The 115,343-nt window shown below is 39.3% G+C and carries 73 protein-coding genes, 1 tRNA gene and 2 pseudogenes (2 of these 76 only partly in view); 61 read left to right on the plus strand and 15 right to left on the minus strand.

The window, feature by feature from the left end:
- Window positions 1-276, plus strand: partial view of an MFS transporter gene (locus ACUN24_RS16850; RefSeq protein ID WP_445563549.1) — the end only. 957 nt of this gene lie to the left of the window's left edge; 276 of the gene's 1,233 nt are visible here — the last part of the coding sequence; its start codon lies beyond the left edge, outside the window; its stop codon occupies window positions 274-276.
- A gap of 109 nt (window positions 277-385) precedes the next feature.
- Window positions 386-1,279, plus strand: coding sequence for an oxygen-dependent coproporphyrinogen oxidase (gene hemF, locus ACUN24_RS16855; protein WP_445563550.1), 894 nt, complete (start codon window positions 386-388; stop codon window positions 1,277-1,279).
- Between the two features lie 118 nt (window positions 1,280-1,397).
- Here the strand turns inward: hemF and ACUN24_RS16860 are convergent, their stop codons facing one another.
- Window positions 1,398-2,099, minus strand: a complete 702-nt coding sequence (locus ACUN24_RS16860) for an endonuclease V (RefSeq protein ID WP_445563551.1) — start codon at window positions 2,097-2,099, stop codon at window positions 1,398-1,400.
- 176 nt (window positions 2,100-2,275) lie between these two features.
- Between ACUN24_RS16860 and ACUN24_RS16865 the strand changes: the two genes are divergently transcribed.
- Entirely contained in the window at window positions 2,276-3,940 is a 1,665-nt protein-coding gene (locus tag ACUN24_RS16865; protein ID WP_445563552.1) for a DEAD/DEAH box helicase, read from the plus strand.
- A gap of 33 nt (window positions 3,941-3,973) precedes the next feature.
- Here ACUN24_RS16865 and ACUN24_RS16870 read toward each other — a convergent pair.
- The 4 genes and pseudogenes from ACUN24_RS16870 to ACUN24_RS16885 all read right to left on the minus strand — a co-directional run.
- A pseudogene (locus tag ACUN24_RS16870) lies at window positions 3,974-4,192 on the minus strand (Arm DNA-binding domain-containing protein); the annotation flags it as partial.
- A gap of 248 nt (window positions 4,193-4,440) precedes the next feature.
- A tRNA-Lys gene (locus tag ACUN24_RS16875) sits at window positions 4,441-4,513 on the minus strand.
- 209 nt (window positions 4,514-4,722) lie between these two features.
- Window positions 4,723-5,421: an NUDIX hydrolase gene (locus ACUN24_RS16880; protein WP_445563553.1), complete on the minus strand. Its 699-nt coding sequence runs from the start codon at window positions 5,419-5,421 to the stop codon at window positions 4,723-4,725.
- Window positions 5,422-5,424: 3 nt separating this feature from the next.
- Window positions 5,425-6,097: pseudogene (locus ACUN24_RS16885) on the minus strand (HAD family hydrolase).
- 199 nt (window positions 6,098-6,296) lie between these two features.
- On the opposite strand from ACUN24_RS16885, the gene ACUN24_RS16890 reads away from it, so the two are divergent.
- Window positions 6,297-7,448 (plus strand): aldose epimerase family protein, encoded by a 1,152-nt coding sequence (locus ACUN24_RS16890; RefSeq protein ID WP_445563554.1) that lies wholly within the window; start codon window positions 6,297-6,299, stop codon window positions 7,446-7,448.
- 133 nt (window positions 7,449-7,581) lie between these two features.
- On the opposite strand, the gene ACUN24_RS16895 is transcribed toward ACUN24_RS16890, so the two are convergent.
- From ACUN24_RS16895 to ACUN24_RS16915, 5 genes are all read right to left on the minus strand, one after another.
- Window positions 7,582-8,751: an alpha-hydroxy acid oxidase gene (locus ACUN24_RS16895; RefSeq protein ID WP_445563555.1), complete on the minus strand. Its 1,170-nt coding sequence runs from the start codon at window positions 8,749-8,751 to the stop codon at window positions 7,582-7,584.
- 225 nt (window positions 8,752-8,976) lie between these two features.
- On the minus strand, window positions 8,977-9,798 hold the full coding sequence (locus tag ACUN24_RS16900; protein ID WP_445563556.1) for an amidohydrolase family protein: 822 nt from the start codon (window positions 9,796-9,798) through the stop codon (window positions 8,977-8,979).
- Window positions 9,799-9,810: 12 nt separating this feature from the next.
- Entirely contained in the window at window positions 9,811-10,140 is a 330-nt protein-coding gene (locus ACUN24_RS16905; protein ID WP_445563557.1) for an L-rhamnose mutarotase, read from the minus strand.
- A 1-nt stretch (window position 10,141) separates the two neighbouring features.
- A complete protein-coding gene (locus ACUN24_RS16910; RefSeq protein ID WP_445563558.1) occupies window positions 10,142-10,996 on the minus strand; it encodes a fumarylacetoacetate hydrolase family protein in 855 nt (284 codons plus the stop codon).
- A gap of 24 nt (window positions 10,997-11,020) precedes the next feature.
- Window positions 11,021-11,785 carry an SDR family NAD(P)-dependent oxidoreductase gene (locus tag ACUN24_RS16915; protein WP_445563559.1) on the minus strand — a complete coding sequence of 255 codons (765 nt, stop codon included), beginning with the start codon at window positions 11,783-11,785 and terminating at the stop codon, window positions 11,021-11,023.
- A 266-nt stretch (window positions 11,786-12,051) separates the two neighbouring features.
- Here ACUN24_RS16915 and ACUN24_RS16920 point away from each other — a divergent pair, with 266 nt between their 5' ends.
- From ACUN24_RS16920 to ACUN24_RS16950, 7 genes are all read left to right on the plus strand, one after another.
- The gene (locus tag ACUN24_RS16920) at window positions 12,052-14,787 is read left to right on the plus strand and encodes an alpha-d-galacturonidase (protein ID WP_445563560.1); all 2,736 of its coding nucleotides are present in this window, start codon (window positions 12,052-12,054) and stop codon (window positions 14,785-14,787) included.
- On the plus strand, window positions 14,787-16,340 hold the full coding sequence (locus ACUN24_RS16925; RefSeq protein WP_445563561.1) for an MGH1-like glycoside hydrolase domain-containing protein: 1,554 nt from the start codon (window positions 14,787-14,789) through the stop codon (window positions 16,338-16,340). Before ACUN24_RS16920 ends, ACUN24_RS16925 begins: the two co-directional genes overlap by 1 nt.
- A gap of 408 nt (window positions 16,341-16,748) precedes the next feature.
- Window positions 16,749-18,326 (plus strand): glycoside hydrolase family 28 protein, encoded by a 1,578-nt coding sequence (locus ACUN24_RS16930; RefSeq protein WP_445563562.1) that lies wholly within the window; start codon window positions 16,749-16,751, stop codon window positions 18,324-18,326.
- Between the two features lies 1 nt (window position 18,327).
- The gene (locus tag ACUN24_RS16935) at window positions 18,328-21,138 is read left to right on the plus strand and encodes a glycosyl hydrolase family 95 catalytic domain-containing protein (RefSeq protein ID WP_445563563.1); all 2,811 of its coding nucleotides are present in this window, start codon (window positions 18,328-18,330) and stop codon (window positions 21,136-21,138) included.
- A 143-nt stretch (window positions 21,139-21,281) separates the two neighbouring features.
- Window positions 21,282-24,872, plus strand: coding sequence for a malectin domain-containing carbohydrate-binding protein (locus ACUN24_RS16940; RefSeq protein ID WP_445563564.1), 3,591 nt, complete (start codon window positions 21,282-21,284; stop codon window positions 24,870-24,872).
- 98 nt (window positions 24,873-24,970) lie between these two features.
- Window positions 24,971-26,539 carry a sodium:solute symporter gene (locus tag ACUN24_RS16945; RefSeq protein WP_445563565.1) on the plus strand — a complete coding sequence of 523 codons (1,569 nt, stop codon included), beginning with the start codon at window positions 24,971-24,973 and terminating at the stop codon, window positions 26,537-26,539.
- A 58-nt stretch (window positions 26,540-26,597) separates the two neighbouring features.
- Window positions 26,598-27,530: a dihydrodipicolinate synthase family protein gene (locus tag ACUN24_RS16950; protein ID WP_445563566.1), complete on the plus strand. Its 933-nt coding sequence runs from the start codon at window positions 26,598-26,600 to the stop codon at window positions 27,528-27,530.
- Window positions 27,531-27,683: 153 nt separating this feature from the next.
- Here ACUN24_RS16950 and ACUN24_RS16955 read toward each other — a convergent pair whose 3' ends face one another.
- Window positions 27,684-28,553 (minus strand): AraC family transcriptional regulator, encoded by an 870-nt coding sequence (locus ACUN24_RS16955; RefSeq protein ID WP_445563567.1) that lies wholly within the window; start codon window positions 28,551-28,553, stop codon window positions 27,684-27,686.
- Between the two features lie 388 nt (window positions 28,554-28,941).
- Between ACUN24_RS16955 and ACUN24_RS16960 the strand changes: the two genes are divergently transcribed.
- From ACUN24_RS16960 to ACUN24_RS17065, 22 genes are all read left to right on the plus strand, one after another.
- Window positions 28,942-29,610: a DUF3826 domain-containing protein gene (locus ACUN24_RS16960; RefSeq protein WP_445563568.1), complete on the plus strand. Its 669-nt coding sequence runs from the start codon at window positions 28,942-28,944 to the stop codon at window positions 29,608-29,610.
- Between the two features lie 504 nt (window positions 29,611-30,114).
- Window positions 30,115-33,252: a SusC/RagA family TonB-linked outer membrane protein gene (locus tag ACUN24_RS16965; protein WP_445563569.1), complete on the plus strand. Its 3,138-nt coding sequence runs from the start codon at window positions 30,115-30,117 to the stop codon at window positions 33,250-33,252.
- A 25-nt stretch (window positions 33,253-33,277) separates the two neighbouring features.
- Window positions 33,278-35,116: a RagB/SusD family nutrient uptake outer membrane protein gene (locus tag ACUN24_RS16970; RefSeq protein ID WP_445563570.1), complete on the plus strand. Its 1,839-nt coding sequence runs from the start codon at window positions 33,278-33,280 to the stop codon at window positions 35,114-35,116.
- A 24-nt stretch (window positions 35,117-35,140) separates the two neighbouring features.
- A complete protein-coding gene (locus ACUN24_RS16975; protein ID WP_445563571.1) occupies window positions 35,141-36,070 on the plus strand; it encodes a hypothetical protein in 930 nt (309 codons plus the stop codon).
- A 530-nt stretch (window positions 36,071-36,600) separates the two neighbouring features.
- A complete protein-coding gene (locus ACUN24_RS16980) occupies window positions 36,601-39,849 on the plus strand; it encodes a SusC/RagA family TonB-linked outer membrane protein (protein WP_445563572.1) in 3,249 nt (1,082 codons plus the stop codon).
- Window positions 39,850-39,860: 11 nt separating this feature from the next.
- Window positions 39,861-41,687 carry a RagB/SusD family nutrient uptake outer membrane protein gene (locus tag ACUN24_RS16985; RefSeq protein WP_445563573.1) on the plus strand — a complete coding sequence of 609 codons (1,827 nt, stop codon included), beginning with the start codon at window positions 39,861-39,863 and terminating at the stop codon, window positions 41,685-41,687.
- Window positions 41,688-42,088: 401 nt separating this feature from the next.
- The gene (locus tag ACUN24_RS16990; protein WP_445563574.1) at window positions 42,089-43,744 is read left to right on the plus strand and encodes a pectate lyase family protein; all 1,656 of its coding nucleotides are present in this window, start codon (window positions 42,089-42,091) and stop codon (window positions 43,742-43,744) included.
- 1 nt (window position 43,745) lies between these two features.
- Window positions 43,746-45,377 (plus strand): polysaccharide lyase, encoded by a 1,632-nt coding sequence (locus ACUN24_RS16995; protein WP_445563575.1) that lies wholly within the window; start codon window positions 43,746-43,748, stop codon window positions 45,375-45,377.
- A gap of 154 nt (window positions 45,378-45,531) precedes the next feature.
- Window positions 45,532-48,693, plus strand: a complete 3,162-nt coding sequence (locus ACUN24_RS17000; protein WP_445563576.1) for a DUF6298 domain-containing protein — start codon at window positions 45,532-45,534, stop codon at window positions 48,691-48,693.
- 203 nt (window positions 48,694-48,896) lie between these two features.
- Entirely contained in the window at window positions 48,897-50,297 is a 1,401-nt protein-coding gene (locus ACUN24_RS17005; protein WP_445563577.1) for a glycoside hydrolase family 140 protein, read from the plus strand.
- A gap of 168 nt (window positions 50,298-50,465) precedes the next feature.
- Window positions 50,466-51,395, plus strand: a complete 930-nt coding sequence (locus ACUN24_RS17010; RefSeq protein ID WP_445563578.1) for a glycoside hydrolase family 43 protein — start codon at window positions 50,466-50,468, stop codon at window positions 51,393-51,395.
- Between the two features lie 191 nt (window positions 51,396-51,586).
- Window positions 51,587-53,419: a six-hairpin glycosidase gene (locus ACUN24_RS17015; protein WP_445563579.1), complete on the plus strand. Its 1,833-nt coding sequence runs from the start codon at window positions 51,587-51,589 to the stop codon at window positions 53,417-53,419.
- On the plus strand, window positions 53,416-54,948 hold the full coding sequence (locus ACUN24_RS17020) for a sialate O-acetylesterase (RefSeq protein ID WP_445563580.1): 1,533 nt from the start codon (window positions 53,416-53,418) through the stop codon (window positions 54,946-54,948). Before ACUN24_RS17015 ends, ACUN24_RS17020 begins: the two co-directional genes overlap by 4 nt.
- On the plus strand, window positions 54,948-57,722 hold the full coding sequence (locus ACUN24_RS17025) for a glycoside hydrolase family 2 TIM barrel-domain containing protein (protein WP_445563581.1): 2,775 nt from the start codon (window positions 54,948-54,950) through the stop codon (window positions 57,720-57,722). Before ACUN24_RS17020 ends, ACUN24_RS17025 begins: the two co-directional genes overlap by 1 nt.
- Window positions 57,723-57,905: 183 nt before the next feature.
- Complete coding sequence (locus ACUN24_RS17030; RefSeq protein WP_445563582.1) at window positions 57,906-60,644, plus strand: family 78 glycoside hydrolase catalytic domain; 2,739 nt, start codon at window positions 57,906-57,908, stop codon at window positions 60,642-60,644.
- Between the two features lie 48 nt (window positions 60,645-60,692).
- On the plus strand, window positions 60,693-61,832 hold the full coding sequence (locus ACUN24_RS17035) for a sialidase family protein (protein ID WP_445563583.1): 1,140 nt from the start codon (window positions 60,693-60,695) through the stop codon (window positions 61,830-61,832).
- Between the two features lie 382 nt (window positions 61,833-62,214).
- Window positions 62,215-63,507 carry an acetylxylan esterase gene (locus ACUN24_RS17040; RefSeq protein WP_445563584.1) on the plus strand — a complete coding sequence of 431 codons (1,293 nt, stop codon included), beginning with the start codon at window positions 62,215-62,217 and terminating at the stop codon, window positions 63,505-63,507.
- Between the two features lie 6 nt (window positions 63,508-63,513).
- A complete protein-coding gene (locus ACUN24_RS17045) occupies window positions 63,514-64,410 on the plus strand; it encodes a sugar phosphate isomerase/epimerase family protein (RefSeq protein ID WP_445563585.1) in 897 nt (298 codons plus the stop codon).
- Between the two features lie 22 nt (window positions 64,411-64,432).
- Entirely contained in the window at window positions 64,433-67,132 is a 2,700-nt protein-coding gene (locus tag ACUN24_RS17050) for a right-handed parallel beta-helix repeat-containing protein (protein WP_445563586.1), read from the plus strand.
- Window positions 67,133-67,199: 67 nt separating this feature from the next.
- Window positions 67,200-68,285, plus strand: coding sequence for a Gfo/Idh/MocA family protein (locus ACUN24_RS17055; protein WP_445563587.1), 1,086 nt, complete (start codon window positions 67,200-67,202; stop codon window positions 68,283-68,285).
- A gap of 159 nt (window positions 68,286-68,444) precedes the next feature.
- A complete protein-coding gene (locus tag ACUN24_RS17060; protein ID WP_445563588.1) occupies window positions 68,445-70,034 on the plus strand; it encodes an SLC5 family protein in 1,590 nt (529 codons plus the stop codon).
- Between the two features lie 86 nt (window positions 70,035-70,120).
- Window positions 70,121-72,286 (plus strand): alpha-L-rhamnosidase-related protein, encoded by a 2,166-nt coding sequence (locus ACUN24_RS17065; RefSeq protein ID WP_445563589.1) that lies wholly within the window; start codon window positions 70,121-70,123, stop codon window positions 72,284-72,286.
- A gap of 485 nt (window positions 72,287-72,771) precedes the next feature.
- On the opposite strand, the gene ACUN24_RS17070 is transcribed toward ACUN24_RS17065, so the two are convergent.
- A complete protein-coding gene (locus tag ACUN24_RS17070) occupies window positions 72,772-73,545 on the minus strand; it encodes an IclR family transcriptional regulator (protein WP_445563590.1) in 774 nt (257 codons plus the stop codon).
- 274 nt (window positions 73,546-73,819) lie between these two features.
- Here ACUN24_RS17070 and ACUN24_RS17075 point away from each other — a divergent pair, with 274 nt between their 5' ends.
- The 19 genes from ACUN24_RS17075 to ACUN24_RS17165 all read left to right on the plus strand — a co-directional run bounded on the left by ACUN24_RS17075 (window position 73,820) and on the right by ACUN24_RS17165 (window position 102,389).
- Window positions 73,820-76,576: a family 78 glycoside hydrolase catalytic domain gene (locus ACUN24_RS17075; RefSeq protein WP_445563591.1), complete on the plus strand. Its 2,757-nt coding sequence runs from the start codon at window positions 73,820-73,822 to the stop codon at window positions 76,574-76,576.
- Between the two features lie 91 nt (window positions 76,577-76,667).
- Window positions 76,668-77,693 (plus strand): glycosylase, encoded by a 1,026-nt coding sequence (locus ACUN24_RS17080; RefSeq protein WP_445563592.1) that lies wholly within the window; start codon window positions 76,668-76,670, stop codon window positions 77,691-77,693.
- Between the two features lie 241 nt (window positions 77,694-77,934).
- Window positions 77,935-80,355, plus strand: a complete 2,421-nt coding sequence (locus ACUN24_RS17085; protein WP_445563593.1) for a glycoside hydrolase family 2 TIM barrel-domain containing protein — start codon at window positions 77,935-77,937, stop codon at window positions 80,353-80,355.
- Window positions 80,356-80,817: 462 nt separating this feature from the next.
- Window positions 80,818-81,978: an ABC transporter substrate-binding protein gene (locus ACUN24_RS17090; RefSeq protein ID WP_445563594.1), complete on the plus strand. Its 1,161-nt coding sequence runs from the start codon at window positions 80,818-80,820 to the stop codon at window positions 81,976-81,978.
- Window positions 81,975-83,126: a CaiB/BaiF CoA transferase family protein gene (locus ACUN24_RS17095; RefSeq protein ID WP_445563595.1), complete on the plus strand. Its 1,152-nt coding sequence runs from the start codon at window positions 81,975-81,977 to the stop codon at window positions 83,124-83,126. The genes ACUN24_RS17090 and ACUN24_RS17095 overlap by 4 nt, the downstream gene beginning before the upstream one ends.
- 235 nt (window positions 83,127-83,361) lie before the next feature.
- The gene (locus ACUN24_RS17100; protein WP_445563596.1) at window positions 83,362-84,525 is read left to right on the plus strand and encodes a CaiB/BaiF CoA transferase family protein; all 1,164 of its coding nucleotides are present in this window, start codon (window positions 83,362-83,364) and stop codon (window positions 84,523-84,525) included.
- Window positions 84,518-85,756 (plus strand): extracellular solute-binding protein, encoded by a 1,239-nt coding sequence (locus ACUN24_RS17105; protein WP_445563597.1) that lies wholly within the window; start codon window positions 84,518-84,520, stop codon window positions 85,754-85,756. The genes ACUN24_RS17100 and ACUN24_RS17105 overlap by 8 nt, the downstream gene beginning before the upstream one ends.
- Entirely contained in the window at window positions 85,753-86,835 is a 1,083-nt protein-coding gene (locus ACUN24_RS17110) for a Gfo/Idh/MocA family protein (RefSeq protein WP_445563598.1), read from the plus strand. The genes ACUN24_RS17105 and ACUN24_RS17110 overlap by 4 nt, the downstream gene beginning before the upstream one ends.
- Window positions 86,836-87,072: 237 nt before the next feature.
- Window positions 87,073-87,516: a MaoC/PaaZ C-terminal domain-containing protein gene (locus ACUN24_RS17115; protein WP_445563599.1), complete on the plus strand. Its 444-nt coding sequence runs from the start codon at window positions 87,073-87,075 to the stop codon at window positions 87,514-87,516.
- A 153-nt stretch (window positions 87,517-87,669) separates the two neighbouring features.
- Window positions 87,670-88,971: an L-fucose:H+ symporter permease gene (gene fucP / locus ACUN24_RS17120; protein WP_445563600.1), complete on the plus strand. Its 1,302-nt coding sequence runs from the start codon at window positions 87,670-87,672 to the stop codon at window positions 88,969-88,971.
- A gap of 127 nt (window positions 88,972-89,098) precedes the next feature.
- Window positions 89,099-92,542, plus strand: a complete 3,444-nt coding sequence (locus ACUN24_RS17125; protein WP_445563601.1) for a glycosyl hydrolase — start codon at window positions 89,099-89,101, stop codon at window positions 92,540-92,542.
- 24 nt (window positions 92,543-92,566) lie between these two features.
- Complete coding sequence (locus ACUN24_RS17130; RefSeq protein WP_445563602.1) at window positions 92,567-93,160, plus strand: hypothetical protein; 594 nt, start codon at window positions 92,567-92,569, stop codon at window positions 93,158-93,160.
- Between the two features lie 22 nt (window positions 93,161-93,182).
- The gene (locus tag ACUN24_RS17135; protein WP_445563603.1) at window positions 93,183-95,246 is read left to right on the plus strand and encodes an aceric acid hydrolase; all 2,064 of its coding nucleotides are present in this window, start codon (window positions 93,183-93,185) and stop codon (window positions 95,244-95,246) included.
- A 156-nt stretch (window positions 95,247-95,402) separates the two neighbouring features.
- Window positions 95,403-96,830, plus strand: a complete 1,428-nt coding sequence (locus ACUN24_RS17140) for a sialate O-acetylesterase (protein WP_445563604.1) — start codon at window positions 95,403-95,405, stop codon at window positions 96,828-96,830.
- A 754-nt stretch (window positions 96,831-97,584) separates the two neighbouring features.
- Entirely contained in the window at window positions 97,585-99,741 is a 2,157-nt protein-coding gene (locus tag ACUN24_RS17145; RefSeq protein WP_445563605.1) for a DUF5703 domain-containing protein, read from the plus strand.
- Between the two features lie 75 nt (window positions 99,742-99,816).
- The gene (locus ACUN24_RS17150; protein ID WP_315424588.1) at window positions 99,817-100,605 is read left to right on the plus strand and encodes an SDR family oxidoreductase; all 789 of its coding nucleotides are present in this window, start codon (window positions 99,817-99,819) and stop codon (window positions 100,603-100,605) included.
- A gap of 124 nt (window positions 100,606-100,729) precedes the next feature.
- Window positions 100,730-101,743, plus strand: a complete 1,014-nt coding sequence (locus ACUN24_RS17155) for a zinc-binding alcohol dehydrogenase family protein (RefSeq protein WP_445563606.1) — start codon at window positions 100,730-100,732, stop codon at window positions 101,741-101,743.
- A 188-nt stretch (window positions 101,744-101,931) separates the two neighbouring features.
- Window positions 101,932-102,126: a hypothetical protein gene (locus ACUN24_RS17160; protein ID WP_445563607.1), complete on the plus strand. Its 195-nt coding sequence runs from the start codon at window positions 101,932-101,934 to the stop codon at window positions 102,124-102,126.
- Between the two features lie 8 nt (window positions 102,127-102,134).
- Window positions 102,135-102,389 carry a hypothetical protein gene (locus ACUN24_RS17165; RefSeq protein ID WP_445563608.1) on the plus strand — a complete coding sequence of 85 codons (255 nt, stop codon included), beginning with the start codon at window positions 102,135-102,137 and terminating at the stop codon, window positions 102,387-102,389.
- 159 nt (window positions 102,390-102,548) lie between these two features.
- On the opposite strand, the gene araA is transcribed toward ACUN24_RS17165, so the two are convergent.
- The 3 genes from araA to ACUN24_RS17180 form a co-directional block, all read right to left on the minus strand.
- On the minus strand, window positions 102,549-104,039 hold the full coding sequence (gene araA, locus ACUN24_RS17170; protein ID WP_445563609.1) for an L-arabinose isomerase: 1,491 nt from the start codon (window positions 104,037-104,039) through the stop codon (window positions 102,549-102,551).
- A gap of 418 nt (window positions 104,040-104,457) precedes the next feature.
- Window positions 104,458-105,159 carry an L-ribulose-5-phosphate 4-epimerase gene (locus ACUN24_RS17175; RefSeq protein ID WP_445563610.1) on the minus strand — a complete coding sequence of 234 codons (702 nt, stop codon included), beginning with the start codon at window positions 105,157-105,159 and terminating at the stop codon, window positions 104,458-104,460.
- Window positions 105,156-106,856 carry a ribulokinase gene (locus ACUN24_RS17180; protein WP_445563611.1) on the minus strand — a complete coding sequence of 567 codons (1,701 nt, stop codon included), beginning with the start codon at window positions 106,854-106,856 and terminating at the stop codon, window positions 105,156-105,158. Before ACUN24_RS17180 ends, ACUN24_RS17175 begins: the two co-directional genes overlap by 4 nt.
- A gap of 327 nt (window positions 106,857-107,183) precedes the next feature.
- Between ACUN24_RS17180 and ACUN24_RS17185 the strand changes: the two genes are divergently transcribed.
- The 9 genes from ACUN24_RS17185 to ACUN24_RS17225 all read left to right on the plus strand — a co-directional run.
- Complete coding sequence (locus tag ACUN24_RS17185) at window positions 107,184-107,849, plus strand: hypothetical protein (protein WP_445563612.1); 666 nt, start codon at window positions 107,184-107,186, stop codon at window positions 107,847-107,849.
- Window positions 107,850-108,121: 272 nt separating this feature from the next.
- Window positions 108,122-108,658 carry a hypothetical protein gene (locus tag ACUN24_RS17190; protein ID WP_445563613.1) on the plus strand — a complete coding sequence of 179 codons (537 nt, stop codon included), beginning with the start codon at window positions 108,122-108,124 and terminating at the stop codon, window positions 108,656-108,658.
- An 81-nt stretch (window positions 108,659-108,739) separates the two neighbouring features.
- A complete protein-coding gene (locus ACUN24_RS17195) occupies window positions 108,740-109,276 on the plus strand; it encodes a hypothetical protein (RefSeq protein WP_445563614.1) in 537 nt (178 codons plus the stop codon).
- Between the two features lie 189 nt (window positions 109,277-109,465).
- Window positions 109,466-110,017 carry a hypothetical protein gene (locus ACUN24_RS17200; protein ID WP_445563615.1) on the plus strand — a complete coding sequence of 184 codons (552 nt, stop codon included), beginning with the start codon at window positions 109,466-109,468 and terminating at the stop codon, window positions 110,015-110,017.
- Between the two features lie 4 nt (window positions 110,018-110,021).
- Window positions 110,022-110,771 carry a hypothetical protein gene (locus ACUN24_RS17205; protein ID WP_445563616.1) on the plus strand — a complete coding sequence of 250 codons (750 nt, stop codon included), beginning with the start codon at window positions 110,022-110,024 and terminating at the stop codon, window positions 110,769-110,771.
- 54 nt (window positions 110,772-110,825) lie between these two features.
- Window positions 110,826-111,953 (plus strand): hypothetical protein, encoded by a 1,128-nt coding sequence (locus ACUN24_RS17210; protein ID WP_445563617.1) that lies wholly within the window; start codon window positions 110,826-110,828, stop codon window positions 111,951-111,953.
- A 168-nt stretch (window positions 111,954-112,121) separates the two neighbouring features.
- On the plus strand, window positions 112,122-112,658 hold the full coding sequence (locus ACUN24_RS17215; protein ID WP_445563618.1) for an RNA polymerase sigma factor: 537 nt from the start codon (window positions 112,122-112,124) through the stop codon (window positions 112,656-112,658).
- Window positions 112,659-112,700: 42 nt separating this feature from the next.
- Window positions 112,701-113,831: a FecR family protein gene (locus tag ACUN24_RS17220; RefSeq protein ID WP_445563619.1), complete on the plus strand. Its 1,131-nt coding sequence runs from the start codon at window positions 112,701-112,703 to the stop codon at window positions 113,829-113,831.
- A 76-nt stretch (window positions 113,832-113,907) separates the two neighbouring features.
- A protein-coding gene (locus ACUN24_RS17225; protein WP_445563620.1) for a TonB-dependent receptor crosses the window boundary here: on the plus strand, window positions 113,908-115,343 show its 5' portion. 1,873 nt of this gene lie beyond the right edge of the window; 1,436 of the gene's 3,309 nt are visible here — the first part of the coding sequence; the start codon lies at window positions 113,908-113,910; its stop codon lies beyond the right edge, outside the window.

Consider the following 115,343-nt stretch of genomic DNA (forward strand, 5'->3'; position numbering starts at 1 on the left):
TTTATGGGCTTTGCAGTTGGCTATTGGGCAACATTTGTAACCATTGCCGCTGAACAGTTTGGTACTAACATCCGTTCGACCGTTACCACCACAGCGCCAAACTTTGTACGTGGGGCATTAATTCCGATTACATTTGTTTTCGAATTTTTTGTACACCGTTATAATATTGTTTCGGCCGGTTTTATTGTCATGGGAATTATTACCGTGATCGCCATGATTTCGGTGGTCTATTTAAAGGAAAGTTTTAATAAAGACCTTAATTATTTAGAACATTAGCTTTAGGACTAGGGACTAACAGCAATGTCAATAAAATGTACTATCTAAACATAAATCAATATAGCTGCTTTAATAGGGTTAAATTTGTACAGAAATAGAAAGAGCCGTCATGTTTAAAGAAGAAGTAGCAGCGAGATATAAGCAAATTCAGGATGAAATTTGCCGCGGATTGGAAATTGCCGATTGCAAAGGAAAATTTGAAGAAGAACTGTGGGAGAGAAGCGGCGGGGGAGGCGGACGTACGCGGATTATGCAAAATGGTGCAATTATCGAAAAGGGTGGTGTAAATTTCTCTGCTGTACATGGAAAGCTTCCCGAAGCGGTAAAAAAAGCCTTTAATGTGACAGAAGAAGACTTCTTTGCTACTGGTGTTTCAATTGTGATTCATCCAAATCATCCGCTGGTTCCAATTATTCATATGAATATCCGCTATTTTGAACTCAATGAAGAGACACGTTGGTTTGGTGGCGGTATTGATTTAACGCCACACTATGTTTTCGAAAACGATGCCCGTTTCTTTCACCATAAACTAAAACAGGCTTGTGACGATTTCGGTGTTGAGTTTTATCCAAAATTCAAAACACATGCCGATGATTACTTTTTCATTAAACACCGTGAAGAAACCCGCGGTATTGGCGGTATTTTTTACGATCGCTTAAAACCTGAAAACACCAATTTATCATGGGAACAGATTTTAGATTTCTCTATTAATATCGGCGAAACATTTTTGCCAATTTATACTGAATTAATCGACCGTAATCTGGATAAAGAATTTACTGAAGCACAGAAAGAATGGCAATACCAGCGCCGTAGCCGTTATGTAGAATTTAATTTAGTTTATGATTCTGGAACAAAATTCGGACTGGAAACCAACGGACGAATTGAGTCTATTTTAATGAGTTTACCACCACAGGCCAACTGGGGTTATAATGTTCAACCAGAAGTTAATTCTGATGAATATAAAACGTTGCAACTGCTTAAAAAAGGGATTAACTGGGTTTAAAATTATAGAAACTGTCGTCATTATAAGGTACGAAGCAATCTTAAAGCGCAAGCCATTAGCGAGCGTTGTAAGATTGCTTCGTAGGCTGAAAAAGCTTTCTCGCAATGACGACTGGCTTTTAAAACAAAGTTAGCGGTGCTGATACCTCGTGAAAACCAGCTTTTAGTTTTCCAATTCTAAAATCATTTACAATATTGTGGGCCATGCGGGTTGGTTCGGGAATGCGATAATTTCCGACACAGTTTTTAATGATCGCTAAGCTTTGATCAGCATTAATTAAATGACCGGCAGATACATAAACAGGTGCGCAATTGATTTTTGTTCTCAATGCAAAACCAAGGAGCTCAACTGCATTGTTTTTAATTTCTGTAGTGCTATATCTGACATTTTCTGGCTGATGATCTTTTCCGTGTAAGAGACTTTTTGCGCAGCCAATTGTGCTTTGATTAGCTAATATTCCAAAATGTGAAGCAACGCCCATACGGCGTGGATGCAAAATTCCATTGCCATCCAATACCACAACATCTGGTTTTTCGACTATCAACTCCCACACTTTTAATAATGCAGGCACTTCCTTGAAACCTAAAAATCCTGGCTTGTAAGGAAAATTAGTTTCATAAGTTTCTAAGGCGAATGATTTTAAAACCATTTCCGGGTAACTTAAGATTACAATTCCGGCATACATGGTCGAACTGTTTTTATTGAAAGAGATATCAGCGCCTGCAATGGTTTCTATTTTATCAAGCTGTTGAAACTTCAACTGTTTAGCCAGTTCAATCTGGTAAGCGGTAGCCTCCTCGAAACTATAATGATCATACATGGTTTTAGTACAAGTTAATGCTGTAAATTGTTTGATTAAACCTCATTGTAAGAGTTAAACTATCAGTGTGTGGGTTTTATTTTTAATAATGCGAAGAATGTGTAATAACAGGAAAGTAGTATTAAATTTCAATACTTTAACTATTTTAGAGGTATATACCAGATTTTGCCCTGAAAATGACGAGTATTGCCTTTTTTGATATCGAACTAAACACCACTGGCAAATTGTTGCTTGATATCGGCTGTGTTTTGTCAGATGGTACTGGTTTCCATAAAAATCACCCCGAAGAATTTGCACAGTTTATTACGCAGTGCGATTTTATTTGTGGACATAATATTGTGGCACATGATCTGGCTTACCTGCGAAGGCATTTTGGTCATCCAGAATGGGGCCTGGATAAGGCTATTGACATGCTGTTATTATCGCCTTTACTATTTCCGAGGCAACCCTACCATCGCCTGCTTAAAGATGATAAGGTACAAACAGAAGAACGCAACAATCCTTTAAATGATGCAAAAAAAGCGAGGGATCTGTTTTACGATGAGTTAAGCGCCTTTAGAGCACTAGATGATACATTTAAGGGCATCCTGTATGGACTTTTGCACAATCAAAGCGGCTTTGATAATTTTTTCAGGTATCTTAATTATGCCGCTCCAGTTAATAAAGAACAGTTGACGTCCAAAATCAGAGGCTTATTTCAAGGTGAGATTTGTAAAGAGAGTGAGCTCGATCATTTTATAGATGAAGATCCCGTTGCTTTGGCCTATACTTTAGCCTTGCTCAATTGCGATGATCGTTTCTCTATTACACCACCATGGGTATTAAAAAACTACCCAGATGTAGAGCGACTGTTTTTCCTTATGAGGAACAATCCCTGTTTGCAGGGATGCGATTATTGCAGTCGCGCTCATGATCCGCTGCTGGCTTTGAAAAAGCATTTCGTTTTTTCAGGCTTCCGCAAATATGGTGATGAACCGCTGCAGGAAGATGCTGTTAGGGCAGCTATCCAGGGGGAATCCATTTTGGCCGTATTTCCCACTGGTGGCGGCAAGTCTATCACTTTCCAGGTACCGGCATTGATGAGTGGCGAAAATGCCAAAGCGCTTACGGTTGTAATTGCGCCCTTACAGTCTTTGATGAAAGACCAGGTAGATAACCTGGAAAAGAAAGGCATTACAGAAGCCGTTACCATCAATGGGTTATTAGATCCGATCGATCGGGGAAAAGCTATTGAACGTATAGAAAACGGATATGCAAGCTTACTTTACATTTCGCCTGAGTCGCTCCGTTCAGTTACTATTGAACGATTGTTGCTCAAAAGAAAGATAGCCAGGTTTGTGATTGATGAAGCGCATTGCTTTTCATCCTGGGGGCAGGATTTTCGGGTAGACTACTTATATATCGGTGATTTTATCAAAAATCTGCAGCAAAAAAAAGGGCTCGATTATACCATTCCGGTGTCATGCTTCACGGCTACCGCAAAGCAAAAGGTAATTGAAGATATCCGGTCTTATTTCAAGGAGAAATTACAACTCGATTTAAGGGTATTCCGGGCTGATGCCTCGCGAACCAACCTGCATTACAGGGTTTACCAGAGAGATAATGAAGAGGAAAAGTATAGCCAGCTAAGAAGCATAATTGAGGAAAAGAATTGTCCTACTATTGTATATGTGTCACGTACAAAAAGGGCCAGGAAATTAGCCCAAAAGCTAACCAGCGATGGATTTGTAGCCAAAGCTTATCATGGTAATTTTAATGGCCTCCATAATGGTGTGTGGTTTTTCTGCCTTGCCCAGATACTTGCATTTAACGCCTTCAGCGGATATCTCTGCATCTTCTAAGCATAAAGCAGTATGGGCAGCAGTAACGCCCGCTTTCATTTTGTCGAGATAGGAATTTAAGGTTTTGGCATCTTCTTTTGTGCCGATCATGTGACCCGCTTTGGTGTTCCACAATTCCGGCTCACATTTTCTACTGGCGGACATTTCCACAGGTTTTCCGTCAACGGTAATCCTTAGATAAACAGGAACAGCACCTTTAACATAGTTTTTTGGTTTCTTCAGGTAGAAGAGCAGACTGAAATTAGTTTTCATAATCGACTGATTTAAAGTTAACAAAGTTAGCTTTGCAGTCTAATCGTATCAAGTCGTTCAATGATTGAACTTTCTGTAAGTCAATAACTTACGTTATTTTTAGTGAGTATACCACTTTGTAAAACTACTCACTGAATCACTCACTTTTTTTATGCGGTTTATTGCATATTTTGGAGTTTCCGGTAAACGAAAAAAGCTTGCAATCATTTGATTTGCAAGCTTTTACGTAGTTTTGATACTATCTTCTGTGATCCCGCTGGGATTCGAACCCAGGACCACTACATTAAAAGTGTAATGCTCTACCAGCTGAGCTACGGAATCATTTCCTTTTGTTTAAGGAGGTGCAAATATAGAGATAAATCCTTTCTTTGCAAATGTTTTTACAAAATGTTTTAGGCCTTTATTGTTAAAATAAAGTTATCAGTTTGTAACCTCTTGATTTTAAAATGGCTAAGCACCAGAAATAATTTTCATCTTTTAAAAATAAAAAGTTAACAAAGCTAAATAGGGGTGTGCTTACCCGGAATTTATTATTTAACCGGCTTGGGTATAAAGTTCAAAAACGACTGAAACTGTGCTTTATGTTTGTTTTTATCCAGTTTAAAATAAAAAGCACCACGTCTGGAGTTCGATTTATCTTTTTCTGCTTGTTTGATTAATAAACCACTGGCTGTAATTTTACGGATAAAGTTGCGGTTATCAATCGGTGTATCGTACACCTGTTCGTATAAAGCCTGCAGTTGTGGTATGGTAAAGCGTTTGGGTAATAACTCAAACAAAACAGGGTGGAGGGCGGCCTGGTAACGGATTTTATCCATCGCTGCTTTAACCATAACGTTATGGTCGAAAATCAGTTCAGGTACTTCTTTAAGTGTAAACCATTCGGCATGGAACTGATCATTAATCTGTTTACTGTATTTATTGATATCGATCAGGGCAAAATACACTACTGATACCGTCCGCTCAATCGGATCACGGTCTGGGCTACCATAAGCATGCAGCTGCTCTAAATATACATCATGCAGGCCCGTAAGTTCCAAAAGGATTCGCTTCGCAGCGCCATCCAGGTTTTCGTTTTCGCCGATAAAACCGCCCATTAAGCTCCATTGATCTTTTATTGGTTCAATGGCTCTTTTAATAACCAAAAGTTTCAATTGTTCGCCGTCGTAACCAAAAATAATACAGTCTACGGCAACCAATACGGGTTTTTGATTTAAATATTTTCTCATGTTTTAAAAAAGCAGGTTTAATTTAGTATCGTTGTAATCGGTAATATAGCCCAAAATATTTGGATAACCATCAAATTCTTCCAGGCTATGTGTAGTCGTTAACACCAGGCATTGCATACCTGCGTTCAAAGCCGATTCTACACCTTTAGGTGCGTCTTCAAAAACCAGGCAATCGGCTTGTGCAACACCCAGGGCAGCTGCAGCCTTTAAAAAGGTTTCCGGATCGGGTTTGCTTATTTGTACATCATCGGCACTTACAATGGCATCCAGGTAATGGCGGATGTTTAAACCATCTACCACAAAATCGATATTAAAAGGAATAGCTGCGGAGCCAATGGCCATCGGAATCTGTGCAGTCTTAGCCCGCTCTAAAAAGTTATCCAAACCTGCTATCAGAGCCAGATGCGGCAAATATCCTTCTTGGTAGCGCTTTTCTTTATCTACCGAAAGACGTTCTATTTCTGCAGGACTAAACTTATCCTTACCAAAAACACGCTCCAGTACTTCGTGGTTTTTACCGTACATTTCTTTTTTTACATTTGCCGTAATCCAATGCCGCACCTAAATCTTCGGTCATAATACTGTACCAGGCTAACGTATGGTATTCCATATCGTTAATCATGGTTCCATTTAAATCAAAAAGAAGAGCTTTGGGCTTGAAATTAAAATCGTGCATAGTGTTGCTAAATTATATGATTTTTTTTGATGTTGGGAATGATGATCAATATTAACAGAAATAATATTATAATCGTTAACCCGACGTTAATTATTTTTACTACTTTAGCTGTAACCAAAAATAAATCTATATGCAAGCATCAGGAGTTTTGCCAGGTAAAATTCACGATTGCTTCATCAACTTAAAACAATAATAACTGATGAAAAAACCATTTCTTAAGGCATTACCATTGGCTACCTTGTGTGTAGCCCTTGCTTTTAGTGCATGTAATCCTAAAACCGATAAAGGTGCAACAAGCAATACACAGCAAGATTCGTTAAAATACAGCGCGACCATTGATGGTAAAGCGGTTAAACTTTACACGTTGAAAAACAAACAAGGTGCTTCGGTATCGATTAGCAATTTCGGCGGCAGGGTAGTTTCCTTGTTGGTGCCAGATAAAAACAACAAACTAACCGATGTGGTACTCGGCTACGATAGCGTGGGTGCTTACCGTAAAAAAGGTGAACCATTTTTCGGCGCATTGATTGGCCGCTACGGAAACCGCATTGGTAAAGGTAAATTTACTTTAGATGGAAAAGAATACCAGTTACAGCTTAACGATGGCGTAAATACCTTGCATGGCGGTACTGATGGCTTTTTCGGTAAAGTATGGGATGCCAAACAACTGGATAGTACGAAGCTTGAGTTGAGTTACGTTTCTAATGATGGCGAAGCTGGTTACCCTGGTAAGTTGGATGTGAAAGTAACCTATACTTTAACCGACGATAATTCACTGCAAATTGATTACGCGGCTACTACTGATAAAACAACTATTGTAAACCTGACCAACCACGCTTATTTTAACTTAAACGGTGAAGGCGACAGTACCATTTTGGATCACGAACTAATGATTGACGCCAATACTTACACGCCAGTTGATTCGACCCTGATTCCAACCGGAAAATTGCAACCTGTTGCGGGTACAGCTTTCGATTTTAACAAAGCAAAACTAATTGGCAAACAAATCGGCGATAACGACGAGCAGTTAAAATTTGGTAAAGGTTACGACCATAACTTTGCCTTAACCCACCACGATGGTAAAACACCTGTAGCTGTGATAAAAAGCACTAAAACCGGTATTGTTTTATCAGTGATCACCACCGAGCCTGGCTTACAGTTTTATAGTGGTAATTTCTTAACCGGGGCGGATAAGGATGGTAAAGGTGGTAAATCTTACCCACACCGTTCAGCTTTCTGTTTGGAAACGCAACACTTTCCTGATGCACCAAACCACCCGAATTTTGCTTCAACGGTACTTAAACCGGGCGAAACCTATAAAACGAGTACCACTTACAAGTTTTCGAAATAAGGTTAACGGGTTGTATCAAATATAGAATTGTCATACTGAGCCTGTAGAAAGCCTGCCGTTATGCGGATGGGGCATTCGACAGGCTCAACGTGACAAACTTCTGAGAAAGTAAGGTTGATTGATCCAGCCTTTTTTATACTGCTAATAACCTTTCAGGGAATTGCGAAATTTTTTCGATGGTGAGTTGCTGCATAATCTGGTATAAATGGGTTTTAAACATATTGATCGTATGTTCACCGCCCTCATCACCTAAAGCGCCAACGCCATACATAAACGGACGGCCCATAAAGTTGAATTCAGAACCTACTGCATGTGCTCTTGCCAAATCAACACCCGAACGAATTCCTCCATCCAGCATGATTTTGAGCTTTGATTTGTAAACCTCATTTCCGGCAAGTTTAATTAAAGAATTGATCGATGATTCACCCGCATCAATTTGTCGTCCACCGTGATTCGAAACAATAACCCCATCAACACCAATTTGTATGGCTGCCTGCATATCTTCGTCGGTAGCGATGCCTTTTAATACCAGGGGACCTTTCCAGATTTCGCGGATGGCTGAAACTTTTTCAATATCAACTTTCCCTGTAAATGTCCTGTTCATAAACTGTCCGAGCTGCGACATATCCATTCCTTTTTCCATATATGGCTTTAAGGTGGCAAATGAAGGGATGCCGTGCTGAAGTGTTTTAATTCCCCATAAAGGTCTTGCGAAGGCCTGTAAAATATTATTTACTGACATTTTAGGGGGTATAGAAAGACCACTTTTAATTTCCTTATACCTTAGTCCAAAGGCAGGAACATCTACCAGTACCACTAAAACCGGGCACTCAACTGCTTTTAATCGTGATAAAATATCATCCCTCAGTTTGTTTTCAGTAGGGTGGTAAAGCTGAAACCAGGCTTTTCCTTCTGAAACTTCTGCAATGCGTTCGATACTACTGGTAGATACGGTACTCAGTGTATAGGGGATATCATGTTTGGCTGCTGCTTTAGCCAGGATTTCAGGTGCGTTGGGCCACATTAAACCTTGTAAACCGATAGGAGATATGCCAAATGGCGCACTGTATTTACGACCAAAAAGCTCAACCGACATGTCGATATCTCCACCAACACGTAAGTAATTCGGTTTAAGGTAAATATTATCGAAGTCGCTCTCGTTTCTTGATAAATTAAGTCCCTCATTACAACCCCCCTCCAGGTAATCAAAAGCAAATTTGGGGATTCTTGATTTTGCTTTTTTTCTTAAATCGGCTACAGAAGGGAATTGAGGATTGTAAGGGAATGTAATCTTTTTACTCATAATTAAATATTGTGTTGGTCAGATCGTGTTTTAAAAAGTGAAAACTAATGTTTTGTAATAAGTTTTCCATCCTGCACTATCTGCTATTTTTGTATTGATCGTTTTATGTTTGAATTTGTTTGCGCTCGTTTCCAAACGAGTGCATAAATAGCAAAACGATTATATCGTTATAAACGATAAAATATTCAACGCTCGTTGGAAACGAGCGTTAGCGCGTATATAAAACTAAACCCTATAAAAAGCTTTCGCATTGTCAGTGAAAATTAATTTCCTTTCAGTTTCAGAAAATCGAGCGGTGTAATTAGTAACTAAATTAAACCAATCTTCATAAGGTCTGCTGATTAACATTACCGGCCAGTCGCTGCCATACATAACGCGTTCAGGACCAAACGCTTCAAAGATCACATCGAAGCAGTTAAATAATTCTTTCTCCGTCCAGTTTTGCCAGTCGGCTTCGGCTAAAAGGCCTGACACTTTACATTGTACATTTGGGTTTGCAGCCAAAGTTTTAATGTTTTCAGTCCAGGCTTTCAAATCCTGACTTTTTACATCCGGTTTACCGCAATGGTCCAATACAAATGGCTGATCCGGAATTTGATCAACCATTTGTATAATGGCTTCCAACTGATTGTGGTAACACAATAAATCGTAAGTATAATTGTATTTTTTTAACTGTTTAACACCCGCAATAAAAGCCGGGTTAAGTATAAAATCACGGTTCTCGGCCTGCAGCACATGTCGCCAGCCCTTAATGGTTTTATGATTTTGCCAGTAGTTTAAACGTTCATCCAGATTGGGGTTGAGCAAATCAACCCAACCCACAATCCCTTTTATGATTTCGTTTTGCGCTGCCAGCTTTAAGAGAAAATGATTTTCATCTTCGGACTGACTGGCCTGCACGGCAATACATCCGGTAATATGCAGTTGGTTATAAGGCTCCATAAGGTTCTCCGGAGAAAAATCTTTGCGGATAATTTTCATGTCATCGCTAATCCAATTATCTCTAACCGGATCGAAATTCCAAAAATGTACGTGCGTATCAATCATGTTATAAAAGCATTAAAGTTTAAATATCTGGTCCATTAAGATCCATTTTTCGCCCGGTTTAGCTCCAGGCAAAGCCTGCTGGAATTTCCACATCAGGGTTTCCCATTCCTGCACCTTTGGGTTGGCTAAATCGGCCGCACCTTTTGCTTCAAAAGAAAAGCTTTCGTTCACTTCCATAATCATAAACAGTCGGTTTCCAGTGAGGTATATCTCCAGATTTTCGATGCCAGAGGAGCTGATACTTTCTTTAATTTCAGGCCAAACCGATTGGTGGTATTGCTTATATTCTTCGATAAGCTTTGCGTCATCAACCAGATCGAGCGCCAGGCAATATCTTTTCATATTAATTATCGCCGTAAGCTTTAGCCGTTTGTTTACTGGTACCTAAACCATCAATACCTAACTCAATCACATCGCCTGCTTTTAAATACCAGGGTTCTGGTTTTTGACCTAATCCCACACCAGCTGGTGTTCCTGTACTAATTACATCTCCCGGTAAAAGTGTCATAAACTGGCTGATGTATGAAATCATAAAAGGAACATTGAAAATCAGGTTCGAAGTATTTCCATCCTGTAAGGTTTTTCCGTTTACGGTTAACCAAAGGCGAAGATTATGTACATCGGCAATTTCATCCTGAGTAGCAATAAATGGCCCGATCGGCGCGAAAGTATCGCAGCTTTTTCCTTTTACCCATTGGCCGTTTCTTTCAATCTGAAACTCACGTTCGCTGTAATCATTGTGCAACACGTAACCTGCGATGTGATCCAAAGCATTTTCTTCAGAAACATAACTCGCTTTTTTACCAACAACAATGCCCAATTCTACTTCCCAATCGGTTTTTTTACTGTTTTTTGGGATAATCAGGTCGTCATTCGGACCAACGATAGCTGAAGTAGCCTTGAAGAATAAAATAGGCTCTGAAGGGATAGGCGCATTGGTTTCTGCAGCATGGTCTTTGTAATTTAAACCTACACAGATAATTTTAGAAGGACGAGCTAAAGCAGGACCAAGGCGCACACCTTTATCAACCTGTGGTAAATCAGCAGATTCGATGTCTTTTTTAAGTTTTTCTAAACCGTCGCCACCAAAAAACTCTTCATTATAATCTTTTACCAGTGCAGAAACATCGAAATAATTATCGTTGATGATTACTCCAGGTTTTTCAGCTCCCGCTTCTCCAAATCGTATTAATTTCATTATTTTATATTTAAAATTGTGTTATTAATTGTTTAAGGTTGTAAATCCACCATCAATAGGGTAATCGCAGCCCGTAATAAAAGCAGCTTCATCACTGCACAAATATAAAGCCAGCGCACCTACTTCTTCGGGTTTTGCCATCCGGCCGATAGGTTGTGATTTAGAAAGCTTTTCGAACATTTCAGAGATGTTATCCGGATAGTTTTTCTGTAAAAAGCCATCCACAAAAGGCGTGTGTACCCTTGCCGGAGAGATGGAATTACACCTGATATTTTCTACAAGATAATCTTTGGCCACACTCATGGTAATGGCTTTCACTGCACCTTTAGCCGCACTGTACACAAAACGGTCGGGTAGGCCAACCAAAGCAGCAATTGACGCCATATTGATGATTACACCACCACCTGCCAAACGGATCTGTGGAATGGCTGCATGCAAACAGTTGTAAACACCTTTAACGTTTACGCGCATTACACGGTCAAAATCGGCTTCTTCAGTCGTATCAGCCTTTCCGATATGCGCAATGCCTGCATTATTGATCAGGATGTTGATCTGTCCGATCTGGTTAAAAACCTCATGAACTGCTTTATGGTCAGAAACATCGCAGGCATAACTAAATGCCGTACCGCCATTTTCCTTAATTTCATTGATCGTGTCTTGTGCCTGTTCAGTTCCCAGTTCGATGATGTGAACTTCAGCGCCTTGTTTAGCTAAAATAGTTGCAATAGCCTTTCCAATTCCGCTTCCCCCGCCTGTAACCACGGCTCTTTTGTTTTTTAGTGAAAACATGTATAGTTATAAATTATAATTTGATTAGAATATACAATACAAATAAAATAAATATTGTTGGTTAAAAATTTTATCTTCTTGTCTAAATATTAACAGATATTGTCATACTCCGCCTGAACACCCCAACCGCCTTACCTTGCATAAATTTTACAAACACAGAAAGCTAATTTACTTATATTTGAATATTATTTTTATATTTAAATAATATTTTAACCAAATATCACATTTATCTTTCTTTAAAAGGAGAGTTGTCAGCCCCAAATTGAATGAGAAATTTTCTGATTTTTATTTCCTGTTATTTTTTATCAATACCATTATCTCACGCAGATTACCGTGTACAAAAAATAATTGTCATTTCTACCGAGCAACATGTTCGCGTGCGTTTTGGTGCAGAAAGAATTTCAAAAGCCTTAGCTAAATTAAATTATCCGATCAAAATCGAACAGAAAGACAAGATCGGTAGCGTAGGCAATATCATTGCAATCGGTGTATTTTCCGATAAGCTCTTCGCCAATCATCTTCCTGCTGAAGTTAAAAATAAGATCTCCACTACAAAAAAAGAAGGTTACCATATTTATACCTCAAAAAATGGCACCATTTATATCATTGGTAACGATGCATCGGGTGCCTTGTATGGCTGTATTGAACTAGCAGATCAGATTAAAAGTAATGGTAAATTACCATTGCAGCTAACCATGTCCGATCAACCTGAAATGGTATTACGCGGCACTTGTATCGGCTTGCAGAAACCCGATTATCTGCCTGGTCATGATGTTTATGAATATCCGTACACTCCTGAAACTTTTCCCTGGTTATACGATAAAGCTTTATGGATCAAATACCTCGATATGATGGTCGAGAACCGTTATAACTCGCTTTATTTGTGGAATGGCCATCCCTTTTCTTCTTTATTGAGGTTAAAAGATTATCCTTATGCTGTAGAGGTAGATGATGCTACATTAAAAAAGAATGAAGAGATTTTTAGGTTTTTAACCACAGAAGCTGATAAACGCGGAATCTGGGTAATCCAAATGTTTTATAATATCATTATCCCAAAACCTTTCGCCGATAAACATGGATTAAAAACACAGGATCGGAACCGTCCGATTATTCCTTTAATTGCTGATTACACCCGAAAATCGATTGCTGGTTTTGTAGAGGAATATCCAAATGTGGGGTTAATGGTGGCTTTGGGAGAGGCGATGGAAGGCGTTGGACAAGATGATATCGATTGGTTTACCAAAACCATTATCCCGGGGGTAAAAGATGGACTAAAAGCTGCCGGAATTAAGGAAGAACCTCCGATTGTATTGCGTGCACATGATACGGATGCGCCCAGCGTAATGAAAGCCGCATTGCCACTTTATCATAATTTATATACTGAAAATAAGTTTAACGGAGAGGCCTTAACCACTTATACACCGCGTGGTGCCTGGGCCGATCTGAACAGGAAATTGTCGGCTATTGGCACTATTAATATCTCGAACGTACATATTTTAGCCAATTTAGAGCCATTTAGATATGGTTCAGCAGATTTTATCCAGAAATCAGTTCAGGCGATGAACAAGATTTATGGTGCAAAAGGCTTGCATTTATATCCACAAGCCAGTTATTGGGACTGGCCATATTCAGCTGATGAAGTAAAAGGCAGACTATTAGAGGTAGACCGCGATTGGATCTGGTACAAGGAATGGGCAAGATATTCTTGGAATTCGCAGCGCGACCGTAAAAAGGAAATCGATTATTGGAGCAAAGAACTCAGTGATAAATACGGGACCAATTTAACGGGTGGCAAAGCCATTTTAAATGCCTATGAAGAATCGGGAGAGATATCGCCTAAACTTTTACGCAGATACGGCATTACCGATGGTAACCGTCAAACGCTCACTTTGGGCATGTTGATGACACAATTGATCAATCCGTACCGTTACGGACTTTTTACTTTACTTTACGAGTCAGAAGCACCTGAAGGTGAAATGATTATTGATTATGCAGAAAAGGAATGGAAGAAGCAGGGACATATCGGCGAAACACCTGTTCAGATAGCTCGTGAAGTGGTAGAACATGGCAAAAAAGCCATCCAATCGATAAATGAAGCTGCACCAAACGTAAAAAAGGATACGGCAGAATTTAAAAGGCTTAAAAATGATATTTATTGCTACGATGCCATGGCCAATTTTTATGCGGAGAAAGTAAAAGCGGCCCTTTGGATATTGCGGTATAAATATTCGAACCAGATAAGCGATTTAGAACAGGCCTTGCCTTTCCTGCAAAAAAGTGTAAATCATTATGCAGCATTAGTTCAGCTGACGGATCATAATTATTTATACGCCAACAGTATGCAGACTAAACAGCGTAAAATACCAATGCGTGGTGTAGATAAAACTTTTATCCATTGGAGAGAAATGTTACCCGTTTTTACCAAAGAGTTAAATCATTTTAAGCAAAGCATTGATTCTTTAAAATCAATAAAAATAGGAACCATTGCTGCTAGTACACCCTATAAAACGGCCGATGTTAAGGTGCTAAACGAAGCTGAAAGTTATATTATCGCCAAAGATGCTTCGCTTTTTACGGATACAGCGGTTAAAATTAAAGAAGTTGCAGCGCAGCTAAGTGGTTTAAGGGGTATCAAATTGAGTAAAGCACAGCAAATTAAAAATGGTACAGAGATTAAGTTCAGTGCCAATTCTCCTGTTAAATTATTGGTTGGCTTTTTTAACCAGAAAAACCCTCAATATCTGGCCCCGCCACAATTGGAAACCGATGCGAGTGCCAATAATTATGGTCAATCCGAAATTAAAATATCAAATGCGCTGGTGCCTTATGGCTTTCCTGCGGTAAATGTACACGCTTATGCTTTCCCGGCCGGAACGCATACTTTAAATTTAGGAAAAGGAGTCTGTTTGGTTTTAGGCTTTATTGATGATAAACAGGAACTGCGCATTTTTAACGCGGGTTTAGATGGTAGGGGAAAAGATATAGACTGGTTATTCGAATAATGAGAAATACAAGAAAATTTATAGCCACAGCAACATTGTCGATATTGACAATTACTGGCTTTGCACAACAAAAACCTATTCTGGGAACTGAAAAATTGAAGAAATACGTTGAATATTTTAATTCAATTGATACTGAAGCGGTAAAGAATTATATTCCAAATAGCGAGGCTTTTAAATGGCTTGCCGATCAGGCTCCTTTATTCGAATGTCCGGATTCTGTATTGGAACAAAATTATTACTACCGTTGGTGGACTTACCGCAAACACCTGGTTAAAACGCCCGAAGGTTTCATTTTTACCGAGTTTATTGAACCGGTTAAACATGCAGGCAAATACAATTCCATCAGCTGTGCATTAGGTCACCACATTTACGAGGGCAGGTGGCTAAAAGACAACAGTTACCTGAAAGATTATATCAAATTCTGGCTTTACCATGCCGATGTGGGGCAAAGCAAGCAGCGTTTTCATCAATTTAGCAGCTGGGTGGATGATGCGGTGTATCAAAACTATTTGGTGAAACCTGATCAGGGATTTTTGAAAGAAATTTTGCCTACACTGGATAAAGATTACGAAAAATGGGAGTCGCAACGACAGCTTAAAAACGGATTGTTCTGGCAGCATGATGTGAAGGATGGTATGGAAGAATCAATCAGTGGATCACGTAAAGACCAGAACCAGCGACCAACAATAAACAGTTACATGTATGGCAACGCCATGGCTTTAGATAAAATTGCTACACTTTTAGGTGATGGCGCGCTCGCCGGTAAGTATAAAAACAAAGCCATTGTGCTTAAAAAACTGGTTCAGGATAGTTTGTGGAATGCTTCTGCTTCATTTTTTGAAACCAGAAAAGCCAAAGGCGGTTCAGCTGATGTACGGGAAGCCATCGGATTTACGCCCTGGGATTTTAATTTACCCGACGATCAGACCAATTATGCAAAAGCCTGGGATCAGTTATTGGATACTGCAGGATTTAAAGCACCCTGGGGATTAACCACAGCCGAAAGAAGAAACCCAACATTTAGAACAAGAGGAACAGGACATAGCTGCGAATGGGATGGAGCACTTTGGCCTTTCGCCAGCTCGCAGACATTAAAAGGATTGGCAAATCTGCTCACGAATTATAAAAAACATGGTAAAATGAATGCAAAGATCTTTTACCAGGAACTGCACCAGTATGCTGCTTCTCATATCAAAAACGGAAAACCTTACATAGGGGAATATCAGGACGAAAAAACCGGGGAATGGTTGAAGGGTGACAATCCTCGAAGTAGTTTCTATAACCATTCTGCCTTTAATGATTTGATTATTAATGATTTAATTGGTTTGAAACCTCGTCAGGATAATATTTTGGAGATTTTTCCTTTAATTCCTAAAAATCAATGGGATTGGTTTATACTGGATAATGTCTCCTATCATGGAAAATTAGTGACGATTTTATGGGACAAAACAGGCACAAAATATAAAAGGGGCAAGGGCTTATTGGTGTTTGTTGATGGTGAAGAAATTTATAAGGGCAGGGATTTAAAGCCTTTAAAGGTTAGAATGGATTAAATCATGCGCTTATCCTCGGTCTGTGTCCCCACAGACCGAAGTAAATGTTTATTGGTTCGTGGAGACACGAACCATGGCGATAAAAAAGCGATACAATCGCTAACCTCATTCATCCTCGTTGCAAACGAGGACGATAAATTATAAAATAAAATCGTCATTGCGAACGGAAGCGTTGGAAGGTGCGGCGGAGTGAAGCAATCTTTAAAGCGGGGAAAAGCTAGAAAGATTGACAGAATAACTCTAATCGGGATATTTTTGACCTTTCGTCGTCACCCTGAATTTATTTCAGGGTCTCTTTGCATGATAGATGCTGAAATGAATTCAGCATGACGCTACGATTAAATAACAAAAACAAATGAAATAATGCCTCGGTTCGTGTCTCCACGAACCGAACTATAATAAAAAACAATGAAATATATTTTCAAAACCTTACTTTTTGTACTTGCAATAAGCACTTTCTTAACCGTTAAAGCCCAGTCTTACTATAACGTAATTAAATATGGTGCAAAAAACGACAGCAGTAAACTGGCCACAACCGCCATTAGAAATGCAATAGAAGCAGCATCAAAAGCAGGCGGTGGTACCGTTTATTTTCCTGCCGGAAAATACTTAACAGGCGCTATACATTTAAAAAGTAATATTACTATATTGATTGATGCCGGTGCCGAATTACATTTTAGCGATAATTTTGACGATTATCTACCTATGGTGAAAAGCCGCTACGAGGGCGTCGATGTAACCAGTTTTTCACCTTTGTTTTATGCCTATAAAGCAGAAAATATTTCAATCATTGGTCGTGGAATTATCGATGGACATGGCAAAAAGTGGTGGGATTTTGTAGAAGGTTATAAAGAAGGTCAACCGCGATCGAAATGGCAGACTACTTTTGATAACTTAAATAAGGATATTATTCTTCCTGATGACCCTAAACAGATGAAGAGAGGGTTTCTCCGTCCGCCTTTTATACAGCCTATGTTTTGCAAAAACGTATTGATTGATGGCATTACGATTCGCAATTCTCCTTTCTGGACCATAAATCCTGAGTTTTGCGAAAATGTTAAGGTTCATGCGGTTACCATCAACAATCCCCATTCGCCCAATACAGACGGGATTAATCCTGAATCTTGTAAAAATGTACACATTTCAGATTGCCACATTAGTGTGGGCGATGATTGCATCACCATCAAATCGGGCAAAGATGCACCCGGACGAAAAATGGCCGTTCCGGCAGAAAATTATGTGATTACAAATTGTACAATGTTATCAGGTCATGGCGGAGTGGTTATTGGCAGTGAGATGTCGGGCGATGTGCGCAAAATAGCCATCTCGAATTGTGTCTTTGATGGAACAGATCGGGGAATCCGCATCAAAACTGCCCGTGGAAGAGGCGGTGTGGTTGAAGAAATCAGGGTGAGCAATATTATCATGAAAAACATTAAAGATCAGGCTATCGTATTGGACATGCAGTATGCAAAAACCAATGTAGAGCCTGTTTCAGAGCGGACGCCTGTTTTTAGAAATATCCATTTTAGCAATATCACCGGTCAGGTTAACCAGGCGGGCTATTTAAATGGTTTAGAAGAAATGCCTATCGACAATATTACTTTCAACGACATTAATATGGACGCTAAAACTGGTTTTTATATTCAAAATTCCAGTAATATTGAATTCCATAATGTAACGGTAAATACAGAACTGGGACCATCTTTGAAGGCAGCTAAAGTTAATCATTTGATTGTTGATGGCTTGAAAAGCAACAAACCACTGGCAAATTCAGCAGTAATAGATCTTAAAGATATATCTGACCTGTTTTTGTACAATGCCTTTCCAGCAAAAGAAACGGTTACCTATTTGAAATTAAGCGGGGCAGAAACGAACAACATATACCTTGGGAATAATAATTTCAGAAGGGTTAAGCAAGCCATTAAAAAGGAAAAAGAAGTAACAGCAAACATTGAAATTATTTCGGGCGATAAAGGACAATAACATGAGGTTTAAACTTTTACTAGGCATTTTATCTTTGACATTGGTCGCATACAGCGAAAGTTTTGCGCAACAAAACAACCATACTTTGTGGTATACTAAACCCGCAGAAAAATGGACAGATGCTTTACCAATTGGTAACGGCCGCATTGGCGCTATGATTTTTGCAGGCCCAATGGTTGATCATATTCAGTTTAACGAAGAAACCTTATGGACAGGGAAACCAAGGGATTACAACCGCAAAGGAGCCTTTAAATATTTAAACGACATTAGAGAACTGCTTTTTGAGGGCAAACAAAAAGAAGCCGAAACTCTTGCTCAGGCAGAATTTATGGGACTGCAAAGCGAACCAGGCGACAGGAATGCCTGGGTAACCCAAATGAAAAACAGGAAGGGCATTCAGGGCAACCCTGCGTTAGCCAGTTTCGATGATAAACTTTGGAAAAGCATTAAAGCACCTGCCTTTAATGGCTGGGAGACTGTAGGTTTAGCCAATTTAGACGGTGCAGTGTGGTTTAGAACAAGTTTTGATGTTCCCGCAAATTGGATTGGAAAAGATCTGGTAATTGATCTTAACCGCATTCGTGATCAGGATTTCACTTATATCAATGGCCAACTGGTTGGCAATACTGATAATAGTGATCCCAGAAAATATACCATTCCTGCAAAGCTGATCAAAAAGGGGAAAAATACAATTGCCATCCAGGTACTCAACTATTTCGATAAAGGCGGTTTAGTAGGTTATAAGGATACTTCAAAAAAAATAGGCATTTATCCTGTGGGCAGCAGTGTTGAGCAGGGCATTTCATTGGTCAAAGCGTGGAAATATAAAATCCAGGATGAAGATCCGCCTGCCGTTCCTCAATATCAGGAAAGTTACCAACCGTTTGGCGATCTGAACTTATACTTTAAACTTAACAAATCGCTGGTGAGCAATTATAAACGCTCGCTTGATATCAGCACTGCTATTGCTAAAACTACCTTTACCAGCAATGGAATAAATTATCAGCGCGAATATTTTGCCAGCCAGCCTGATCAGGCTATAGTTATTCATTTAACTGCCGATAAATCTAAAGCCATCAGTTTTGATGCCGAATTATCGAGCCCTCACCGCAAGTCGGCTGTTAAAAAACTGGATAACCAGACGCTGGCTTTGACTGTGGCGGTTAAAAGTGGTGTATTAAAAGGAGAAAGCAGGTTAACAGCCATTATTAAAAAAGGCAACTTAAAAATCGCAAATGGAAAAATCAGTATAAATCAGGCAGATGAAGTAATGCTTTATTTAACTGCGGGTACCAATTTTATTAATGCACAGGATGTTTCCGGTAACCCCTCAACGGCCAATGTTAATGCACTTAACAATTTAAAAGGTAAAGCGTACACTGAAATTAAACAGAAACACATTAAAGAATATCAAACCTATTATAACAACTTTAGTGTTGATTTTGGACGTTCGGAGAATGAAAACCTGCCAACAGATGAAAGATTGGAAAAATTTGCGAGCGCTGATGATCCTGCATTTGCAGCGCTTTATATGCAATACGGTCGGTATTTATTGATTTCGAGTTCCAGGCCAGGAACACAGCCTGCTAATCTTCAAGGGATTTGGAATGACCTGCTTACACCGCCCTGGGGAAGTAAGTACACCACGAATATTAACCTCGAAATGAACTATTGGCCCACCGAAATCCTCAATTTATCAGCCTTAAACGAACCACTTTTTAATAAAATTAAAGGCTTATCAAAAACTGGTGCTGAAACGGCAAAAGCATATTATAATGCCCGTGGCTGGGTGTTACACCACAATACTGATTTATGGAACGGTACAGCCCCGATTAATGCTTCCGATCATGGCATTTGGGTAAGTGGTGGTGCTTGGCTAAGTCAGCATTTGTGGGAACATTATCAATTTAGTAAAGACCGTAAATTCCTGGAGACAGAGGCTTATCCCTTAATGAAACAGGCTGCTTTGTTTTTTGAGGATTTTTTAGTGAAAGACCCAAAAACAGGCTGGTTGATCAGTACACCATCCAATTCGCCCGAAAATGGTGGTTTAGTAGCTGGTCCTACAATGGATCACCAGATTATCAGATCGTTATTCAGAAACTGTATTGCTGCTGCCGGGGTATTGAATGTAGATGAAGATTTTAGAAAATCCCTGACAGAGAAAATTAAACAAATTGCTCCAAATCAAATTGGGAAATACGGCCAACTGCAGGAATGGCTGGAAGATAAAGGCGATACGACCAATAAACACCGTCACGTTTCTCATTTATGGGGTGTTTATCCAGGAAATGATATTACCTGGGACAACAACGAAAAGATGATGCAGGCGGCGAAGCAATCGCTGCTCTATCGGGGAGATGATGCTACGGGCTGGAGTTTAGCCTGGAAAATAAATTTCTGGGCACGGTTTAAGGATGGCGACCATGCGATGAAACTGATCAAAATGTTAATTAAACCAGCCCATAATGGTGCAGGTTCTTATGTCAATCTCTTTGATGCACATCCTCCGTTTCAGATTGATGGAAATTTTGGTGGTGCAGCAGGAATTGCTGAAATGATTCTGCAAAGCCATCAGGGTTATCTTGATATTTTACCGGCTTTGCCAGCAGCTATTCCAAATGGAGAAATTAAAGGCTTGCAGGCACGTGGTGGATTTGAACTGGATTTGAGATGGAAAAACGGCTTACTGACCTCGCTGATCATAAAATCTAAAGCAGGTGGAAACTGTAAAGTTCATTATAAAAACAACAAAATAAGTTTTGAAACCAAAATGGGTGAGACTTATAAACTGAATGGAGATTTGAAATGACAAGAGACTTTAAAGGTATTTCAAATGTTGTGAGGTCCGTGGGGACACGTACCTCGGCTATAGAACGGAGATTTGAAAGCGCAATGATTTTACTTACGAAATCTAAAGGGACTGAGCGAAGGAAGATTTCGTCAGTATTTAACATGCTTCAAACTTCCGAAGTTTGCCAGCTAACAGCCATATTAAACTTCGGAAGAAATCAAGCCGCGCGCCATGGTTCGTGTCTCCACGAACCAATAACCTACTCAAATTTTACGCGGGAACTTTTACTATCTTTTTGCGCTATTTTCTTACTGGGCATCAATTTCGTTCATGCCCAAAGTTCAACCAGAAAAGATATTTCCTTAAACTCCAATTGGCTCAGCATTGCCGATGAAAAAAGCGAAAATACTTATGATGGCTTTCAAGTAGCTGCTTATAACACCCAAAACTGGAAAAAGGTAAATGTACCCCATAACTGGGATCAATATGAAGGCTATCAACGCAAACTTCATGGCAATAAACATGGTTATGCCTGGTACCGAAAAACATTCAAAACCAATGAAATTAAACCAGGCAAAAGGTTCTTTTTATACTTTGAAGGCGTGGGTTCTTATGCAACTGTCTGGTTAAATGGTAAAAAAGTAGGCTATCATGCGGGTGGAAGAACAACTTTTACATTAGATGTTACTGCTGCAATTAGGCTGAATAATCAGGAAAATATTTTGGCCGTTCGTGCCGATCATCCCGCAAATATTCAGGATTTACCCTGGGTAGATGGCGGTTGCTCAACAGAACGTGGTTTTTCAGAAGGTTCGCAACCCATGGGAATTTTCCGTCCGGTGCATTTAATTGTGACCAACGATATCCGTGTTGAACCATTTGGTATCCACATCTGGAACGACAATAAAATTTCAGATAAAGCCGCAGTATTAAACCTGAGTACGAGTATAAAAAACTATGCTTTAAAGCCAAAAAATGTATCGGTAATTAACCGGTTGTTTGATTCAGGCGGAAAGCTAGTTAAGGAAATTAAAAAAACGCTGATTGTTCCCGCAGGGAAAGAAATCCAGATTGATCAACAAACCGACAAAATCATCAATCCAAAACTTTGGTCTCTGGAAAGTCCATATCTCTATAGGCTGCAAACCACCATCATTGAGAATGGAAAAATTGTAGATGAACTTAAAACACCTTACGGCATCCGTTGGATCAGCTGGCCTATAGGCGATCAGGCCAATCAAAAGCAATTTTTATTAAACGGAAATCCAGTTTTTATTAACGGAATAGCAGAATACGAGCATTTAATAGGGCAGAGTCATGCTTTTAGTAAGGAACAAATCAGATCGAGGGTGATGCAGATTAAAGCAGCAGGTTTTAATGCCTTCCGCGATGCGCACCAGCCACACAATTTATTGTATTCTGATTATTGGGACAAGGAGGGGATTTTGTGCTGGACGCAAATGGCGGCCCACATCTGGTACGATACGCCCGAATTCAGGAAGAATTTTAAAGCACTTTTAACTGACTGGGTAAAAGAAAGAAGAAACAATCCTTCGGTAGTGTTATGGGGATTGGAAAATGAAAGTACCCTGCCCGAAGATTTCGCAAAAGAATGTACTGAACTAATCCGGAAACTGGATCCAACTGCTTCTTCACAAAGAAAAGTAACTACCTGTAATGGGGGTAAAGGAACCGATTGGGATGTGCCCCAAAACTGGACAGGTACTTATGGGGGCAATCCTTTAACTTATGGCGAAGACTTACTAAGACAGGTTTTAGTGGGAGAATATGGCGCCTGGAGAACCATTGGCCTGCATGATGTTGATGCGGCTGGTAAAAGTTATACCGAAAACAAAATGACAGATTTAATGGAAACTAAGGTGCGCCTGGCCGAATCGGTAAAAGATAAAACAGCTGGTCATTTTTTCTGGCTTTACAGCTCGCATGATAACCCGGGAAGGGTACAGGGAGGCGAGGGTTTAAGGGATCTGGATCGGATCGGACCCGTAAATTACAAAGGCATGTTTACGCCCTGGGAAGAGCCTACAGATGTTTTTTACATGTTCCGGTCTAATTATGCGCCCAAACAAACTGAACCTATGGTTTACATTGTTTCGCACACCTGGCCAAACCGCTGGATAAAACCTGGCATCAAAGATAGTGTAGTGGTGTATTCTAACTGTGATGAAGTAGAACTTTTTAATGATGTAAACGGACAGTCATTAGGCAAGAAAAAACGTGGGGCAATTGGTACGCATTTTCAATGGGACAAGCCGAATATTCAGTATAACGTTTTGTATGCTATAGGTTATGTTAACGGGAAAGCTGTAGCTAAAGATCAGATCATTTTACAGAACTTGCCACAAAGCCCTAATTTCAACCTGTTGGTTACCGATAAGAAAATAATCAATCCTGAAAATGGTTATCATTATGTTTATCGTTTAAACTGTGGAGGAGGCGATTATACCGATGTGAATGGCAATCAATGGTTCGCCGACCGGAATTTAACTTCGGCTGATCGTTTTGGTTCTACCTCATGGACGGCTAATTTTCCAGGTGTACCCGATTTTTTCGCCAGTCAACGCCGTACTTTTCAACCTATTAATGGCACTAAAGACTGGAAGCTTTTTCAAAGTTTCAGATATGGCAGAGGCCAGTTAAAATATCACTTTCCATTGCCAGATGGAGAATATTTGGTTGAACTTTATTTCATTGAACCCTGGCTGGGAATTGGCGGCGGTTTTGATGCCAAAGCCATGCGTTTATTTGATGTGGCCTTTAATGGAAAAACGGTTATTAAAGATTTAGATATCTGGAAAGAAGCCAGCAGCAATACATTATTGAAGAAAACAATCAAAACTTCAATCAAAGGTGGCTTTTTGGATATTAATTTCCCTGAGGTGAAAGTGGGGCAGGCGATAATTTCGGGTATTGCCATAGCCAGTTTAAATCGAAATATTAAGCCTGCATCAGCAAGCAATTCGCTTTTAATGAAAATAAAAAATGCCGAATTAAACAGCTGGCTGGATATTGGAGACGAGCAATTTAAAGGAGAGAAATCAGCATTTACTGATTTGCCTTCAAATTTATATGGCGCTGAATGGCTAAAAGCCACAGGTGGACAGAAAAGCATCGAATTTACCGCTACTGATAGTGTTGATGCCTTTATTACACTAAATAAAAACAGCAGTATTCCGCAGGGATTTGAAAATACGAAAAGCATTTTGGGCAACAGCCGAGATGAAACGTTTGATCTTTATCGCAAAAGACTTGTCCGCAACGAAAGAATCATTTTTGATAGCAGGGTGACCAGCGTTTTTATGTTGCCCGTTACCCATTTACAACCTGCTTACGATTTAAAAACGACCACAAGCTACAAAGCGACTGATGGCATTTTAGAGGGGAAAGATATTGTAAAAGCAGTATTGATGAACAAACAGCGCGTAATTTTTAATGCTGCCAATCAGGGAAGCCTCACCTGGAATATTTCAGTTGGCGTTGCTGATACCTACTCTCTAACCATTAAATACCATAACCCATCCAATCAGCCACTGAAAGCTAAACTGGAATTTTTATCGGCAGATGGAACCTTAATGAAAACAGAAATAGCAGAATTTGCCCCTACAAAAGAGGGGAAATGGAATTACCTGAACACCAATACCGGAAGCATGATTAATGCCGGAAGTTACCAGTTGCGCTTAACCGCCACAGAAACCAAAGGCTTGACAGTTGATGTTTTAGATGTTCAATAAGATAAGATGGTATAATATGTGGCCAAAATCTTATATTAATGATGATATTTAGCGATGCATATTTGTTTTAACCAAATTAATAAACGAGCCAACAAGTAATGAAAGGTCTACCTGTATTCGATCTTGCGATCATCTTCATTTACCTTGTTGGGATGATATTAGTTGGGGTTTATTTTTCGCGAAAAAATAAAAACTCCGAGCAATTTACAAAAGCTTCGGGCCTGATCCCCGGATGGGCGATAGGTTTATCTATTTATGCAACATTTTTAAGTAGTAACACTTTTTTGGGCGTGCCTGGTAAATCTTTTGGCAGCAACTGGAATGCATTTGTATTCAGTATTTCGATGCCATTGGCTGCGTGGGTAGCTTCTAAATATTTTGTGCCATTTTACCGCAATAGCGGAGAAATATCAGCTTATACCCATTTAGAAAAACGTTTCGGCGCATGGGCAAGGGTATATGCGGTAGTTTGTTTTCTGTTGACGCAGTTGGCCAGAATGGGGTCTATATTTTTCGGAATTGCGCTGAGCCTGCAGGCACTTACAGGCTTTTCCATGCAGATGATTATGATTGTAATGGGGATCTGTATCATTGTTTATACCGTTTTAGGAGGAATTGAAGCGGTAATATGGACAGAAGTGGTACAGGCGATTGTGAAAACCCTTGGTGCGCTACTCATTCTATATCTGATTATTACGAATATGCCGGGAGGTGTATCAAAGATTGTAGAGATTGGAAAATCTGCCGATAAATTTAGCCTGGGCAGTTTTAAATTCGATTTTGTCGGATCGTCGTTCTGGGTGGTTTTGCTTTATGGTTTTTTTATCAATCTGAACAATTTTGGAATGGATCAGAATTATATTCAGCGTTACCATACCGCATCATCAGGTAAAGCGGCTTCGAAATCAATCTGGTTATGTGTATGGTTATACATCCCTGCTTCACTGCTGTTTTTCATTATAGGATCTTGCTTGTTTGCTTACTATGAGGTTAATCCGGAATTGGTGCAGTCGATCAAACACCAGGTAGCTGTTGAGCGTTTGCCGATACATGCTTCGGCAGCAGAGGTCTTAAGAGTACAGAACGCGTTGGTTCCATCAGATTATGGAGATAAAATAATGCCGCATTTTATGGTGACCAAGATTCCGGCTGGTTTGGTTGGACTGATTGTTTCGGCCATTTTATCTGCAGCCATGAGTACCATTAGTTCTGGAATGAACGCTTCGGCAACCGTGTTTTCAGTAGATATTTACAAAAGGTATTTCAAACCCGACATCACCGAAAAACAAAATTTATCGCTGTTACATCTGGCTACGGTAGGATTTGGCTTGCTGGGCATGGTTGCAGGAATTGCCATGATCGGTGTAAAAAGCATTTTGGATGTTTGGTGGGAATTATCAGGCATTTTTGCGGCCGGTATGCTGGGGTTGTTTTTACTTGGGATTATTAGCAGGCAAACCAAAAACCATGAAGCCATTACTGCAACCATTATCGGTATTGCTGTAATTATATGGATGACATTTTCTTCACTTCTTCCTCCGGAATATGAAGTTTTTAAAAATCCTTTACATAAAAATATGATCATCGTAATTGGTACTTTAACCATTTTTTTAACAGGACTTTTCCTGACAAAAATTAAAAACAAAAAGATAAAAACAGTCAAATAAGCTCATTCAGAACTTTTTAGAGACAAAAAATATAGCACATTTACCATATCAAATTATAATGGAAAACTCACAAAAAGGGTTCATCCCGGTTATGCTCACGCCATTTTTGAGCAATGGGAACATCGATTATCCTGCTTTAACACAACTTACGGAGATTTATTTACAGGCAGGGGCTTCAGGTTTGTTTGCCAATTGCCTCTCGAGCGAGATGTTCGAATTGAGTGATAAAGAAAGAATTCAGGTTATAAAACATGTGGTAAAAGTGGCAAATGGTGCCGTACCTGTTGTAGCCACCGGAACCTTTGGCGGTGAAATTGCCAAACAAGCTGATTTTATAAAAGAAGTAAGCGATGCAGGTGTAGAAGCTGTAATTGCCATTACCAGTTTATTGGCCAATGAAGCGGAAAGCGATGAAATATTTAACGCCCGAGTGTTCGATCTGCTGCGTCAAACGGATGAAATTCCGATGGGTTTTTACGAATGCCCTGTACCCTACAAAAGAGTATTAAAGCCACAGCAACTGGCCGATTTTGTCGCCACAGGAAGGGTAATTTACCATAAAGATACCAGCCTGGATCTTAATCAGATAAAAGAAAAACTCAAACTCACCGAGGGGTATGCTTTTGGCTTGTACGATGCCTATATGGTTCACGCAGTAGAATCATTGAAGGCAGGCGCTTCAGGATTATCCTGTATTCAGGGTAATTACTTTCCGGAGTTAATTGTTTGGTTATGTGATCATTATAATGATGAATTGCTTAACGAAGAGGTACAGGCTGTGCAGCAGTTTTTGATCGATAATATGGAGGTGATGCATCATGTTTATCCAGTAGTATCCAAATATTTTCTGCAAAAACGAGGTTTAAACATTTCGACTTTTACACGCAGAAATGTTGGTGCATTTACAAGTAGTGAAGTAAAAGGAATGGAAACCTTATTTGATGATTACACCTCGTTACGCAATAATTTGAATATTAAGGTTTTTATATGATATTCTTCAAACCTCGCAGGTTTGAACTAGAAAGACGTTTGCGCTCGTTTCCAAACGAGCGCAAAAATAGTTAAACGATTCTATCGTTTGTAACCGATAAACTATTCAACGCTCGTTAGAAACGAGCGTTAGCGAAACGATCGCGAATGAAATTTAATTCAAATATTTCCTTTTATAATCCAAAGGAGTCATCCCGGTTACCTTTTTAAAGTGCCTGTAAAAATTAGATACATTGTTGAAGCCGCAATCAAAACAGATCATTTCGGTGGGTAGTTTATTCTCAATCAAGAAACGACAGGCATGACTTACCCGGATCTCAATCAGAAAATCATAATAGGTTTTTTTCGTCATTAATTTAAAATAACGGCAGAAAGAAGTCACGCTTAAATTGCTTAACGACGCCACTTCCTCTAAAGTAATATCCTTTTTATAATTACTAAGCGTATAATTGCAGATTTTATTGATGCGTAGAGTTTCTGATTCGTTCGATTGGTAAAAAGTATTTTTACTGGTTACAATGGTCGAATATTCATCCGTTTCTGCCAGCGTTTTTAATATCGAAAGTAAAATGATAATGCGGTCTAAATTCGTTGCATCAACAGCTGCCCGCATTAAATCAACCAGTTTATCTTTAGCCTTACCTTTAATTACCATGCCACTTTTGGCTTTTTCGAACAATTTAGGGATCAGGTAAGCTTCTGGCAAAGTAAGCAGGTATTTGCCTAAACAATCAGGCAAAAAATGGATTACCATGGCTTCCGTTGTCAGGTCTGGATTGTTCTGAAAATACTCATCCTTGCAGCGCCAGGTGTGGGGCAGGTTTTCACCCAGCAATACCATTTCATCAGGCACAAAATTACTGATGTTATCGCCGATAAAGCGGACACCTTCACCTTTGATTACATAATGAAGTTCCAGTTCAGGATGATAATGCCAGATGTTCCCAAAATCGGGTTTAATGTCGTGGCGGATACTAAAAGAACTTTGTAAAGTAATGGGGACTTTATGAAAATGGGGTTTCATCTCAGGGTTAAAATATTTGGTTAGCACCGCAACAATCAACTCAACTCAATTTGTACAGCAGGCCTAAAGTTAAACAGTTAAATGATAATATCCTATATTAATTGGCTAAAAACCATTAGAAAATAGTGTTTTTCTATGTAGAGTTTTGTGTAAGGCCCGATAGGCGTAACCAAATTACAAATCGACAAATTATTTTCCTATAAATTTTTTGTTTATTAATAAATTATGAGACAAGGGAAAACAACCAAAAATTCTACTAATTTAGGCTGCGTATTTAAACATGCTCATCATCAAAACTGTTGGTAGTGGGATGGATCCCGTTTAAAAATTTTATGCTTCAAAAATTGCAAATTCCATTAAAAATATATTCAATTAAAATATCAAATACATGAAATCATCCATTTTGGCCTTATTGTTAACATTCTCCGGTATGACAGCCATTTTTGCACAGACGAATGCCGCTGCCGATAAAGAAACCTATACCAAAATGATTACCGATCGTGCTGCTAAAATTGTGACCAATTTAGGCCTTAACGATGCCAGGAAAACAGAAAAAGTTACGGTAATTGTGCGCGATCAGTACAGCGATCTGAATGATATTTATGCTGCGCGTGATGCCAGGGTTAAAGAAATTAAAGAAAGAAATAAAGATAATAAGGTAGAGCGCGACTCGGCACTTGCAAAAGATGGACGTATTGTAGAAAAAGCTTTAAACAAACTGCATAAAAAATACATCAACAAACTTTCTGCTCAACTAACTAATGAGCAGGTGGAGCTGGTTAAAAACGGCATGACTTATAATGTGTTGCCTATCACTTATAAAGCTTATCAGGAAGAAATTTTAACACTGACAGAAGATCAGAAAAAACAGATCCTAATCTGGTTAACCGAGGCGCGGGAGCATGCCATGGATGCAGAATCATCTGATAAAAAACATGCATGGTTCGGGAAATACAAAGGCCGCATCAATAACTATCTTTCAGCAGCTGGTTATGACCTTAAAAAAGAAGGTATAGAATGGGAGAAGCGTAGAAAAGCAAAAACACAAACAAATTAGCACCAATAGCAAAGCGTCAATAAGGGGGGGGGGTGTTTTTTATTCAGGAATATTTCATTTATATATGAATTTATATTTAAATTGTATAATGAATAAAATTACTAAAAAACTTATAAAGAGCAGGTTATTTTTTAATTGATAAAATTGCAGAATTACCAGCATTATTTAGTTTGAAAAGATAGATTTTACAACATTAATGTAAAATTTAAATATTATTCTAACCAATAATTTTTTAATCTAAAAATAAAATATGAGCAACCACAAAGACAATTAATGGTAGATAGATTTTTAAGATAACGCGATCTAACTCTTTTGCCTAACTAGCAAGCTGTAAAAGCAAATAACAAACAAACCCATCCTTAACCGGAAACACTATTGAATAAACTGTATAGAACAATTGTCTCTTTACAGCTTATTTATGCTGAATGAAATTGATCAGGCTAAATGCATGATTGATGTCAGATTAGCTGTATTAGTAAAAAAAAAACTAACCAAATAACAAATATGAACTCAAAATTTTTACGAAAAACCTCATGGGTTTTAGTGCTCATGCTATTCACATGTGCCGCTGTTTTTGCGCAACAAAAACAGATTACCGGTAAGGTGGTAGACAAAAAAGACGGGCAACCCATTCCGGGTGTAACTGTCGGGATACGTGGCAAAACCAACAACGTAAGCACCAATGATAAAGGTGAATTTGCACTGATTGCCGATCCTGCCACTGATGCATTAGTATTTTCTTATGTTGGCTTTATCAGGCAAACTATTCCGTTGGCCGGAAAAACCAGTCTAACGGTAAATTTTGTAGAAGACAGTCAGAATTTAGATCAGGATGCCGTTGTGGTTATCGGTTACGGAACGAAGAAACGGAGTGAGATTTTAGGGTCGGTAGCCAACATCAGGGCTGAAGAAATTCAGGATTTACCCGTACCAAATATTGCGGCTGCACTTCGGAATAAGATTGCAGGTGTAGGTGTTAACTCCGTTTCAGGCAAACCCGGCTCGTCGGTTACCATAAATATCAGAGGAGCATCAAGATCGGAGCAATCTGCTTTACTTGGAGCCACCACAGAACCATTATACGTAATTGATGGGATTACAGTTACCCGCGATGATTTCGATAATTTAGATCTAACCATGGTTGAAGATATCTCCTTCCTGAAAGATGCTTCAGCAGCCATTTATGGTGCATCGGGTGCCAAGGGAGTAGTTTTGATTACCACTAAAAAAGGAAAAAGAGGAAAACCCCAAATCAGTTATACCGGGTTTTTAGGTTTTTCTGATAATGCAGCAAATGTAGATATGCTTTCTGCCTACGAGCATGCCCAGCTGCTGAATGATGGTTATAGGATTTCAAATGCGCCGACTTCTTCTATTTTCTCTGCCGCAGATTTAGAACAACTAAAAAATAGCAATATTAAAGGTTGGTTTGATGAATTGTGGAAGGTTTCTAAGGTAAACCGGCATAATATGAATGTTTCCGGTGGGTCTGAAGCGATCACTTTTTTTGCCGGAGGAAATTATTATGATGAATCTGGTAACTATGGTGGTATCAACTACAGTAAATATGCTTTCAGGTCAGGCATGAATGCTAAAATTATGGATGGGCTAACAGCTACTGTTACCTTAAATGCAGATTTTTCGAAAAAGACAAGTGATACCTATAAAAATGGTGGAGAAAACGACCAGGCTTTTTTCCAACAGTTAATTACAACACCTAAATGGGTGCCGATTCAAATTGATGGTAAACCAATTAATTACAATAACAGTACCAATCCACTCGCTGTTGTAAATTCAGGAAACAATATTTTCGATAAATCTCAAGGCCTAGCGTTAAATGCTTCAGTTGATTATAAGCCAAAATTTATCCCTGGTTTAACCGGGCGCCTGCAATTTGGTAAAAATAACCGAAGCGGCACAAGTGGCCAATATGTTCCGCCATATACGGTCTATAATTTCAAAACAACCGGGCAAAACAGTTTACTTTATACCAACGAAGTTGTAAGTACAATTACAGCAGTAGGGGCCGCAAATACGCAGCTTTCTTCGGGTACAAACTCATCTTCAAGTTACCAGGCTATCGCATCACTAAATTACGACAGGACATTTGGAAAACATAGCCTGAATGTGTTAGCTGCTTTCGATCAATCAGAGGGTGTAAATGAGCAACTGAATGTATACTGGAGAAATCAGGTTTTACCAGATATTGACGAATATTGGGGTTTCGACCACTCAACTTTCACATTACAAAACAAAAGCATTTTCGAATCGGTTCAGCGTTCTTACATTGGCAGGTTAAATTATGATTATGGTAAAAAATATTTTATTGAAGCAATTGCCCGTATGGATGCATCTTCAAATTTTGCACCTGGCAACCGCTGGGGCTTGTTTCCAAGTGTTGGTTTAGGATGGGCGATAAGTGAAGAAGATTTCTTTAAAGACAATGTCAAATTTGTAGACCGATTAAAAGTTAGGGCCAATTATGGATTGGTGGGAGAAAGCAGGATTAATGCTAGGTTATGGCAATCGAGATATACTGTTGATCCCGCAGGATACCTGTATAATGAAACATTAAATGGTGGACTCAATCCTGAGATCATGCCTAATCCTGATATTACCTGGGAAAAAGCACGTACATTCAACTTAGGTGTAGACGCCTCCTTCTTAAAAAATAGCATCAATTTCACTTACGAATTTTATCATAGGTATTCATACGATATGTTTGATAAAGGGAACAACGAAAATTTCCCGATGTATGCAGGTTTTGAAGCACCATTGTTAAATTACCAGCAACGTACCAATTGGGGGCATGAGTTTTCAATAGGTTATAAAGCAAAAATTGACAAAAACTGGGGCGTAAATACCGATATTCTCTTTGGTTTTGCCAATAGCCGGATTGACCAGATGTTTTATAATGAATTTCAGCTATGGGATATTACCTATCCTGATTTAAAATACCAATTCGGAACAGATCCCAATAAATATAACAGTGGCAACTATGGATTGATTTCGAAGGGGATGCTGAGAACACAGGCGGATGTAGATGCACTTCTCAATCAATATCCAACATATACGATTAACAACAAGGTACCACAGGTTGGCTGGTTGTATTATGAAGATACGAACGGCGATGGAAAAATTACCGAAAAAGATCAGGTTCCGATGTTCGAGTCTACCAATTCTTTCGGTATTGGCTTTAATGTGGCCGTCTCTTACAAAACATTGAGTTTAAGTACAAACTTTGTAACCAGGTTTGGCGGAAAGGTGTTTTTTGATAGCAAATCAAAAGCACCTGCAAGTACAACGGTTAATGTTCCGGCTTATTGGCGCGATCACTGGACAGCTGAAAACCCAAATGCAGAATTTCCAAGGTATGATGATGCCGGTATAGCAGCAGGTTGGAATTCAACTTTCTGGGCCAGAAGCGGCACCATGATCAGGATCAACAACATGACCTTAACCTATAAGATGCCAAAAAGCTTGCTGAGCAGGGTTGGCTTAGCAGATTCTCGCTTGGTTTTAACAGGAAATAACCTATGGACTATCGTAAATCCGCTTAAATACAAAGATCCGTACTCTTCAACAATTTATGACTATCCAACTTTAAGGACAATTTCCTTAGGCTTGAATATAAGTTTATAAAGGTTACAAACTTAAAATCTGAATAATGAAATTTATATATAAAAATACTTTGGCAATAGCCATGTTTGCCCTGCTGATGGCATCTTTTTCGGGATGCAAGAAAGATTTCTTCGATATAAAAGACAGAAATGGGATTGACTCCAGGATATGGGACAATGAAGGGGCTATACAGTTTCTGTTAAATGATACCTATGATGTTGTTATGCCTGATTTCCCTTACGAATTGGCTGCAAACAATGTAATATACGCAAGTGATGAAGACCGTCTTTCTTCATCAGAAAGTATTATGCGTAAAGCAATTGGCGTAAATGGTACCCTAACTTCTAATGATGTGAAGTTTATTGCTACGAAATATCAGGGAGTCAAAGGGGATAACAGGTATTTCGACATTGCACGCTGTAACGTTGCCATCAAGGAAATTCCTGGAGGCAACCTGGCACAAGATTCAAAAAATAAACTGCGGGGACAATTTTTTGCACTAAGGGCACTCTCTTATTTTGAATTGACCCGACTGTATGGTGGTGTTCCATTGGTACTTACCCCGCAAAATCCAGATAATGTTGAGTTAACTGGAAGAGCCAGCGCATCAGCATGTTTTAAGTCTATTGTAAGTGATTTGGATTCTGCAATGGTTTTGTTAAATAATGTAACCTGGAATGATGGAAATGAGCGTGGTAAATTTACCCGTAAGGCAGCGGCCGCATTAAAAGGCAGGGTATTGTTATACTGGGCAAGTCCACAGTTTAATCCTTTAGATGATCCTTCACATCCTTTTGATCAAAGCAGGTGGGCCACGGCATATCAGGCCTGTAAAGAAGCTTATGATATATGCAAAGCTTCAGGCAACAGTTTATTGCCGAACTACGGAGATATTTTTTTAAAGGAAGGAACCAGTAATACTGAAGCTATAATTGTGCGTTCTTATTCTAATAAAGTTGAAAAAAGAGGTCAAAATGTAGAAGCCAAAGCAAGACCAACAGAAGAGGGTGGTGGTGCATCCGCATTTGTTCCGACCTTAAATCTTGTAAACACTTATACCATGAAGGACGGAGTTCCGGTTGGGCAGGCCAGCTCGTTCACTTACGATCCGGTGCTGTTTTGGGTAAACCGCGATCCAAGATTGGATGCTACGATCGCTTACAACGGAAGCAGCTGGAAATTAAGTGGCGCAAGCAGCAGGAGACAATGGAATTATATTTCAAATATTACCGAACCATCGCCACAGGGTTTTTACATGAAACGATTTTGCGATCCTGAACTGGTGAAAGGAGCTGTGGCATATGCCAATGATTTTGGAGGGAATGGTTTAGACTGGATAGAATTGCGTTATGCTGAAGTGATTATGAACCTGGCAGAATGTGCCAATGAAACAGGTAACCTTAATGAAGCACAAAATTTGGTAAAAGAAATCAGAGTCCGTGCCGGTATTCAGGCCGGAACAAAAAATTACGGACTAGACCTGGCTTCATCGAAATTACTCATGCGTGATTTGATACTGAAAGAAAGAATGGTGGAATTTGCGTTCGAAGGTAAACGTGCCTACGATTTAAGACGCACCAGAAATTACCATCTTTTACAAGGCACAATGCAAACCATACAATGGGAAACAAAATCTGCAGTACTGAAAACCGAGCTTGAAGGAGTTACCGCAAATGGAACACGTTTTAGAGAAGGAGTTAATATCAATGATAAAACATCTTTTGAGAAATACTTCAAAACTACAATATTAAACCAGGGTGCAACAGGTTTCAGTATACCAGAAACCTATTATTTTTATGCTTTGCCATCAACATTTATGAATTCCAGTCCACTATTGGAGCAAACAATTGGTTGGGATGGCGGCACTTTTGATCCTTTAAAATAATTCTTTATTTAAACAGATAAAATCATGAAAAGAATTTTAAAATATTTGGGCTGTGTGGCTATAGGAGCCCTGGCTTTTTCATCATGTAAAAAAGAGGGAGAAAATATATTCAATATGTTTGATGATGTAACCGTAACCTATCATTCAACAAACCCGTATGCAATAACCGATTATAAAGAAGTAAATGCAGGTGATAGCGTGTATCTGGATTACACCATAACCTCTGCAAAAGAAGATATGTATGCCGTGTGTATTTTCGAAACATCAGCTGCTATACCCGCTAAAATTATACTTAATGATAATCAAAGAAGAAATTATTCGGGAGTTGTAAAATTAAAAATGAATACGCGTGTTGGTAAAACATCCTATCGTGTTTGGGCCTTAAATAAGGCAGGTGTTTATTTGGGAGATGGTTATAAAACGGTTACAATAGAAGTAAGATCAGATTATAAATATTGGTCTTCGAGAGAATTGTATATTCCTGATACATTAGGTAAAGTGAAAAACTGTTACATGTCACTTTCAACCGGAGAATTATTCAATTACAGTAATGGTGCATCAAGTTCTGATAAAATAGATCTGGGATTGTATAGAACGCCGGTAAGCGGGACACCAAATACATATCTTTACAATGTGTATGCTTTAAATTCAAGCCCGATTCCTTTTACTCCATACGACATTAGCACCTGGACCAAAAAGGCAACTTTATTTGCCGCACCAAAAACCGCACAGTCTGCCGCTTTTTTAAATCTTCGAACAGGCGATCAGATTCTTGCAGCAGGAAAAAGTGCAAAGCCCACTCTTAAGGGCATCTCTACCGGATTGATTCCGGGGAGTTTGTTTTATTTTTTAACAGCTGAAGGCAAGTATGGTGCTTTTTACGTGAATTCTGTATCAAGTAATAACTCAACTGGCGGTGTATTCTTAAACGTTGATGTAAAAATTCAGAATTAATATTACCATTTTCGGAGTTCAATACCTGGACATTAATTCATCTGAAACGAGACAAAATTTGTCTCGTTTTTTTTATTTAAGAATGTTGCATTTATATATGAATTTTATTTCTACCTTGTGTTATCAATTTATCTTTAGATATAGAATTATAGGATTTGTTTTTTCGTTATGACAATATTATACCATACATAGCAAAAATCATATAAAAAATACCCATATATAGATTGCAATTTTGAAAATAATATACTTTCTAACCAGAATAAAAACCGAGATCAAAGTAAAAAATGAGCCAAATCACCCCACATTATCATCGATTCTTTTTATTAGAAACCGTTGTTGATTCTTTTATCATTAAATAATTTACTTCTATTTTAACCGCTCCCTTAATACGCTCCGCTTGTAAAGTTAAAACGATACTATAATTGCTCAATTGATTGAAGGTTGAAAACTTTTGATCATTGAAGAGGTCGCAACATTAAAAGCAGACGGTAAATTGTCTGAACAGAATTGAAAACTAACCAAATAATAAGATGAACTTAAAATTTTTACGCAAAATTTCTTTGCCCTTGCTATTAATGCTATTGGCAAGTACAATGCTCTTTGCCCAGGACCGAAAGATCACAGGTAAGGTTGTAGATCAGGCCGATGGACGGGGAATTCCCGGGGTAAATGTAAGTCTGAAAGGTGTGCCAAGCAATGTAAGCACAAACGGTGACGGCGTTTATGCCATCCAGGTTAAATCTGATGCAGATGTTCTTGTTTTCTCTTACATTGGCTATACCAGACAGACCGTACCAGTAGGTACACAGACTACAATCAATGTAAAACTGGTTTCAGATAACCAAAATTTAGACGATGTAGTGGTGGTTGGTTACGGTACACAGAAGAAAGTCACGTTAACAGGAGCAGTTTCTACCGTTAATATGAAAAGTGTTGAAGATGTACCTGCACTATCTTTAAGTGCTGCATTGCGTGGTTCTGCACCTGGTCTCTCTGTTTCTGGAGGCGCACAAAGACCAGGACAGGGTACTACCATCACTGTGCGTAACCCTGTTGTATACTCTAAAGATAGCCAGCAAGGCACCAATCCGATATTCGTAATTGATGATGTGATCAGAACCCAGGCCGATTTTGATTTATTGGATCAAAATGTGGTGGAGAGCGTTTCCATTTTGAAAGATGCTGAGGCAGCTATTTATGGCGTTTCCGGAGCTAACGGTGTTGTAATTGTTCGTACCAAAAGAGGTAGATCAGGTGCTCCCCGAATCAATTTTAGCAGTTCAGTAGGTTTTAACGACGCAACAAAACTACCGAACATGATGTCGGGTATACAGTTGGGTAATTTTGTTAACGATTATTTGAACGCTCAGGTTTACCAGCAAACATCTGCAGGAACTGTAGTAAATAACTTTATCAATGCTGACGGCTTTAAAGTAGTTAATAATGTAGCAGAAAGTACCCGACAGACACTTTATTATACTCCTGATGAATTAGATTATTTCTCCGCAAACAACCATAACTGGTTAGCAGATGCTTTTCAAACTTCTAATATTTACCGCCAGGCATTAAATATTAGTGGAGGTAGCGATAAGGTTACGTATTTTTTAGGTGGCGATTACATCACTCAAAACTCTAATTTCAAAGGCGTTAATTCTAGTAAATATGGTTTAAGGGCCAGTATTGATGCTAAACTTTCGAAAAGGTTAAACGTTTCGGCTTCAATAAGCACCGATGTTTCATCATCGCGAAGCTATTATTACAAGCTTAATAGCACTTCCGAAAGTTTAGATAATGATGTGGCAACTTTACAAAACGTTAATCCATGGTCTGAATATTTTATCAACGGAAATCCTGTGATTTTAGGCGCAAGTAATACCGGTGGTTTAGAAAACATCAACTTTTTCTTAGTTCAAAATTCAGATAATTTTACCAGTTCAAAATCTTATGTGATGAATATGCTTGGTAAAGTTACTTACGAAATCCCTGGCATTAAAGGTTTAACCGCTACTGCTACAATAAATAAGAACATCAACAGTTCTAACGGTAAACAGTACGGAACTACATTCAACTATTATAAATATTTAGGTACAGGTGCCAACAACCATATTCCTGGTGGAGTGCTCCAAGGCGTTTTCCCAATAAAGAATGGTGATAGGATCAGGCTTAATCCAGTATTTGCAGATAGCTACCAATTAAATGCTGGCTTTAATTACAACAGGTCTTTTGGTAAACACAATATATCAGCCATTGCACTCGTAGAGCAAAGAGAGCTTTCTTCAGAAGGCGTAGCGGCACAGGCCGAAGGAATTGTTGCCGGTGGACTACCTTATCAAAACTTTACTGTTGGAACACAAACTTCTAATCAATCCGGGCAGGTGAGCGAAACAGGATTTCAGTCTATAATTTCGCGTATCAATTACGATTACGATAACAAATACCTATTACAATTGGTATATCGTAGAGATGGTAGTTCAAGATTTGCTCCTGGTAAAAATTGGGGCGGTTTTCCAGCAGCATCTGTTGGATGGGTAGTTTCTCAGGAAAAATTCTTTAAAGATAAATTCCCGGCCATAAACCTGTTCAAATTGCGGGCATCAGTTGGTTTAACAGGAACAGATGCAACCAAAGCTTATCAGTACCTGGCATCATACAATTTAGGCACAGGAAGCAGTGGTGGTGCCGTATTTAACGAAATTGACCGAAGCATTGCGATCAGAACCAATATTGCAATTCCAAATGGAGATGTAGTGTGGGACAGTTATTTAAAAACGAATTATGGTTTTGATATGGGGCTGCTTAAAAATAAATTATCCATCTCCGGAGAATATTTCTGGACGCGTGGATACAATCTTTTATCTACGTTAACATCTTCAGTACCTGCAACCATTGGCGCAGCAGTACCTACTGAAAATTTTGCTGAAGCCAATATGTTCGGTTACGAGATCAGTGTAGGCTACAAAGATCAGATAGGGAAATTTAATTATAGCTTTACACCATTCTATACCTGGAGCGACAACAAAAACATTAAATATGATGTTTCTACCGCACAACTGGGTACTATTGACGATAACACCGGCACCTCTAGCGATAGAGGCTATATCGGTTATAAATCACTTGGTATTATCAGGACACAGGCAGAAGCTGATGCCATTATTGCACAAAGAATCAATGGATCGGCAGTGCAAAATGATCCAAAAAAGGTTAAAATTTTAAATGATATTCTGCAGCCGGGCATGATCAACTATGAGGATGTAAACGGTGATGGTATTATTGATACTAAAGACAGGCAATTTGTTACCAAAAGACAGAATAACCATAATAACTTAGGACTAAACTTTAGTGCCGGCTATAGCGGTTTAAGTTTAAATGTAGTAATGGGCATTTCTTGGGGCGGTTATACCAGTATTGGTGGATTAAAACCTAGCGGAACGAGCCCATCGGTATATGGCAACAGGGCAGCTTATTGGGCAGATCACTGGACACCAACAAATACGAACGCAGCTTATCCTAACCCATATTTTTCAAGCGTTTATGAAAGTACTGACTTTTGGTTGGTGCCCGCAACTCAATTTGCCATCACAAATGCAAATTTAAGTTATAATATCCCAACAAAATGGATAGAAAAAGTAGGGATATCTAGTTTAAGGGTATTTGCGCAGGCTACAAACCCGGTTCAGTTTATCAATCCATTCCCAGGGAATTACAGAGATTTTGCCAGTCCGGTAGGAACATACCCATCGCTTAAAACTTATTCATTCGGTTTAAACGTAGGCCTTTAATTTTAATTATCATGAAAAAGATTTATATCATAATTTTAGCAGCCTGTACAACATCATTGATGTTTAGCAGTTGTAAAAAAGTGCTCGAAAAACAAGATTTGGGTAGTTTTACTGCCGATCAGGTTTACAACGATTCTACTACAACAAAATTAAGTATCGATTATATCTACAGCCAAAATCAACCGGCCTGGTTTGGTAACGTTGGTGGCTTAAGTGCTTCAGTTAGTTCACTTTCAGAAGAGCAGTACGGTGACAACGTTTTTGTTAAAGGCACGGCTACCATCGAATCTGTTACCGATTTGGGCAATACCAATACCGCTGGTAATTACGTAAAAATCAGAACGATCAATATGTTTATCAGGGATGTTAATGCAGGTACGCTGGACCCGGCCGTGAAAAAGAGATTTATTGCGCAGGCTTATTTCTGGAGAGCATTTAGGTATTTTGAACTGGTAAAATTATACGGAGGCGTACCCCTGGTACTGACCCCACTTGATGCCGTTGGCGAGGAAGCCAAAAAAGCAGCCCTTTTACCGAGGAACACCACAACTGAAACCTTTGCCCAGATTGCCAGGGATTTAGATTCGTGCATTAAATATATTCCTGCAAGATGGCCGAAAAATGATGATTATGGCCGCATTACGAAAGGAGCTGCCCAGGCTTTTAAAGGCAGGGTTTTATTAACTTTTGCTTCGCCTGAATTTAATTCCGGCAATCAAATTTCAAGATGGCAAGATGCCTATAATGCCAATACTCAAGCTATAGCAACACTATCGGCCAATGGTTTTGGTTTGTATCCAAAATTTGATGTAAGTTTATGGACTACAGAAGGAAGTAGCGGTGGAAGTACCCCTCGAAATCCTGAAGCCGTTTTAGCAACGCTTTATAATACCGGAACCACAGACATTGGACAGAACAATAATACTTATCCAAACGCAACAGTTCCAAAATATATTGGAAGTGCAGGTGGATCAAATCAACCTACCTGGGATATGGCTTTAGCTTTTCCGATGAAAGATGGAAAGGATATAGGCACATCAAAATATACTTATAATCAGGCTACATTTTATAAAGACCGCGATCCCAGATTTGAACAGACGATTGCCTACAACGGATGTAACTGGCCCTTATCAGCCAATCCAAACTACCGTCTTTGGACCTACTATTATAGTAAAAACAATGCGTTAACATCTACTGAAAGTTCGGCGAGTTCCAGCGGTTTATATTTGAGAAAAGCAATAGATCCTGCGCTTACCTTAGCTACATTTTTAAATGCAGGTACAGATTGGTTGGAAATCCGTTATGCTGAAGTATTACTTAACCAGGCAGAATGTGCTGCTGAAATTGGCAATGTTGGACAGAGTCAGGAAGCTTATGCCAATATTATCGCGATAAGAAAAAGAGCCGGGATTGAAGCAGGTGCAGATGGACTTTACGGATTAACCGCCGGGCTTAGCACTACGCAATTGGTTACTGCAGTAATGAAAGAGAGACAGATAGAGCTTGCATTTGAAGGTAAACGCTTTTGGGATTTAAGACGCCGTAAATTATTGGAAACTGTGTTAAATGGCAAAAGAAGATTAGGTGTAACCATTGCGCTGAAAAGTACGGGTACCAATACCGATTATATATTGAGCTCACGTGATGCATCTGCAAGTACCAATTTAGATGCCCTTTACACTTCGAGTTTCATCGTTACTACTAAGCAGTTGGATACCTATAACATTGCTTATCAGGCTGGGGTTTACTTTTTCGGTATCCCAACGGTATCACTCAACAACAACATCAATTTAAAACAGAACAATACCTGGGGTGGTTCTTTTGATCCGCTTCAATAGGTATTTCAAGATCTTCAGGGCGGTTTGCTCATCACCCTGATTTTTTATATTTGGTTTTTAGAAAAGGGAACATTAATTTGTTTCCTTTTTTTTTTCATTTAAGAATGTTACATTTATATATGAATATTATTTCTATCTTGTAACACGGTTGCAGAAATGAATTTGATTTGTTACAGCCATTTTAACCAAATGAAAAGATAGTACAATACCTGGCCAAAATTATACAGTAAACAGCCAATTTTTGCATGCAATTTTGAAATATAATATACTTTCTAACCAAAACTGATAACCAAAGAAATAAACAGAAATGAGCCGATTTTTATAAAATTCCCGATTGACAATTTCATCAATCAAAAAATATCAGCTAAATTTCTTTTGCTTCTTTAACGGGCAAAACACAAATGAAAAAGAACTTTTTAAATCTGTTGTTCACAACAGCATTAATGCTCTCCGCAAATTACGCATCTGCGCAATACCCGAACATACCGCCTGAAGTCAAAAAATCTTCCGATTCAATGATGAAAGAAGCTTATCACCTGTCAGACATTGCCTGGGAAAAAGCCAAGCCGGTTATAGCGAAGGAAGCTGCCGAGGGTAAGCCATATATTCCATGGGCTGGCCGACCTACCGATCTCCCTCAATCTAAATTATTAGCCTTTCCTGGTGCAGAAGGGGGAGGTGCATACAGTTTTGGTGGCCACGGAGGCAGGGTAATTGTAGTTAAAAATTTAAACGATAGTGGTCCTGGCTCTTTACGTGATGCCTGCGAACAAGGTGGTGCGAGGATTGTTGTTTTCAATGTTGCAGGAATTATCAGGTTGAAAACACCATTGATTATTCGTGCCCCATATATTACCATTGCTGGCCAAACTGCACCTGGAGATGGTGTTTGTGTAGCTGGCGAATCAGTTTGGTTAAATACCCATGACGTTATTGTTCGCTTTATGCGTTTTAGAAGAGGTGAAACTTTTGTAGGCCGCAGAGATGATGCCATTGGCGGAAATCCAGTGGGCAACATCATGATTGATCACGTTTCTGCAAGCTGGGGATTAGACGAAAACATGTCGATGTACCGCCACATGTATAATGATAGTACAGGTAAAGCCGAAGAAAAATTAGGAACCGTCAACATTACGATCCAAAATTCGATTTTTTCTGAAGCATTAGATTACTGGAACCATGCGTTTGGCAGTACATTAGGTGGCGAAAACTGTGCCTTTGTACGTAATCTTTGGGCTGATAATGGTGCCCGTAATCCATCAATTGGTTGGAACGGCATTTTTAACTTCGCCAATAACGTAGTGTTTAACTGGAATAACCGCTCTACAGATGGCGGCGATTATACCGCACAGTACAACATCATCAACAACTTTTACAAACCAGGACCTGTTACCGAATTAAAAGACCCGATCAGCTACCGCATTTTAAAACCCGAATCTGGCCGCAGTAAATTACCTTATGTTGTTTTCGGACGTGCTTATGTAGCCGGAAATATTATTGAGGGCAATGAAAAAGTAACCAAAAACAACTGGGATGGAGGCGTTCAGCTGGAAGATAAAAAAGGAAATTTAATGTCTTATGAGCAGGCGAGTAAATATTTCGCAGCGATGAAAGCTAAAGATCCATTCCCGATGCCTAAAATCAGCATTATCCCAACGTTACAAGCAAAAGACTATGTATTGGCAAATGCAGGTGCTACTTTACCAAAGAGAGATCCGGTTGATACCCGCGTAGTTAAACAGGTGGCTACCGGAAAAATTGAAGTTCACCCTAACGCTAAACCATCTGCATTTCAATTCGAACACCGCAGATTGCCTGGCGATTCTTATAAACAAGGTATCATTACAGAAGTTTCTCAGGTAGGCGGTTATCCGGAATATAAAGGAACGCCATATAAAGATAGCGACGATGATGGCATGCCAGATGCATACGAAATTAAAAACGGCTTGAATCCTAAAGATGCATCTGATGCAGCTAAAATCACTAAAAGTGGTTATTCGAATATCGAAGTTTATCTAAATAGTGTGGTTCCTGTTTCAATCGTAAAACCAAACTAATATGCGTACCTGGAATTCAATTTTTAGCATAATTGCGCTATGCAGTGTTGGAAATGTTGCTTTTGCACAGTATCCGGTTATCCCTGAAGCAATGGAAAAGAAAGCCGATTCGCTGTTGAAAAACATTGAAGAGCAATCAGAATTACAGTTTTTGAAAGTAAAACACATTGTAGATGAAGAGGCAAAACATGGTAAACCTTATATTCCATGGGCGGCTAAACCGAGTGATTTACCACAAGCCAAAATGGTTGCCTTTCCTGGTGCAGAAGGTGGTGGTGCTTATTCGTTTGGCGGTAGAGGCGGGAAAGTTTACGTTGTTACCAGTCTCGAGGATTCGGGCAAAGGAACTTTACGCGAGGCCTGCGAACAAGGCGGGGCAAGGATTATCGTTTTCAATGTTTCGGGTATTATCAGGTTAAAAACACCATTGATTATCCGCGCACCTTATATTACCATTGCTGGCCAAAGTGCACCTGGAGATGGGGTTTGTGTGGCTGGCGAATCCGTTTGGATCAATACCCATGATGTCGTGATCCGATATATGCGTTTCCGTCGTGGTGCAACTGACGTTACCCGCAGAGATGATGCCATTGGTGGTAATCCTGTCGGAAATATTATTATTGACCATGTTTCTGCAAGCTGGGGATTAGATGAAAACATGTCGATTTATCGCCACGTTTACGACAAAAAAGATGGTTCTAAACCAGAGAAATTACCAACGGTAAACGTTACCATTCAGAATTCGATTTTTTCAGAAGCTTTAGATACCTATAATCATGCCTTTGGAAGCACCATTGGAGGTTTAAATTCAACTTTCATGCGTAACCTTTGGGCGTCAAATATCAGCCGTAATCCATCAGTGGGTATGTATGGCGATTTTGGTTTTGCCAATAATGTGATCTTCAACTGGTGGAACAGAAGTGCCGATGGTGGCGATAATGCTTCGTTTTACAGTTTCGTTAACAATTATTACAAACCCGGACCAATTACCCCTGCAGGCGAACCGATTTCTTATCGTATCTTGAAGCCAGAGTCGGGTAGAGATAAAAAGTTCGCCAACGAATTTGGTAAAGCTTACGTAACCGGAAATATCATTGAAGGAAATGAAAAAGTAACCAAAAACAATTGGGATGGTGGTGTACAGCCTGAAAGTAAAAGAGATAAACAAAAGTTGTTAGATTCGATAAAAGTGGATAAACCATTGCCTATGGCTAAAATCTCAATCATCGATACTAAAAAAGCTTACGATTATGTGCTGGCTAATGCCGGTGCATCTTTACCTGTTCGCGATGCAGTAGACCAACGTATTATCAAACAGGTTATAACAGGTAAAATTGAACATGTTGAGGATGGGAAATTGCCTGCTAAACAAAGTTATGTAAAACGTCGTTTACCTGCCGATTCCTATAAAAAAGGGATTATTTCTGATATTGCACAAGTAGGCGGTTACCCTGAATATAATGGAAAACCATACATAGATACCGATAACGACGGTATTCCTGATGCCTGGGAAACAAAAAATGGTTTAAATCCAAAAGATGCAAAAGACGCTGCCAAAATTTCGAAATCAGGTTATTCGAATATTGAAGTATATTTAAATAGCCTGGTGGATGTAAATAAGGTGAGGCCTTAGCGCATTACTGTCATTCTGAACGCAGTGAAGAATCTGTAAGCGGTGAAATATAAACTTTAATAACCCACACCCAAAACGTAAGTGGGTTAGGCAAAAACAGAAATATTAGGTTGCAGATGCTTCGTGCCTCAGCATGACAAATACAAAATAATCAATGCCAAAAACTAACCATATATTAAAAACCATACCACTAAAAACCTTACCGATTTTGGTAATGGCTCTTTTTGCGACTAACTTTTCTTTTGCGCAAAAAACAAAGCCTGTTGAGCCACCAAAACCCATCTATAAAAGCAAAGATGGTAGAATGGCTTATACACCCGATGCAGCTGAAAACCGGATTCCTGATTTTTCTTATGCAGGTTACATGGCTGGCGAAAAAGCCATTCCTAATGCAACAATAAAGGTAATAGTTCCTGTTTCAAAGGGCGATGCTACCTCAAGGATTCAATCAGCCATTAATTATGTTTCAAAATTACCCCTCGGTAAAGATGGTTTACGTGGGGCGATTTTACTAGAAAAAGGAACTTACGAAGTTGCAGGGACATTGCGGTTATCAGCATCAGGAGTGGTGCTTCGCGGAAGTGGAATGGGCGAAGATGGAACGAAAATTTTTGCAACTGGTTTAGACCGGATTGGTGTAATCAGAATTTTAGGTCAAAAAAACAAAATAGAAAAACAGGCAATCGCCATTACAGATGCTTATGTGCCTGTAAATTCAAATAAAATTACTTTGGCAAATACCAACGAATTTAAAGTTGGCGATAAAATCATCATCAACCGTCCTTCAACTAAAGAATGGATTGAAACATTAAAAACAGTCGAGTTTGGTGGTGGTGAAAGTGCTTTAGGCTGGAAACCAGGAACCAGGGATATCCATTGGGATCGAAAAATTATCGCCATAAACGGCAATACCATCACTTTTGATGCACCAATTACAACAGCGTTAGATGTTAAGTTTGGTGGAGCAACCATCTCTAAATATGAATGGGAAGGTAGAATTGCGCAAACGGGGGTTGAAAACCTGAAAATCGAATCCGATTATCATAAAGAAAATAGTAAAGACGAATACCATCGCTGGACGGCCATTTGTTTGGAAAATGTACAGGATGCATGGGTTCGTCAGGTTGTTTTTGAGCATTTTGCCGGCTCTGCCGTTAATGTACTCGAAACCGCTAAAAGAATTACGGTAGAAGATTGTAAATCACTTGCCCCGGTTTCTGAAATTGGTGGTGAGCGAAGGTTTACATTTTTAACCACCGGTCAGCAAACGCTTTTCCAAAGATTATACTCAGAATATGGTTACCATGATTTTGCTGTTGGCTTTTGTGCACCGGGACCTAATGTTTTTGTGCAATGCCAGTCTTATTTGCCTTTCAGTTTTAGTGGTGCTATTGATAGCTGGGCATCTGGTGTGTTATTCGATATTGTAAACATTGACGGACAAGCCTTAAGTTACTTAAACCGCGGACAGGACGGACAAGGAGCAGGCTGGAGTGCTGCAAACAGTGTGTTCTGGCAATGTAGCGCTGCAAGGATAGATAATTATCAGCCGCCAACTGCTCAAAATTGGGCATTCGGAACCTGGGCGCAGTTTGCCGGAAACGGTTATTGGGATATGTCTAACGAACAGATTCAGCCACGAAGTTTATATTACGCTCAATTAAAAGATAGGTTGGGTAACGAAGCCGATAAACGGAACTTCGTTCTTCCTGTAGAAACTGAAGCATCAAGCAGTCCGCCGATAGATGTAGCTCAAAAACTCACTAAACTGGCTTATAAACCTGCTTTAACGGTTTCAGAATATATTGACGCCGCTTCTGATCGGAATAAAATCCCGACAGATGCTGGTCAGGCAAAAAGCATAGATAAAATTGGCTTGGATAAAGTCGTTAAACCTGTACTTGCGGATGCCATGACGATCAGAAATGGCTGGTTGGTGCGCGGCAACGAAATTGTGGCGGGTAATCGTCAGGATGTGCCCTGGTGGAATGGGAGCGCGCGTCCGTATGGATTAAAAAACACTAAATTTCATGTCACCCGTTTTGTTCCCGGCCGTTCCGGAAATGGCTTAACCGATGATCTTGAGGAGATTACCGATTCGATGAGAAATGGTTCTGTTAAGGTACTTGATCATAATTATGGCCTTTGGTATGATAGGAGAAGAGACGATCACGAACGCATCCGCCGCATGGATGGAGAAGTTTGGGCACCTTTTTACGAATTGCCTTTTGCCCGTAGCGGGCAGGATAAAGCCTGGGATGGTTTAAGCAAGTACGACATTACCAAATATAACCTTTGGTATTGGGACAGGTTAAAGCAATTCGCTAACCTTGCCGATCAGAAAGGGTTGGTATTGATCCACGAAAATTATTTCCAGCACAATATTATTGAAGCTGGCGCGCATTATGCCGATTTTCCCTGGCGTACTGCAAACAATATAAACAATACTGGTTTCCCCGAGCCAGTACCTTATGCCGGCGATAAACGCATTTTTATGGCTGAGCAGTTTTACGACATCACCAACGAACACCGCAGGGCAATCCATAAAGCTTACATCAGAAAATGTTTAGAGAATTTTGACGGAAATTCCGGAGTCATTCAATTAATCGGTGCCGAATTTACGGGTCCTTTGCATTTTGTTCAGTTCTGGATCGATACCATTAAGGAATGGGAGAAAGAAACAGGTAAACACCCAATTATCGGTTTAAGTGTGACCAAAGATGTGCAGGATGCCATTTTAGCTGATCCTGAACGTGCTAGTGTAGTCGACCTGATCGATATCAGGTATTGGCATTATCAGGCCGATGGAAGCGCTTATGCGCCGCAAGGTGGTTTAAGTTTAGCGCCTCGTCAGCATGCCCGTTTGCTAAAACCGAAGAAAACATCTTTCGAAGAAGTTTACCATGCCGTATCCGAATATAAAAACAAGTTCCCTGATAAGGCAGTGATATACTCGGGCGATAGCTTTGATAGTTTCGGTTGGGCGATTTTTATGGCAGGAGGTTCTTTATCGAACGTTAATGAGATAGATAAAACAGTTCTAAGTACTGCATCTGCCATGAAACCATTTTTTCCTGCAGGTAAATCAGCTAAACAATACGGGCTTGAAAATGCTGGTAAGGCTTACATTTTGTACAATGCTTCAACAGATGCAGTTAATCTGGATCTAAGTAAGATCACAGGAAAATTTAATGTAAAAGTGCTCAATACCCGAACCGGGAAAGTGCTTAAGGAAGAGAAAATTAACGGGGGTGCAATGGTGAAGTTGAACAAAGTAGCATCAGGAGATGAAGTTATCATTATAAATAAAATATAAATTGAGTTTTGTCATTCTGAGCGCAGCGAAGAATCTCCAGGCGATGGAAACAAAACGTTAATAAACCATCATTAAAAATGGAAGTTAGCAAACATAAGCTGTGTACATAATAGGTAAGAGATGCTTCGTACCTCAGCATGACAGCACGTTTTTTATTGGCGGGTGTCTACACCCACCAACATTGTAAACATATTAAATTGAATATGAACTTTAAATTAAAAATATTTCTGATTGCTTTAGTTTCTTGCCTTGCATTTGGCTGCAAGAAAAAGCCTCATTTTGGCGATAAAAGTCTTTTAGTGTCAGAGAACGGGCGGTATTTAACGACAGGTGATGGCAAACCCTTCTTTTGGCTTGGCGATACAGGCTGGTTGCTGTTCGGTCGGTTGACTCGCGAAGAAGCAAATACCTATCTCGAAGACCGTAAACAAAAAGGTTTTAATGTAATTCAGGTGATGTTATTACATGATGTGCCTTCGAGAAATGTATACCTTGATTCGTCAGTGGTTCATGCTGATGTTTCAAAACCAATGCTTACGCCAGGCAATAATCCTCAAGACTCTTTGGCCTATGATTATTGGGATCATGTAGATTATATCGTAGGTCAGGCAGCAGAAAAGGGACTTTATATGGCCATGGTTCCGGTATGGGGTACCAATGTAAAAAATAAAAAAGTAAATAAAACGCAGGCAAAGGCTTATTCTGAGTTTCTGGCAAAACGTTATAAAGACAAGTGGAACATCATTTGGCTCAATGGTGGCGATATTAAAGGTACTGATGGTGCGGAGGTTTGGAATACCATCGGCGAAACTTTAAGGGCAAACGATCCGAATCATTTAATTACTTTCCATCCCCGGGGCAGAACTGCTTCCTCACAGTGGTTTCAAAATGCAAAATGGTGTGATTTCGACATGGTACAGTCAGGTCACCGCCGGTATGATCAGGACACCTCTAAAAACGAAAAATTACATTATGGAGAAGATAACTGGAAATACATTGAAACTGATTATAAATTAAAACCAACCAAACCAACCATTGATGGGGAGCCTTCTTACGAGGATATTCCACAAGGGTTGCACGATACGCTCCAACCACGCTGGACAGCTAGCGACGTGAGAAGATACGGTTATTGGTCGGTTTTTGCAGGTGCCTTTGGTTATACCTATGGTCACAATTCGGTAATGCAAATGTACAAGAAAACAGATTTAAAACCTGCTTATGGCCCGAAAGACCAGTGGGTCACGGCAATTAATGCTCCGGGCGCAAAACAGATGCAATATTTGAAAGATTTAATCCTGGCGCACCCTTATTTCGATCGCATACCTGATCAAACTTTGGTTGCAGGTAAAAACGGCGAAAAGTATGAACGAGTTCTTGCTACAAGAGGCGAAGAATTTGCATTGCTTTACACCTATACAGGAAGAAATTTTAGTGTGCAGATGGGCAAAATCGATGGTGATGAAGTAAAAGCATCATGGTTTGATCCAAGAACTGGCAAAAGCACAAAAATAGGAGAATTTGAAAATAAAGGCATTAAGGAGTTTAATCCACCCGGCGAACCTGCAAATGGCAATGATTGGGTGTTGGTGTTGGAGGAGATATAACTAGTTAAATCGTCATTTCGACTGAAGCGCAGCGAAATGGAGAAATCTATTACAATAATCTAATAGAGATGTCACCCTGAGCGAAGTCGAAGGGTAATCCTTAACAAATTACAAAATAGGTCTTCGACTAGGCTCAGACTGACAATTATAATAAAGACAAAAATAACAGTGTTAAAACCCAATTCCATATCATCATTTCGCTTAGCTATAATTGGCCTGCTTTTTTGTGGATTAACATCCTGTTCAAAACAAGCTTATTTATTTACCTCTTTCCACGAGCCGGCAAACGAAGGATTAAGGCTTTTGTACAGTTATGATGCTTATCACTGGACAGATTTAAATAAAACCTTCCTAAAACCAGCGGTGGGGACGCAGAAAGTTTTGCGCGATCCATCAATCGTTCAAGGTCCGGATGGAACATTTCATTTGGTTTGGACCTGCAGCTGGAAAGGCGACAAAGGTTTTGGTTATGCCAGTTCAAAGGATTTGATCAATTGGAGCGAACAAAAATTCCTTCCGGTAATGGAAAGTGAACCAAAAACAGTTAATGTTTGGGCACCTGAAATTTTCTATGACGATGAGAAAAAAGAATATGTAATCATCTGGGCTTCAACTATTCCGTTTCGATTTGCTAAAGGAATAGAGGAAGAAGAAAATAACCATCGGATGTACGGCATTACTACAAAAGATTTTATAAGCTTCTCAAAACCTAAACTGTTTCTCGATCCTGGTTTTAGTGTGATCGATGCACTTATTGTGAAAAGGGCAAACAAAGATTATGTTTTGGTTTTAAAAGACAATACACGCCCGAATAGAAATTTAAAAGTAGCATTTGCGAAAGATGCACTAGGACCTTACGAAAATGTTTCGGAGACTTTTAGCCCGAAATTAACGGAGGGACCAACTGTGGTAAAGGTAAAAAATGATTGGCTGATCTATTTTGATGCTTACGGACAAAAGATTTATTCAGCTTATAAAACGTCAGATTTTAAGACTTTTAAGGATGTAACAGCATCAATTTCAATCCCCGAAGGACATAAACACGGGACGATTATAAAAGTGAAAAGAAGAGTGATTAAGAATTTATTGAAGCATTAACCACAAAGATACAAAAGCACGAAGTAAAGAAATTCGTCATTGTGAACTGAAGTAAGGGGCAGAGCGAGCGTGTGAAGCAATCTATTTAGCAAAAAAGATTGCTTAGTTCCGATGAAGAATCGGAAACTCGCAATGACGCATAAAAGAATAAGATCTAGTGTCTTAGTGCCTTCGTGGTAAAAAATATAAAAATGAAAATATTTAAAATACTTTGTTTAAGCTTACCATTTGCATTTGCGATACAATACTCGCATGCGCAGGATACGGTGCGCTATACAGGTAAAACCCTGGTTAATGCAGATTACCATCACGGTCAGCTTTCGCCTGCAATGGGTGTGCATAATATCCAGACTTTCCGTGCCAACCGGGAACACCCTGAACTGGCCGAAAATTTTGGGTGGACGTATAACCATGCACCAATGCTGGCCTACTGGAACAATAAATTTTACATTGAATATTTAAGCGATAAAGTTGGCGAAAGCATCCCGCCAGGACAAACTTTATTGCAATCGTCAAAAGATGGCTACACCTGGACGAAACCAGAAGTGGTATTTCCGGTCTACCGGATTCCGGACGGTACAACAAAGGAGGGTAGAACTGATGTAGCAAAAGATTTAGATGCCGTGATGCATCAACGCATGGGCTTTTATGTTTCCAGAAAAAATGTATTGCTGGTTTTGGGTTTTTACGCGATCAGTTTTGACGCGAAAGACGATCCGAACGATGGCCATGGAATTGGCAGGGCAGTAAGGGAAATTCAGCCGGATGGAAAGTATGGCCCCATTTATTTTATTCACTACAACCCCGGTTACTCCGAGAAAAATACCCAATACCCATTGTATACTAAAAGCAAAAGTAAAGCTTTTATTGATGCTTGTAATGAGCTATTGTCCAATAAATTAATGACTCAACAATGGAATGAAGAGGCCGATCGGAAAGACCCATTAATCACTTTGCAAAAACAATACAAAGCATTTAGTTACTATCATTTACCCGATGGAAGAGTGGTGGGCTTATGGAAAAATGCCTTAACAGCCATTAGCAATGATAACGGAAAGAGCTGGCCAGAAAACGCATCGCGTGCACCTGGTTTTGTGAACAGCAATGCCAAAATATGGGGACAAAAAACTTCAAATGGCAATTACGCAACAGTTTATAATCCATCTGAATATCGTTGGCCTTTAGCCATTTCCACCAGTAAAAATGGATTGGATTATACCAATTTATTGTTGGTAAATGGCGAAATCACGCCGATGCGTTATGGTGGAAATTACAAGTCGTATGGTCCGCAATATGTTCGTGGCATTGAAGAGGGTAATGGAAAACCAAAAGATGGCAATTTATGGGTAACCTACAGCATGAACAAAGAAGATATCTGGGTCTCTTCAGTTCCTGTACCGGTTAGCGATAAAGCAACACAACATGTTAACGATGATTTCGGTAAATTACCATCAGATAAAGCGCTCGAAATGTGGAACATATACAGTCCGCTTTGGGCACCGGTAAAGGTAGAAAACGGCGTTTTAGAGTTAAGAGACAAAGATCCTTTTGATTATGCCAAAGCCGAAAGATTGTTTCCTGCAACAAGGAAAATTATCACCTCCTTCTCGGTTACACCAAAACAGAACCACTTTGGATTATTGGAAATTGAATTACAGGATGCAAAAGGAACCGCCACCGTTCGTTTGACTTTTGATACCGCTGGAACGCTAAGTGCAAAATCCGGAGCGCGTTATAAAAATTTCATGAAATACGAGGCGGGTAAAAGCTATGATATCAAACTGAAGTTAGATGCGTTTACGCGGTTTTACACCATTAATGTCAATGGGAAAGATGTTTTAACCAGTTTAGCCTTTCAGCCTGTTGCTGATGTTTCCAGAATTGTTTTCCGCACCGGCGATGTTCGCCGTTTTCCTGATGTAGATACACCTGCCGATCAAACCTATGATTTGAAAAATGCCGGAGAACCAGAGAAAAAGGAAGCTGTTTATTCAATTAAGTATTTAAAAACGGAGGGATTTTGACACAGTTCGCAGTTTTCAGTTTGAAGTTTTTAGTTTTTCCCTCGTTACGTTCTAAAACGTTCGTTATTCCTCGTAACAGTTCGTCATTGCGAGGAGGTACGACGCGGCAAACTTTCTTACTCGTAGCCATTCTTGCTTTATTCTCCTTCTCTGCCAACGCAAAAATTTTCCTGCCTCAAATTTTATCGAGTAATATGGTTTTGCAGCGCGAAAAACCCATCAATATCTGGGGTTTTGCTTCCCCAGGCGAAAAAGTAGAAGTAACGTTTGCAGGCCAGAAAAAAGAAGCTATTGCCGATAAAAACGGGAATTGGCTAGTGGTTTTTGCGCCATTAAAAACAGCTTCAAAACCTCAAACCATGACCATCAGTGGCTCAAATAAGATTGAACTTACTAATATTCTGGTAGGCGAAGTTTGGGTATGCTCAGGTCAATCTAATATGGAGTACGCCATGCGCAAACTGGCTAAAATTCCTAAGCCGAAAAATGAAAAGTTGGGTTTCCCTTCTGATGAGGTTACGAAAGCAAAGAACAATCAGATCAGGATTTTTCTGGTTAACAGCAAAACTTTGATCAAACCTGATTCTATCCATAAAAGCTGGAGTATAGCTCAAGATTCCGCTTTACGTGCTTTTTCGGCAGTGGGTTATTTCTTCGCAAAAGAAATTCAAAAGAAATTGGGCATTCCTGTCGGGATGATCTCTTCGGCCATTCCAGGAAGTGCAATTGAACCATGGATTTCAGAAAATGCATTTGCACAGGAAGATTACTTCAAAAACCAAAAAGTAGGAAACGATCCGGGTAAATTTTATCCGACCATGATCGAACCTTTAACTCAATTTAAAATCCGCGGCTTTCTTTGGTATCAGGGCGAAACCAACTGTTTTTTGAACGAAAAAATCAGCTACACTTATAAAATGAAAGTATTGATCAATAGCTGGAGGAAAGCCTGGAAAGAAAACGATCTGCCATTTTATTATGTTCAGATTGCGCCCTTTAATTATTCCAAAACAAAAGGTAAAGTACCTGTTGATGAAAATACAGAACCTGAATTTTGGGAAGCCCAAACACAATTGTTGCAGTTGTCAAATACCGGAATGATATCTACAAATGATTTAACCGACTTGAATGAAGATTTGCACCCAACATACAAATGGGAGGTGGGCAGACGATTGGCGCTTTGGGCTTTAGCCAAAACTTACTATCAAAAAAATGATTTTTCGGGACCTATTTATAAATCAGTGTCATTTAAAAACGGAAAAGCTTTATTGGATTTCGATTACTTGAAAGCAACTTCACCTAGTTCGATTACCGGTTTTACAATAGCAGGAAATGATGGGAAATTTGTGAATGCTGATGCGATCGTAAAAGATGGAAAGCTTATCGTTTCTTCAAAAGAAGTTGAAAGGCCAATGGCCGTGCGTTATAACTGGACGGAAAACCCATCAGGTAACTTTTATAGCAATGGTTTACCTGCCTTACCTTTCCGTACCGATAATCCCTTAACTAAAACTTTTAAAACCAATTAATGAAACGCAGATTTATACTTTTCTGGTGTTTAATAACCATGTTTTGCTCCTTAAAAGCACAACAAACAGAGAAATTATACCTATCAGAAACTGGAAACGACAATACCGTTAATTGGGATTTTTTCTGTACAGCTGGTGCAAATTCAGGCAAATGGACTACCATTCCGGTGCCCTCAAACTGGGAATTACAAGGTTTCGGAAAATATAATTATGGCTTTAACAAGGAGGAAAATAAAGGTAGGGAACAAGGTCTTTACAAGTACAAATTTAAGGTTCCCACTGCCTGGAAAAATAAGGAAATCAATATTGTTTTTGAAGGCTCAATGACCGATACCGAAGTCAAAATTAATGGTCAGTTGGCGGGAGAGATCCATCAGGGTTCATTTTATGTTTTTAAATATGAGATTTCCAAACTGATTAAATTTGGCGACGATAATTTACTTGAAGTAAAAGTATCCAAGCATTCTGCCAATCAGTCCGTTAACGATGCAGAACGTAAAGCAGATTTCTGGATTTTTGGCGGTATTTTCAGACCTGTTTATCTCGAATCGCTGCCGCAAAATCATATCGATCGGATTCAGATCGATGCCAGAGCTGATGGCAGTTTAAATGCGCAATTAAATTATACTGGTGATGCAGATAAAGTTGAGGTGGAGCTTTTAGGAAAAGATGGAAAGAAATTTGGTAATCGGTTTACAACTTCAATAAAAAAAGGAAATAAAAGCGTACAACTCAATCATCAGTTTTCCCACCCGGCATTGTGGTCTTCAGAGTTTCCGAATTTGTACACCGCAAACTTTACCTTGATCAAAAATGGCAAAGCGGTTCACCGGGTTTCAAAAAAGATTGGTTTTAGAACAATTGAAGTAAAAGAACGTGATGGCGTATATGTAAACGGAGTGAAGATGAAATTCAAAGGTGTAAACCGCCATTCATTTTACCCGTCATCCGGTAGAACAACCAGTAAAAAAATCAGCATTGCCGATGTGTTATTGATGAAAGAAATGAACATGAATGCCGTTCGGATGTCGCATTATCCGCCAGACGGACATTTCTTAGATGTGTGCGATTCGCTTGGCTTATTTGTAATGGATGAACTGGCTGGCTGGCATGGCACTTATGATAAGCCAACGGGAACGAAGTTGATGAAAGAAATGATGTTGAATGATGAAAATCATCCATCAATTATATTTTGGGCAAATGGAAACGAAGGTGGACACAATCGCGAACTCGATCACCTTTTTGCTGAAGAAGATCTTCAAAAAAGACCTTTAATTCATCCATGGGAAGTTTTTAATGGGTTTGAAACCACACATTACCGTGAGTTTAATTATGGAATTGGCAACTACGATCACGGCCACAACATTTTAATGCCTACAGAGTTTCTGCATGGTATGTGGGACGGCGGTCATGGCGCAGGCATTGAAGACTACTGGAATGCCATGTGGAACAATCCGCTTTCGGCGGGTGGTTTCCTATGGGATTTTGCCGACCAGGCGGTGGCGCGTACGGATAAAAATGGCGAATTAGATACCGATGGAAATCATGGCCCTGATGGAATCGTTGGGCCTTATCATGAAAAAGAAGGCAGTTTTTTCACCATTAAAGAAGTTTGGAGTCCCGTTTTTGTAGAAAAAAGAGAAATGACAGCAGGCTTTGACGGTTCGTTTACATTAGAAAACCGTTATGCATTTACCAATCTCAATCAATGTACTTTTGAGTGGAATTTAAAAAAGCTAAAAGCTGGCGATGATGCAGCATTCAAATCTGGCAAAGCCGATGCACCGAATATTAAACCCTTCGAAAAAGGAAAATTACAGGTTAATCTTCCATCAGATTGGAGAAACTTTGATGCGTTATACTTAACTGCGAATGCACCAGATGGTAAGGAATTATTTACCTGGAGTTTTCCCATTGCATTGCCTAAGGATGATGCAGAGAAAATCGTTATAAAAACAGGTTCCTCAAAGGTAAATATTAAAGAGGATGCAAAAGTTTATCTGGTATCTGCTAACGGTATTGATCTGACTTTCGACAAAATAACTGGTTTGCTACAACAGGCAAAAAATGCCAAAGGTGTAATTCCGTTTTCAAATGGACCGGTTTTACAGGAGGGTATAAATAATTTTAAAAACTTCAGCACAAAAATGGAAGATGGAAACCTGGTGATTTCATCCAAATTTGATAAAAAGGAAAGCTGGAATACGTTACAATGGACGATTTATCCGTCAGGATGGTTAAAAATGGAGGTAAAATATTTTCCCTCGGATTACTTTACCACTTTCGTTGGCGTTAACTTTTCCTATCCTGAAACAGAAATCAAGGCTGTTGAATACAAAGGAAATGGACCATACCGCGTTTGGAAAAACCGAATGAAAGGCACCCAATTTGGTATCTGGAAAAAAGATTATAATAATTCAGCAACTGGTGAAGCACCCTGGCAATATCCCGAGTTTAAGGGGTATTACTCGAATATATATTGGTGCGAATTTATTGGCAAACAACAATCATTCAAAGTTGTAACCGATCGGGAAGATGTTTTTTTGCGGTTATTTACTCCTAAGAAATCGAAAGATACAGAATACGATAACATGAGTCCGACTTTTCCGAATGGTGATATTTCATTTATGAACGCAATTTCAGCAATTGGTACGAAAACTCAAAAACCAGAAACAACAGGGCCAATGGGAATGAAGAATATTTATTATGATTTTGATAAAGATCCGGGAAGGGCATTGAATATGACCTTATATTTTGATTTTTCAGGTAGATAGGTTTAACCGCAAAGAACGCTAAGTTTTTCGCAAAGGAAAGAAAAAAAATAGCCCGCAGATAACGCAGATTTAGGTAGATGAGAAAATTATTGGTCTGCGTAAATCTTCAAAATCAGCGGGAACAAATAAATAATAACTGAGTCAGTGTAATCCAATAATCGGTGTAATCAACCGCGAAGCGTAATGAACATTAAAATCTACATAGCGATCATCAGCATTTGCTTCCTATCCTTTACAAAAGTGATGGCGCAAGTTTCGTTGCAGCATACCACCTGCGAGATGCTCGAAAATCCGTTGGGCATTGATGTTGTAAAACCTCGCTTCGCCTGGCACATCATTTCGAATGAGCGTAATGTAATACAAACCGCTTATCAAATTTTAGTTGCATCATCAGCAGAAAAATTAAAGGCGAATGTGGGCGATTTATGGGACTCAGGAAAGGTTAACGAACAAGAATCTATCCATGTAAGCTATAATGGTATGGCACTAATAAGCCGGATGAAAGCCTATTGGAAGGTTAAAGTATGGACAACCGCTGGTCAAAGTGATTGGTCAGCTAACAACTCTTTTTCCATGGGTTTGCTTTATTACAAGGATTGGCCAAAAGGCTGGATTGGTTTCGACCAGACTTTCCAATGGGATAACATTAAAACTGATTCCCGTTTATCAGCCAGGTATTTCAGAAAGGAGTTTCAGAGTATGAAAACCGTAAAATCAGCCACCGCATCCATCATAGGTTTAGGTTTGTATGAACTCTACATCAACGGCAAAAAAGTTGGGGAAGATGTATTGTCTCCATCGCCCACAGATTACACTAAAAACGTAAAGTACAACACATACGATGTAACCAGTTACATTCATAATGGTAAAAATGCAGTTGGCGCAATACTCGGAAATGGCCGTTTCTTCGCGATGCGCCAAAATGAAAAGCCTTATAAAATTAAAACATTTGGTTTTCCGAAAATGCTGATTAATATCAATATCGTTTACACCGATGGAACAACCGCAAATATTGATACCGATGACAGCTGGAAGGGTACAACGGATGGGCCAATCAGAGCCAATAACGAATACGATGGAGAAGAATATGATGCTACAAAAGAAGCTTCAGGCTGGAACAGGGTAGGATTTGATGATAGCAAGTGGATGAAAGCAGAATTTGTACAGGAACCGACAGGAACCATTGAGGCTCAAATGAATGAAAACATGAAAGTGATGAATACCATTAAGCCTGTTTCCATCACCAAGCTTTCGGGTGGCCGGTATATTTTGGATATGGGGCAAAACATGGTGGGTTGGTTACAAATCAATGTAAAAGGCGTAAAGGGCAAACAGATCAAAATGCGTTTTGCAGAATCATTACAAGAAAATGGCGAACTCTTTACCGCTAATCTTCGCAATGCTAAATGTACCGATTTATACACCCTAAAAGGTGGCGAATTAGAAACCTGGGAACCTACGTTTACTTACCGCGGGTTTAGGTACGTAGAACTTTCAGGCTATACCTACCAACCATCCGTGAACGATTTCGTTGGCAAAATGATTTACGATAACATTAAAACGGTTGGAACCTTTGAGACTTCGGATGCGCTGACCAATCAGATTGTAAAAAATGCATGGTGGGGAATTGCAGGAAGTTACAAGGGAATTCCGGTTGATTGTCCGCAACGCAACGAGCGCATGCCTTGGTTAGGCGACAGAGGCGCTGTGGCTTATGGTGAAAGTTTTCTTTTTGATAACGGACGCTTCTATGCTAAATGGTTACAGGACATCAGAAATTCGCAAAAGGAAGATGGTGCTATTCCGGATGTTGCACCAGCGTTTTGGCGTTATTACAGCGATAACATGACCTGGCCTGGAGCCATGCTTTTGGTTACCGAAATGTTATACAAACAAACTGGTGATGTATCTGCCGTACGGGACAACTATCCGGCCATGAAAAAGTGGTTGGCTTACATGCAGGACCGCTACATGAAAGATTACATTTTAACAAAAGATAGTTACGGCGATTGGTGTATGCCACCCATTACCATCGAATCTGGCCGTGGTAAAAGTGCGGACAAAAAGTATCCTTCTGAATTGATTTCTACAGCTTATTATTATCATTTCACTCAGTTGATGATACAATTCGCTAAGGTAAGCGGTAACGATGAAGATGTAAAAGTATATGCGCTTCTGGGGAATAAAATCAAGGAAGCTTTCAACCAGAAATATTATAATAATCAAGGCTACTATGCCTCAAATGCACTAACTGATAACATCATTCCGCTTTATTTCGGGATGGTTCCGCAACATAGAGTAGATCAGGTTTTTAAGAACATCACTTATACGGTTGAAGTGACAAACAAGGGTCATTTGAGCAATGGTTTGGTGGGTATTCAATGGTTAATGCGCTGTTTAAACGATTATTGCCGTCCGGATTTGGCCTATACCGTGGCCACCCAAAAAACTTATCCAAGTTGGGGTTACATGGTCGATAACGGCGCAACTACCATTTGGGAACTCTGGAATGGAAATACTGCCGATCCGAAAATGAATTCGCAGAACCACGTGATGATGCTTGGCGATCTACTGATCTGGTACTATGAAAATCTGGCTGGAATAAAATCAGAAAGTGCAGCTTTTAAAAAGATCATCATGAAGCCAGAGATGATCAATGGCTTAAATTCAGTTAATGCTGGTTACAATTCGGTTTATGGCTTGATAAAAAGTAGTTATACCAAAACAGCCGATCAATTTAAGTGGAATGTAACCATACCCGCAAATACAACTGCAATGGTGTATATTCCTGCAAATAATAAAAATGAGATTTCAGAAAAATTGAAATCCATAAGAGATTTAAAATTTATAAGAATGGAGAATAACAGGGCCGTTTATGAGCTTGGTTCTGGCAATTATGCTTTTGTGACAGAGCGGAAATAAAAATGAAATAAGTCGTCATTGCTGACGACCTTTTTTTAATAAATAAACATGATGTTAAAAAGAAAAATACACATTACACTGGCCTTTATTTTTGCAGTCTTGACGAGTGCCAATGCGCAGGTAGAGAAATGGCAAAAAGGAATCGTAAAACAAGAGTTTTTATACGATAAAGCACCATTTCCCTCGTGCCACTCAGCTACAATAGCAGAAACACCAACAGGTTTAGTCGCTTCATTTTTTGGCGGCACAAAGGAACGAAATCCCGATGTAGAAATCTACATCAGCCGCTTTGTAGATGGTAAATGGTTAGCACCGTTTTCGGTTGCCAATGGTATTCAGCCTGATGGTAAAAGATTACCAACGTGGAATCCGGTTTTATACCAGGTTCCTGGTGGAGATTTATTGTTATTTTACAAAATTGGCCCAAAACCATCTGAGTGGTGGGGAATGATGAGAACTTCGAAAGATGGCGGTAAAACCTGGTCTGAAGCCACTAAATTACCTGATGGATATATCGGCCCTGTAAAAAACAAACCCGTTTTATTGAGCAACGGAAATTTATTTGCGCCATCAAGCAAAGAGGGTGACGGCTGGAAAATCCATTTTGAAGTAACAAAAGACAACGGTAAAACCTGGAGAACAGTTGGCCCGCTTCCTGAAAACGGTATTAAAGCCATTCAACCCAGTATTTTGCAGTATGGAAACGGAAAGTTGCAGATTTTAGCCAGAACCGCCAACCGTGCAATTGTAGAAGCATGGTCTAACGATAATGGCGAAACCTGGTCGGCATTAACCAAAACCACCTTGCCAAATAACAATTCCGGTACAGATGCCGTAACCATGAAAGATGGTCGCCAGGTATTGGTGTACAACCATGTTTTACCTCCAGGCGATCTGGCTAAAGGTTCAAGAACACCATTAAATGTCTCTGTTTCCAAAGACGGCAAAGAATGGTCTGCCGCATTGATATTGGAAGATTCACCGATCAGCCAATATTCTTATCCCGCAGTGATTCAAACTGCTGATGGTATGTTGCACTTCATTTACACCTGGAGAAGAGAAAAAATTAAACATGTAGTGGTAGATCCATCAAAGTTAAAACTGAAGAAAATTAAAAATGGTATCTGGCCAAAACTAAAAGGTTATACTGCGCCAGTGATTAATGAAACTAAAAATGAGGAGAGTTAGGATGATAAATGTAACTAGAAACGTCATTTCGAGATTTTGGCGATCGTCATTGCGAGGAGGCACGACGTGGCAATCTAACCTGTCAAGAGAGATTGCTTCGGCTGACAAACAATTTATTTGCAGTAAATTTTGCGTTCGTCATGCTGAATTTATTTCAGCATCTTTCACGCTTGGCGGCCTTGCTATTAAGACCCTGAAACAAGTTCAGGGTGACGATCGTTCTTGTATAGTTTCTTCAGTGAATATTGCCGCTATTAAGAAAGTAAAATCAACAAAAAAACTTAATTTCTTAATTGGGTTCCTCTTATTATGCGCATTCAACAACCTTTCCGCCCAAATCCAAAACACCGATAATCTTTATAAAAAACCACTTATTGATGTTTTGAACGATATTCAAACGCGTTTTAATGTACAAATCAAATACTCCGAACCACAGGTAAAAGATAAATGGGTAAACTATGCCAATTGGCGTTTCAGGGCTGACGTAGACGAAACACTTACGAATGTGCTTACGCCTCTAGATATGAAGGTAAACAAAGAAAAGCCCGGCGTTTACAAATTAAAGGAATATGAATATTACCGTTGGGAAGTGCAGGATGGTTGGGCATATTTAGACCAATTGGCTACAAAATATCATGATGAGGCAAGTTGGGAAAAACGTAAAGCAGAAATTAAGCCAGAACTGTACAAAGCCTTACTGCTATTGCCGTTACCTGCAAAACCAAATTCAAAACCCATTGTAACGGCAAAAAGAATTTTCGATGGCTATTCGGTAGAGAACATGGCATTAGAAATTTTACCCGGCGTATGGATTAACGGTTCACTGTACAAACCATTAAACTTTAAAGGAAAAATTCCTGTTGTACTTAGTCCGGACGGACACTGGGAAAAACAACGTTACAGGCCTGATTGCCAGATCCGCTGTGCCATGATTGCCAGGATGGGGGCAATGGCCTTTAGTTACGATCTGTTTGCCTGGGGCGAATCGATGTTGCAGTTTAAATATGAAGATCACCGCAGAAGCCTGTCACAAACCATCCAAGCTTTAGGCGGCATCAGGATTTTGGATTATTTCAGCTCGCTAAAAGAAACAGATATCAACCGGATCGGAATCAGCGGTGGGTCGGGTGCCGGAAGTCATTCTATTTTAATGACCGCTATGGACGACCGCATTAAATTAAGTGCTCCAGTAGTGGCGATGTCATCCTACTTTTATGGCGGTTGTCCATGCGAAAGCGGGATGCCTATCCATCAATGTGGTGGCGGGACCGATAACGTAGAGTTAGCGGCTATGGCTGCTCCACGCCCGCAATTATTGGTGTCAGATGGTAGCGATTGGACAGCACATACACCTGAACACGATTTCCCTTACCTGCAAAAAATGTACAGTTATTATGGTGCTAAAAATAAAGTCGAAAATGTTCATCTTCCTGATGATAAGCACGATTTTGGGATCAATAAGCGTATTGCATTATACGATTTTCTAATCAAAAACTTCAAGTTAAATGCTGTTGCCGTTAAAGATAAAACCGGCAAATACGATGAAAGTAAAGTAACCATCGAAAAGGAAAATGCCTTATATGTTTTTGGTGATAAGGGCGAAAAACTCCCTAAAAATGCGATAATGGGCTTCGAAAACCTGGAGAAATTATTTCCATTAAGTACGAGCAAATAATTGGATATGCAACATCAAAATAGAAGATCTTTTATTGGTAGCATAGCCTTGTTAACAGGTGGTTTAATCATTCCCGGTCAATTGCTTTTTGCAGCAGAGAAAAAGAATCGTTTTAAAGTTGCCGTCATTGATCTAATGATCTTGAAGCGTCAGAAAATCAGTGCTTTGCCGCTCGCAAAAGAAATCGGTGCTGATGGACTGGAAATTGACATGGGTGGCTTAGGCGATCGGGAAACCTTCGACAATAAGCTAGCCGACCCACAAATCAGACAGGAGTACCTGGATAAGGCAAAAGAATTAAATCTCGAAATCTGTTCCTTAGCGATGACTGGTTTTTATGCGCAATCATTTGCCAAACGACCAACTTATCAGAAAATGATTCAGGATTGTTTAGATACCGCTAAAGCAATGGAAATTAAAGTGGTCTTTCTTCCGTTGGGTATTCAAGGAGATCTAGTTAAAAACCCAGAACTCCGCGAACCTATTGTAGAGCGGTTAAAAGTTGCTGGAAAAATGGCCGCCAAAGCCGGAGTTACTATTGGAATTGAAAGTGCTTTAGATGCAAAAGGCGAGTTACAACTGTTAAAAGATATTGATTGCAAACATGTTAAAAGTTATTTCAATTTCTCTAATGCCATAAAGAATGGAAGAGATTTACACGATGAACTCAGGATTTTAGGAAAGAAAAACATTATTCAAATTCATGCGACCAATGAAGATGGGCTTTGGTTACAAAACGATCCGAAAATTAATCTCCATAAAGTAAAAGAGACACTTGATGATATGGGCTGGAAAGGTTGGTTGGTGGTAGAACGAAGCCGTGATGCCAAACAACCTACAAACGTAAAATATAATTTCACCGCCAATACCAGCTACCTGAAATCAATTTTTCAACCGAAATAGTATAAATATAATGAAATGCTTTTTGAGAAAAATTTATAGTTTTTATAACCAGTCGGTACGTGGAGACACGTACCGTGGCGGTGGAAATGATAAAAAAAGCCTAACTCCTGCTCCTTGGTCTGTGTCCTCACAGACCAACCTACTGCCTAAGCTAAAATTTAATTCTCCATTAATCATGGATGTAATGATGCCTTGGTTCGTGTCTCCACGAACCAAACCATTCAAGCCGTTTTTTAGCCTTTTGATACTTTTTTCGTTATTGTATTTTAAAGCAAGTGCAACAGATATTTACGTATCAATAAATGGATCGGACATCAATTCAGGCACAAAAGAAAAACCTCTGGCAACGCTTCATTCAGCCATACGTAAAGCACGCGAATTAAGACGTTTAAACGATGAGTCGATTAAAGGTGGGATTCGAATTATAATCGGAAAAGGTTTTTATCAATTGCATGAACCCATAGTATTTAGACCGGAAGATTCAGGCACAAAAGATAGTCCGACAGAGATCCTTGCAAATGGAAAGGTTGTTTTAAGTGGCGGTGTAAAAATTAAAGGCTGGAAAAAGCTTAACGGCGCAGTTAATGGCTTACCAAAAGAAGCATTAGGCAAAGTATGGGTTACAGCGATTCCAAATTTTGATGGGAGCGATTTGCAGTTCCGACAACTTTGGGTAAATGGAAATAAAGCTATTCGAGCAAAAAATTACAATGGAGATGAAATGGGTCGGATTTTATCGTGGGATAGGGAAAAACAAACCTGTAAAATTCCACTGCAGAAAGGCATCAATTTGGCCAACATCAAAGGAATGGAAATGCTGGTCCATCAATGGTGGGCTATTGCTAACCTTCGTGTAAAGTCTGTTACGATTGCAGGTGATGCCGCAGAACTTTCTTTTATGCAGCCAGAAAGCAGGATTCAATCTGAACATCCCTGGCCGGCACCATGGATTTCAGACAAAACAGGAAATTCAGCTTTTTATCTCAGCAATTCGATCCGGTTTTTAAATCAACCTGGAGAATGGTTTGAAGATCTGCAAAACCATAAACTTTATTATTGGCCAAAAGCATCTGAAGACATGCTGAGTGCTGAGGTTATTGCTCCTGCATTAGAGAACCTTGTTAAAATAGAAGGAACGATTGATCAACCCATTTCTTTTGTAAGTTTTAAAGGCATTTCTTTCGAGCATGCTACCTGGTTGAGGCCATCAAAACAAGGTCATGTGCCACATCAGGCAGGTATGTATATGCTCGATGCTTACAAATTAGATAAAGCCGGAACACCAGACAAACCCACTTTAGAGAATCAGGCATGGGTTGGCCGCCCGGCTGCTGCCGTGGAGGTTAGTTATGCAAACAACACCTCATTTCAATCCTGCCATTTCATACATCTTGCTTCTACAGGTTTAGATTACAAAAAAGGAACTACAGACAATGAGATCAAAGGAAATCTATTCAAAGATATTGGTGGCTCGGCCATTTTAATCGGGACTTTTTCTGATGAAGCTGTTGAAGTCCATCTCCCTTATAATCCGTCAGATAAAAGAGAAATTTCAGCTAATAATACCATCGAAAATAACCTGATTACCGATGTTACGAACGAAGATTGGGGCGCAGTGGGTATTGGCGCGGGTTATGTTCACGGCATTAAAATTCTGCATAACGAAATCAGCGATGTTTCTTACTCAGGCATCAGCATGGGCTGGGGATGGACGCAAACAAAAAATGCAATGGCGAATAACACCATTCGTGGCAATAAAATCCATCATTATGGAAAACACATGTACGATGTTGCCGGAATTTATACCTTATCCGCTCAACCCGGATCGTTTATTACCGAAAATGTAGTCGATAGTATTTACAAAGCGCGATACGCGCATCTGCCAGATCATTGGTTTTATCTTTATACCGATGAAGGTTCTTCATACTTCACCATCAAAGACAATTGGACACCAGCTGAAAAGTATCTTCAAAACGCCAACGGACCGGGTAATGTATGGGAAAATAACGGACCAAAAGTTGCCGATCATATCAAACAAAATGCTGGTTTAGAAAAACCTTTTCAATATTTATTAAAAGAAAAGGCCAATTCTTCACAAATAAGTATCAATCAGGCCGTAAATCAATCTGTTGTATTCGAATTGGTTTTTAAACCGGACAATCTGCCGGGTAACAACGCTTTAAAAACTTTTGCAAAAGAAAATAACCTCCTGCCAGGTTCAATTTATAAATGGAACAATCGATTGGTTATTTATACTTCAAGTTTAAAGGTGGAGAGTTTGCAACAAACTTTAAAACGCTTAAATGCAACAGAAATCAAGTTGTACGACAATCTGTTTTACGATTTCAATAGAGAAAAAAATTGTGGCGATAAACCAGTAGCAGAATGGGATAACATCATTTTATCTGCCAATTTAGTCAAGGACGAAAAGATGCAAAAAGAATATTTGGATTACCATAAAACACAGTTTGAAAAATGGCCGGAAATATCAAAAGGGTTTTGTAATGCAGAATTTCAACGATTGGCAATTTTTAAAAATGACCGGCAATTGATGCTGGTCATCAGTATCCCGAAAGGGAAAAAATTAGATGACCTGAATCCAAAAACCGTCGAGAACAATCCAAAAGTGGAAGAATGGAATGCCATCATGAAAAAATACCAGGAAGGAATTGAAGGCACAAAACCCGATGAGGTTTGGGTCTTCTTTAAACCGATAGAATAGAGGACTTATTGTCCCCCTTTGGAGGGGGCAGGGGGAGGAAAACAATAACGCTTATAAAAATAATATCATGTTAAGATTAGGGATTTTAGGTTTAGGAGAAGGCAGAAGCACAATTTCTGCATCATTATCAAGTAGAAAATTTAAGCTCATCCAGATTTGCGATGCCAACAAAAAGCTTTGCGTAGCGCGTGCTTTGGAATTCGATTTTCAAAACTGGACAACCAATTATGAAGATATGTTAACCAGTGATAAAATCGATATGATTGCGATTTATACGCCGGATCATCTGCATTTTGAGCACATTAAATTGGCACTTGAACACGGAAAGCACGTGGTTTGTACCAAACCATTTATCGATGATTTATCTCAAGCCAACGAGCTGTTGGAGCTGGCCAAAAAATCGAGAAAAAAGATTTTTGTAGGACAAAGTTCACGTTTTTTTGAGCCTGCAATGCGCCAGAAGAAAGATTTTGACGAGGGTTTAATCGGAGAACTAATCACAATAGAAAGTCATTATCATGCTGATCACCGTTGGTTTTTAGAAAAAGGTTGGTCGTTAAAGCAATCATTTAAATGGCTATACGGTGGCTTAAGTCACCCGGTAGATTTTATCAGGTGGTATATGCCTGATATCGAGGAAGTAATGGGTTATGGCATGTTGAGCAGCAATGGTTTAAAAGCCGGACTGAAAAACCAGGATACCATGCACTTTATCTTCAAGGCAAAAGACGGCCGGATTGCAAGGGTTAGTGGTGCTTATACTGGCCCTACGCAGCCTGCTAGTCGCGATAGCGGTATGAGCTGTATCCTTCGCGGAACAGAAGGGGCAAGCCAGGCCGATTACCATGAACTGCGTTATTCGGTTACCACAAAAACCGGGGAAGAAAAGATGATCACCTGGGGCGATTCGACCTTGAAACATTATTTCCGTTTCGAAGGACAAAGTCACCATGCGGGAGAATACCAGAACTACCTGGATTATTTTGCAGACAGTATTAATAACAACTTTACCGCTTACCCCGATTTAAAAGAAGGGATTGGTACGGTGGCACTATTACAAGCAATGGATCAATCTTTAGAAACCGGTTTACCTGTAAAAGTTGATGAAATTTTAAAAGCAAATCAGATTACAAGAGAATCGATAGGATTGTAAAAGAAAAATCGTCATTGCGAGGGGGAACGACAAAGCAATCTATCTGGTAAAATAGATGCTGAAATGAATTCAGCATGACGTAACTATAAAAATGGTCGTCTGGGCTCCGTGAATTCCGTGTTTCCGTGGCAATAAATAAAACTAACCAAAATAAACCTAATGGGAAACATTGTAGAACGTTTAACCAATTTAGATTACATCATTGTCATCGCATACCTCGTTATCCTCATGATTATCGGGTACCGTGCTAGTTTCTCCAAAAAGAAAAATGATGATGAAACCCTATTTCTGGCCAATAAATCTTTAAACTGGAGTAGCATCGGTTTTAATATGTGGGGTACTAATGTAGGTCCATCGATGTTGCTGGCTTTTGCAAGTATTGGTTATAGCACCGGTATTGTAGCGGTCAACTTCGATTGGTATGCCTTTATATTTTTATTCTTACTCGCTATCGTGTTTGCGCCAAAATACCTTGCTGCTAAAGTAAGTACCATGCCCGGGTTTATGGGTAACCGTTATGGCGATTCGACCCAAAACATCCTGGCCTGGTATGCATTAGTGAAGATTTTAATTTCCTGGTTATCGTTGGGCTTATTTGCAGGTGGCTTTTTGGTCCGTCAGATCCTGGGCATTCCCATGTGGCAATCCGTTACGGTATTGGTCGCTTTTGCGGGTTTATTCACCTTTTTTGGCGGATTAAAAGCGATCGCTAAAGTGAATGTTTTTCAGATGATTTTACTCATTGCAGTTTCGCTTTCGTTAATGCTTTTAGGCTTAAATAAAGTTGGTGGACTTTCTGCATTGTATGCAAAAACGCCACCTCACTTTTGGAATCTGATACAACCCGCCAGCGATCCAAAATACCCCTGGTATGCCATATTATTGGGTTATCCTGTTGCAGCTGTGGCATTTTTCTGTACCGATCAGTCGATGGTTCAATCCGTTTTGGGTGCTAAGAACTTAAAACAAGGGCAGTTGGGAGTGAGTTTTATTGGCTGGTTAAAAATCCTTTCGCTACCCTTATTTATTGGAACAGGAATCCTTTGTTATGTGCTTTTTCCGGGTTTAAAAGATCCGAACGAAGCGTATATGACCATGGTTACCAATCTCTTTCCTCCAGGCATGAACGGTTTAGTTATTGTGGTATTAATTGCTGTTTTAGTAGGTACAATTGGATCTTCTTTAAATTCCTTAAGTACCGTTTTTACGATGGATATTTATGTCAAAAAAATCAACCCAAACGCCAGTAACAAACAGATTATCCGTATTGGCCGATGGGCAGTTGTAGCAGGATGTATATTTGCCGTAATTGTGGTTTTGGCTATCGATAATATTAAAGGGCTAAATCTATTCGACGTTTTTCAATCAGTTTTGGGCTTTATTGCACCACCACTTTCTGTTGTGTTTTTACTCACCGTTTTCTGGAAAAGGACCACCAGGAAAGCGGTGAACTTTACACTTTCAATCGGCTCAATTTTAAGCTTAGGTGTTGGTGTAACTTATCTCTGGATTTTGCCATCAGATCAATACACTTTCTGGCCGCATTACCTGATGTTATCATTTTTCATTTTTGCCGGATTACTGATCATTGCCATTTTAATTTCTTTACTGGATAGATCGCCAAGTATTTACACGGTTAATGAAGAACACCAGGCCAATATAGAAAAGCCAGCAAGAACAGTTTGGATTTCGTGGATAGCGCTTGCAATTGTAATGGTTGCACTTTATATATTTTTTAACGGGCATTAAAATAATGAACCACAGATGAAAAGGATGCACACAGATATAAAAACCTGTGCTTATCAGTGTTAATCTGTGGCTAAAAAATCAATGATATGAAAAATTTAAAAAAACTTATCCTCATTGCCATTTTTATCTGTACAGCATCACAACTTTTCGCGCAAAAGGCATCGTGGATTTGGTATCCGGGCGATTTCGATATCTACATGAGCAATGTAATGCAGAACCGCAGAACAGAAAGAGGTTCGTTCTTTCCTGTATTCTGGAAAATGGATAGCCATTATGTGTTGGTTGATTTTCATAAAGAATTTAACCTTGTACAGCCAGAAGAAGTGAAGTTGTTTGTAGAGGGCACATACAATGTGAAAATTGATGGTCAGGCGATTGCCGGTTTCCCTAAAAGCATTCAGGTCCCCGCAGGGAAGCATAAACTGAGTTTAAAAGTTTATAATCAGGCTAATGTACCTGCAATTTTTATTCAGGGGAAAACTGTGGTTTCTGATGAATCCTGGCTGACTACTTTCGAAGACAAAGAATGGATTGATGCCAGTGGAAAAACCTCTGATAAATCGGGAACTACCTTTTTTTCAGCTGGCTCATGGAATTTAACTGATCCAGCTAAATTGCCATCACAGTTTAAATTGCCTGTTGTCGCACAATCGGCAGTTAAAACGGAAAAAGTAAATTCGGGCGCTGTTTCTGATTTCGGAAAGGAAACTTTCGGATTTATTAAAGTACATGGTTTGAAAGGAAAAGGAAGACTGAGCATTTATTACGGAGAATCGAAAGAAGAAGCTTTATCAACCGATAAGTGTGAAACCTTAGATTATCTCGACATTGACCTCTCTCAGAAAAAAGATTCGATTATGCCACTTTCAAAAGCCTTCAGATATGTAAATTATCAATCTGAAGGTTCGGTATCAGCCGATTCAGTTTCCATGTTGTACGAGTATGCTCCTGTAACGGAGCGTGGGAGTTTTAAATCCTCAGACACGGAACTCAACAAAATCTACGATGTAGCTAAATATACTTTTCACTTAAATACCCGCGAGTTTTTTATTGATGGGATAAAACGCGACCGTTGGGTGTGGAGCGGTGATGCCTACCAAAGTTATTTGATGAACTATTATTCGTTTTTTGATGCACCAACTGTAAAACGAACGCTATTGGCTCAGCGTGGAAAAGACCCCGTAACGGCACACATCAATACCATTATGGATTATTCTTTCTATTGGTTTTTAGGGATTTATGATTATTACAAATTTACGGGCGACAAAAAGTTTGTACAGGATATCTATCCACGAATGCAGTCGCTAATGACTTACATCGATGGAAGAAAGAATAAAAATGGCTTATTGGAATGGATGCCTGGAGACTGGATTTTTATTGATTGGGCGGATAAGCTGAGTAAAGATGGTGAAGTGAGTTTTGAGCAACTTTTATATGCCCGAAGTTTAGAAACCATGGCTTTATGTGCCAAATTGGCTAACGATACCGAAGGAGTTGCGAAATATGATAAACAGGCAAAAGAACTAAAAAGCAAGATTTTCGAACTTTACTGGAACCAGAACAAAAGCGCTTTGGTTCACAGTCGTATTGACGATAAACAAACGGATAATGTAACCCGCTATGCCAACATGTTCGGGATTTTCTTCGATTATTTTACGCCTGAACAAAAACTAGCTGTTAAAAAGAATGTGCTTTTAAACAATCAGATCGCTAAAATTACCACACCTTATATGCGTTTTTATGAGTTGGAAGCCTTATGCGCTATGGGCGAACAACCTTATGTACTTAAAGAAATGAAAAACTATTGGGGTGGCATGTTAAAACTGGGTGCGACGTCTTTTTGGGAAGAATATAACCCGGATAAAAAAGGTACAGAGCACTTAGCCATGTACGGCAGGCCTTTCGGAAAAAGCCTTTGCCACGCCTGGGGCGCAAGTCCGATTTATTTGTTGGGAAAATACTATTTAGGCGTACAACCCACAAGCCCAGGCTACGAAAGCTACACCATCGAACCTAATTTAGGTGGATTAGCGTGGATGGAAGGAAAAGTACCAACAGCAAATGGTGATATTTCGGTGTATTGTAGTAAAAAAGAAATCAAGGTTTCTTCGACAACAGGAATAGGTAAATTAAAGATAAAAAGTAAAAATAAACCCGTTGTAAAAGATGCGGAAGTGAAAGAGGTTTCGAAAGGTTTATATGAAATTACGATAGAAAAAGGTAAAGATTATAGCGTGAAGTATTCTGGTTAGTTTCGTCATCCGATATATAAAACTATCAGGTTTGAAACGAAAATCTTATACAATAGCTTCGCGTTAGGGATTGTAAGGGTTCAGTACCGATTAAGCATCTGTTTTTATTTAATTATGGTATGCTTGCTTGTTTCACAGGTCTTCATTGATACCGGAGCGCAGCGTAGCCCTGCAAAGCCCGGCCCCTTGCGCAGCTTGGGTAACCCCCATATCAATTGGTAGTTAACCCTTGGCAATAGTAATAAATTAAGCTTTTGCAGAATAGATGTACTGGAGGTTATTAAGGTGGTCAATATTATTTAGAAAAGCGGGGTTCGGTGCTTTTAGGTGATGAAAGCCCTGCTATTCCTCCAAGTCCTCACTCATTCTTCGCTCCGGGCTTTCCGTTCTATCAGGTTTATTTAACAAAACTCAGTTCTTTTTGGCTACACACTAAACCGCTCAATAGCTTACCGGGACCAAATCCTGCGTTAGGGGATTGGGGGTTAAACTCCAATCCTTTGCTCTATCTTTTTAACGCATTTGTAGGCCTCAGCAAGGATCACATCATTTGCAATCGTCTGATCAACATTTAATGCATTTAACATCGAAATGGTTAAACAGGCAATAATGCCATTGTTACTTTCGATACCAATGGGTACTGAAATATCGGTAACACCCGAAACAGAATCACTATTTTTTAAATAAGAGCCTGTTTGCTGAATATCCGTTAAAGAACTTAAGAAATCTTCTTGTTGCGGTTTGGCGTATTTCTTAAAAATGGCATTGTTTTTTAAGGTGTTTATACGCTCAGCCTTGGGCATATACGCCAATAAAACCTTACCAGATGCAGTTAATGGCAATGGAAATAGATTTCCCTCTTCAATAGAGAGCGCAATTGGTCCCGGGCTTTTCGCATGGATAATCACCATGACCTGGTTCATGTATAAAATACTCAAATGGCACGACTGACGAATACTGTTGGCCAGTTCTTCCAGCGGAAACTGTGCAGCTTTACGCAGTTCATCAATAGGAGAGTGCCTGTGCGAAAGGTAAAAAAGCTTTAGCGAGAGCCTGTATTTACCCGAAACTTCATCGCGTAAAATGTAACCCCGACTTTCCAAACTCATCAACATCCTGTATATTTCGTTAGGTGTTTTTTCAATACCAATAGCGATTTCAGTTTGAGATAATGGGATCGATTGTGCTGATAAATATTCCAATATATCAAGTCCTTTATCCAAAGCAGGGGCTTGGTACTTCGATTCTTTTTCGTTCATACGGGTTTAAATTTGGCTGTAGCGTATTTTTTACAATTTCAAACATACAAAATGCTTTCTTATTTATACAAGAGAAGATTTTACATAATTTAAATACGAATATATGTTTTCATATTTAAAAAAAACATTTATATTTGAATTAGAGATGGTAATTTAAAGTTACGGAATTTAAAAGGCTTAATTCAAAAGAATTGAGAAATTATTTCAGGCTAAATTATATCACTGATAACCATTTATAAACCTAAGCAAACGCTGAAACGGTGTAGATTAATTGATGAGTAAACTCGTAATCTTTTCCTGGCTTTTTCTCTTAAGCATTCCGCTTTTTGCGCAAGATATCAAGGTTGCTCAGTTGGATTGTGAATATCGCAATAATCCGATTGGAATTGATGTACAATCGCCGGGTTTGAGTTGGAAACTACATTCATCAAAACACAATGTGATGCAAACAGCCTACCAGATTTTAGTTTCGGGCAGTAAAAGCAATCTTGACAAGAATATTGGCGAAATATGGGATACTAAAAAAGTGAATTCAAGTCAATCCATTCATATACCTTTTAAAGGAATTAAACTACAAGCAGCTAAAAGTTACTATTGGAAAATTCGTGTTTGGGATAATTCTGGAAATCGATCTGCCTGGAGTGCCTCAGCCTTTTGGCAAATGGGATTACTCCGTAAAGATGATTGGAAAGGCGCCAAATGGATTGCCTATGAAAAACTGGCAGATTCTAATATAAACAGCTTGCCAACAGATGGTAAAAAAGACAAATACAACGGCAACAACGTTCTGCCCATGTTTCGCAAAGGTTTTACGGTAACTAAGAAAATTAAAAAAGCTACAGCTTTTATTTCTGGTTTAGGCCATTTTGAAATGACGCTAAACGGAACGAAAGTTGGCGATGACCTTTTAGCACCCGGCTGGACAAAGTATGATAAATCGGCTTTATACCTGACTTATGATTTAACTAAACAGCTAAATAAAGGTGAAAATGCAATCGGCGTGATGCTGGGCAATGGTTTCTATTATATTCCTCCTGTTAAAGAAAGGTATAGAAAATTAAAAGTAGCCTATGGTTATCCGAAAATGATCTGCAGGCTGTTAATCGAATATACGGATGGAACTTCAGCGAATATCATCAGTAACCAAAGTTGGAAAACCGCACCATCGCCCATTACTTTTTCGAGTATTTACGGGGGAGAAGATTATAATGCCAATCTTGAGCAAAAAGGCTGGGATTTGGCTGGTTTTAAAGATAGTAAATGGAAATCATCGTTATTGGTTGATGGGCAGGAATTAAATGCGCAGAAAGAAGAACCCCTAAAGATTTTCGAAAATTTTATGCCTCAAAATATTGATAGGGTTGCCAATGGTGAATGGGTTTATGATATGGGACAAAATTCATCAGCCATTATCGAATTGAAAGTCAGAGGTAAAAAAGGAGATACTATCCGGATAACACCGGCTGAACTATTAAAAGCTGATGGTTCGGTAACACAAAAAAATATCGGCGGACCATCTTATTTTACCTATATATTAAAAGGAGAGGGTTTAGAAACCTGGCGTCCTAAATTCTTTTATACCGGATTTCGTTATCTCCAGGTTAAAGGTGGGGTGCCTTCAGGTAAAGGAAACACAACAGGCAAAGCTGTAATAGAAGCTTTAAAAGCCCTACACATCAGGAATGCAGCTGAGCAGGTAGGTAAGTTTTCATCCTCGAACGAGCTGTTCAATAAAACTTTCAGCCTGATTGATTGGGCAATTAAAAGCAACATGGTTAGTGTTTTTACTGATTGTCCGCACCGCGAAAAATTGGGCTGGTTAGAGGAATTGCATTTAATGGGCAGTTCGGTACGCTATAATTATAATGCAGCGCCACTTTTCAAAAAGGCATTACAGGATATGAAAAACTCGCAACTGGCCAGCGGTTTGATCCCTGAAATTGCACCTGAATATGTAAAGTTCGAATGGGGTGGCGATATGTTTCGCGATTCGCCAGAGTGGGGCAGCAGTGGTATTTTAATGCCATGGTATTTACACCAGTGGTATGGTGATCAACAGGCCATGATTGATTATTACCCAATGATGCAGCGCTACGTTAATTACCTTGCCACCAAGGCGAACGGCCACATCCTTTCGCAGGGTTTAGGCGATTGGTATGATCTAGGCCCAAAACCACCAGGTGTTTCCCAGTTAACCCCAATGGGCGTTACGGGTACAGCAATTTATTACTACGATTTAAATACCATGGAAAAAATAGCAACACTTTTAGGTAAAAAAGCTGATGCTATGAATTATGCAAAACTGGCTATTGAAGTGAGGAAATCTTTCAATAATAAGTTTTTCGATACTAAAGCCAAACAGTATGCAACGGGATCTCAAACTGCAAATGCAATGGCCGTATATATGGGTTTAGTTGAAGAAAAAGATAAAACTGCAGTGATTGAGAATTTGGTTAAAGACATCAGGGATCGTAAAAACAGTTTAACAGCAGGCGATATTGGTTACCGTTATGTGCTTCGTGTTTTGGAAGATGCAGGCCGATCGGATATAATTTTTGACATGAACAGCCGATCTGATGTACCCGGTTATGGCATGCAGATCGCCAAAGGCGCTACCGCTTTAACGGAATCGTGGGCCGCTTTACCAACGGTTTCCAATAATCACTTTATGCTCGGCCATTTAATGGAATGGTTATACAGTGGCGTGGGTGGTATCCGTCAGGCAGAAAATTCGATTGCTTTCAAGCAAATTAAAATAGAACCGGAAATAGTGGGTGATTTAACTTCAGCCAATGTAAACTACAATTCACCTTATGGCAAAATATCGACCAAATGGGAGAAAACAGATAAAAATTTCACTTTAGAAATCAACATCCCTGTAAATACAAAAGCGACAGTTTATTTACCCATTTCTTTCACTCAAAATAACATTACTGAAGAATTTAACAATGGATTCGTACCTATGGAGCGTGCGAACGGAAAGATGAGAATCTCAATAGGTTCTGGTCATTACAAATTTTGTATAAAGTAGTATGAAAGCGATCCCATTGTTCATATTAGGCATTTTATCTATAGTTCTCGTATTAGCTCAGGAAGTTGCAAACCCTGTTTCAGCGGAAACCATGGAAAAAATTTATCAGGAAGTAAAAACGCCTTATAAATATGGCTTGGTAATGGTTCCTGAAGATAATCAGCATAAAATGGATTGTCCAACAGTTTTCCGTAAAGGGAAGTTTTGGTACATGACCTACCTGATTTTTAGTGGTCGTGGTTACGAGACCTGGCTGGCAAAAAGTAAAGATTTATTGCATTGGGAAAATCAGGGTAAACTGATGTCTTTTGCTGATGCAGGCCATTGGGATGATAGCCAAAAAGCTGGTTATAATGCTTTATTGGATACCAAATGGGGTGGAAGTTATGGGGTAAATCAATTTGATGGTAAATATTGGATGTCGTATTTCGGCGGGAAAGAAAAAGGTTACGAAGTAGAGCCTTTATCCATTGGAATGGCTTATACCACGAATGATCCATCAATGGTTCAGGAGTGGAATAGGCTGGATAAACCCGTTTTGACTTCGGGTGATGCAGATGTACGTTGGTGGGAAAACCGGAACAAACTTTTTAAAAGTACGGTAATTGAAGATAAACAAAAATTAACGGGACATCGGTTTGTAATGTATTACAATGCTGTTGGTGATTCTTTAGTAAACAATAAAAAAACACGCTGGTATGAGCGAATTGGTATGGCTGTTTCTGATGATATGATTCATTGGCAACGGTTCAATAAAAATCCTGTGGTTCATCATCCTGTGGGCATTACAGGAGATGCTGTTATCCAGAAAATTAACAACACCTGGGTAATGTTTTACTTTGGCGCCTTCTGGCAAGACAGAAAGGGTTCATTTAATCGCTTTGCCGCCTCTAATGATCTGGTAAACTGGGTCGACTGGACAGGCGATAACCTGATTGAATCATCAGAAAAATATGATGAACTGTATGCACATAAATCTTTCGTACTGAAATACAAAGGCACGGTGTACCATTTTTATTGTGCTGTAAATAAACTAGATCAGCGCGGCATTGCTGTGGCTACATCGAAAGATTTGGGTAAGAGTAAAGTAAATTTTGTAAGCGAAATTAAGAAATAACATGAAGAGGCTAATAAAATATAGATTTTTGATTTTTTCGCTCTTAGTATTATTTCCGGTAGGCTATTGCGGCTCCAAATCGTCTTCGACCGTCATTTCGACTGAATCGCAGCGTAGTGGAGAAATCTTTGAATTTAGCAGCAGCCCTTACAATAAAGATTTCTCCACTGCGCCCGTAATTCCGTCATTGCGAGGAGGAACGACAAAGCAATCTATTTTACAGGAAAGATTGCTTCTCCCCATGAAAAATCGGGCTCGCAATGACGATTTGAGAATTAGAACAAGCTTTAACAAAGACTGGAAATTCTTCCTGGGCGATGAACCGAATGCTAAATCACCTTCATTCGACGATTTAAAATGGAGAAAATTAACCTTGCCGCACGATTGGAGCATTGAAGGAAAATTCGATGAGAAAAATCCTGCAAAACCTGAGGGTGGAGGTTTGCCTACTGGCATAGGCTGGTATAGAAAGGAATTTATAGCACCAGCTAATTTCGAAAACCGACTCATCAACATCGAATTCGATGGCGTATATAAAAATAGTGAAGTTTGGGTAAACGGAGAATATTTAGGCAAAAGACCTTATGGTTATAGTTCCTTTTCTTATGAGATCAGCAAATTCCTAAAATCTGGAAAAAACATCATTGCCGTTAAAGTTGATAATTCAGCACAGCCCGATTCACGCTGGTATTCAGGATCAGGCATTTATAGGAATGTATGGTTAACATCTACAGCCAAAGTATCAATAAGTCAACATGGCCTTTTTGTTGAATCCGGTTTTGTAAGTGGCGATTTCGGAGAATCAACAGATGGCGGTACTTTAAAGCCAGGGCAAAAAGTAGGCTACATAGAACCTCATGTTAGTTTTATAAATAAATCCTTAGATAAAACCAAAAAGTATAAGGTTGAATTTTCGGTAATAAACAGAGAGGGAAAACAGGTTTTAAAACATGTTTTGGAAGAAGATATAATCGAAGATAATACTGGTAAAGGTGTTTCTAACCTGCTGATCAGTCAGCCGGAAATATGGTCGGTAGAAAGACCCTATTTATACACCTTAGTGGCTAAAATCATTGATTCGGAAAATCAAATTATAGACCAACAAAGTACAACTTTTGGTATCCGGAGATTCCATTTTGATGCGCTAAAAGGTTTCTCCTTAAATGGAAAACCGATGAAAATCCTGGGTGTTTGTCTGCACCACGATTTAGGTGCTTTAGGCGCTGCCGTAAACGTACGTGCGATGGAGCGCCAGCTCGAAATCATGAAAGCCATGGGTGTAAATGCCATCCGTACCGCTCATAATCCGCCAGCACCTGAGTTTCTGGATTTATGCGATAAAATGGGCTTTTTGGTAATGGACGAAGCTTTTGATATGTGGGCGAAGAAGAAAACTAAAAATGATTATCACCTGAATTTTCCGGAATGGCATAAAGCTGACCTGGAGGACATGATTAAACGCGACCGTAATCATCCATCTATTATCCTTTGGAGCATTGGCAACGAAATCCGCGAGCAGTTTGACAGTACAGGTATTGCGTTAACGAAGGAGTTGGTTAAAATTGTTAAAAATCTGGATAGAAGCCGACCTGTAATTTCTGCACTAACAGAAACAAAAGCTGAAAAGAATTTTATCTACCAGGCCAAGGCGCTTGATATTTACGGCTTAAACTATAACCATAAACTCTACAAAGATTTTCCTGAAAATTATCCAGGCGTTAAGTTTTTAGCTACTGAAACTACCTCCGCGCTTGAAACCAGGGGTTTTTATGATACAGCCGATACCATCCGCCGTTGGCCGAAAGATGGAAAAACGAAGTTTACCGAAGGCAATAAAGAATGGTCGGCATCTGCTTACGATAATGTTTCTGCATATTGGGGCTCCACACATGAAGAAACCTGGGCAGCAGCTAAAAAATACGATCATGTATCGGGCTTATTCGTGTGGACAGGTTTCGATTATCTCGGCGAGCCACTACCATATCCCTGGCCAGCCAGAAGTTCTTATTTCGGCATTGTCGATTTAGCGGGTTTCCCGAAAGATTCATATTATATGTACCAAAGCGAATGGACAAACAAACCAGTATTGCACATTTTACCCCATTGGAACTGGCAGCAAGGAAAATCAGTTGAGGTTTGGGCGTATTACAACAATGCCGATGAAGTAGAACTTTATCTGAACGGAAAATCTTTAGGTAAAAGATCAAAACAGGGGGATGATTTACATGTGCTTTGGAAGGTACCTTTTAAGCCTGGAACATTAAAGGCTGTATCACGCAAAAATGGAAAAAAAGTGTTAGTACGAGAGATTAAAACGGCAGGAGCTCCGGCAAAAATCGAATTAATCGCTGATAGAAAAAATATTAAAGCAAATGGTAAGGATCTATCATTCATAACTGTCCGCATTTTAGATGCTGCCGGAAATGTAGTGCCGGATGCTGATAATCTGGTTGATTTTAAAGTAGATGGTGTTGGCTTTATCGCTGGCGTTGATAACGGCTTTCAGGCCAGTGTTGAGCCTTTTAAAGCGAATTACCGCAAAGCATTTCATGGGTTATGCTTAGCCATATTGCAGTCAACAGAAAAAACAGGAACAATTAAACTAACGGCATCATCAGCTGGTTTGATGTCGTCTTCGATTATAATTAATACTGGGAAATGATGAGAAAAGTGGCCGCGAAGAATAGCCATGGTTCGTTTCTTTACGAACCACAATTTGAGAATAAATAAAATAAATTATAAAAACAGGTAAATAGAATAACAGAAATGATTCTATCGGTTGGTGTCTCACCGACCGAAATAAAAATTAAACAACTTGGTTGGTGGAGATACCAACCATTAGAGAACAATAAAAGCTATTGTCATTCTGAGGAACGAAGAATCTGCAAGCTATAGCAAACAGGCTCTTGAATCTATCGGTTGGTGTCTCACCGACCGAAATAAAACATGGTTGGTGAGACACCTACCATTAGAGGAGAATAAAAGGCATTGTCATTCTGAGGAACGAAGAATCTGCAAACTATGGGAAACAAGCTCTACTAAGGCAGCAATTGAATAGGGGTTTGTGAAATAGGAAAGATTCTTCACTGCGTTCAGAATGACAAAGAAATAAAAAGAAAATAAAGTGGAAAATACAATTAATTTAAAAGGAATAACCTGGAACCATAGTCGTGGGCTTTTGCCGATGGTGGCTACGGCGCAGCGATTTTCAGAATTACACCCAAATGTAAACATCACCTGGGAGAAAAGAAGTTTGCAGCAATTTGCTGATTTTTCAATCCAGGAATTGGCAGAACAATTTGATCTGTTGGTAATCGATCATCCCTGGGCAGGTTTTGCCGCCAAAACAAAATCAATTGTGCCTTTAGACCTTTATCTTTCTCCAGAATATTTGAAAGACCAGGAAGAAAATTCGGTAGGTCATTCTTACGAGAGTTACTTCTATGATGACCATTTATGGGCTTTGCCGATAGATGCTGCAACCCCCGTAGCCGCTTCAAGGCCAGATTTATTAGCCAAAAAAGGATTGCAACTGCCAAAATCTTTTGATGATTTGTTGGTGCTTGCTGATAAAGGTTTGGTTGCCTTTGCGGGCATTCCCATTGATGTTTTAATGAATTTTTATACGCTTTGTTGTTCCTTAGGAGAGGATCCTTGCCAAAATGAAGAGGAAGTGGTTTCTACTGAAACGGGTGTTAAGGTGTTGAAAATGTACCGGGGATTGGCTTCAAAAATGGATAAAGCCAATTTCAACAGAAACCCCATTCAGGTGTACGAAGCGATGACTTTAAACGACGAAATTGCGTATTGCCCTTTTGCTTATGGCTACTCGAACTATTCGCGTAATGGTTATGCCCGCAAAACCTTGCATTTTCACGATATGATTTCTTTAGATGGTAAAACCAATCTAAGAAGCACATTGGGCGGAACTGGTTTAGCCATTTCTGCTAAATGCGATGCATTGGAGATGGCTGCCAAATATGTGGAATTTGTAGGTTCACCGGCTTGTCAGTCTACCTTGTTTTTTGAAAGCGGTGGTCAACCCGGGCATTTATCAGCCTGGAAAAACGAAGAAGTCAATCGCCAGAGTCAGCATTATTTTCTGAATACCTTACCTGCCTTACAAAGAGCTTTTCTCCGTCCACGTTACCATGGCTCCATGTATTTTCAAGACCATGCAGGTGATATGGTTCGCGATTATTTAATGAATGGAGGCGATGAAATCCAGATTTTAACCGCCATGAATGAATTGTATCAGCAATCTAAAAGCTTAGTATTATCATGAACAAGCCGTTAGAAGGACTTTTGGTTTTAGAGTTTTGTCAATTTTTGGCAGGACCTTCGGCAGGCTTAAAACTGGCCGATTTGGGTGCCCGTGTGATTAAAATCGAACGACCAAAAACAGGCGATGCTTGCAGATCTTTATCCATCAAGAATCTTTTTGTGGATGAAGACAGCCTGCTTTTTCACACCATCAACCGGAATAAAGAAAGTTATGCCGCCGATTTAAAAAATCCGGAAGATTTAGAAAGACTTAAAAAATTAATCAGCAAGGCCGATGTGATGACGCATAATTTCCGTCCTGGTGTAATGGAGAAAATTGGCCTGGATTATGAAAACGTTCAAAAAATCAATCCCAAAATTGTTTATGGCCTGGTCACCGGTTATGGAAGTGAAGGCCCGTGGAAAAACAAGCCAGGGCAGGATTTGTTGGTTCAATCTGTTTCAGGTCTTACTTTTTTATCAGGAATTGATGTAGACGGGCCCGTTCCGTTTGGCCTTTCCGTTTCTGATATTATGTGCGGGAACCACTTGACGCAAGGCATTATGGCCGCTTTAATCAAGAGGGCCAAAACAAATAAAAGTGTGTTGGTTGAGGTGAGTTTGTTGGAATCCATTTTAGATGTACAGTTTGAAGTATTAACCACCTACTTAAATGATGGCGGAAAATTACCCGATAGAAGCGGAGCAAAAGGAAGTGCGCACGCTTATTTAAGCGCTCCTTATGGCATGTACGAAACCAACGATGGTTATATTGCCATGGCCATGGGCAACCTGCCGAATATCTGTGCAATTATTAATTGTGATATTACTGACTTATACGTTGAGGCTGGTTCAGCCTTCGAAAACCGTGATAAGTTGATTGTTCGCTTAGCTGCAACGTTTAAAAAGGAAAATACAAAACATTGGGTTGATCTTTTGGAAAGTCACGGTATCTGGTGCGCTGAAGTATTGAGCTACCGAACGGCAACAGCTTTAAATACCTATAAAAAACTGGATATCGAGCAGCAACTGGATTTAGCTGATGGCAAAAAAATTAAGACAACGGTGAGCCCGATCCGCTTGGATAACGAAAAGTTATTTGCTTCTAAAGCCGCGCCAAAACTTGGGGGAAATACCGCAGAGATTAATAAAGAGTTTGAATTGAATTAATTGTCACGTTGAGCCTGTCGAAACGCAAAGATAAATCTACAAAAGGTTCTTCGACAGGCTCAGAATGACAAACGAAAAATAAAATATAAAATAAAGTCATCATTTCGATCCGATAGCTATCGGATGAAGCGCAGGGTAATGGAGAAATCTATCTGAGAAAGATTGAATAGATCTCTCCACTACGGTCGAGATGACGATCGCGTTACTTGAAGTGACTATTTAAAAAAGTAAAATTATGCTACCGCTTGAAGATTATTTAGTTATCGATTTCAGCCAGTTTCTTTCTGGCCCATCGGCAGGTTTGCGCCTGGCCGATATGGGCGCCCGCGTAATCAAAATTGAACGTTTGGGTGTAGGCGATATCTGCCGTACATTATACACCTCAAATTTGATTATGAATGGCGAATCGTCAGTTTTTCATGCCATCAACAGAAATAAAGAAAGCTTTGAAGTTGATTTAAAAAGCGAAGAAGATTGCGAAATGGTTCGCCAACTGCTAAAAAAGGCAGATGTAATGATTCATAACTTCCGCCCGGGCGTAATGGAACGCTTGGGTTTCGATTATCAATCGGTTACCGCTTTAAATCCTAAAATTATTTATGGTGAAATTTCAGGCTATGGCAACAACACGGAATGGAAAAATAAACCAGGTCAGGATTTACTTTTACAATCGGTTACTGGTCTAACTTCTTTAACAGGAAATGCCGATAGTGGTCCTGTTGCCATGGGTTTATCCATTGTAGACATGCTGGCCGGCGCACATTTAGCACAAGGACTTTTAGCTTGTTTATATCGAAAAGCCATAAAAAATGAAGGCGGGTTTGTGCAGGTAAGCATGATGGAGTCTGCTTACGATTTCCAGTTCGAAACCATTACCACCTTTATGAATGATGGTGGAAGCTTACCCGAACGCTCAAAAAAGAACAATGCAAACGCATATTTAGGTGCTCCTTATGGGATTTATCAAACCGAAAACGGATATTTAGCCCTGGCGATGGGTTCAATTCCACAGTTAGGCAATTTGCTTGGATGTGAGCAGCTGGAAGATTACGTTGAAGTGAGCGAAGCGTTTGATAAACGCGATGAGATTAAGGCTATTTTAGCCAATCATCTTCTATCGGCCACCACCGAAAAGTGGCTTTCCATACTGGAACCTGCCGATATCTGGTGTGCCGATGTTTTAAACTGGAATGCGTTAATGGCGCACGACGGGTTTAAGGTGTTGAAGATGATCCAGGAAGTGGAAATGATAGATGGGTATAAATATGAAACCACCAGATGCCCGATCCGTATTGATGGTGAGTTGCTTACCTCAGCAAAAGGTTCGCCTAAATTAGGACAGGATAATGAGAGAATTATCAAAGAATTTATAACACAGCATACAACTGCAAATGCATAACCAGATAGATACTTTCAGGATAGCCGTCCGTAAATTTGCACCCTTTGAATCTGCCATGCAGAAATTTTGGGCGCAATATTGTATGGTTTCGGGTTGCAAACTGAAATTGGAAATGGTGGTGATGGATTTACACGAACTTTACGACAGTACCATTACCCAAAAAGGTTTAGCCAATGGCGACTTTGATATTGCACATATTAGTACCGATTGGGTTTTAGAAGGTTATACCAATCATGATTTTGAAGTTTTAAATCCTTACATCAATAAAAATAAACCCGACGATTTTCCGAGAGGTTGGAGCAAGTCGCTTTTAAGTTTACAGCGTTTTGGCTGGGAAGTAGTTGGGCTGCCCTTTCACGACGGGCCTGAATGTTTTATTTACCGCAAAGACCTGTTCGAAAGCGAGACCGAAAAAGCCAACTATTTAACGCAGTATGGAAAAATTTTAGATGTACCGAAAACCTGGGAAGATTTTCATCAGATTGCCAGGTTCTTTAACCGTCCTCAAGATAACCTTTACGGGAGTATCTTCGCCTGTTACCCTGATGGCCATAATACTGTTTTTGATTTTTGTTTGCAATTGTGGACCAGAGGTGGAAGCCTGGTAGATCAACATGGCCATATCCAGATTAATACCCAAGCGGCAATTGATGGGCTTAATTTCTATCGCACGATAGTGAATGACAAAACCGCTTTTCACCCAAAATCGGCACAATTCGAATCTGTTGCTGCAGGAATAGCCTTTTCGCAAGGTGAGGCTGCAATGATGATTAATTGGTTTGGTTTTGCGGCTATGTGTGAAGTAGATGCAAATTCAAAGGTGAAAGGCAAAATTGATGTTGAACTGTTACCTTCAGCCTTTAATGAAAAATCAGCTTCTTTAAACGTATACTGGCTTTATACCATTGCCAAGGGGAGTAAAAACAAAGATATCGCATACGATTTTCTTCGTTTTGCATTGGATAAAGAACAAGACAAACAACTCACCTTAGAAGGCGGAATTGGTTGTCGGATTTCAACCTGGACAGATGAAGAAATCAATCAAATAATCCCATACTACCATAAACTCGAAGCTTTACATGAGGTGGCCAATATGTTACCGCAAAAAGCCAACTGGGCTGCAATTGCAGCAATAATCGACCAGATGGTTTTGCAGGCTATAAATACAGATCAATTTACCGAAGAATTGATTCGACTGGCGCAAAACCAGATTAATGAAATTGACAAATGAGCATTGATATAAAATATAAACCAGAATTACCCCAAAGCAAACAGCCCATTATTATTATTGGTGCTGGCGGCATTGTGGCCGATGCGCATCTTCCGGCCTATAAAATTGCAGGTTTCGAGGTTCACGGCATTGTAAACCGAACTAAAGAAAGGGCACAGAAACTGGCAGATACCTTCGGCATTCCGAATGTGTATAATTCAGTAGCCGAGGCGGTAAAGCTGGCTCCTGCAAACGCTGTTTACGATTTAACCATCATGCCCGAACAATATATCGAAACGTTAAAACAGTTGCCTGATGGAAGTGCAGTACTGATCCAAAAACCAATGGGCGATGATTTTACACAGGCTAAGGAAATCCTCGAATTGTGCCGGTCGAAAAACTTAAAAGCAGCTATAAACTTTCAATTACGCTTTGCACCATTTGTAAGTGCTGCAAGATACCTGATCGATAAAGGTTTAATAGGCGAATTATACGATATGGAAGTTCGGGTGACGATTAAAACGCCATGGGAGATTTTCCCTCATGTGATTATTCATCCGCGTTTAGAAATCCAGTACCATAGCATTCATTATGTAGATTTAATTCGCTCGTTTTTGGGCAATCCGGAAAGTATCCTGGCCAAAACATTAAAACATCCGGCTAAAAGTTTGTCATCTTCGCGTTCTACCATTTTATTCGATTATGGCGATACCATGCATGCCGTGATTAACACCAATCATGATCATGATTTCGGTCCAAACCACCAGGAAAGTTATATTAAATGGGAGGGAACCAAAGGTGCAATTGTAGCTAAAATTGGTTTGTTGATGGATTACCCGCATGGTGTACCCGATGTTTTTGAATATTGCATTGTAGAAGAGGGGAAATCACCAGAATGGCAAACTATAAAACTGGAAGGCTCCTGGTTTCCGGAAGCTTTTATCGGCACAATGGCCAATTTAATGCGGTACAATGAAGGTTCAAGCGACGTTTTAAATACCAGTGTAGAAGATGTAATTCAAACCATGGCAGTAGTAGAAAGTGCGTATAAATCGAGTGATATTGGAGGAATTAAAGTGAAAGAACAATTAAATAACTAAGAATATCATCCTTGTTTATAACGTGGATGTAGGAAAAAAGCGATTATATCGCTTACATAAGAAAATTATGTATTTCATTTTTAAGATTACCGAAGCAATCTGTTTTGCGAGAAAGATTGCTTCGTTTCGATGAAAAATCGAAAACTCGCAATGACGGAATTATAAAATTAAATCGTCCTCGTTTGTAACGAGGATGTATGAGAAAAGCGATTGTATCGCTTACAAGAAACTAAAACTATGTATTTCAAATCAACATTTTTTGAAGATTACCAATTACAGGATAAGCGCGTAACCTTAGGTCGCACGATAACAGAAACTGATTTTGTCGTTCACGCAGGACATACCGGCGATTTTTTCCCGCACCACATGGATGCAGAATGGTGTGCTACACAACCTTTCAAACAAAGAATAGCCCACGGGACGATGATTTTTAGCATTGGGATCGGCTTAACCGCATCAGAAATTAATCCTGAGGCCATGAGTAAAGGATACGATAAATTACGTTTTGTAAAACCTGTTTTTATTGGCGATACCATTCACTCCGAAATTACCATTTCTGAAAAAGGAGAAAGCAAAAGGCCGGAATATGGCACCGTAACCGAACACGTTGAGATCATTAACCAACATGGACAAGTGGTATTGGTGTGCGACCATCTTTTGGTGGTGAAAAAGGTTCATTAGTTCAATGGTCAATAGTTAATTGGTCTGGGCGCCTATAGCGACAGTCTTACCAGGGATCATTAAAACGATCGATCATCAATGAACTATTGACTAATATAAAAATAAACTAACGGCTAATGAACCAAAAAACTATTAAACTAAACCAATGAACCAATGACTAATGAACCAATAACCACACAGCCAGAAATTGTAACCGGGGGCGACTCCTCATCAGGAAAGAAGTACCTGTTACCTTTTATACTCGTAATCAGCTTGTTTTTCCTTTGGGGAATGGCGCATAACCTCGATTCGATTCTGATTCCACATTTAAAAAAAGCTTGTAATTTAAACAATAAACAATCAACGTTGATTGATACCTCTGTTTTCTTCGCTTATTTTTTAATGGCTATTCCAGCCGGAATGATTTTGAAAAAATGGGGATATAAAGCAACCATGATCTCAGGTTTACTGGCTTTTGCTTTCGGTGCATTTTTGTTTGTTCCAGCTGCCAATAACCTCTCTTACATCACATTTTTGATCGCACTTTTCATTATTGGTTGCGGTTTAACCATGCTCGAAACCTCGGCAAATCCTTACGCTGCTGTATTGGGCGATCCTGCAAAAGCAACAAGCAGATTAAACCTTGCTGCATCTTTCAACGGATTGGCTGCAATGGTTGCACCAATGATTGGCGGATTGTTTATTCTATCGGGTAAATCGCACACAAAAGAGGAACTGGCTGCGATGACCGAAGTTAGCCGAAACAACTACTTCCTTGAAGAGGCTGCGTCGGTGAAAACACCTTACATTACGCTTGGAATAGTGTTATTGGTTATAGCCGCAATATTCTACTTTATCCATCTTCCTGAAATTAAAACGAAAAGCATTGATGGTGAAGCAAAGGGAAGCTTTTTCGGTTCACTACGTCACAAACATTTAAAATGGGCAGTAGTTGCTCAGTTCTTTTATGTTGGTGCGCAGGTTTGTGTTACCAGTTTTTTTATCAGAATGGCTCAGCAAGGCGGCGGGTTTGACGAGAAAACAGCAGCATCATATCTGGCAATTTATGGTTTGTTATTTACTATTGGCCGCTTTGCAGGAACCGCGATCCTTCAGTTCGTGTCATCGAATAAGTTGCTCGCTATCTATGCGGTAATCTCTATCTTATTGTGTTTGGTAGCTATATTAGGAAAAGGCTCTTATGTGGTTTATGCGCTTGGTGCAATAGGCTTTTTTATGTCGATTATGTTCCCAACCATTTTTGCGTTAGGAATAGAGGGCATAGGCGACGACACCAAGCCAGGGTCATCATGGTTGATTATGTCGATTGTGGGCGGAGCCATTTTGCCATTTGGAATGGGAAGTTTAATCGATATGTATGGCGATAATATTCAGATCGGTTACAGCATCCCACTGGTGTGTTTTGTGGTTATTCTTTATTTCGGCTTAAGAGGGTATAAAATCGCACACAAATAATATAAGTTGTTCATTACGTTAGTAAAATAAAGTCTATCTATACTTTTAGTAAAAGTATTTCTGTTGAAGAGAAAGATTGCTTCGGGTAGTAAAAACAACCCTGGGCATGACCATAAATTTTTAAAAAATGAAATTGAGGTTTAGTAAAATTCTGGTATTTGTGTTGTTGTCAAACTTTTTCCTGGCGTCAAATGCTGGTGCACAACAGAATGAAAATGCTAAACCCTGGGTATTCTGGTATTGGGTTAAAGGAGCTGTATCCAAAGCAGGCATTACTGCCGATCTGGAAGCGATGAAATCAAATGGCATAGCAGGTGCTTATTTAATGAGTATCCAGGGGCCAGATAAAATACCTGTTTATTCGCCACCGGCAGTTCAGTTAACGCCCGAATGGTGGCAAATGGTAGAATTTGCCATGACAGAGGCAAAACGGTTAGATCTGAAATTAGGCATGCATGTGAGTGATGGTTTCGCCCTGGCAGGTGGACCTTGGATCACACCAGAACTTTCCATGCAAAAAGTGGTATGGTCGAAGATAAACATCAGTAATTCAAATAGTAAAATCACTTTACCTCAACCAGAATCAAAAGAAAATTATTATAAGGATATAGCAGTTTATGCGTATCCATCTCCGCTTGGTGAAAACCTTTCTACCAGAACGGTTATTCCAAAAATTACGGCAAGCAATGGAGCTGATGCCACGGGCTTGGTTCAGCCACAGAATAAGAAAAACTTTGGTTCAAATGAACCATGTTACATTCAATATGAATTTGCAAAGCCCTTTACCTGCAGAACCATAACCATTAAAGTCAGCGGAAATAACTATCAGGCACAACGTTTGGCTCTTGAGGTAAGTGATGATGGCAAAAATTTCCGATCCATAGGCAGGTTGGAAGCGCCCCGTCATGGCTGGCAAGATACCGATGAAGATGTGACGCACTCCATTACGCCAACTACAGCCAAATTTTTCAGGTTTATTTATGATAAAAAGGGATCTGAACCAGGGTCGGAAGATCTGGATGCGGCCAAATGGAAGCCATCGTTAAAATTGGTCAATCTGGAGTTATCATCAGAAGCGAAAATCAATCAGTTTGAGGGTAAAAACGGTTCTGTTTGGCGGGTGAGTAAAAGAAGTACCGACGCTGAAATTGCTAAGAATTTATGTGTGCCGTTGAATAAAATTATTAGTCTTACCAATAAATTAAATAAGGACGGAACTTTAAACTGGAAAGCGCCGAAAGGCAATTGGACAATTTTAAGAATTGGCCATACTTCAACAGGACATACCAACGCAACTGGTGGCGGTGGAAAAGGATTGGAGTGTGATAAATTTAATCCGGAAGCGGTAAAATTACAATTCGAAAGCTGGTATGGTGAAGCTTTAAAACATGGCGGACCAGAAATCGCTAAAAAAGTTTTAAGCGTTTTCCATGTAGACAGCTGGGAATGCGGCAGTCAGAATTGGTCGAAGATATTTAAAGCCGAGTTTTTAAAGCGTAGGGGCTACGATTTAACACCTTATTTACCCATCATGACCGGATTACCTGTAGAGAATGTATCCGTATCCGAAAATTTCCTTTACGATGTTCGAAAAACGATTTCTGAATTGGTGGTTGATCAGTTTTATAAAACGCTTGCTAAACTGGCAAAAGATCAGGGCGTGACTTTTACGGCTGAAAGTATTGCACCAACCATGATGAGTGATGGTTTAATGCATTACAAAACTGTCGACATCCCAATGGGCGAATTTTGGTTAAACAGCCCCACGCATGACAAACCAAATGATATGTTAGATGCCATTTCAGGCGCACATATTTATGGGAAAAACATTATCCAGGCCGAGGCTTTTACTACCGTTCGTATGGACTGGAATGAAAACCCGGCAAATATGAAAACTTTACAGGATCGTAATTATGCCCTTGGGATCAATAAATTGGTTTATCACGTTTTTACACACAACCCCTGGACTGATCGGAAACCAGGAATGACTTTAGATGGGGTTGGCCTATATTTTCAACGCGACCAAACCTGGTGGAAAGTCGGAAAAGCATGGATAGAATATGCAGAACGTACTCAAAATTTACTTCAACAAGGTAAACCTGTTGTTGATATAGCCGTTTTTACGGGTGAGGAATTGCCACGCCGTTCCGTATTGCCTGATCGTTTGGTTGAAACCTTACCCGGTATTTTTGGCGCAGATGTAGTAGAAGCAGAGCAGAAACGCCTCGCAAATGTTGGTGAACCTTTAAGGCAAATCCCAGCTGGGGTAACCCATTCTGCAAACATGGCCGATCCAGAAAATTGGGTAAACCCATTACGAGGTTATGCTTACGATAGTTTTAATCCGGATGTACTAAGTACAGCAACTGTTAAGGATGGAAATGTAGTTTTCGAGAGTGGTGCAACGTATAAAGTTTTGGTAATACCAGGTAACATGAAAATGAATCCGAATTATCAGTATATGAGTTATGGCACTGTTAAAAAACTGCTGGAATTGATTAAAGCTGGTGCTAAAGTAATTGTTGGAGATAAGCCATTGTATCAATCTGAATTTAAACAAGTTAAAAAAACTATTTTTGATGCAATTATAGAAGAAATCTGGGAAGGGAATTTCGAGTCTTATAAAAATAATGGTCGACCAGTTTATAAGAAAGATTTAGGTTTAGGTCAGGTTTTTAAAGCACCCTTCTACGGAGAAACTTTTGATGCCTTAGGTTTAGAAAGAGATTTAAATGTAAGTGACTTAACAGATGACCAGACTAAGGAAAATTATGCAAAAGGTATAGGTTATGCACACAGAATTGATGGAGAAAAGGAGATTTATTTTATCACTAATCAGGAAAATAGAAAAAGAGAACTTTTTTTAACTTTAAGGAAGGGTAAAAAATCAGTAAAAACCTATGACGCGGTAAGTAATGCCTGGTTTACAGTTCATAAACTCAACAATGCTCTTGCCGGAACAAATCTAAAGTTAACCCTGTATCCAAATCAATCAATCTTTGTGGTTTTAGATACGCCAGGTGTTTATTTACCCAATTCGCAAAGCGCAGAGAAACAACTAAAAGATGCGAAAGCAAAAGAGATCAAAAAAACTGACATTGATATCTCCAAAAACTGGCAGGCAAAATTTGATACGGCGTATGCAGGCCCATCAAAACCTATCATTTTTAATGAATTAACCGATTGGACATTAAATACAGATAGTTTGGTTAAATATTATTCAGGAACTGCTGTGTACAGCAAAAACTTCACCTTTAATGAAGATCTTAAGGGTAAAATCTGGATTGATTTAGGTACTTTCTCCAGCATCGCAGAAGTTAAAATCAACGGTATAAATTGTGGCACCTTATGGACTGCTCCGCACCGTTTAGAAATTAGTAAAGCGATCAAAAAAGGTGAAAATCAAATTACGATTGAAGTGACCAATACCTGGGCTAATCGTTTAATTGGTGATAGCAAACTGCCAGAAAATAAAAGAATTACTAAAACAACTGCACCTTTCCGATTAGAAGGCAAGCCTTTAAATCCTGCGGGATTATTAGGCCCAGTAGTGATACAAGTGGAAGAGTAATTGAGCATTAAATATTTCAAATAAATGAAAAAAATAATTGTACTAGTTCTTGTTTTGGTTCAAACTGTTGTTTTCGCGCAAAAAAAGAAAGTAAAGCATAATTTTAATGTTCAGGTCAGACTAGAAAAAGGCGATTTAAATAAAGATGGTTTAACTGATAAAACCGTAATTACAATGGATACCATCGACGCATCCGTTCCATTGAGGTTGCAAATATTTTTTCAACAGCCCAATAAGAAATTTAAATTGGTTTTCTCTTCAACAGACGTAATTGAACCCCAATATGTAAACGGCATACATACTAAGAATTCAATACCATATTTTTTTATTGAAAGTGGATATTTATTAATGAACTCCGAAAAAAATGATGTCCGCTTTGAACATAAATTCATCTATAAAAACGGAAGTTTCCACTTGATTAAAATCTCCAGCGTAGTATATGATGGGCAAAATTCGACAACCGAGACGGTGTTTGATCTTGTATCTGGAGTGAAAACAGCAATTACAACTCCGTTAGGTTCAGCAAAAGCTTCAAATAAGTACACAAACAAAATAATGATAAGGCCATTGCCCACGCTTCAGAATTTAAAATCTTTTGGCAATAAATTATACTGGTGAAATTCAATTAAACAGAAGAACAATGAAAAAGCTACTCCATATTAACAAATATTCTGTCTCCCAGGCTTTACCACTTCAGGTATTTATTGTTGCGATGCTTTTTCTAACAGGAAATTTAAAAGCACAGGATAAAGCTTTGGTGAATACATCAAATTCGCCATATGCCAAATTGCACAGTATCAACATGGCTGATGTAACCTGGACGAAGGGTTTTTGGGCCGATCGTTTCAAGGTAGCTACAGAAACCATGGTACCTAACATGTGCGCCATTTATAACGATCCGAAAATCAGCCATGCGTTCGAAAATTTCAGAATTGCCGCAGGATTAGATACCGGATCTCATTCAGGCCCCTCTTTCCATGATGGCGATTATTACAAAACTTTGGAAGCGGTTGCCGTTTTATATGCTTCAACTAAAAACCCAAAGTTGAATGAAATGATGGATCAGGCCATTGCAGTAATCGGTAAATCGCAGCGTGAGGATGGATATATTTATACCAAAGCGATGATCGAGCAGCGTAAAACAGGCTCTAAAAACCAGTTTCAGGATCGTTTAAGTTTTGAATCGTACAATATTGGCCATTTAATGACAGCGGGTTGCATCCATTACCGCGCTACCGGCAAAACATCTTTACTCAACATTGCTAAGAAAGCAACCAATTATTTATACAACTTCTATAAATCAGCATCACCAACATTAGCAAGAAACGCCATTTGTCCATCCCATTATATGGGTGTGATAGAAATGTACCGCACCACAAAAGATCCGCGTTATCTCGAACTTGCCAAACATTTAATTGCCATTAAAGGTAAAATTGATGATGGAACAGACGATAACCAGGATCGGATTCCGTTTTTGCAGCAAACTAAAGCTATGGGGCATGCGGTAAGGGCCAATTATCTTTACGCCGGTGTGGCCGACCTTTATGCCGAAACCGGGAAAGACTCCCTGTTAAATACTTTAAATTTAATGTGGGATGATGTAAATCAACACAAAATGTATATTACTGGCGGCTGTGGCTCGCTCTATGATGGTACTTCGCCAGATGGTACATCTTACAACCCTGCAGATGTGCAGAAAATCCATCAGGCATTTGGCCGCGACTACCAGCTGCCCAATTTCACCGCTCATAATGAAACTTGCGCCAACATTGGTAACGTGCTCTGGAACTGGCGTATGTTACAAATTACTGGTGATGCCAAATATGCTGATGTAATGGAACTGGCTTTGCACAACAGCGTTTTATCAGGAATCAGCCTGGACGGTAAGAATTTTCTATACACCAATCCACTGGCCCAATCGGATGATTTGCCTTTTAAACAACGCTGGTCGAAAGATAGAGTACCCTATATTGCGCTATCAAATTGCTGTCCGCCAAATGTTGTACGTACCATTGCCGAGGTAAGCGATTATGCTTACAGTGTTTCTGATAAAGGTTTGTGGTTTAACCTATATGGTGGAAATAACTTAAGTACTAAATTAGCTAACGGCAGCAAAATTTTTTTAACAGAAGAAACGAATTATCCATGGGATGGAAAGATAACAATCACCATTAAAGAGACAGGTAATAAAGCTTACGCGATGTTTTTAAGGATTCCGTCCTGGACACATGATGCAAAAATTACGGTCAATGGAAAAACTGAAAATGTTAAAGCCGTTTCCGGAACTTATGCAGAAATCAGCCGTGTTTGGAGAAAAGGTGATGTTATAGAATTAAACCTTCCGATGGAGGCGACACTAATTGAGGCTAATCCATTGGTTGAAGAAAACAGAAACCAGATCGCTGTAAAACGTGGCCCGATTGTATACTGTTTAGAATCGACAGATCTGCCTGGAAAAAGTATTTTCAACGCATTTGTACCTACCTCAACCAAATTCGAGGCAAAGTCTATCAATATCGATGGGGCTGAAATGATGAGTCTGACCGGTAACGCAAAAATAGTAGAGCCAAACAACTGGAAAAATATCTTGTACAGGCCAATTGATTTTAAAAACGAAGAAATAGAAATCAAACTGGTGCCTTATTTTGCATGGGGAAACAGAGGACACTCAGAAATGTCGGTATGGCTGCCGGTAAGTAGGTAAAAACGGATTATCGTCATGCTGAATTCATTTCAGCATCTACAGCTAAAAGCTTAGCGGTTAAGACCCTGACCACGAAGTAGCTACAAGACAATTGAAAATACTTTCTAATTGTAAAATAAATTTTGGGTGACGGAAGGATTAAAAATAAATAAAACAATGAAACTAAAACTCTTCATATTCTTAAACCTCGCATGTGGCCTGATTGCATCTGCTACGGTTAAACCCGCATCCATCTTTACCGATCATATGGTTTTACAACAACAAAGCAATGTAGCCATTTGGGGCTGGGCAAAGCCCTCAACCAGGGTAAAAATCAATACTTCCTGGAATAAACAAAATTATTCGGTTACTGCTGACCAAACTGGTAAATGGAAAGTGAAAGTTTCAACACCATCAGCTGGTGGACCATACGAAATGGAACTCAATGATGGCGAAAAACTCGTTTTAACCGATATCCTAATTGGTGAAGTTTGGTTTTGTGGCGGGCAATCAAACATGGAAATGCCAATGAAAGGTTTCAAAAGCCAGCCTATCATCGGTTCAAATGAGGTAATTTTAAAATCATCGAATAAAAATATCAGGTTATATACCGTTCCCCGTTCCTCAATCAATGAGCGACAAGAAAACAGCAAACCATCAGATTGGAAATTGGCTGCGCCGGAAACTGTCTCCAACTTCAGTGCTACGGCATATTATTTCGGCTCGCTGTTGAGCGAAATGTTAAATGTGCCAATCGGGATTATCAACGATAGTTACGGTGGTTCAACTATTGAGGCCTGGATGTCGCCAGAAGATTTAAAACCTTATACGGAAATTAAGATTCCTTCAAAAGGCGATAGCATAAAAGAGGTGAGTCGCACACCAACTACACTGTACAATGGCATGCTTTATCCGGTAATCGGTTATGGCATAAAAGGGGCAATCTGGTACCAGGGCGAGTCGAATTATGAACGACCAGACCGTTACGAAAACCTTTTTCCGGCAATGGTTTCATCCTGGAGAAAAAATTGGGAAAATGGTGATTTTCCATTTTATTATGCTCAGATTGCGCCATACAATTATGCACAATTACCTCCCAATCACGTTGGTGGGAAATATAATTCAGCCCATTTAAGAGATGCTCAACGAAAATCTTTAACTAAAATACCGAATTCAGGAATGGCTGTTTTGTTGGATATTGGCGAGGAAAAATCTATCCATCCTGCAAATAAGAAACAAGGCGGACAGAGATTAGCTTACCTTGCTTTGGCACAAACTTATGGTATTAAAGGTTTTGGTTTTGCAAGTCCGAATTACGAATCATTAACGGTAGAAAAGAATACTGCTGTAATCAAGTTTCAAAATGTACCAAACGGGTTAACTTCTTTTGGTAAAGAACTATCTTTATTCGAAATTGCAGGTGCCGATCAGAAATTTTATCCGGCTAAAGCAACCATAAAAGGCAGTATCATAACCGTTTCAGCACCTGAAGTTAAAGTACCTGTTGCTGTTCGTTATGCTTTTAAAGATTTTGTAACCGGCGACTTATTCGGAAACGATGGCTTGCCTGTTTCCTCTTTCCGTACCGATAACTGGGATAATTAATAATCAAATAATGATTTTTACCACGAAGACACAAGAAGCACTAAATATTTTGGCTGAGAACTTAAATGCTCTTATTTGTCTGATATGGTTGAAATTCCTTACTCCTGCCTTAGCTGCTCTCAAGTGCCTCAGGTGGTCAAACATATTACAAATAATAAAATTAACCACAAAGGCACAAAGAGCACAAAGTATGTGTACCATGCGCTTAAATGTCCTCACATGTCTTATATGGTTGAAATTCATTAAGCATGCTGCCTTAGCCACTCTCAGGTGCCTCAGGTGGTCAACAAAATTAACCACAAAGGCACAAAGAACACAAAGTATGTGTACCATGCGCTTAAATGTCCTCACATGTCTTATACGGTTGAAATTCATTAAGCATGCTGCCTTAGCCACTCTCAGGTGCCTCAGGTGGTCAACAAAATTAACCACAAAGGCACAAAGAGCACAAAGTATGTGTACCATGCGCTTAAATGTCCTTAAATACCTTATATGGTCGAAATTCATTAAGCATGTTGCCTTAGCCGCTCTCAAGTTGTCAATAAAATTAACCACAAAGGCACAAAGAGCACAAAGTATTTACCCCATGCGTTTAAATGTCCTTAAATACCTTATATGGTCAAAAAACATAAACCTAAAAAAACCAGCGCTTTCCTTGGTGTTTGTGTCTTTGTGCTTGATAAGCCTAAATGCTTTTTCGCAAGAAAAAGACAACGTAATATGGACCTCACAAAGTAACAATTCATCAGAATCCATGCCCGTAGGAGGTGGCGATATCGGCCTAAACCTCTGGGTAGAAAAAGGTAATATTTATCTCTACCTATCACGCAGTGGAACATTCGACGAAAATAATACCTTACTCAAACTTGGTCGCGTAAAACTGAGTTTAAGTCCAAATCCATTCGAAGGAAAAACATTCAAACAAGAATTGATTTTAAAAGATGGTTACGCTCAGATTTCAGCCAAAAATGGTAGCCTAAATGCTCAAATTAAGGTCTGGGTTGATGTGTTTAATCCGGTGATCCACCTTGATGTAAAATCAAACCAGAAAATAATTACCCAAGCCAGTTACGAAAGCTGGCGTTTCGAAGACCGCATCACAAAAGGCAAAGAGAACAACCAGAATTCGTATAAATGGGCACCCCAGGGTATTGTTAAAACATTTAAAGACGACATAACCTTTAAAAACAACACCGTTCAATTCTACCATCAAAACAAAGCTGAAACCATATTCGATGTTACCGTAAAACAACAAGGATTGGAAGACAGTAAAGCCGATCTATTTAACCCTTTAAAAAATCTCATTTTCGGAGGCTCGATGCAAGGCAATAATATGGCACCCGCTGGAAATTATACCGGAATATACTTAAGTACACCATTTAAAGCCTGGATTTTAAAAAGTAAAATACCTTCTGTTTCAAATCACATTACCATTAAGTTAAATACTTCAAAAACGGCGTCGATTAGTGAATGGGAGAAAGCTTTAAATGCTGTAAAGAATAAAAACAATCAAAAAGCAAGCATAAAATGGTGGAATGATTACTGGAAAAAAAGTTTCATTTACATTAATGCTAAAGACGAAACTGCAAATCAATCTTCTAAAAATTACCAGTTGTTCCGGTATATGCTGGGTTGCAATGCTTTTGGTAAATACCCAACGAAGTTCAATGGCGGACTTTTCACTTTCGATCCTCAGTTAACCGATACGACATTAAAATACACACCCGATTTCAGGAACTGGGGTGGTGGAACGCATACCGCTCAAAACCAACGCCTGGTATATTGGCCCATGCTAAAAAGCGGGGATTTTGAAATGATGAAACCTCAGTTCGATTTTTACCTGGATCTGTTGAAAAATGCAGAAACCAGAACAGAAGCCGCCTGGGGACACAAGGGTGCAAGTTTTACCGAGCAATTAGAAAATTTCGGATTACCAAATCCTGCTGAATATGGTTGGAAACGCCCTGCCGATTTTAATAAAGGCATGGAATACAATGCCTGGTTAGAATACGAGTGGGATACTGTGTTGGAGTTTTGTATGATGATTCTGGAAACCGAGCGCTATAGCGGCAAAAGCATAGAGAAATACCTTCCTTTAATTGAAAGCTCACTTACTTTTTTCAAAGAGCATTATAATTATTTAGCCAAACAACGCGGAGGGAAAGCTTTAGATGCCAATGGTCATTTGGTGTTATACCCGGGGTCTGCAGCGGAGACTTATAAAATGGCGTACAATTCCACTTCTACAATTGCAGCTTTAAAAACAGTTTTGGAAAGATTGATTGAACAACCCTCTTTGTCTGAAACTAAGAAAACGGAGTGGACAGCGATGCTGAAAACCATTCCGCCAATAAGTTTCAGGACTTTCGACGGGCATACTACCATTTCTCCCGCTAAACTTTGGGAGCGAATTAATAATACCGAAAGTCCGCAGTTGTACCCTATATATCCATGGGGCATTTATGGAATCGGTAAACCCGGTTTAGACACTGCGATGAACACTTTTAAATATGATACCGACGTGCTGAAATTCAGAAGTCATGTCGGATGGAAACAGGACAATATTTTTGCGGCAAGGCTTGGTTTAACAGAAGATGCTGCTAAGCTAACCACCGCTAAATTAAAAGATTCGGGCAGGAGGTTCCCTGCATTTTGGGGGCCAGGTTTCGATTGGGTACCTGATCACAATTGGGGTGGATCGGGCATGATCGGTTTACAAGAAATGCTGATGCAAGTTGATGGAAAAAAAATATATTTGTGCCCGGCATGGCCAAAAGATTGGGATGTTCATTTCAAGCTTTATGCGCCATATCAAACTACTGTTGAAGGCACTTTAAAAGACGGAAAATTAATAGATTTGAAAGTATTGCCTGAATTAAGGAAAGCAGATATAAAAGTAATGATAGAGTGAGCGAATTTTGAATGATTGAATTGCATTTGCATTCACTCATTCTATCAATCTCTCATTCACTAATTAAAAAGAAACATGGATTTACAATTAAAAGAAAAAGTTATTATCATCACTGGTGCTGCAAAGGGCATCGGTCGGAGTATTGCAGAAGTGTTTGCCAAAGAAAATGCAATTGCGGTAATCGTAGGTAGAAAAGCAGAAGACAATCAAAAAGTAGTTGATGCAATAACTGCAAATGGAGGAAAAGCCGCGCAGTTTGTGGCTGAGTTATCCAACCCTGACGATTGTGAAACGGTGGTGAAGAACATTGTCGCTCAATTCGGCAGAATTGATGGTTTAGTGAATAATGCAGGCGTTAATGACGGTGTAGGTTTAGAAAGTGGAAATTATAAAGACTTTATGGCTTCATTACATAAAAACGTAGTGCATTATTATTTGATGGCACACCACGCGCTGCCAGAATTAATTAAAAGTAAAGGTTCAATTGTAAATATCACCTCTAAAACGGCAGAAACAGGACAAGGAAATACTTCAGCTTATGCTGCTGCTAATGGAGGCAGGAATGCCTTAACACGGGAATGGGCAGTAGAGTTGCTTAAATATGGAATCCGTGTAAATGCGGTTGTGGTTGCCGAATGCTGGACACCAGCTTACGAAACCTGGATTGAAACTTTGGATGATGCTGAAGAAAAACTAAAAGAAATCACTTCTAAAATTCCATTAGAAAACAGAATGACGACAGCTGAAGAAATTGCAAATATGACGGCTTTTTTAATGTCGAATAAATCAAGCCATACCACCGGACAGATTATTCACGTTGATGGTGGTTATGTGCATTTAGACAGAGCTTTGGCAAACGCTTAATCCACTTACAACGTCATTTCGAGCGGAGTGCAACGTAGTCGAGAAATCTATCTAAGCAGATCTCTCCATTCCACTGCGCTTCAGTCGAGATGACGATTTTTCTTATTCAATCATTAAAATAAAAATGAAAACCCTTACCTGCACCACACCTGGAACCTTTGAATATTCAGAAACGGAAAAACCTGAACTAAAAAAAGACCATTCGATTATAAAAATTAAAAGAATTGGCATTTGCGGAACTGATTTACATGCCTTTGAAGGCACCCAACCTTTCTTTAATTACCCAAGAGTGTTAGGTCATGAGTTATCTGGCGAATTGGTTGAAGCCGATGGAGCAGATGGTTTTAAAATAGGAGAGGCCGTTACTTTTATCCCATATTTTAATTGTGGCGAATGTATTGCCTGCCGGATGAATAAACCCAACTGCTGTGTTAAAATGCAGGTTTGTGGGGTACATGTAGATGGCGGGATGCGCGAATATTTACAGGTGCCATCCAGAACACTTTTACACGGCGAAGGATTGAGTTATGACGAACTCGCCTTGGTTGAACCTTTAGCGATCGGTGCACATGGTGTTCGCAGGGCAGATGTTCAGCCAGGAGAATTTGTGCTGGTTATCGGTGCGGGGCCAATTGGTTTAGGTACAATGGAATTCGCAAGAATTGCTGGGGCAAATGTTATCGCTTTAGATATTAATGAGGATCGTTTAGCTTTCTGTAAAGATAAATTAAAGGTGGCACATGTGGTTAATGCCCTTTCACCTGATGTAACGCAACAACTTAGTGATATTACCAATGGAGATATGCCAACAGTAGTAATTGATGCTACAGGTAATCAAAAAGCAATCAATAACGCCATAAATTATATGGCACATGGGGCAAGGTTTGTTTTAATCGGATTGCAAAAAGGAGATTTGATTTTTAATCACCCTGAGTTTCATAAGCGCGAATCGACATTAATGAGCAGCAGAAATGCCACCATTGAAGATTTTGAGCATGTGATAAAATCAATGAAAGCTGGTTTGGTTAATCCTACCAATTATATTACGCACCAGGTAAAGTTTGAAGAAGTAAAAGATGAGTTTGAAAGCTGGTTAGATCCAAAAAATGGTGTCATTAAAGCAATGGTTAGTATGTGATTGTAAATGATATTTTAATGATGCGTTATCCTGAACTCGTTTCAGGATCTATTATGTTGTATCACTTTTTAATATTAGATTGATTTTAACAAAGGAGCATAATATTAAGTGCATCTGAAACCATATATACAGCTATAATGAAAATACTTATATTTGTGATAGCATTAAATTTAAAATAAGAATTTCTTATGAAAATAGGTGATAGAGTTTCAATTTCTCCGCAAGTTACCGATAGGGCCGATTGGATTGATGGTGTTGTTATAGAAATTGAAAAGAACCCGTTTGCTGGTATTGTGATTACTGCAAAATCAGATGATGGCGAAGTTTTCTTTGAAAAAGAAGATTTATTTAGGTTTTCAAATGAGGAAGCATATACGCATTAAGCTTTGATATGACCATATCTGATCTTAAAAAAGAATATGGTGAGAAATATCATAGTGCTTATGCTGAAATAAAAAATCATTTAAATAATAGTGGATTCTATTGGATTCAGGGAAGTACTTACGTCACTGAAGAAAATTTAACAGCTGTTTATAAAGCCATTAATATTCTTTCGAATATTGATTGGTTTAGAAAGTCAGTAAGAGATATTAGAGCATTTAAGGTTGAAGATTTTTCAGATTTCACCTCCATTGTAAAAGGATAGATATTCATAAAAAGATCCTGAAACAAGTTCAGGGTGACGATCGCTATCCTGTTGGTTGGTGTCTCACCGACCAATAAATAACTTTCTATTATCAAGAGCAAAAAAAAGCCGATAACCCTAAGATTATCGGCTTTTTGCATTGAGCATGCTTTATTGAAATTATTTATAAAAAACCTCATTCCAATGCAATTCATTTCTGAATTGATTGATTTTGGTATCAGCACCAATATTCACATATTCTAAACCCGCAATATTGGCAAAATCCAATAAATGCTCAGTGGTTAAATTCTGACTATAAGCGGTATGGTGTGCACCACCTGCATAAATCCATGCTGCACAACCTGTTTTCATATCAGGTAGTGGTTTCCACAATACACGGGCTACCGGTAAGTTTGGTAAATCATGTTCAGCTTCTACAGCCTTTACTTCGTTCACCAACAAACGGAAACGGTTGCCCATATCAATTAAAGATGCATTTAAAGCATCACCACCGGCAACATTAAAAACCAAACGTGCAGGATCTGCTTTGCCACCAATGCCCAATGGATGAACCTCTAAACTCGCTTTACCACTCGCCAATGAAGCATCAACCTCAAGCATGTGTGAACCTAAAACCATCGAGTTTGCCGGATCGAAGTGATAAGTATAATCTTCCATAAATGCATTACCACCGGCTAAACCTGCACCCATTACCTTACATGCACGTACTAAAGCAGCCGTTTTCCAGTCACCTTCACCAGCGAAACCATAACCATCGGCCATTAAACGCTGTGCTGCAATCCCTGGCAACTGAATCATACCATGTAGATCTTCAAAAGTATCAGAGAAACCTTTAAAGCCACCATCAACTAAAAACTTACGTAAACCCAATTCAATTTTAGCTGCCTCGTAAACTGATGAATGCCTTGCGCCGCCAGCTTTTAAATCATCGGCCATTTCATAAGTAGCATCATATTCTTTCAGCAAAGTCTGAATATCATCTTCACTAATTCCATTAATTACCGCTACTAAATCACCTATACCATAAGTATTTACCGCAAAACCAAATTTCATTTCAGCTTCTACCTTATCGCCATCGGTAACGGCCACATAACGCATGTTATCGCCAAAACGGGCAAATTTAGCACCTTGCCAATCGTGCCATCCGGCAGCAGCCCTGCACCATGTATCGATCTGTTTAGCTACCTCTTCATCCTGCCAATGACCAACAACCACTTTACGGTCTTTACGCATACGTGAAACCATAAAACCGAATTCACGGTCGCCATGCGCACTTTGGTTCAGGTTCATGAAATCCATATCAATGGTATTCCATGGAATATCGCGGTTAAACTGTGTGTGAAGATGCAATAGCGGTTTTTGCAAAACATTCAAACCCCTGATCCACATTTTAGCCGGAGAGAAGGTATGCATCCAGGTCATTACCCCAATACAATTCTCATCAATATTGGCTTGTTGCAACGTTTCGAAAATTTCTTCCGTTGTTTTTACAATCGGTTTGTATACTACCGAAACAGAAATACTTCCATTTTGGTTTAACGAATCAGCAACTTGCTGTGCATGTTCTGCTACTTGTTTTAAGGTTTCTTCACCGTACAAATGTTGTGTACCTGTAATAAACCAAACTTGTAATTTTTTTAAATCAATCATTACTATTTATGTTATTTTTAATTTATTCAATTCCCCTCGGTCTGTGTCCTCACAGACCGAAATGTTCTTTTATGATCCTTGGTCTGTGTCCTCACAGACCACTATTCTTATTCTTTTTATTTTTGAAAAGCAAAGTTCCGTATTCCATCGATTACTGCAGTCCTGCTTTACGTTTTATTCACCCACCTGCGGTCGGGTTCATGCCCACTCCAATCAGGTTTAGGTTACTTAGGTAAACCTTACAATTTTAAACCCGACAGCAGGGGCAGTTCCCGATTCTTCATCGGGACTATAGCGAATGGCGGGACTATCGTTTCCTAAGCACTACTGCAATTGCTTTCCTAATTCTTTAAACTTTTATGCCACTTTATCTCTGTATTCAAGACTGAAGACTTTAGACTCATGACTGTGGACTAATCTAACTCTGTCCGTAATAAGCTCCCTTACCATGCTTCCGCTCATAATGTTTTTCAATCAGCGAATCTTTTAACTTCGGGGCCTGCGGATTAATCTGCTCGGTTAATAAAGCCATTTGTGCTACTGTTTCCAAAACCGCGCTGTTATAAACCGCTTTTTCGGCTGTTTTGCCCCAGGTAAAAGGAGCGTGGTTACCTACTAAAATCATTTCGACTTCTTTATAACTCAGGCCTAAACTTTCAAAATGGTTCATAATCTGGAAACCTGTTTCGTACTCGTAGTTTCCTTTAATCATTTCATCAGCCATTGGTGGCGCACATGGAATATCAACAGTTAAATGGTCGGCATGTGTGGTTCCGAAAATTGGAATTGCCCTTTGTGCTTGTGCCCAGGCCGTGCCATAGGTAGAATGTGTATGCACAATCCCCGCAATTTCTTCCCAGTGTTTATATAAAACCGCATGGGTTTTAGTGTCAGATGAGGGACGTAAACTCCCTTCAACTGTGTTCCCGTCAAAATCTACAATGACCATTTTTTCTGGCGATAAATCTTCGTAAGGCACACCGCTTGGTTTAATCGCAAATACCCCTTTTGCACGGTCGGCGGCACTTACATTACCAAAGGTGAAAAGCACCAGTCCCAATTTAGGCAACTGCATATTGGCCTGGTAGGCCTGTTCTTTTATATCCTGATAGTTGCTCATGATAAATAAGGTTTTACATCTTTTTTGTTGTATTTCTCCAGGTATCTGCCTAGTCCCAAATATTGTTGGTAATGCCGGCGGTAAAGCTTTTGTTTTTTAATATTTGGTGTATATTCTTTTTCAAAGCCTGTTCCCATAGCTTCCATTGCAGCTTCAATGTTCGGATAAACGCCAGCGGCAACGGCTGCAAACATGGCTGCACCTAAAGCGCAGGTATGCTCGAAACGGTGAATCCTGATTGGCATTTCCAATACATCGGCCATCATTTGCATGATATAGGCTGATTTTTTCGCTACACCACCAATACCGATAATCCCTTTTACAGGTACACCTTGTTCTTCAAAGCGGTCTACAATAGCCTTGGCACCGAAACAGGTAGCTGCAGCTAAAGCACGGAAAAAACGTGGTGCGTCAGTTCCTAAACCTAAACCGGTTATTGCACCTTTAAGTTCCTGGTTTGCATCCGGTGTTCTACGGCCGTTCAACCAGTCAACTGCCAGTTCTGCATAATCATCATCTTCCAAAGCTTCAGCTTGTTTACTTAAATTGGCAATAATTTTAGCCTCCAGTTCTTCTTTTAAAGCAATTGCTGTAGCTTCATCTATTAATGCCGATTCGGTCAATAAATGATTCAGTGGCCAGCTGATTAAGTTTTTAAACCAGGCATAAACATCGCCAAAAGCAGATTGTCCCGCCTCTAAACCTGCCATCCCCGGAATTACAGAACCATTAACCTGTCCGCAGATACCGTTAATCAATTTGCCATCTAAATCCTGGTTAGGTGCAACCAAAATATCGCAGGTACTTGTACCCATTACTTTGCTCAGGTAGTAAGGCTCAATTTGCCCGCCTACCGCGCCCATGTGTGCATCAAAAGCACCAACACCAACAACTACATCTGTGTTTAAGCCCAGTTTAGTTGCCCATTCTTCGCTCAATGTTCCTGCAGCAATGTCAGAAGTATAGGTATCGGTGAATAATTTATCTCTAAAGCCTGCTAAAAGCGGATCAAGACTACTAAAGAAATCCTCCGGAGGTAAACCGTCAAATTCTTCTGCCCAAAGTGCTTTATGCCCGGCAGCACAACGGCTGCGTTTCATTTCTTTGATATCATTTCCACCACAAAGTAAAAATGGAATCCAATCACAGTGTTCTACCCAGGATGCTGCAGCTTTTTTAATACTTGAATCAACCCTTAAGATATATAACAATTTAGCCCAGAACCATTCTGAAGAATAAATGCCACCAACATATTTAAGGTAATTGGTGCTGAATTTTGTAGCATGCTCATTAATCTCGGCCGCTTCTTTAACTGATGTATGGTCTTTCCAAAGCACAAACATAGCATTTGGATTCTCTTCAAAATCTTTGGTTAAAGCAAGGGGAGTACCTGTTGCATCAACAGCAACAGGGCTGGATCCGGTTGTATCAACTGAAATACCTTTAACCAAATGTGCAATTTCTGCACCGCCGGCTTTGGCCAGGCAATCTTTTATGGTGTGGGTTAAACCTTCAATATAATCTAAGGGATGCTGGCGGAACTGATTAACAGCGGGTTTACAATATAAACCTTTCTGCCATCTTGGATAAAGAAAAACCGATGATGCGATTTCTTTTCCGTTTGCGGTATCGACTAGAACAGACCGGACAGAATCTGACCCGTAATCTACTCCAATTACATAGTTTGCGTTGCTCATAACAATAAATAAATGTCTAATTAACGTTTATTTATCCGGATTATAAAATTTTATGAAAATTTGTTAAAAAAAATATGCTGAAACATCTAATGGCTTGAAATAAATTGCAAAAAAAAACGCAGCATCCCTGCAAGGCTTTAACTTCTTTTTATGCTTTTTTGGAGGCAATCAAAGGCAATATCTTCATGCTCGGAACGGCCATAGCATTACCGTTTTTATCCACATTTCGACATCTTCTCAATCTTTACTGATTATTTATTGTTAGTTTAGTTTTAGCCATTTTTATTTGCATGGCGTTTAAATAAGTTAAATAAACTATAAGCTTGAATGAAAAAAATCAATTTGCTTTTTGGATTATTACTCTGCCTGGCTGCTTGCAGAGAGGAAAAGACGAAAGTGGCTGTATCCCAATCTGATACACTGTTAAAAAAGGCTGATAAGAATGTAAAAGACCCTGTTAAAGCCATAACCGGCTATATTTCGGTTGAAACATGGATCGATGATTTTAAAAATTTCAGACAGGCGGTTTACATTAAAGACAAAGCTAAACTGAAAACGTATTTTAATTTTCCGGTTGTTGCCGATGAAAATTCCAGTTTATGGTTTGTTGTGCAGCTAAGTGAAAAGGAGTGGCAAAAACGGAAGGCAAAATATGCCCAGGCAGAACTATTTTACGAAGAGGATTTTGATCTTTATTTCGATAAAATTTTCAATGCTGATTTTAGCAAAACCCTGATGAAAATTAAGACAGATAAACTTTTTAATAACCATCATTCTGAATCTCCTGTGTTTACATTAAAGGGTTACACTTACCAAATGTTAGCTGATGTTCAGCCAGCAGACAATGTACTGCAATTAAATATGAGTTATGGAAATAATGGTGTTGATGAAAATGGTGAAAAAGTAAGTGAAGGTGAATATAACAATATATATATGTTCAATATAGTGGATGGTAAAACCATCCTTTTTAAAGGGCTTACTGTTGCAGGTTAGCATTTTTTAATTTAAGATGCCTTATACTTTTGCCAAAATCGGTGATGTAGATATAGGGTTTCCAGGATTTTAAAAGCTAGTGATGTATCACAATTTTAGCAACTAGCTCCTGTTTAAAAATTAAATAAAATTCATTAGTATATCAGTCTCAGCGTAGCCGAAGACACAGTTATAAAAGCAATCCATTACGCTCAGGTTGGCAGCAAAAGGATATGTAATATTTGTTATAAAATTTAAGACTCCTAATTTTCAACTTAAATGATCAACTATTTATGGAAAATTTAATGTTCTTTTTTACCAATAAAACGCGTTTGAAATTTTTGCTCAAATGCCTTCTGATCGGTATGCCGATATTATTTTTAGTAGGATGGGGGGTAAATTCTTATGAAGATAGCGAAGCAGAAAAAGGTACTGAAAATGATAAAGGCGGCATCACCTATTATTATCGTGACAACACTGGCGCCGACTCGTATCCGGAGCCAGTGGCTAAACTGATCAAGATGTATCCGAATAGCCAAGCCACCTACATTAACGTTTCAACCGATAAAAACCACGAATTAGAGGGTAATATCCATTTATTCACTCCCGATAGCATAAGTAAAGTGATTGCCTTTTATAAGCAGGGCGCAAAAGTTATTAGTGAAACCGGCGACCGCCTGGAGTTTGAAAAGAACAGCCAAAACATTGTCCTTAGTAAAGAACGGGTTTTAGCAGATGATCCTATAAAAAGCGAAACCAAATTTGATATCACCTTTTATAACAAGGCAACCGTAAATAAATGGAAAAACTATAGTGAAAGGAACAGATAACAGTGGAAAAAGAAGAATTCGTATCAATTACATAAACTGACTTTTTAAACTGTTCATTAAGTTAAAACCAAATTTACTGATATGCTTAAAAAAATATTGAAAATTATGGGTTGTTTAATAGCCCTTTTTCTGCTATTTGTAGCTTTTATCTGGGGTTCAACCAAATGGTCTAGGTATTCAAAAAACAGGGAACAGGTAAAATACCAAAGAGAGGTTTGCGATACCATTAAAATGGTAAGTGAACCGATTCAGATTTATATAAGTGACTTTAGTAAAAAGGAGTTGAAAGAAATTCACTTTTACCTGCAAGAGGGCAAATTTTTAAAAAGAGATACAGTAGTAAGTTTAGATTTTAAGCCCGACAATACTGCCCAACTTATCAACCTGCCGTTTAAATCATTTAATATTACAGACCAAGTGATTGTGAAAGTGGCCAAACGGTTTTTCATTCTATCCGGAATTGACTATCAAGCCTATTATAACTATGGCATGTTTGGTCCGGTAGGGCCGTGCCAATGTGGGATGACTGGCTTTCAGACTTTAAATGGTAAACCGGCTGGTTCAGGATGGCTCATTAAAGCGCATGGATTATTAAATGATCCTTTGCCACCACGATAGTTATTAACACGAAGATACAGCGACGGTTTTAGAAAGAGAGAGTAGTGAAGAGAAATAAATAAGAAGAAATGATTGGCAACGAATGATAAATGTAGGATATGGGTATAACCATTAGTTTTTAAATACCTTTAAAGGTGTATTTAATTAGACGATAATTTGTATTTTAGAATTAACAGACCTGATAAAAGAATGAAAAAAATGCTGATCATTTACCTAATGCTTGCTGCATTGATAGAGTTAGATATCTGCCTTTTTGCCATCTGTAAAATGAGTTTTGCTGGTTACTGGAGCGACAGGGTTGTTTTCTGGCTTTGGTTTATCGCAACGCCTTTTGTTGTATTTTATTTTTGGAAGAATTTGGTAGCAAAAATTTACTTCTGGACGCTTGTAGCGGCCACAATATTAAGCATGATACCAATGGGGATATTCTTTTTCGGCATACTGTTATCTACAACTGGAAGTGGGCGATTGAACCATTTTAGTTTAAAAAATAATATTCGCGTGCAAACAGTAGGATATGGTGTTATGGGCAGGCCACGATTACAAGTTATTGAAGATAATTTGTTGTTCGATAAAATCCTACTGGAAAAAGGTGATGAGATTACCATAAATGACAGCACAACTTTAAATATTCGTGATGCTATAAGCGCCAGCTTGATTCGTAAAACCGATACCAGCATCTTGGTGAAGTATATCTTCGAAAAAGATAGTGTTCAAACCGTTCATCAATTTGAAAAATAGCAATATGAAAATAATAGCCAATGTAATGTGTTTAATTACCATAGTTGCCCTATCAGCCTGCAAAAATGAGAAAAAGCAAACCAAAAGAGATACTATTTCGGTAGCCAAGGCGAATATTGATACAGTAGGCAGAAATGCCAAACCTAAAACCAGGCTTGAAGATCCGGAGCCTGATTTTCCAGCAATGGGCAATAAAGTTGCAGATTTAATTCCACCTGGTTATGATATCGATATGGAAGCCAATGGAGATTTAAATCATGATGGCATAGAAGATAAGGTAATCGTATTAATAAACACTAAAGACACTATTGCTCTTCGGCCAGCCCTGGTTTTATTGAAAACGGATAATGCTTATCGTCTTGATGCAAAATCCTTTTCAGTTATTAATTCAAAATTCAGGGAAGATGGGTACCAGAATTATGATTTTGAAGATCTTGGTATTGATGAAAATGGACAACTTATTTTTACACAGCAATCAACCGGGCCAAACGGAAGTTTAGAAAGTACCTTCAAATATATTAACAACGAGTTAGTTTTAACGCATATCAGCAGTTTTGCGATGGGTGCCGGCGGGCAAACGGAACTAAAGTTAGATTTGATCAAGGGCATTTTCGAGCAAACCAACATCAACACGATGAAAGAAGATATGCCAAGCGAAACCGCTACCAAGAAGTATAAACTTCCTAAAGTTTTATTTGCGGATAGCGACCCTAAAGATATGATGATGAAAGCTTTTGACCAAGTGGGGCAATAGTGAAATGAAGTTGCTCCAGTTATATTCTTATCATTTAAAACAAATTGCATCCAAATGAAAAAATACTTATTGATTTTAACATTACTATTTATAAACAAAGCATTTGCACAACAAGAAAACACGATGACTAAAAATACATCAGGCAGATATGTACAGGGGAGTCAGAGCGGAATCTATATTTATGATGATGGCAGTTTTGCGTTGTTCGGCTATGCAACACTTGTGCTGGGTAAATATACTTTAAGCGATAATCAAATCAGTTTCATTCCTGATATTCCGAAGCAGGTTTTTACTGTTTTAGGAAGAAATAATCCGACTGTAAAAAGTGGCGTAAAGCTAACTTTTGCCAGTGGTTTCTTAAATGACGGGCCAACTTATATCAAGTTCGATGAGGATAGTTTGATGAATACTTTTCAGGAGGATTATGACGGCGGGGAGCCGTACTACGTGATTAGATTAGCTAAAACCCCGAAAAATTTAACCCTGGCTCAAAATACCATTAATCACCTATATCAAAACAATACCAACATTTTCAACTTAGATCATCATTTTAACGATTTTCTGCTCTTTTACCATAAAACTACTGGCGAGCAGAAGCCTTTTTCTGCAACTCTTAAAACTGAAAATGGCACCACCATTTTACAATCCCGTTGGGGTGATTTTAAGAAGAATGAAACAGGTGCTGATGCGGAGTTTGATACCTTTATCAGTAATTATAAAAAGCAACAGGAGAAAAGTAAGGATGCAAAAGAATTTTACTTTAACAATGAATTGAAAACTGCCAATGGCTTCAGCTATTTATCAGAAGAGTTTTCAGTTTTTGATATCAATAACTACATTTTAGATGAATCTTCCAACAAATTTATCCGAAAAGATATTTATAAAAAGGGTACTGATTATACCAATGCAGTCGTAGCCGATTATCATGATGAAAGTTACATCCTAAAGTATGATGATATTAAAGTTGCTGAGCAAACGCTCACTGACTTTGGTAAAGTAAAGGTAGGTCCAAAAGCATTGTTCAAAAAGGATGGTCAAAATCAAAGCGGTAATGGTTCTCAGCGTGAGAAAAAGTCAACATTACCTTTGATCACGGAACCATTAAAAACATTAGACCCACAATATCCGACAAAAGTAGAACCAGTTAAAATTAAAACACCAAAAGTTAAGAAGAAAAATTAGATCTCAGAGATAATCCTTGATTTAAGGTCAACCCATTCCGCCATTATTTTTAAAATTCCACCCAGTATTTCAGGTATTGTAAATTATTCAAATGTAGCTACCTTATTTAATGGCCTGTTGCGATTTTAAGAATCAAAGTATATATTTAGCCCTTCTAAATCTGTTTTGATGGAGATTTCTGACCAAATTTTATTAAAAGACCTCCAGAATGGTAATCAATCTGCTTATGAGCTGGTGTTCAAAAAATATTATAAGGCGCTGGCTTTAAAAGCGTATCTGATGCTGGAGAACGAAATGGAGGCGGAAGACCTGGTTCAGAACCTTTTTATCTCCATGTGGGAGAAATCACAATTCCTTTCTGTTAATACTGCGCTGAAGGCCTATCTTTTCAAGGCGGTGCATAACAAATGCCTCATGTGTCTCAGAAAAAGAAAAACTGATCAGCAGCGGCTGGATGAATATACCCATACACTTGATTTGGCTACAGACGAAGAATTTTTAGCTGATGCCGGGGACGAAAAAATGATCCGGTATGCCTTGGAAGAACTGCCCGCGCAACGTCAGAAAGCTTTTCAACTGGTGTATTTAGAAGATAAAAAATATAAAGAAGCCGCAACAGAAATGGGTTTATCTGTCAACTCTGTTAAAACACACCTGAAACTCGCAGTTAAAATGTTGCAGGAAAAATTAATTTCATTCAGATAAACATTCACCTAATTTAAACATTAATGCATCTATCAATTAGCGATGGAATATAAAGAGGAATATATCAAAGGGCTTCTGTTTGAAAAAATGGCGGGAACGATCAGTGATGGCGATGATACAATTGCAGAAAAAGCAATCGCTGATATTCCTGAAATTAAAGCATACTGGCTGAGGCTGAAAGCGAAAATGGAAGAGCCTCAAGCAGTAAAATTTTTATCATCGCTGGATGAAAAAGCAGCATGGCAAAAGCTAAGTCCAAAACTGGAGGATCAAAAAACAAAACCACTTTTTTATCAGAATTTAAAATACATTGCCGTTGCTGCAATGCTCCTGATCGGGATGCCGCTGGTATGGCATTTTTATGCAGAAAAGGGTAGTAGCCATGGCCCTTCGCCATCAGCTATTAAAACTAATCAGGTATACCTGAAAACCAGCGACGGCAGGGCAATTGAACTCAATACTGACCGTGACATTAACCAGGATGGTTTAAACGGAACATCCAGGGCAAATGAATTTACCTACCATGCAGATCAGGCAACTGACGCAGACCAGGCTACGCTATATGTTCCGGCCACTAAAGATTATAAGATCAAGTTGTCGGATGGTACACTGGTGTGGATGAATTCGGCTTCTACTTTGCGATTTCCCTATAACTTTAATCAACAGATCAGGGAAGTTTATTTAACCGGTGAGGCTTATTTTGAAGTGGCGCATGAAAAGGAACGAAAATTTGTAGTGCATACGGCATTTGCCGATGTTCAGGTTCATGGTACTTCCTTTAACGTAAATGCTTATGATCAGGCAAGCTTTTCTACTGCACTGGTAGAAGGATCGGTTTCGGCTGTAAAAGACAGGCAACTCATTGATTTAAAACCAGGTGAACAGGTGAATGCCAGCCAGGATCGTCTCACTAAACAACCTTTTGATGCGCAGGAATTGTTATCCTGGCGCAAGGGACTTTATTATTTTCATAATCGATCTTTAGGCGATATTGCCCGGGTACTTGGGCGTTGGTTCGATGTGAAGGTGGTTTTCAGTACACCTGATTTAGAGGGACAAACCTTCACCGGAGAGATCAATAAAGCGATGCCACTTAAGGTGGTACTTTCCAACCTGGAACTCAGTTCGGGCATTCGGGCACAGTTTAAAAATGGTACCTTAATTTTTAAATAATTTTTTTTCTCAACCGTTCACCCATTTCAGTTAAAGTTGCGTCTTAAGGAAAACCACTTATAAAACTTTAACTGTTATGAAAAAGAATCTTACCCGAACGGGTCGGCTTTGCTTGCCAATTGTTTTTGTGCTGCTTTTTACACTGGTGATGGGCGCTCAATCCCAGGCTACAGGTAAAATCAGCATGGAAGGCAAAAATATCACCTTTGTATCGGTATTTAAGCACATTAAAGCGCAAACCGGACTTACGGTTTTCTATAGCAATAAAATTCTGAATGATTCGGAGAAAATTAACGTCAGCTTTAAGCAGGCCGAACTGGATGAAGTGCTGAATGTCAGCCTGAAAGGTAAAGGACTCAACTGGACAATTAAAGAAAATTACATCATCTTGCAAAAGGCTGCTGCGAAGCCAACGCCTGAACCGCGCATACCGGCAGCAGTGACCAACCCTAAAGCGGAAGATAAAACCGGGCTAATCACTGATGAGAATGGTTCACCTATCCCCGGAGTAGGTATAAAAATAAAAGGAAGCAGTAGCGGAGGAACGGTCAGCGATCAGAATGGCCGCTATAAAATTAATGCTAATACAGGTGATATCCTGGTTTTTTCTTATGTGGGTTATACACCACAGGAAATACCAGTAGGAACGGATAACCAGATTAATGTGAAATTACTGCCCCTGAATGAGAATTTAAATGAGGTGGTCGTGGTAGGTTATGGTGTTCAGAAGAAAGTAAATTTAACAGGTGCGGTTTCGCAGGTTTCAGGTAAAGACCTTGCCGCCCGACCTGCCGGGCAAACATCAGCTGCACTGCAAGGTATGGCACCCGGGGTAACGGTAAGACAAAGTTCGGGCAGGCCGGGTGGTGATGCCGGCACCATCAGGATTAGGGGTATTGGAACACTCAGTGATCCCAATCCGCTAGTGATGATCGACGGGATTGAAGGCAGTATGAATAATATCGACCCGAACCTGATCGAATCCATCTCCATCCTTAAGGATGCTGCATCTGCCTCTATTTATGGTTCAAGGGCAGCAAACGGTGTGATTCTGGTGACTACAAAAAGAGCCGCTGCTGATCAGGTCAGCGTTTCCTATAATAATTATATTGGCTGGCAAGAGCCGACCAATATGCCTGACCTGGTGGATGCGCTTGACCATATGCTCTTAACCAATGAGGCTTATGTCAACACAGGGCGTACACCCTTATATTCGGATGCACTTATTCAGAAATACCGGGAACAAGATGGCCTCAGCACTGATCTGTACCCAAATACCGACTGGCAGAAAGAAACCTTAACTGGATCTGGCTTGCAGCAAAGTCACTTTCTAACCATACAGGGCGGTACACAAAAAGTAAAACTATTAGGTTCATTCGGATTGCTTGACCAGAAAGGGATTATCGAAAACTCAGGCTTCAAAAGATATACCATTAGGAGTAATGCGGACATTGCTTTTTCTGATAAGTTGAAGGCCAGAATAGATCTTCAGTATGTGAATGCCATCACCAC

Source organism: Pedobacter sp. WC2501, from assembly GCF_052682415.1.

Coding starts and splice junctions, on each gene's coding strand:
- hemF (WP_445563550.1), top strand. CDS start 386: ATGTTTAAAGAAGAAGTAGCAGCGAGATATAAGCAAATTCAGGATGAA.
- ACUN24_RS17195 (WP_445563614.1), top strand. CDS start 108,740: ATGCTTAAAAAAATATTGAAAATTATGGGTTGTTTAATAGCCCTTTTT.
- ACUN24_RS17025 (WP_445563581.1), top strand. CDS start 54,948: ATGAAACGCAGATTTATACTTTTCTGGTGTTTAATAACCATGTTTTGC.
- ACUN24_RS17060 (WP_445563588.1), top strand. CDS start 68,445: ATGGGAAACATTGTAGAACGTTTAACCAATTTAGATTACATCATTGTC.
- ACUN24_RS17070 (WP_445563590.1), bottom strand. CDS start 73,545: ATGAACGAAAAAGAATCGAAGTACCAAGCCCCTGCTTTGGATAAAGGA.
- ACUN24_RS16990 (WP_445563574.1), top strand. CDS start 42,089: ATGAAAAAGAACTTTTTAAATCTGTTGTTCACAACAGCATTAATGCTC.
- ACUN24_RS17200 (WP_445563615.1), top strand. CDS start 109,466: ATGAAAAAAATGCTGATCATTTACCTAATGCTTGCTGCATTGATAGAG.
- ACUN24_RS17190 (WP_445563613.1), top strand. CDS start 108,122: ATGGAAAATTTAATGTTCTTTTTTACCAATAAAACGCGTTTGAAATTT.
- ACUN24_RS16910 (WP_445563558.1), bottom strand. CDS start 10,996: ATGAAATTAATACGATTTGGAGAAGCGGGAGCTGAAAAACCTGGAGTA.
- ACUN24_RS16895 (WP_445563555.1), bottom strand. CDS start 8,751: ATGAGTAAAAAGATTACATTCCCTTACAATCCTCAATTCCCTTCTGTA.
- ACUN24_RS16955 (WP_445563567.1), bottom strand. CDS start 28,553: ATGAAACCCCATTTTCATAAAGTCCCCATTACTTTACAAAGTTCTTTT.
- ACUN24_RS16915 (WP_445563559.1), bottom strand. CDS start 11,785: ATGTTTTCACTAAAAAACAAAAGAGCCGTGGTTACAGGCGGGGGAAGC.
- ACUN24_RS17155 (WP_445563606.1), top strand. CDS start 100,730: ATGAAAACCCTTACCTGCACCACACCTGGAACCTTTGAATATTCAGAA.
- ACUN24_RS17030 (WP_445563582.1), top strand. CDS start 57,906: ATGAACATTAAAATCTACATAGCGATCATCAGCATTTGCTTCCTATCC.
- ACUN24_RS17150 (WP_315424588.1), top strand. CDS start 99,817: ATGGATTTACAATTAAAAGAAAAAGTTATTATCATCACTGGTGCTGCA.
- ACUN24_RS16860 (WP_445563551.1), bottom strand. CDS start 2,099: ATGTATGATCATTATAGTTTCGAGGAGGCTACCGCTTACCAGATTGAA.
- ACUN24_RS17055 (WP_445563587.1), top strand. CDS start 67,200: ATGTTAAGATTAGGGATTTTAGGTTTAGGAGAAGGCAGAAGCACAATT.
- ACUN24_RS17180 (WP_445563611.1), bottom strand. CDS start 106,856: ATGAGCAACGCAAACTATGTAATTGGAGTAGATTACGGGTCAGATTCT.
- ACUN24_RS17160 (WP_445563607.1), top strand. CDS start 101,932: ATGAAAATAGGTGATAGAGTTTCAATTTCTCCGCAAGTTACCGATAGG.
- ACUN24_RS16985 (WP_445563573.1), top strand. CDS start 39,861: ATGAAAAAGATTTATATCATAATTTTAGCAGCCTGTACAACATCATTG.
- ACUN24_RS17065 (WP_445563589.1), top strand. CDS start 70,121: ATGAAAAATTTAAAAAAACTTATCCTCATTGCCATTTTTATCTGTACA.
- ACUN24_RS16950 (WP_445563566.1), top strand. CDS start 26,598: ATGGAAAACTCACAAAAAGGGTTCATCCCGGTTATGCTCACGCCATTT.
- ACUN24_RS17110 (WP_445563598.1), top strand. CDS start 85,753: ATGAGCATTGATATAAAATATAAACCAGAATTACCCCAAAGCAAACAG.
- araA (WP_445563609.1), bottom strand. CDS start 104,039: ATGATTGATTTAAAAAAATTACAAGTTTGGTTTATTACAGGTACACAA.
- ACUN24_RS17125 (WP_445563601.1), top strand. CDS start 89,099: ATGAAATTGAGGTTTAGTAAAATTCTGGTATTTGTGTTGTTGTCAAAC.
- ACUN24_RS17210 (WP_445563617.1), top strand. CDS start 110,826: ATGAAAAAATACTTATTGATTTTAACATTACTATTTATAAACAAAGCA.
- ACUN24_RS17080 (WP_445563592.1), top strand. CDS start 76,668: ATGGAAAAAATTTATCAGGAAGTAAAAACGCCTTATAAATATGGCTTG.
- ACUN24_RS16940 (WP_445563564.1), top strand. CDS start 21,282: ATGCTTCAAACTTCCGAAGTTTGCCAGCTAACAGCCATATTAAACTTC.
- ACUN24_RS17085 (WP_445563593.1), top strand. CDS start 77,935: ATGAAAAATCGGGCTCGCAATGACGATTTGAGAATTAGAACAAGCTTT.
- ACUN24_RS16920 (WP_445563560.1), top strand. CDS start 12,052: ATGAGAAATTTTCTGATTTTTATTTCCTGTTATTTTTTATCAATACCA.
- ACUN24_RS17100 (WP_445563596.1), top strand. CDS start 83,362: ATGCTACCGCTTGAAGATTATTTAGTTATCGATTTCAGCCAGTTTCTT.
- ACUN24_RS16930 (WP_445563562.1), top strand. CDS start 16,749: ATGAAATATATTTTCAAAACCTTACTTTTTGTACTTGCAATAAGCACT.
- ACUN24_RS17000 (WP_445563576.1), top strand. CDS start 45,532: ATGCCAAAAACTAACCATATATTAAAAACCATACCACTAAAAACCTTA.
- ACUN24_RS17035 (WP_445563583.1), top strand. CDS start 60,693: ATGATGTTAAAAAGAAAAATACACATTACACTGGCCTTTATTTTTGCA.
- ACUN24_RS16900 (WP_445563556.1), bottom strand. CDS start 9,798: ATGATTGATACGCACGTACATTTTTGGAATTTCGATCCGGTTAGAGAT.
- ACUN24_RS17135 (WP_445563603.1), top strand. CDS start 93,183: ATGAAAAAGCTACTCCATATTAACAAATATTCTGTCTCCCAGGCTTTA.
- ACUN24_RS16945 (WP_445563565.1), top strand. CDS start 24,971: ATGAAAGGTCTACCTGTATTCGATCTTGCGATCATCTTCATTTACCTT.
- ACUN24_RS17140 (WP_445563604.1), top strand. CDS start 95,403: ATGAAACTAAAACTCTTCATATTCTTAAACCTCGCATGTGGCCTGATT.
- ACUN24_RS17220 (WP_445563619.1), top strand. CDS start 112,701: ATGGAATATAAAGAGGAATATATCAAAGGGCTTCTGTTTGAAAAAATG.
- ACUN24_RS17115 (WP_445563599.1), top strand. CDS start 87,073: ATGTATTTCAAATCAACATTTTTTGAAGATTACCAATTACAGGATAAG.
- fucP (WP_445563600.1), top strand. CDS start 87,670: ATGACTAATGAACCAATAACCACACAGCCAGAAATTGTAACCGGGGGC.
- ACUN24_RS17165 (WP_445563608.1), top strand. CDS start 102,135: ATGACCATATCTGATCTTAAAAAAGAATATGGTGAGAAATATCATAGT.
- ACUN24_RS16865 (WP_445563552.1), top strand. CDS start 2,276: ATGACGAGTATTGCCTTTTTTGATATCGAACTAAACACCACTGGCAAA.
- ACUN24_RS17015 (WP_445563579.1), top strand. CDS start 51,587: ATGAAAATATTTAAAATACTTTGTTTAAGCTTACCATTTGCATTTGCG.
- ACUN24_RS16905 (WP_445563557.1), bottom strand. CDS start 10,140: ATGAAAAGATATTGCCTGGCGCTCGATCTGGTTGATGACGCAAAGCTT.
- ACUN24_RS17045 (WP_445563585.1), top strand. CDS start 63,514: ATGCAACATCAAAATAGAAGATCTTTTATTGGTAGCATAGCCTTGTTA.
- ACUN24_RS17005 (WP_445563577.1), top strand. CDS start 48,897: ATGAACTTTAAATTAAAAATATTTCTGATTGCTTTAGTTTCTTGCCTT.
- ACUN24_RS17205 (WP_445563616.1), top strand. CDS start 110,022: ATGAAAATAATAGCCAATGTAATGTGTTTAATTACCATAGTTGCCCTA.
- ACUN24_RS17130 (WP_445563602.1), top strand. CDS start 92,567: ATGAAAAAAATAATTGTACTAGTTCTTGTTTTGGTTCAAACTGTTGTT.
- ACUN24_RS16890 (WP_445563554.1), top strand. CDS start 6,297: ATGAAAAAACCATTTCTTAAGGCATTACCATTGGCTACCTTGTGTGTA.
- ACUN24_RS17215 (WP_445563618.1), top strand. CDS start 112,122: ATGGAGATTTCTGACCAAATTTTATTAAAAGACCTCCAGAATGGTAAT.
- ACUN24_RS16995 (WP_445563575.1), top strand. CDS start 43,746: ATGCGTACCTGGAATTCAATTTTTAGCATAATTGCGCTATGCAGTGTT.
- ACUN24_RS16935 (WP_445563563.1), top strand. CDS start 18,328: ATGAGGTTTAAACTTTTACTAGGCATTTTATCTTTGACATTGGTCGCA.
- ACUN24_RS17095 (WP_445563595.1), top strand. CDS start 81,975: ATGAACAAGCCGTTAGAAGGACTTTTGGTTTTAGAGTTTTGTCAATTT.
- ACUN24_RS17105 (WP_445563597.1), top strand. CDS start 84,518: ATGCATAACCAGATAGATACTTTCAGGATAGCCGTCCGTAAATTTGCA.
- ACUN24_RS16980 (WP_445563572.1), top strand. CDS start 36,601: ATGAACTTAAAATTTTTACGCAAAATTTCTTTGCCCTTGCTATTAATG.
- ACUN24_RS17175 (WP_445563610.1), bottom strand. CDS start 105,159: ATGAGCAACTATCAGGATATAAAAGAACAGGCCTACCAGGCCAATATG.
- ACUN24_RS16925 (WP_445563561.1), top strand. CDS start 14,787: ATGAGAAATACAAGAAAATTTATAGCCACAGCAACATTGTCGATATTG.
- ACUN24_RS16970 (WP_445563570.1), top strand. CDS start 33,278: ATGAAATTTATATATAAAAATACTTTGGCAATAGCCATGTTTGCCCTG.
- ACUN24_RS16880 (WP_445563553.1), bottom strand. CDS start 5,421: ATGAGAAAATATTTAAATCAAAAACCCGTATTGGTTGCCGTAGACTGT.
- ACUN24_RS16960 (WP_445563568.1), top strand. CDS start 28,942: ATGAAATCATCCATTTTGGCCTTATTGTTAACATTCTCCGGTATGACA.
- ACUN24_RS16965 (WP_445563569.1), top strand. CDS start 30,115: ATGAACTCAAAATTTTTACGAAAAACCTCATGGGTTTTAGTGCTCATG.
- ACUN24_RS17145 (WP_445563605.1), top strand. CDS start 97,585: ATGCCCGTAGGAGGTGGCGATATCGGCCTAAACCTCTGGGTAGAAAAA.
- ACUN24_RS17075 (WP_445563591.1), top strand. CDS start 73,820: ATGAGTAAACTCGTAATCTTTTCCTGGCTTTTTCTCTTAAGCATTCCG.
- ACUN24_RS17185 (WP_445563612.1), top strand. CDS start 107,184: ATGAAAAAAATCAATTTGCTTTTTGGATTATTACTCTGCCTGGCTGCT.
- ACUN24_RS16975 (WP_445563571.1), top strand. CDS start 35,141: ATGAAAAGAATTTTAAAATATTTGGGCTGTGTGGCTATAGGAGCCCTG.